Below are 115343 nucleotides of genomic sequence, written 5' to 3' on the forward strand. Positions count from 1 at the left end.
CGGATTTGGTTGCTAACCTCAAACGCCAGGGAAAGAAAGCAGGGTGCAGTTTTTTTACAATTCTCTTGGCTGGATTTGAAGCTTTTATCTACCGCTTGTGCGGACAAGAGGATTTGGTTGTCGGAATGCCGGCGGCGGGACAGCTTGTTGGGGGCAAAGACAAGCTTGCCGGACACTGCGTAAGTTTCTTGCCGTTGCGTACCCAAATTAACGGAGAACAATCTTTTATCGATTATTTGCGATCGCGCCGCACTGGAGTTTTAGATGCGATCGAACGCCAGCAGCTAACCTTCGGTACTCTGGTCAAAAAACTAGCAATGCCACGGGATTTCAGTCGCATTCCGCTAGTGCCTGTAAGTTTTAATTTGGATGTGCAGCTTACCGAAGATCAGCTGAATTTTGAAGGTTTTAAGGCTGAAGTCTTCTCGAATCCGAGAACTTATGAAAATTTTGAATGGGCGGTGAATGCCAGCGAAACAAAAAACAAACTCGTGCTGGAGTGTCAGTACAATACTAACTTATTTGATGCTGCGACAATCCGCCGCCGCATGGCTGAATTTGAGGTGCTGTTAGAGGGAATAGTTGCTAATCCAAACCAGAAGATTTCAGAATTGCCCCTGCTAACCGAAGCAGAGGGATACCAGTTGCTAGTGGAATGGAACAACACCACAAAAGAATATCCCTCTGATAAGTGTATCCACCAGTTGTTTGAGGAACAGGTTACGCGATCGCCCGATGCCATTGCGGTGGTTTTTGAAGATAAACAGTTGACCTACCTCCAACTCAACCAACGGGCTAACAAAATAGCACATCACTTGAGAACTCTGGGTGTGGGGCCAGAAGTTTCGGTGGGTATCTGCGTGGAGCGCTCCCTAGAGATGGTAGTGGGATTGCTTGGTATCCTCAAGGCTGGTGGTCCTTATGTGCCGCTTGACCCAGAGTATCCTACTGAACGCTTGAGCTTTATGCTCCAAAACGCTCAAGTTAAGGTGCTGTTGACGCAACAGCGACTGGTTGAGAAGCTACCTGAATATGAAGCGCAGTTTGTCTATTTAGATACTGATTGGCAGGTGATTTCCCAGTCGAGCGAGGAGAATCCAATCACTGGTGTGGAAGCAACTAACTTGGCTTATGTGATTTATACTTCCGGTTCTACAGGTCAGCCTAAGGGAGTAGCAATGAATCATTTTTCTCTTTGCAATCTGATCTTGTGGCAACTTCAAAATACGACAATTTCTAGCGGGGCAAAAACTCTACAATTTGCTCCTATCAGCTTTGATGTCTCCTTCCAAGAAATGTTTTCTACTTGGTGTTCTGGAGGGACATTACTCTTGATTGCAGAGGAATTACGACGAGATGCATTCGCTTTGTTAGGTTTACTCCAAGAAAAAGCTGTTGAGAGACTGTTTGTCCCCTTTGTTGCCTTACAGCAAATAGCTGAGGTAGCTACTGGTAGTGAATTAGTTACCAGCTATTTACGGGAAATCATTACTGCTGGTGAACAGTTGCAGATTACTCCCGCCATTTCTAGCTGGTTGAGCAAGCTAACTGATTGTACTTTGCACAATCATTATGGACCATCGGAGAGCCATGTTGTCACCACTTTTACCCTCACTAATTCAGCGGACAATTGGCCGATACTTCCTCCTATCGGTCGTCCCATCGCTAACACGCAAATTTATATTCTCGACCGCCTCCTAAAGCCAGTCCCCATCGGCGTATCGGGTGAACTACACATCGGCGGTGCTGGCGTCGCCCGAGGCTACCTAAACCGTCCCGATTTGACTGATGAAAAATTTATCCCTAACCCCTTCACCACTCAATCTGGGTCACGCCTCTACAAAACTGGCGATAAAGCCCGTTACCTAAGTGACGGTAACATTGAGTTTCTAGGTCGCATCGACAATCAAGTCAAGATTCGCGGCTTCCGCATCGAACTGGGGGAAATTGAGGCAGCGATCGCGCAGTACCCCGGCGTGCGAGAAACTGTAGTTATAGTGCGAGAAGATGTTCCAGGTCAAAAATATCTGGCAGTTTACATTGTCGCCAACAACTCGTCCACGATCGCCACTAGCAACTTGCGGGGTTTTCTTAAAGAGAAACTGCCTGATTATATGATACCGGGAGCATTGGTGATGTTGAATGCCCTGCCACTAACCCCCAGCGGCAAGGTAGACCGTCGCGCCTTACCCGCACCAGAATTTCGACCCGAACTGCAACAGTCATTAGTAGCCCCAAGAACTCCTATTGAAGAGATGCTAGCCAGCATTTGGGCGGATGTCCTGAGAATTGAAATTGTGGGCGTTCACCACAATTTCTTTGAACTGGGCGGACATTCCTTATTAGCCACTCAAGTAATTTCGAGAGTGCGCGATACCTTTGCCGTCGAATTAGCGCTACGCAGTTTGTTTGAAGCACCCACCATTGCCGAATTCGCCTCTCGGGTAGAGAATTCGCTCTCTAACGGACAATCACAAGAAGCAGAGCCGCTTCTACCAATTCCAAGGTCAGGGGACATCCCACTATCCTTTGCTCAACAGCGACTGTGGTTTCTCGACCAGTTACAGCCCAACAGTGCCTTTTACAACATCCCGGTAGCGTTGCGTCTTTTCGGTCAGCTCAATATAGCGGCGCTACAGAACAGCATCAACGAAATTATCGGGCGTCACGAAGCCTTACGCACCAACTTCGCGACAGTAGAGGGAGAACCCATTCAGGCGATCGCTTCAACTCACAGTTGGGAACTACAAGTAGTCAGCTTGTTGCACCTAGGAGAAAGCGAGCGAGAAATTGAAGCGCAACGATGGGTAAATGAAGAAGCGAATCGACCTTTTAACCTGGAACGAGAGCTTTTGCTCCGAGGTTTGGTGCTGCAGCTAGGTGAAACCGAGTACGTCTTGCTGTTTACCATGCACCACATTATTTCTGATGGGTGGTCTGTAGGCGTGTTCTTGCGAGAGTTAGCAGAACTTTACAAAGCCAACAGCACGGGCATGGCTCCGGTTTTACCAGAATTATCCGTACAGTACGCCGACTTTGCGGGTTGGCAGCGGCAGTGGTTGTCTGGAGAAATACTGGTTCCCCAGCTTGACTACTGGAAGCAACAACTATTGGACGCTCCAGCTTTATTAGAATTACCCGCAGACCGAGCGCGACCGCCTGTTCAAACCTTCCGGGGAGGATATTACTATGCAGCCCTTTCCCTGGAATTGAGCGCGGAACTTACCGCTCTGGGCAAGCGAGCGGGAGTCACTCTGTTTATGACCCTTTTGGCAGCATTTCAGACATTACTCTCCCGCTATACAAACAGTGAGGACATCGTAGTGGGTACGCCTGTAGCTGGTCGCAATCGGCGGGAAATTGAAGGACTAATTGGCTTTTTTGTCAATACCTTAGTGCTGCGTACCGACCTCGGCGGCCACCCCAGTTTTGAGGAGTTACTCGCCAGAGTTCGGGAAGTGGCGCTGCAAGCTTACGCGCATCAAGACTTGCCCTTCGAGAAGTTGGTAGAGGCATTGCAACCAAGGCGAGACTTAAGCTATACGCCTCTGTTCCAGGTAATGTTTGTCCTCAACGACGCTTTGGTTCCTGCTGTGGAACTGCCTGAGTTAACGGTAAGTTCATATCCGCTGGAAATCGGCACAGCCAAGTTTGATTTAACTTTATCAATGGAGAATACGGCTGATGGATTGGTAGCAGAATGGGAATACAATGCTGACCTGTTTGATGGGTCAACGATCGCTCGGATGGCGGGACATTTCCAGACTTTACTCGAAGCGATCGCAGCCAATCCAAAGCAGAAGATTTCAGAATTGCCCCTGCTGACAGAAACAGAGCGACACCAGATCCAGATCGAGTGGAATAACACTCAAACAAATTATCCCGAATCAGCCTGCATTCACCAACTATTTGAAGTTCAAGCAGAGCAAACTCCCGATGCTGTAGCCTTAGTTTTTGGCGAACAACAGTTAACTTACCAACAGCTAAATTCTCGGGCCAATCAACTCGCCCATTACTTGCAAACTTTGGGGGCTGGGCCGGAAGTTTTAATCGGTGTTTGTTTCGATCGCTCTATGGATGCGATCGTCTCGCTGTTAGCTGTTCTCAAAGCCGGCTCTGCTTACTTGCCTTTAGATCCAGCCTATCCCCAAGACCGTCTGGAATTCATGCTGTCAGATGCCGCCCTATCGGTGCTGTTAACTCAACAGCATTTAACAGAAAAGCTGCCCGATACTGAAGCAAAAATAGTTTGTTTGGAGCAGGTGCGGGAGGAAATAAACGCACAAAGTGAGGACAATCTTGCCCATCTCGCGCAGGCGGAAAATCTGGCTTATGTCATGTATACTTCCGGTTCCACAGGCAAACCAAAAGGCGTTTGTGTCGTCCACCGTGGGGTAGTGCGGTTAGTGAAAAACACCGATTATGCGAGCTTCAGCGCCGCCGAAGTCTTCCTGCAACTGGCTCCGATTTCCTTTGACGCTTCGACGCTGGAAATTTGGGGGGCGCTGCTTAACGGGGCGCAACTGGTTGTCTTTCCCCCAGGAACTCCATCTTTAGCAGAGCTGGGAGAGGCGATCGGTTTATATAAAGTGACAATTTTGTGGCTGACCGCCGGACTGTTTCACTTGATGGTAGACGAGCGGATTGAGGATTTAAAGGGCTTACGTCTACTGTTGGCTGGCGGCGATGTTTTATCTGTTACCCACGTCCAGAAATTGCTGAGAGAGGCTCCAAACTGCCAATTAATTAACGGTTACGGGCCGACAGAAAATACGACTTTTACTTGCTGTTTTGCGATCGCCCGTGACAGTCAAATTAGCAATTCGGTGCCGATCGGCAGACCGATCGCCAATACTCAAGTTTACATACTCGATCGCCATTTGCAGCCAGTGCCGATCGGCGTTCCGGGCGAGTTGTATGCAGGCGGTGCAGGCTTAGCCAGAGGCTACCTCAACCGCCCCGATTTAACAGCCGAAAGATTCATTCCAAATCCTTTGATCGCCAACCAAGAAGATGGATGGAAAAATGCCGAAGGGCGATCGGTTTCAAGCCTTCTTCCTTCTGCAAATCACCTTTACAAAACAGGGGATTTAGCCCGCTATCTGCCCGATGGTAACATTGAGTATTTGGGACGCATTGACAATCAAGTAAAGATTCGCGGCTTCCGCATTGAAATAGGAGAAATTGAGGCCGTACTGGCTGGACATTTAGATGTGAGTCAAGTGTCTGTGGCAGTTCAGTTAGATGCTTCAGGGAATAAATGTCTCGCAGCTTATGTAGTCCCGGGCCCAGGCAAAATTCTCGCCGCCAATACCCTGCGGAGTTTCCTGCAAAAAAGACTGCCAGACTACATGATACCCGCTGGGTTTGTGTTCCTCGATGCTTTGCCCTTGAACCCCAACGGCAAAGTTGACCGCCACGCTTTGGCAAGTCAAAAGTGGCAATCTGCCAGCGTTGCACCCGATCAAACAATTGCTGTTGCCCCCCGGGACAAATTAGAATTCCAAGTGAAGCAAATTTGGGAACAAGTTTTAGGCATCAATTCAGTTGGCATCAGGGACAATTTCTTCGAGATAGGAGGGCATTCGCTGTTAGCAGCGCGTTTGTTAGCTGAAGTTGAAAAAGTATTCGGCAAAAAACTGCCACTATCTGCAATTTTCCAATCGCCAACAGTCGAACAATTGGCTGATATTCTCCGCGAACCGGAATGGTCGTCTCCCTCTCCGTCAATGGTAGTGATTCAACCGGGAACAGGGAGTTACAAACCTCCTCTTTTCTGCATTCACGTACTCGGTAGGGGATTGGAATTTTACCGTCCTTTACTGAATCATTTGGAGCAATCGCAGGCTATTTTGGGACTGTCTACCCAGATTATGGATGAAAATCTGGCTCCCCCAAATCGAGTTGAGGAATTGGCAGCTTATTACATCAAAGAAATGCAAGTTTTCCAGCCGCACGGGCCTTATTTTCTGTTAGGAGTATCTTTTGGTGGAACAGTAGCTTTTGAGATAGCTAGGCAACTTCATGCCAAAGGTGAAAAGGTAGCTTTGCTGGGATTGTTGGATACCTACGGCCCGGATGCTTTTAAAAATTTGCCTCAAGTAAAGCGCGGTCAACGGGCGATGAAAGTTTTACACATGACTCCCGGTGTATTTCTGCGAAAAACTCAGAGCAATCTGGCGGGAAAAGTCGAAAGTATTACTAATCAAATATGGAGGATTTCTTCTAAGTTTTACCAAGCGATCGGGCGTCCCTTGCCGATCGATCTGGAAAACTTCACTCATCGAGAACTCAATGAAGAGGCATTGAGACACTATGTAGCAGGAGTTTACTCGGGTGGAGCGACTATCTTCAAAGCGGTTGAGAGTGCCATCTTGTTTGATGCCGATCCCGAATTGGGTTGGGGCGAGGTAGTTACAGGAGGAATAGAGATTCACGAGATCCCTAGCGACCATTTGGGGATGTTACAAGAGCCGCACGTTCGTATACTGGCGGAAAAATTGCAGGCTGCGGTCGATCGCGCTCGGCAAATGAATTGTCAATAATGTTAAGTCTTTTGGTTATTGGTTATTGGTGATTGGTGATTGGTGATTGGTGATTGGTTATTGGTTATTTGTTAACAGTTAACAGTCACCAGTTAGCAGTCACCAGTTAGCAGTTAACAGTTAACAGTCAACAGTCAACAGTCAACAGTTCACCCTTCCAAAGCCACCAAAAGACACAGCAACAAAGCCTCCGTCCACTCAACTACAGCACCGTAAGTATCGCCCGTATGGCCGCCCAAACGGTGGTTAAACCAGGCTCCGACAAAAATTCCGATCGCACTTCCGCCCAAAGCCATCCCCACCGCCAACAGCCACCGATCGCCATCCAAGACAACTTGCAGCACGCTCAAACTCACCAACAACAGAACTCCTGGGATAAAATCAAAAGGTGAATAAATCGATTCTTTATGAAAAGCTCCCTTACCCTCCGGGCGGAGATAGGGATAGCGGGCGATCGCCACCAGTTGGCCCCACCTCCCCCAACCCGCCACACCCATCAAAGCCAGCCACCGATAGTGATTCAAATCCGAGAGAGCGGCAGTTTTCAGCAGGACGATCGCGATCGCAGCCATCGCCCCAAAAGCCCCTGTAACGCTATCCCGCATCACTTCCAGCCGGCGCACCGGGTCGGGGACGGCCAGCCCGTCCGCCGCGTCCATTGCTCCATCTAGGTGCAGCCCGCCAGTGATGGCAATGCCCAAAACTACTACTAATGCCGATCGAGTCAGAGCAGGCATACCCAACAAATGCAACCCAAGATCTGCCAGTCCCAGCATCCCACCAATCAAAAGCCCGATCGTCGGTGCCAAGCGAGCAATGCCCCGAAACTCCAAAGTCCAAGACATCGGCACCGGCAAACAAGTATAAAACGCGACTGCGGCTGCAATAGCAGCGCCTTGATTCCGGAAAAAGTCGATCGTAGAGCGAACCAATTTATCATCCACCATAAGATAGAAATTTTTTCATTTTGTATACACTTGTCAATTCATTAGCTTGTGCCAGAATTGGAACTGTAACACGCTAGTCCTTTGGATCGGGCATTCCTCCTGTCCGAGCAATTTTCCCCGGAAAACCTCTGCCGGCAGCGCTCCCGAAGCTCCCTATCTAAAATGACTAAACTCAAGATTCTGGTTTCCCGTATCCAGAATTCTAGCTAACTCCCCGATTTTCAAAACGGGAAAATACTACAACAGAGGCTTTTGTTCCATGAGTCACGACCAATCGAATAACAGGGTAGTTGCTCCTTGCATCATTGATACAGGCATTGTCGTCAACAAGCGCGATATCAAAAGATTGCTGTTTGATTTAGGACGTGTGCGCTACCTTCACATCCAAGATGGCAAGATTTACAGCGAAGGCGAAGGGTACGTGCTCGAAGTCTTCGCCAACCCCCACCGTTCTACCCTGATTGCCAACAATGCGCTTTATTTGAACGTGTATAGTTTTGATTACCTGGAACTGAAACAGTCGCCTGAAGATGGTGCTTATTTTGACCTGATTCAAGACGGCCGGCAGTTGCGGTTAATTCCCCTCTCCAATCCTTTACAAGAGCAAGTCTCCCGGAATTTAAATGCTGCGGCTTTGGATGCAGTTGTCGATCAGGTACTCTCAGGCCACTGGGATCTGCAATTGGATGAGGATGATTCTCAGTTTTAACCGTCAGTCAATCGATTTTAGATTTTAGATTTTAGATTTTAGATTTACTCGAAAGATGAATCTGGGAGGTAGAACTAAGGTCTAAAATTTTTGGCCCTCCACGAGAATTGTCGGAAAATTGTCTCCGTTTTTGGGCGGGGTCATGGTTTTTTTTGTCGCGATGTCAACAACAATAGATTAAATAACACGGACGGCCGAGTAGCGGTTAACGAGCATCGGGGACTAATGACTGAGGACAAGGCGAAATTTTCTTTTGAATGTAAGGCTAACTGCAGCCATACCCAAGCGCGTGCAGGGGTTTTTAGCACTCCCCACGGTGTTGTGGAAACGCCAAAGTTTATGCCCGTGGGCACTTTGGCTAATGTCAAAACTTTGACTCCGGCACATCTTGAAGACGCGGGAGCTCAAATGGTTTTGGCCAATACTTATCACTTGCACTTGCAGCCGGGGGAACGAATTGTCGCGGGCGCTGGCGGATTGCACAAATTTATGGCTTGGCCGGGCCCGATTCTGACGGATTCGGGCGGCTTTCAGGTGTTTAGCTTGAGCCAAATGCGGACTATTTCGGAGAATGGGGTGACTTTTCGAGCTCCCCGCGACGGCCGCATCATTAATTTAACGCCGGAAAAATCGATCGAGATTCAGAACGAGTTAGGCGCTGACGTGATTATGGCCTTTGATGAGTGTCCGCCTTACCCCGCTACACGGGACGAGGTGGAGGCAGCGACAGATCGCACTTACCGCTGGCTGCAACGCTGTATGCAGGCTCACTCGCGCCCGGAACAAGCTTTGTTCGGCATCGTGCAGGGGGGTGTTTTCCCCGATTTGCGATCGCGCGCGGCGAACCAGTTGGTAGACTTAGATTTGCCCGGTTATGCGATCGGCGGGGTTAGCGTCGGGGAATCGGGGGATTTGATCGCAGAGATTGTGAGAGTTACTGCGCCCCTGTTACCTGCAAATAAACCCCGTTATTTGATGGGGATTGGCACCTATCGGGAAATGGCGCTGGCGGTGGCGAGCGGTGTAGATATGTTTGACTGCGTGATTCCGACTCGGCTGGGCCGCCACGGGACGGCTTTTGTGCGAGGGGAACGCTGGAATTTGAAAAATGCTCGGTTTCGGGAGGATTTTGCTCCCCTGGATGAGTCTTGTCCTTGCTATACCTGCCAAAAATTCAGTCGGGCTTATTTGGCCCATTTGGCGCGGGCTAAGGAGGCACTCAGCTATACTTTGCTGGCGCTGCACAACGTCACGGAGTTGATTCGCTTTACTGGAAAAATGCGGGAGGCGATTTTGGCCGATCGATTTACCGAAGAGTTTGCCCACTGGCTGACACCGACTGTCGATCGATCGTGAGATCCTTTGGTGAAGATATGCGACAATTATTAAAATTGTGTTGGATAGGTAGGTTGATTCATGGAAGCTGCATTACTGTTGGCTAAACTGCCCGAGGCTTATGCAATCTTTGACCCTTTGGTTAATGTTTTGCCAGTGATTCCCGTGTTTTTCTTGCTGCTGGCTTTTGTCTGGCAAGCGGCTGTCGGGTTCAGATAAGGTTGATTGCATTAAAAACAGGGGCAGTTCACCAATTGCCCCTGTTTTTAGGTGTTAATTTTTGTTTCGTTCTTCTTTCTCTTCTCGGACTGGACGCAGGGGTGGCCAGAAACCGGGTTTTTAACCAAATACTTGACTAAAACCCTCAATCTCTAGGAAAAACCCGGTTTCTTGAGATTGGCGCAGGGGTGGCCAGAAACCGGGTTTTTAACCAAATACTTGACTAAAACCCTCAATTTCTAGGAAAAACCCGGTTTCTTGAGACTGGCGAACCATTCCTATATCCATTACATCCGTTAAAAAATCCGTTGCCGAACTTCTTTCAACTGCCGCCGATCGCACTTTTAAATGCCGGTCTTTCTGAGATCCGCTTCATGTAATCTACAACAGCCGGATAAGGACTGAGGTCTAGTTTTAGCACCATCGGAATGTAAGCCAATATTGACCCGACTGCTGCATCGGCGACGCCGAATTCATCACCCATTACAAACGGCTGTTTCTCGAAGATTTGATTAAGCGGTGTTAACAAGCGGGGAGTTTCGCTATCGCGAGTTGCTTCTGTAAATATTCCCGACCCCAGCGTCGCGTTGGCAAAAATGACCCACTGCACAATTTCAGCTTGCTGCTCCAAAGTCTGGGGCATCTTACCGTATTTTTGAGCTAAATACAGCAAAATTGCGCCGGATTCCCAAAGTTTAAAATCTCCATCCACAATTGCCGGTACTTTGCCCATCGGGTTAATTTCCATAAACTGTGGCTGCAAGTGTTCCCCTGCTTGAATATCTAGGGTGACGAATTCGTAGGGAACCCCTATTTCTTCTAGATACCACTTGACAATTGATGCCCTGCTTTGGGCTCCGCCGTAAAGTTTAATCACGGAATTTTTATCCTTTAACGTAATATTTCTGTTATACCATCTTTGGGGAATTGGGAATTGGGAATTGGGAATTGGAAATTGGGAATTGGAAATTGGGAATTGGAAATTGGGAATTGGAAATTGGGAATTGGGAATTGGGAATTGGGAATTGGGAATTGGGAATTGGGAATTGGGAATTGGGAATTGGGAATTGGGAAAATAACTAATGACTACTGACTAATGACTACTAACTACTGACTACTGACTACTGACTACTGTCCTGTAATTATTGTCGCTTCTGTCAAGTGTAGAAACAAGATTCTGCTGCCAATAAAAATCAAAATTGCGCCGCCCAAAATCTCAATTTTATTTGCAAACAAGTTGCCGCACTTGTGTCCGATAAACACGCCGGCAAAAGCTAAAAAGAAAGTAATAAATCCGATCGCAGTCACCGCCTGAGCAATAGAATCTTTCAAGACAGCAAATCCGACTCCCACTGCGAGAGCATCAATACTCGTCGCCACCGACAGGGTTATCAAAGTTCCAGTATGTAAGGGATTGAACTTTTTTTCGCTTTCTTCGCCCTGCAGCGATTCGTAAATCATTTTACCGCCAATAAAACTCAACAGCCCAAAAACGATCCAATGGTCGATCGGTGTTATCCAAGAACTAAAACTCAGACCCGCCAACCATCCGATTACGGGCATCAAAGCTTGAAAGCAGCCGAAAAATAAGGCTATTTTTAAAGCTTTATTGAGCTTCATGTGTTTGATTGCTAAACCGCTAGAAATCGCCACAGCAAAAGCATCTGCTGCTAGTCCCAAGGAAAGAAAGACGGTAGTGGTTGCATCCATTTTTTTAAAGTGTAAAGCGTTACGATTAAAGGTTTTTTTAGACAATTTTAGTCTACACTAAACCTCGATAAAATAACGTTTTTATCACAATACATTCATTTTTGAATCACATTTGTTTCATAATTTGCAGGGTTGAAAAATGCCGGGATTAGTTGTAAAGTATGGTGAAGAGTTTTTCAGTACCAAAGTTGACAATGCCGCAATCTAAACCTTACCAGCCATTGTTGCTCAGATTACTGCACGGGCTTAACGGTGCGATCGCCCTTTTAGCAATTTTGACCGCATTTTTGGTGTACAACGCCTATGACGGGCGGTTGGGCAAAGTGCCCGCGCCTCAGATTGCTGATATCATCGGGATTCACGGCACTTTCGGCAAATTGTTGCTGTTAGGAGTCATGCCGGCTTTTGCATTGTACAGTTTCCACGCAGGTCAACAACGCTTGGTGCAGCCGGATTCTTTTTGCAAACTAACTCAGGTGGGAAAACCGATTTGGTGGTACAGTTTGCACCGGATTGTAAATACTTTGATGTTGTTAGCGCTGACTTTTTCGATCGCCTCTGGAAGTATGGTTAAGGAAGAATGGCTTCCGGCGGGGGATTTGACGCAGATTTGGTATTATTTGCACGCTTCTGGTTGGGCGGTATTAGTGTTTTGTCTGCTGATGCACTTGTTGATGAGTGCGAAAGTGGGGGGTTTGCCGCTAATTTTGTCGATGTTTGATGTTGCGTACCGCCGGGAGGATTCGCCGGCTGCTTGGTGGCGCAAAATTCGCTCTTTTGTCGATCGCTCTTAATATAAAAATGAACAAAAATATCCTATTAATTATTGTGGAAATCGTGGTAATGGGAGGCTGGTTGTTTGCTGTTATCGCGCCTTTATTGTTCCCCTAATCCGATCGCGATCGGCTTTGCAGCAACGAATTTCTGTTTTACGGGCTTTATATCAAACGATCGGCAATTCTACGATAAACTCAGCACCGCCCCCAGTTTGAGATTCAATTTCAGACTGTACTGGAGATTGAACGGTAAAAATACCGCCGTGCAATTCTACAATAATTTTATAGCAAGCCGATAGTCCCAATACTGTAAAATTTTTCCAGGATTTAGTATTGCCAAATGGTTCAAATATTCTCTGTTGAATCTCTGGCGAAATCCGGCAGCCGTTGTGGGCGATCGATACTACAATAAACCTGCCTGCAAAATGCTCTACTATATCTGTTTTAATTGTAATGATTGGCTCGGAGTTGTCAAGACTGTTAACAGCATCAATCGCATTGCTGAGGATATTCGTAAATACTTGGCTGAGTTGACCGGGATAACACAAAATTGGTGGCTGGTTGTTATATTCCTTGACTACTAATATTTTGGGAGACCGCCTGTGAGCGAGCAATAGCAGTATATTGTCGATACTTTCGTGAACGTTGGTGTGTTCTTTGTTAGCCTTGTCAGGAAGTGAAATTTTCCGAAAAGCCACTACGAGCTGCCGAATGCGATCGGTTCCTATTTTCAGAGAATTGAGAGTTTCCGGCAAGTCTTGGCTGATAAAATCTAGGTCGAAGGTTTCTATTTCTCTGGCAATTCGCGGCACTGGTTGGGGGTACTGTTCGCGATAAAGGTGAATTATTTCGAGCAAATATTTGATATAATCGTTGACGTGAATCAGGCGACCGTAAATAAAGTTAATTGGGTTATTAATGTCCTGGGAAATTCCGGCGGCGATTTGACCCAAAATTGCCATTTTTTCGCTTTGTACTAAATGCTCTTCGGTTTTTCTTAGTTGGGCTAATACTGCTTCTAAAAGTTTGAGTTCTTCTTGAATTTGTCCCTGGAGTTGAGATTGAGAAATTGCGATCGCCAGTGAATCTGCTATGGCTTCCAAAATTTCTAATTCGTTGGGATTCGCAAACTGCCGATTAGCAATGGCGAACAGATATCCCAGCCGATTAGTCTGAGTAAGTACGGGTACTGTTGCGTAGCGGCTGTTTGTGAGTTCGAGATGGGCTGGTTTTTGAAATCCTGCGACATCAGAGGCGGAGGTTTTATTGAGAATTACTGTTTCGCACCGCTGCAGCCTTGCAGCTAAATCTCCCGATGGCCCTCCGGTAGCGCCGAAGATTCCCAAGCGCCCCGATAAACCTTGTCGGCAATATTCCCAGCAAAATTCTACTGTATCTTGTCGGGGGTCGTACCAGCCGAATATTGCTCGATCGAGCTTTAACAATGTACCGAGTTCTTCTACTGTTGTTTGCAGGATGCGATCGAGCGGCAAGCCAGCGCGAATGCGGCCGCTCAAGCGGTGAATCAGGGCTTCTGAGCGAGTGCGGATGTAATTTTCGGCAAACAGCTTATGTGCTGCAACTACTGCGACAATAGCTGCTGCTAAGAGTATGGTGGCTGCTGCTGCTAATATGTTTAAGGCGATTAGTTCTTTTTCGATGTTGTGGGAAGGAATTACTAGGGCGATCGACCATTCAGCTTGCTCTAAGGGAAGATAAGCAACATAAACTCTGGCATCGTTGATTTTGGTCAACAAAATGCCCGTTTTTTGATAAACCATCTCCCTGGCTACATTTGCCAAATTAGTATCTGCGGACTCCAACAGACTCGGAGTCGGCTTGTCGATATTTCCGATTAACTGAGCGTCGGGATGGACAATGGGGACTCCTTGAGAATTGAGAACAAAAGCATAAGTTCCTGTTTGATATTCCAGTTTTTTTACTACTTCGGCTATTCTGTCGGTGCTGATTATGCCGTTCATTACTCCGATCGGCTTGTCGGCTGTTTTGTCCAGAAAATTTGCCGAATTTGAGCGCACCGGAGCCGAAATGGGAACAATACTCTGTTGTTTTAGCGTGCGAGAAATTGTAGGATCTGAAACATAGACTTCGCCAGCCATTGCTTTTTTGAAGTGTTGGCGATCGCTGACATTAATCAAAGCTCTGCCGACTTTTGTAGTGAAATAAAAACCGTCGGGATCGATTAATGCCAAATGCTCGAAGTCTTGTAGTCGATTGACTTCCGATTTTAAATAAGGCCCTGCCACATACCAATTCATCGATCGCACCGAAGGAGTGTTTGCGAGGAGTTCTATCTCAGCCTTTTTCGTGCCGATCCAGCGATCGATCTTGTTCCCGCGCTGCTTAACCTCTAACAAAGCATTTCGCTCTAAATTGTCCACAATCAAGCGGCGCACGCTTTGATAGCTGATGCAGCCAGCGATGCTAGCTGCCACAATTGCTACGCCCACAATTAACAGCGCAATTTTGTAGGGAAAATTGTATTTGCCCTTAAATCCCGCTTGCAATATTCGAGTTAATTTCCACCACTTCACTTTCGCAAAGCTTCGCATGGTTTGACCAATTTGTGAGATTAAAATCCTCAGCTCACCTGCGATGCACTTATTCAATGCGAGTAGTCTGAAAACTACTAGGAATAAGTGCGGGGATTTTTTGATTTTTTCCCGTTGGCCGGCTCACTCTGTTAAGGAATGAAAATTTAATAACTTAAGCGATTGCTCGTTACCAGGCTCTGCCTGGTAATGCATATCCGGAGGCTCTGCCTCCTTTGAGGAAGGCAACTTACAGGAGAGAGGACTGTAGGAGGTGTTTAAGTTATTAAGTTTTCGATCCTAAACTGGCATCATATCCTACCATATTTTTGGCAAATTAAAACATTTCAGCAACCGCTTATATTTTGTTAAGTGTTGTTAAGAAGTGCTCTCAATTTGGTAAGGTTCGCGGCTCAGCGCCGCCTAGGTTGAGATGCTTAAATTTTGTGCGATCGGGTAATGTTGAAATATTGGCGTTTTTTGATTGGGCAAGGCACACCCTACCTTGAGGAGTTTGGCGTTTTTCTTAATAATAAAATTTGAAAAGTTTTGAGTTATTAATGAACGAAAAATTTAAGAAATATTCAATTCACATTTCAAAACTCAAAACTATTTTCGGTGCTAAATTGCCGCAGTTTGGCAAATTAATTTAAAGAACCTTGTGAGTGTGATCGTGCTGTTTCACATTATCTTCAGTGCGAACGATGCGCTCGGAATTGAGGACTCTTTTGCGTTCTAAGGAATAAGTAAAGTCATTGCGAACTGTTCCTGACGGAATGTGAACTTGAGCTTGGGGGCGGATTTTGTAAGTGCGGGCTGCGGCGATCGCCCGAAAGCCGAATTCGTCGCTAAACTGAGCTTCCGAGGGAAATTCCGGCAGCCTTTTGGGTGAGTCGCCCTCCAGCACCTCTCCTAAAGTCGTACCCCAAGCCATTTCATAAGATGTGGGAATGCCCTTGACAATTGCTTCCAAAGCTGCTGAAGGGATAGCTTCGATGATTTTTACTTGATGAACTTCGCCTTCTTCTTTGATGAAGCAGGTGGCCAAGCCCACTGCGATATAGTCGTCGGTGCAGAGATCGGGGGCGGTGGGATAAACTGTTGCAGTCGTCATAAAAAATCTTTTGAGTAGGAGTTGAAAACCGTTCGCGAAAAATCAAGCGATTTTAGATTTTAGATTTTTTGCACGGATTTTTCTGGGGGCTTTGACTTGAAAAATCTCAAACTGGCTGTATCTAATATCTAAAATTGTTGGGGTAAGCTCCAAAGAGCCGATCGCGCCAGCGAGTTGATCGTACCACATCAAGGCAAATGCCGGATGATGCGGCAAGGATTCCCGGCCGCCACGACATTTGCGGGAATATCTTTGACCACAACGCTACCTGCGCCGATCGTGCTATTGTCGCCCACAGTCACTCCGGGACAAATAATACTGCCGCCACCAATCCAAACATTATTACCAATATTAATTTCTGCGGCGAGTTCGCGGCCAGAAAGTCTAATTTCTGGGTCTGTGGGGTGAAAAGCGGTGTAAATTTGCACATTGGGGCCGCATAGCAAATTTTCACCAATGTTAACTCGATTGCAGTCAAGAATTACGCAGCCAAAATTCATGTACAATCCGTTTCCAGCATAAATATTGCTGCCATAGTCGCAGTAAAAAGGCGGCTCGATTTCGACTTTGGGGCCGATGGCACCGAACCATTCGGCGAGAATTTCTAACCGTTTGTCGGGTTCGTCTTCGCGGGTAGAATTGTAAGTTCTGGCGAGGCGGCGGGCTCGATGGCGTTCGGCAATTAATTGCTCGTCAGCACCTAAATACAATTCGCCGGCGAGCATTTTTTCTTTTTCGGTTTGTTTCATAAAAATCGGCGGGATCAGATAATATGGCGGTTGAACTTTGGTTGAAACTGAGATGTTGTACCTGTGGCAAAAACCGGGTTTCTGACGGCAAATTTAACATCAAAACCTATATTTATCGTTCAGAAACCCGGTTTTTAAGAGGTTATGGAGAATGGTGCAAGATGTCAGTTTCAACTGCCGGGTATGCTTAATTCTGCAAAAAAACGGTTAAATCCAGATTGGTTAATTGCTCAAAAGCTCGATCGATAGATCCTTTTTTCCGCAAAAAACCAGTATTCGCAGCGGGGCAAATATACTGTAAAGTCGAAGGGGAAAATCCATCGACAATTGACTTCACGCTGTTAATTTGTCTGGGCCAGTGAAAAGTTTTTGGCGTCCGAATGGGTACTGGAGCGCCTTCGCGGTTGGGGAGCAAGTGTCTGCCGGAAAACAGGACTCCACCGCTGCCACTATCATAAAGACAAGAGGAACCAGGAGAGTGACCGGGAGTCCAAAATGCTTTCATTCGATCGCTCAAAGTAAATTCTCGCTCAAAAACAGTCACCCGCAATCCCGGAAGCAAATAAGCTTCCTGCTCTTGAATCAGGATATCGCACCCCGTGGCTTCCTGAATCTCCCGCGCCTTGGCCATAGCGCCGCGGTGGGTGAGAAACAGCAGCCGCACACCGCCGCATTCCTCCAAAAAGGCTTGGTTAATCTCATCCCAAGGGGGACAATCCACTAAGATGTTCGATTCGTTTTCTACAATGAAATAGGCTGTCGCACCCAGGGTATCCCGGTTAGGCGCGAAAGCAAAGATATTTGGCAGTACCAGCCTGGGCTGTTTGGAGACGGAACTCTGTTGTTTCAAGGAAGTAATAAATATTATGTTTTTTTTACTATGGTTGTTGGTTTTGGGCTGGATATCTTACTACTTGTTGCAGAGCAGCATCAGCCGCATCACCAGAACTCCGGTATGGCTGCTGTGGCTGGTAATGATGGCGCCGGCGCTGATTTGGAGCGGTTGGGTTTTAGCTAACGGCGCAAAAAAAACAGCACCGCCGGAGTTGGTAATTATACCTTTTTTGGTTTGCCCTGTCTTGTACTGGTTTTTAGTGCAGTTGGGGCGCAAGGAAATTACCCGATCGGATTCCGAGCAAGTAACAGATTCGGGCGCTGAACCTGCCAAGCCAAAACCGCCCCTGCGCCCGATCGATTCAGCCGAAGAAGCAAGTTTGCGCGATTGTTTTCCTTGGTCAATTTACTTTTTGCGGGATTTAGAATTTCGCCCGCAGGCTGTCATCTGTCGCGGACAGTTACGCACCAACCCGGAAGCGGCTTATCAAACAATTCGGGAGAATGTGGAACAGCATTTTGGCGATCGCTTTTTAGTCATATTTCAAAACAGTTTGAGCGGTCAACCTTTTTTTGCCATAGTTCCTAACCCCAGCCGCCAATCAGTAGAAACTCCCGTCAAAACTGCACCTGTTACCAGACCATTTTTCGCCTTAGCTTTGCTGCTGATCGCCGTGTTTACGACTACGATTGTCGGCTCACAAATTGCCGGAGTTACTGAAAAGGTTTTGCAGTCTAACCCGTCAATGTTGCTCCGGGGTTTGCCTTACTCGCTGGCGCTAATTACAATTTTGGCATTTCACGAATCAGGACACTATTTAGCTGCCAGATTCTATAAAATTCGCACGACTTTGCCTTATTTTATTCCGATTCCATTTTTCTTGGGAACTTTGGGCGCTTTTATTCAAATGCGGAGTCCAATTCCCCACCGCCGAGCTTTATTTGATATTAGTATTGCCGGCCCGTTTACGGGTTTAGTTGCGACAGTGCCCTTATTAATTTGGGGTTTGCAGCATTCAACTATTGTACCGCTTTCTGAAAAGTCGGGAATGTTAAATTTTGACTCTTTTAGTCCAAATTTTTCGTTGCTGATGACTTTGTTGAGCAAGTTAACTTTGGGCGGTGCTTTGAATGTGGAAACTGCGATTAATTTGCATCCGGTGGCGGTGGCGGGTTATTTGGGTTTGATCCTGACGGCGTTTAATTTGATGCCGGTGGGACAATTCGACGGCGGGCACATTGTACACGCGATGTTCGGCCAGCGAGCAAGTATGGCGATCGGACAAGTTGCTAGAGTTTGTATGTTACTGCTGGCTTTTTTGGAACAGGGTTTGCTGCTGTGGGCAATTATTTTATTGCTGACACCTCTCAACGATGAACCGGCGTTGAATGATGTTAGCGAATTGGATAACCGGCGGGATTTTTTGGGGTTGCTGGCGATCGGGCTTTTGTTAATTATTTTGTTGCCGGCTCCCAAGATACTCGTTCAGTGGTTAAATGTTTAGAAGGAAGTTCGGCTGGGATCGTGGTACAAGATTTAACGGATTTAGGCAATCACGTTTGATGGCCTCCCTATAACCTCTCTGGGGCTCATACTCATTGATGAATTGACGACCACATTGGACACAAATGTGATTCTGTTTTCCTTTCTTCTTGCCATTTTTACGGATATGGGTTGATTTACATTCGCTTGCGTTGCATAAATTATTCCTCCTATTCATACTCTAACTCAGCAACGCCAACGATTGAACAATAGACCTCTTGCAACGAATTTCGCGATTAGTCAGGAAGACGTTATCGTTTTCTAAAAAGTTGGAGAATCACTCATAGTGCTATTTGGAACTTCATTCATGACTACAATCACCAAATCCGATTAGAAATACTGAAAGTTCAACCGCGTCAATTTTCTCCATCCTTTACATAAAAGCACTACCGGCATTTTAATTGTTAGTTTGGCATACCAAGTAAGGAAGATCCTAAATTTTGATAGCTTCCAAAGTCTTCAACGCTTCCGAAACGTGAGCCTTAAAATCCAACATCGAGTCAAAAATATGCTTGACAACACCTTGTTTGTCAATCACATAAGTCACTCTACCGGGCATAATCCACATAGTAGCCGGAACCCCGTACAATTGCCGAACCTTATTGCCCGTATCGCTCAACAAAGTAAAAGGTAACTGATATTTTGAGGCAAATTTCTCGTGGGATTGTTGCGAATCGTCACTAATTCCGATCACTTCCGCACCTGCATCTTTGAAAACTTCATAACTATCTCGAAAAGCGCAAGCTTCCGCCGTGCATCCCGGTGTATCGTCTTTCGGGTAAAAGTAGACGATGACATTTTTTTGACCACGAAAATCCTTGAGGCTGACTGATGCGCCAGTTTGCGACGTTAAGGTAAAATCCGGTGCCGTATCTCCTACTTTGACTGCCATATTTGTTTGACTCTGTAACACTGTTTGCGGAAAATTTTAACTTTTGTTATTGTACAGTTTTTTACAGCCCAATAGGTTTGCGATCGGCATACTGCGGGGTTTTACCCCCCGTCTTGCTTCGACAAAATCAAATTGAGTACGTTCAATTCATTGGAACTCAAAAGGTATTTATCGGTAAACATCTTTTCCCGACTTTGCTCTAAACTGTAGCTTCTAAACACGATAAACGGGAATTCGTGGTACTTATGCCCGATCGGCATTACACTGTCTATCGGATAGGTCGATCGCACGTAAGCCGACAAAATATCCCGAAACCTCCTGTCTTCTGGTTCCTCCAGCTTCGTCTGTGCAAAATACTCCTGCATCTCCTCGCCGCTGACAAAAGCAAACAAAGGTATAGCATAATAGCGATCGAACTGCTGACTCTGCTGCTGGAAATACTGAGTTTTCTCGATTTCGCCGTTGAGAAATTGCAATAACTCGATCGCGCCACCCCGAATAGCCGATTTTACATTCTCAGGAGAGGATTTACTATTTGCGATCGTCTCCATTTTTTTCAGCAACTGATTCTTCAAACATTTCTTAATTTCCCCATTCAGCCGCATCTGATAGTTTTCTTTCAAACTTTTATCAGCCAAAGGAACTAATAACAAACTCCCCAAAACATGACCAATCTCTAGCTGATCGTAACCCAGAAAACCCTCAAGAGGATTGCACATCTGCAAAAACTTCCGATTAAAATTCTCCCGCATTTCCAAGTAAGAATTGCCGTTTTCACGAGACTCCTCAGAATTTGGCAAAACCTCATACTCTCCGCGACTCAAAAGCTCCTCCAGCCCCTCATAAACCTCCTTAAAATACACATTTTGGGGGCGACTGCGATGTTCGCTTTTCAACGCTTTAATCAAACTCGCTATTTTGCTGCTAAAAGTATCGCCCACCGCCGAAATCGACTTCCCGCCAATCGGAATCATCAAAAACTTTTCCCTACCCAAATATCCGTATCCCACAATCCGCGTCATCACCGCAGTCTTCAGAATTAGCAGCAAATTCAACAAATTCAACTTGCTTTCTTGTAGCGAAAGTTTCGAATCGTCAGCATAGTAAAATGCCGTATCAGACAAGTAAAAAACCAACTCCTTAGCTTCACCATCCAGCGTCTTACCATCATCATCTTCCCCGCGCCCCCGATAAATCACCTGAATCACCTCCATCAGATTTTTCTCAATCTGAAAGCGGGGAATATCTACTAAAATATGCTTAGTTTTTGGGAAAGACAAGCCGCGACTTCCCGATGCAGTCATGAAGATTACTTTAACTGTGTTTTTGCACTTATGTATTTGCTCTTTTTCCTCTTCCGAAATATTCGCGTGGACTTCCAGATAATCGGTATAGCGCTTAAATTCCCGCTGATTTTGGATTTTCTCGATCAGTTCTGCCAATCTTCGCTTATCCTGAATGTAGACAATAATTTGTTCCACACCAGGTATTGCTAATCGGCGATCGATATCTGCAACTATTTCCGCTTGCACTGATTGTACTAAATTATTCTTAAGATGCAAAGAAGTATCTTCAGTAAATTTTACAGCCTCTACAAAAACTTTATAAATTATATCTAAACTGCTAGCGGGATAGGAATTTGTATTGATGACAGTAGCAGCCAACCGTTTAAATTCAAAAGGAACAACCTGTAAAGGCGGGCTTTCTTCAGCATTTTTTGGTAGCTTTTTGAAATATATTTTATCCGGTTCCGGTGAGGTATCATTTAGGTGTTGTTTAATCACATCCGGGTCAACAATCGAAGCATCTGCTACAATAATTTTAGTATTAAAACCGTGTTTTGGGTCGTGCAACTGATATTTGTTAACCAGCTTGCCAATTCCGTGCAGAAACTCAACCCCGCCGTCGTCTCCGGTAATTTCATCTATCATAATGAAGATGTGTTTAATCCGGCTGGATATTTCTTGCATCTTAGCAGGAATGACTTGTTTATTCTGCTTGTTGTAAGTATCTTGAAATATCTTTTCTAAATGCTGGAGAGTATTTTGATTAGTTTCTGTCACCTTCAAAGATTGGATAGAAACCGCAGCTACGATATTGTTCGATGTCTGGCAGCGAATCAGCGAATGTATTGCTTGAGAAACGCTATTTAGCACTCCATTAGTCTTAGAATTACTAGGTTTAATTACCGTTTCTCCTTTTTTTTCGAGTTGCGGCTTGTGATATTGCTCCCGCAGTCTTTCAGCGCCGTTTTTAATAAAGCTGACAGTTGTTTGCTGGAAATCTTGGTGATAGTTGTTAGCTGCGTAATTGACGGTGCATTTTCCGGCATTGTCGGCGATAATGTCGGCACTCGTGTTTATACAAAACAAGCTATCGTCGCACAATAAACCTGTTTGGCGATCGATAAATTTTTCGATAATATCTAAATTAACTTGCTTGCGGGGACTGACATAAAGAAATAGAAACCCATCGTTTACATGAGTTTTCAGAAAATGTGCGATCGCCGTTGTTTTCCCAATTCCCGGATTCCCCGTTAAAAAAATATAAACTTCCTCAGATTGCAGCGATTTCGCAATCAATTCAGCATGAGCGTTTCTCAGATGCAGCCCGCGAGGAATTCCCAAATCATCTGCCAATTTATCTGATATAATATCTAGGGAACTGACAAAGTTATCGATCCGCTCTGCATGACATACAGGTGTCGAACTTTTGCCGATTGTTAACAAAGCATCAACAAACTTTTTGCCTTGCTGAAAACTGCGAGCCGCGTTGCATTGAATTGTATCTAAAACATCAGCGCGAGCATCGCTAATTTCTTCTTTTCGAGTTTCGTGCTTGTAAATTTTGGCACAAGTCGCTAAGAGGTCAATTTTATCATTGCGGAGGGAAATTGCGTTAATTGTGCGATCGCTATAACCGACAACATTCAACAAAACCTCAGCACCAGCCGGAATAATATTAGTTGTTTGCAGAAAACCGTAAAAGCTATCAGCGTAGCTACCCGCCTGAATCAACTTAGTGCTTTCCTTATCTTTATACTTAAAAGCCGTAAAATAGCGGCTTAAATCCTCCGAAAAATTTATCCCTAAAGTGCTTGTATCGATTCGCAAATTAGAAAAAACACTTTTAGATCGCAAATAGCTAATTTCTGCGAGCAAAGACTTCCGCATCACCTCTATTTCGTTCAGATTATCGACTTTTTCCGAAACAAACGGGGGAGCAAAAACAGATAAATCAACGCACAGAATTCTAAAATCTCTACCATTCTGTAACAAAACCAGCGTATCAGCTTGTAAAAACTCGCCTTTTTTCGAGTAGCGGCGGATGTAGCGATTAATTTCCTCCTCCGATAAACTATTACTGGCAGTTTTTAACTGAGATAATACCTGTTTAAACCCTGCATTTTGATTTTCTTTATTATAAGTTCTAATACTGTTAGCATCGCTAAAACTGCACTGACAGTACAAAATTTGCGCTCTGTTTAAATTCCAGCCCGTAGATTTGAGATACTCCCGAAAAAAATTCAACCCGCCAATAAAGCCTTTTTGAAGAAAAAATAGGCTCCATTTCTCAACAATTTTAGCATCTAAACTGCCGAGCAGATTCGCTTCCCTAGTAATTTCCGCCATCATTTTTGGCAACTTGAGTTGCTGCAAATCCAATCGATAAGAATCTCCAAAATTGTGAGCTATTTTTTCTCGCTGAATATATGACAGAATTCCAATATTGAATCCAACCTCAAACAGCCGTCCAAAATCTTCACCAATCATTATTGTGTACCTCCATCGCTGACATTCAATACTTCTCTTACCTTATTCAAAAATGCCAACGAATTAAAATCTGCACTGTCGCCAGCATGACTGAATACAGACAAAGCACCAACCGATTCATCGCCAATAATCCGCTCGTAAGGATCGAGTTTTAAACTAATATTTTGACGGGCTTCATACCGAGAAAAGTGAAACATGGTTAAATAGTGCAGCAAAGTATTTTTGATTTCACCATCATAAATCAAACCTTCGTGAATGTCTCGATCGTCCAAAACGCCTCCGTATATGTGCAACAGCGTCGAGTAGGAAATCACACCGTTATAAAAGTTTTTCTCCTCCTTAACTTTAATGCCGTTAAACAAGTTAAAAAACATCACAGCTTGTTGATTGGTATCAGCAAACAAATTTTCCAGCTCCATTGTATCTTGAATGTAAAAAGATTTTCCTTTATCGCCTAGGAAACTGCGAACATAGTATTTATCAAAAAAGATCGGATAAATTTTAATATCCCGCCGCTCTCCTTTCAAAGTTCGGAGCAATTTTTTGGACATGAAAGACAATTCCTCATCTTCATCAGTCTTGGTAATGTGCAGCGTACTCATGTAAGGTGCTTGGGAAATATATGCAAAATTCCGATATCCTTGTCGGTAAAGCTGACTCATGACATCTTCCAGAATTACAGGTTCAGTATAAAGACGGCTGACACTGTAATTCTCGGAAAGTGTTTTCAGTAATTCGACTTGAATTGTGGTGTCATCTAGGCGATTGATTCCCACAACTTCTCCAATTAAGCAGGCTTGTCTTTGGAATCGGTTGCGATCGCCTTTTTTCGCATCGCTATCGCGGCTAGAAACGACAATAATTGCTAACTTGTCCAACTCAGAAGCTAGCTGCACATTCTCGAAATAAAACTTTTTGGGAAGGATGGAATACATGGAACTCAAACCGTTACTAATTTTGTAAGATTTTGGTGTTTTCATAATCCGAAATCCCTGAGAAGTTGAGCGCTGTTTTTCACTCAAAATGTGAGACAATGTTTTAGAAAGCTTAGCAATAAATTCTTCTGACGGCGAAGGGTTTTTATTGTCGCCTTCGTGAAGTCTCACCATCGGAACAAATAAGTTTGTGTCTGTATTTTTCAGCAAAATTCTCAGACAGATATAAGACAGCAGCAACAGGGTAAATTTATAAACAAAAATCGCCGCAGGTTGCAAACTTTTTTCACCGCTGTGTAGTCGCTTGTTGTCATAGGGAAACAAGATTAATTTTGTCTTAAAATGCTTGTCGTAAATTGTTCTGGAACGATCGGCTTTGGGTGCAAAAAGTACAGGCAAAATATCAACATCTTTGATGTTGTATTCCATGCTGAAATTTTGGCGCTCTTCAGTTGGAAAATAGCGGACATCTTCTACAGTAATATTGACTGGTAGCTGACAAATAGATAGGCAATCGACACTGGGTTCTTTGACAGTAATATAATGGAGCGTTTGCTTGTAGTTTCGCTCCATAATATCATTAAAAAATTTACGCTGATTCAAAATATTGTCAATATCCCGTACCAGACCCATTTTGAGGTTGATATGTCTTGTTTCTGTTCGATCGGGCAAAATTGTCTGCCGTTCCAGAAAGCTTTTCAACAGTTTTCTCAGATGGTTTATTTTATATTTAACGTTAACTTCGTTAAACCTCTTCACAAAATTTCGGAAAAGTCTCTTTTTGAATTCCTCATTATCGCAACTCAATACTGTTTTGATTAGGTGTTCAAAACTAGGAATAGGATTAAACTCAAGTTCTAATTCAGGGTTATAATTTTCAGTTTCTGGAATGTGGGGAGATGCAAAAATAAAGTGATATAAAAATGCAATTTTTAACACCTTGCGTACAAATGTTTCTGGGTTAGAATCTTCCTCAAATTCTGCTTTGTGTTCTTCACTGTCTGGATTGAGCAGGTTCAGATAATATTCAAATACGTCCTTTCCACCACGCGATTGAACTGAGTTATCAAATTTGACTTTGAGACCAAATATAAATTTACGTTCGCTTTGAGAACTGTCGGTGCTTTCTCCCAAGCAACCTGCTACAATCGGAATAATTGGCAGTGCATCTAAAACTTCCGCTCTGGCAAAAATCTCTCTGTAATTAACTGAAATGCCAGCATAATTAACCTCATAATCACCCTCTGCTTTATTGTTGTCGTTGATGAAATCTTCCATCAATCTGAGGCGGCGGATCAAATCTTCTAAATAGATGATGCCTGCGGTATCTGTGCTGCTGGGGCGGATGTGTTCTAGGAGATACTCCAAATAAGTAATTTTAGCTTCTTTTTGGATTTTCCCCAGAGTTTCTTTGTCTACCAGTCGGATCAATTTGTGAAAATCAGAGTCGGGATTTTTAACCATCTCATCAAGAAGATCGTTAAGTGCTTGTTTGTCATCGTTAGTCTCGGCATTTTCATTGATGTAATTTTCCAAACCTTGCTTTAGTTCTTGCTCGAAAATATCAGCATTTCGGACAGTAACTGTCAATTTATGAAATTTTAAAGTCGCACTGCTGCCAGAGCCTGAATTTTGCAAAGTTAGCCTTTCTTTTTCTAAAGAAGTGTGGCGTTTGCCAAAATCGTATTTGAAGCCTAACTCTTGGCCGTTTCCGCGAAAAGAGGGTGAATCTAAAGGACTAATCAAACTAGCGATGAAATTTTCAACAGAAGTATTTTGGGGCAATTTAGAGGCTAATTGCTGTTGCAAAGACTGTTGAATTTGCCTGATTTGAGTGCCAAAATGCTCTTCAACTTGCTGCGGAAAGTTGACAGTGGCAGAGTGTGCTTGACGTTCAAAAGAACCCAAGGGTTGCCGTACTTGCATTTGGGAAACATCCGCAGCAATACTGTCAATATCGACAATCAGACGGCGCTTGTCATCGGATATGTTAAATGGGTTTTTGGCCTGCAAATGTTTTAAAATTTTATCCAGCAAATCACCATAGTCCACTGGGACTAAATCGTCGTCGCTTAGTCTTAAGATGTTCACCCTGTTAACTCCTTTAAAATGCTTGAATCCACTCTTTAATGTTGTACTCAGTCCAAATCCCATTTACCCAATAAGGATCGGTTTCAACTAAGTCTCGCACTGCCGTTTCGTCTGCGGCTTCGTAAATCGCAAAAACTTTTGTTAAGTCTTTTGTGGGGCCGATCGTAATTAATACTCCCGATTCCTTCTGCTTAGCCAATCCAGCCAAATGATCGTCCCGAAACGGAGCGCGTTTTTCGAGGACATTTTCGCAGTAACTTCCCCACATTACATATTTGGTCACGGTTTTGAGCCTTGGATGAATTTGTTTAAAATTTATTGTACAGTAAGTGTAGCAGGATTTGAAAGAAAATTTTAGGATAAGATTGATTAACCGCAGAGGGCGCAGAGGGCGCAGAGGGAGGGAAGGAAAGAAGAGAGATTTTTGTTAGAGGGGATGAGGTAACTATGACTTTATTGGATATTCGGCTGCTGAATGTTTATGAATATCACCGGATGGTTGAAGCTGGTATTCTTGATGAAGATGAACGGGTAGAATTATTGGCAGGGCAGATAGTAAATAAGGCTGCGAAAACTCCCCCACATTGTGCAGTGGTGAAACGTACAATGGAACTACTGCAAAAATCTTTGGGAAGTTTGGTATTTCTGAGTATACATGATTCTGTCCGACTGAATAATTACTCTCAACCTGAACCGGATATTTCTGTAGTGATACCAGATCCACTTTACTATGAAGACCACCATCCAACTCCTTCAGAAATTTATCTGATTATTGAAGTTGCAGATACTACTCTGAGAACGGATTGCGGCATAAAAGCGAAAATTTATGCTGAGTCTGGAATTGCAGATTATTGGGTTTTGGATGTTAATCATCGGCAACTTCACGTATTCCGAGAACCGAGTCAGGATGGTTATGAGAGTATAGTAGTTCTTGGAGATGATGCGAGTATTTCTCCTTTGCAATTTCCTGATTGTTGTTTTTTTGTATCGGAGATGTTGCGTCCACTAAGTTATTAATGTTATGTCTAACTTTTGAGGAATGAAGTCCTCAGTACAAACCTGGGATTTAGGTTCGCACTGAGGACTTTAGTTTTTCTTGAATGCGGAGGGTCGTCCTTACTACGAACAGTTAGCTTCTCAGACTAACGCCGAATTTCTCAACTAATACATCGCGGACTTTTTGTTGGGCTGGTTCAACATCAGTTTCGCTTAATGTTCGATCGCCCGATCGATAAATCAACCGAAATGCTAAACTACGTTGTCCCGCCGGTACGTTTTCGCCGCGATACTCGTCGAACAATTCCACCGAAGAAAGCAAACTACCAGCCGCCTTCTTCATCGCACTTTGCATCTCCACAACCGGAACCTCCATCGGTGCAAAAAATGCAATATCCCTGTCAGAAGCGGGGAAACTCGAATAACCCGCGAATTTGCTAGTCGAATTGCTCGATCGCCCTAACTCATCCAACAACACCGCTAAATCTAATTGAAACACGTAAACTTGTTCCGGCAAACTTTTTTCCTGCTGCAATTGCGGGTGTAACTGTCCGAAAACTCCTAACTGTTTCCCCTTTAACGATAACGCGGCCGTGCGCCCCGGATGCAAGCGCCCATTAGACGAATCGCTTGCATATTCCACCGCCAAACCCAAGCCCTGAAACACGCTTTCTAGGACACCTTTAGCCTCAAACCAAGTCAAAGGTCGATCGCGCCCGCCTTGTTGCCATTTCCACGCAGTCGGGTCGCCGCCAATAATCCCCGCAACGGCATCTGACTCTTTCATTACATCCCCATCTTTCCAGAAAATGCGGCCCACCTCAAAACCATTAAGCGCGCCGTTTCCCTGCTCCAAATTATACCCAAAAGCATCAATCAAACCCGACAGCATCTCAGTCCGTAAAGCCGAATACTCAACAAACAGCGGATTAGCCAGCACAACCTGATTTTCTCCCTCGGTTTTTACCAAAGAATAGTGCATCAACTCCGTCAAACCGGCCGCCCGAAAAGCCGATCGCACATTCCGCACTTGCGCGTATTCTAGAGATAAATAACCAGGTTCCGTTTTGCTGGGTAAAGTATCGCAGAAATTGTCATAGCCGTGAAGTCTGGCCACTTCTTCAATTAAATCAATTTCCCTTTCTAAATCGCGGTAGCGGTAAGCAGGAACAGTTATCGCAAAAACCCGTGCTTTTTCTGTCGCAACAACTTCACAGCCCAAGGCTGTGAGGATATTTTTCACCTCTTCCGGTTCCAAATATTGACAACCGCCCGTTTCTCCTCTTTTTAACTGCCCTAAAACCTGATTAATTCGATCCAGACGCAATTCAATCGTCCGCGAAAAACTCAAATCTTCCCCCGAACTAGCCGTTTTCTGAACCGTCGCAGCACCGCCAGCCCACTGCAAAATTAGGGCAACAGCGCGATCGCACGCCGTCGTCAAAGCCGCCTGATTCACCCCCCGTTCGTAGCGGATCGATGCCTCGCTACGCAAGCCTTGAGCGCGCGCAGAACGGCGAATCGTTGCTTGGTCAAAAATCGCTGCTTCCAAGACCAAATTTTGAGTTCCTTCGTGAACTTCCGTGTCTTCGCCGCCCATTACCCCAGCTAACGCTACGGGTTTGTCACTAGCAGTAATTAACAAATTTTGCGGTTGCAAATTGCGGTTTTGTCCGTCCAATGTTTTGAAGGATTCCCCGGTTTTGGCAAAGCGCACGCCGATGCTGACATCGGAATTACCTGTGAAAGATTGTAGCCGATCGCGATCGAAAGCGTGCAGCGGTTGTCCCCATTCCAATAAAATGTAATTAGTTACATCAACCACATTATTAATCGGCCGCACACCCGCCGCCTGCAACCGCTGCTGCAACCAAGCTGGAGACGGTGCGATTTTCACACCTTCAATTTCCGTACCGATGTAAATTGGGCAGGCTTGCGGTTCCGATATTTCTACTGCTAAATCGGCGCTTTTTTTGTCCTCAATTGCAACACCACCGGCGGCGGGAATTCTCAAACTCGCCCCAGTCAGCGCCGCCACTTCCCGCGCCACGCCCACCATACTCAAAGCATCTGCACGGTTAGCAGTTGCTGTTAAGTCTAAAATCACATCATCTAAACCCAAAAGCGGGCGAATATCGCTGCCCAATTCGGGATTTTCTAGCTCAAAAATGTGAATTCCCGCTGACTCCTTAGATAGTCCCAATTCCGCCAGAGAACAAATCATGCCTTCGGAAGGAACGCCGCGCAATTTAGCAGGTTTAATTTTTAAATCAATAGTCGATAAATAAGTGCCGACAACGGCGACGGGTACGTAAATATCTGCCCTAGCGTTGGGTGCGCCGCAAACAATATTCAAAGCTTCTGGTTTGCCGACATCGACTTGACAAACTCTCAATTTGTCGGCGTTGGGATGCTGTTCGCAGGCGACTATTTTGCCCAATACTACGCCGTCGGCCCAAGTACGGCGGTCTTCGATTTCTTCGACTTCAAACCCGGCCATTGTCAGGGTTTCGGCTAATTCTTCTGGGGATATTGTCACATCGACCAATTCCCGCAGCCAGTTTAGAGAAATACGCATAATTTTGTCAGTAGCTTAGTAGTCAGTAGTCAGTAGTCAGTAGTCAGTAGTCCGTAGTCCGTAGTCCGTAGTCCGTAGTCCGTAGTCCGTAGTCCGTAGTCCGTAGTCCGTAGTCCGTAGTCCGTAGGGGCGGTGCCCCCGTGCCCGCCCTCTTAGTCGTCAGCAGTCCGTAGTCCGTAGTCAGTAGTCAGCAGCTAGTAGGGGCGGTGGATGGTGCGTGCCCGCCCTCTCTTAGTCGTCAGTAGTCAGTAGTCAGTAGTCAGTAGTCATGAAGAAAAATCAAAAATTCTGACGGATGCCTTCTGACGGATGCCTCCTGCATTCTACCTTCTGGTGAATGCCGTTTGATGACTCTGCAGTCCCAGAATCAATTATGGGAACCCTATATCACACTTGTTAAATATTGTCAATACAATTGCGGTATAAATAAGCACAAAAGAGCGATCGGTCTAAAGCTTGATGGCGGCTGGCGGATGAGTAGCATTCTCATTCAGAACATGAGGTATGCTAGGGATATCTAACAGCGCCAAAAGCACCTATGTTTAGAAAGACTTTACACATAAAAGGGCAACTTTAGCAAGTCTTTAAACTATCTTCCAGGATGATCTACCGAAAAAACTCACAGCAGCGACATAATCAGAATAGGGAAGAGATATCGGCCTCAAAGACTTAGGTGCAATTCCAATTCGCAACCGGATGCACAGCCCGCCAGCAACTGTATAGATAAGTATTTCTAACAGAGGCGCTGTCAGGGAATTTGTGCAGTCGAGCGAAGCTGACAAAATCAGAAAAACATAGGCAAACTCAATCAATATGAGCTACTGCGTAAATCCCGGCTGTCCCAATCCTCAAAATCCTGCTGACTCTATTCTCCAGTGTCAGACGTGCGGCGCGCGGCTATTGCTGCGCGCTCGCTACCGAGTTATTGAACCTTTGGGACAAGGAGGTTTTGGAGCTACATTTCTGGCAAAAGACATTTCTTTACCCGGTCAACCGAGTTGCGTGGTTAAGCAATTGCGACCCAGCAGTTCGTCACCGCGAGTTTTAGAAATGGCGCGGGAATTATTCAAGCGAGAAGCGAAAACCCTCGGCCAACTGGGCGACCACCCGCAAGTACCGAGGCTGCTCGATTATTTTGAAATCGAGCGTCAATTTTACTTAGTTCAAGAGTATGTTAAAGGCTCGACTTTGAAACAAGAAGTCAAGCAATCAGGGCGTTTTAACGAATCAGACGTTAAAAAATTTCTATTAGAAATTCTGTCAGTAGTGCAATACATCCACAGCCAAGGAGTAATTCATAGAGATATTAAGCCGGCAAATATTATTCGCCGCAGTCAAGATAATCACTTAGTTTTGATTGACTTCGGTGCGGTAAAAGACCAAGTTAACCAAACGCTATTATTAGACCCCGCTGACCAAGGGGCTAACACGAAATTTTCAGTCGGCACGTTTAGCTTTGCTCCCCCGGAACAAATGGCGCTGCGGCCGATATTTGCCAGCGATATCTACGCCGTGGGAATGACTTGCTTGTACTTGCTGACAGCAAAATCGCCCAAGGATTTAGATTTCGATGCCGTAACTGGCGAAATTATTTGGCAGCCCCACGTTCAGTTGAGTCCAAGTTTTTCGCGGATTCTTGAGAAAATGCTCAAGCCGCTAGTCGGCCACCGCTTTCAATCTGCTGCAGATGTCATCAAAGCTCTAAATGGCGAACATGAAGACGCTGACCTTTACAAGGGTTTAGCAACTGAATTCAACTCCTCTATCCGCACGGTGGAAGAACCGACGATATTTAATGAAGAAGGTTCTTCGTGGTCGTCGCCGAAAAGCAAAATCAATGAAGATTTGCGAACAAACCACACTATTCGCGGTAGAACTGGATTCACCCAGTCTGGAAATACGGGGATGCAGCCGAGAGTTTCTCGTAGTCTGGCAGAGTCCGGCAGAACTTTCGGAACTGCGGCATTTTCCAACAGCAATTCAGCAGCGCCGAAGGTCACGAAAGCTGTTGTTAAGTGGGACAGCAGCAGCTTGCGAGCGGCATATTTTAAGGGGAAGCGCGATTTTGCTGACTGCGAACTGTCGGGTTTGCAACTGCAAAAAGCGCAGTTAGCGGGGGGAAATTTTTATCAGGCTAGATTGGTCAAGGCCAATTTGCAAGCAGCGGATTTGTCGGGTGCGAATTTGGGTCATGCGAGGTTAATTAATGCGAATTTGCGATCGGCAAATTTGACTGAAGCTTATTGCAGCACTGCTAATTTTGAATGCGCGGATTTTCGAGGTGCTGATTTGACGGGCGCTTATTTGAGTAAGGCGAATTTGCGGGGTGCAAATTTGTGCGGCGCGAATCTGACTGACGCTACAGTTAGCGATGAACAACTAGCAATGGCAAAGACAAACTGGTTGACTACTAAGCCGGATGGTAAGCGGGGTTTTGGATTTTAAGAGGTCATTTGGCATGGGGCATGGGGCATGGGGCATTGGGGATTGGGAATTGGGGCATGGGGCATGGGGCATTGGGGATTGGGAATTGGGCATTGGGCATTAGTCATTGGTCATTTGTTAGGGGTAATGGGTCATTAGTCATTGGTCATTACTAATTACTAATTTTCCCAATCTCCCCCTCTCCCCCTCTCCCAATCTCCCCCTCTCCCACTCTCCCCCTCTCCCAATCTCCCCCTCTCCCCCTCTCCCCCTCTCCCCCTCTCCCACTCTCCCAATCTCCCCCTCTCCCACTCTCCCACTCTCCCAATCTCCCACTCTCCCAATCTCCCCCTCTCCCAATCTCCCAATCTCCCCCTCTCCCAATCTCCCCCTCTCCCCCTCTCCCACTCTCCCCCTCTCCCCCTCTCCCAATCTCCCCCTCTCCCAATCTCCCCCTCTCCCCCTCTCCCCCTCTTCCGACCCTCCTTCTCCCCCGCTTCCAACCCTCTCCCCTCTCCCCCTGTCAGGTGATTCCCTAGGAGGAAGTTCGATCGCCCGTCATCCGCCTAAATTAAAGAGTAGCAATGGAGGATTCGATCGCACAAACCATGAAACTGCTCAACCACCGCACTCGACTGCTTCTTTCCGCCGGCATCCTCGGCCTGGCCTACTTTGTCACCGGAAAACTCGCAGTGTCGGTACTGGGACTGGTAAAAGCCGAAGCCTCCCCGGTGTGGCCGCCCGCCGGTATTGCTCTGGCGACATTGCTGCTGCAAGGGCGGCGGATGTGGCCGGGAATTGCCCTCGGTTCGGTGCTGTTAAACTCAACCGCCGGAGCTAGTGTACCCTTCGCCGTCATTGTCACGTCAGCCTTTAGCGTCACCATGCAAGCGCTGGCTGGGGAGGCTGTGCTCAGTCGCAGCGGATTTTCTACTAAGCTCGATCGACTGCGGGATGTTATGGCTTTAGTAGCGGGCGCTGTCATCGGGTCTACTTTGGTGGGTTCTACCCTCGGCAATTTGGGCACTTGCATTTTTGGTTGGGCTCAGTGGAGCAATTTCTCTCGCAACTGGTGGACTACATGGCTCGGAGACGGTATGGGAATCTTGATCGTCACACCGGTGCTGCTGACTTTAAATCACGCCTTTAAAAGTTTTCATATTTCAAGAAAAAATCGAATTATTTCAAGTTTTTTAGCATTTTTTAACTGGGCAAATTACCGCTTGCCAATTACTAATTATTTATCAATATTTCAGAATAAGAATCGCTATAAAGTACAAAATGTACTTTTAAATTATTCAGAAATAGCTCTATGGCTAACTTTATTACTGAGTGTTAGTTCGATAGTTTTTTGCTCGAAAGCACAGGCGGCGAGCGCTCTGTATCCACTGGAATATTTGCCTTTTCCTCTGATAGTTTGGGCCGCTTTGCGATTTCGTCAGCCGGGAGCGATTTTTGCTTATTCGATCGTCTCTTACATCGCGATTTTGGGAGCGGTGCAGGGAGGCGGCCCGTTTCTAGTCAGAAGCGAAAATCTGCAACAGGCGGTTTTATGTTTACAAGCTTTTACCGGTACGATCGCCATTGTGGCCCTGATGTTGGCTGCAGCCGTGGCTGAACGCGAGCAAGCACTGGAGTTCGTGCGCCGCACGGCCGCTCTGCTGCGCGATCGCGAAGCCAGTTTAGCTAACGCTCAGCGCATCGCTCAGTTAGGAAATTGGGATTTAAATTTCACCGCCATCAAGCAGGCCGATCGTTGCGAACAATCGGCAGAAAACAATATATCATCCAATATCGAACTGCGATGGTCGGACGAGCTTTATCGCCTCTTGGGCTTGGTTCCGGGAACTGTCAAACCGACAGCAGAAGTTTTTTTGCAAGCCGTACATCCAGAAGACCGAGAATTGGTGGCGCGATCGCAATGTCAAGCGATGTTTGAGCGCAAACCCTACTCCATTAACTATCGCATTGTGCTCCCTGACGGCGGAGTGCGCGCTGTCTGCGAACAGTCAGCAATTCACTCAAACATCATAGCCGCCACAGTCCAAGACGTTACCGAACGTCACCGCGCCGAAGCTGCTTTGCGAACATCCTCCGAGCGCGATCGGCTGCTTTCAGAAATGGCCCTGCGAATTCGCCACTCCCTCGACCTCGAAGAAATTCTCAATACTACTGTTGCCGAAGTCCGGCAATTTTTCAAGGTCGATCGCGCTTTCATCGGTATTATGGACGCAGGCGGGGCAAATCTTCCTAGCCCGGTGTACGGTAAAATTGTCGCTGAGTCTGTTGGTGTCCAATACCGTTCTATTGTGGGGTTGTTGCTCACTGACGAGAATCACCTCGAAGCGCAGAAAACTTTTTATGCTAACAACCGCGTCCGAATTGTCTCCGATACTGCTACGGTGCAAAAGGGCGATCGAGTTGTCCAATTATATAGCGACTATCAAATTCGGGCGACGTTAAATGTGCCGATCGTCCTCGGCGATGAACTTTTCGGGATCTTGGCCGTCAACCAGTGTTCTGGGCCCCGCCAGTGGCAGGAATTTGAAATTGATTTGTTAGAAAAACTCGCTACCCAAGTGGCGATCGCCCTCCAGCAAGCCCAACTTTTGCAGCAAGTAAAAGAACTCAATGCCAACTTAGAATCTCAAGTCGAAGAACGCACCAGCCAACTGCAGCAAAAAATGCACGAACTGCAAGAAAGCAACCGTCTCAAAGATTTATTTTTGCACGCAGTTTCTCACAATCTCCGCACTCCAGTGATGGGAATGTTGATATTGCTGAAAAATTTGCTCAACAAATCGTCCTGTGAGTCTCTACAGGATGTTCCGGTTTCGCGATCGATTTTGCAGCGCATCGTTCAGGCCAGCGAACACCAATTGACTATGGTTAATTCCCTCCTCGACGCTCACGCTAGCGAAGTAAAAGGTATTTTTATCCATCCCGAACCGCTGGAATTGCAGCCTTTAACTTCAGCAATTATTGCCGATTTAGCACCAATGTTAGCCAAAAATCAAGCAATTTTTACTCACGAAATTCCGCTAGATTTGCCGCTAGTATGTGCCGATCGCAAACACTTGCAGCGGGTGCTGGAAAATCTGCTAACTAATGCGATCAAACACAATCATCCGGGAGTCAATATCACTTTTAAAGCTGAGGTAATTGAAGTTGAAAAAACGCTAAATGAAGAAAATTCACAAATTTTAACATCTTCCAATAATCCGATCGCCCGCTGTATCGCTAACCAGATACCTGCTGCGGGCGATCGTCCGGGGATGCGCGACACCGCCCCCAAAAATCGGGAAACCCTGACCGAACTTCACCCCGAAAGCAGTTGTCAAATCCCCCCGTATCAGGCTCAAATTGGCAATATCGGCGACAAATTGCCCGACGCTACCGTAAAAATGGTTCGCTGTACTGTAACAGATAATGGAGTAGGAATCAGCCCCAAACAGCAGGAATCTCTGTTTGAACTTTACGTTCAAGACCCCAATAGCCGACAATTAACAGGACTGGGTTTGGGACTTTACCTCTCCAAGCAAATTATCAAAGCTCACGGCGGCGAAATCGGTGTCGAAAGCACTCCCGGAGGTGGCTCGACTTTCTGGTTTTCGCTACCTGCTGTCATTCGATTTTAGATTTTAGATTTTAGATTGACCCCACGGATAAATTCGGGGGCTTGAGGATTTTAGATTTTAGATTTTGGATTAATTCCACGGATAAATCCGAAGGCTTGTACCACATTTGAAATTCGCTTGTCAATTCGGGCGATCGATCTTTCCCAATTATTTAATCTCTAATCTAAAATCCGCGCTTCCTCATCTTTCCTGAAAGTCGAGTCAAGCGACAACCAAAGCATAAGCGCAACGGGTAAGTTTTTCGACCCACAGCCAACAGTCAACAGCCAACAGCCAACAGCCAACAGCCAACAGCCAACAGCCAACAGTCAACAGTCCACAGTCACCTGACGGTGCAACCGGAATTAATATAATCTCAAATCTAAAATGGTATGAACTATTTGGGCAATGCAAAATCAGTTCAAGCGTTAACAGCTTACGAGGTGTGGCGCAATCGCTTCCTCCATGATCGGCTGCGCCCTGCTGTCGGAATTGCCATCTTTTTTGCCTTGACAATAACTGTCTATTTTATGGGCGAAGCATTCTTCGTCCGCCAGGAATTTAAAAGTGTTTATTTGTACACTAGCGCTGCTGTAGAAATAGGTTTGCTGAGCTGTTTTGTGCTGCAAAAAACCTCTTTTGGACAGCGCTATCCCGGTTTGCTGTTTTTGGGATTTTCGTGGTCGCTGACGGTCATTATACAGCTTGGGTTAGCTGTAGCAGGATCCGGAGAATTACCGATTTTTACCTGGACTTTAGCGTTTCTGATCCAAGCTACGCTGATGCCCGTCCGCTGGCGACTTCACCTAATTTCTCAACTCGGCGTTTTGTGCTGCCACATCGGGATAAATTTGGTTTTAAATTTAAGTTTTGCTAAGTATACTGCTTTTCGGTTGAGTGGGTTTTATTTATACTTATTTTGGTTTTGTTTGATTTGCGATTTGTCGGTTTATTGGTACGAATGTCTGCAACGAAAAGAGTTTAGTACCAGACGCAAGTTGGAATCTGCTTACCAACAATTGGAGGTGGCGGAGGCGAAGTATCGCAGTATTTTTGAGAATGCCGGCGAGGGAATTTTTCAAAGCACTCCCGATGGACGCTATATTACTGCAAATCCAGCTTTGGCGCGGATTTACGGCTGCAATTCTCCCGAAGAGGTGACGGCAAAATTTACTGATATCGATCGGCAGTTGTACGTCGATCCCGATCGCAGAAATGAGTTTTTGCGATCGATCGAGGAAAGCGGCACAGTATCGGATTTTGAATCTAAAATTTACCGCTGTGACGGCAGTATTGTCTGGATTTCCGAGAAAGCGCGGGCGGTACGAGATAGCAGCGGTTCCTTGCTTTATTATGAGGGTTTAATGGAGGATATCACGCAGCGGAAACAAGCCCAAGAATCGCAGCGGTTGTTTATTCACGCTCTTTCTCACGACTTGCGAAACCCGGTAGCGGGAATGTTAATGGTGCTGAAAAATTGGCAAACAAAAACTGGAGATTCGATCGCAATTCCCCGTTCTGTTTTGGATCGGATGATTCAAGGTAGCGAACAGCAGTTGCGCTTGATCAATTCGCTGTTGGAAATTCACGCCGGAGAATTGGGCGGTTTGTTTCTGCATTGCGATCGGGTAGATTTGAGGGCGGTAGTGGAAGCAGCGGCGGCTGATTTGGAGCCTTTAATGAATGAGGCTCAAGCTACTTTTAAAAATTTAGTGCCGGATGATTTACCCGCCGTGAATGCTGATGCTACTCAGTTGTGGCGCGTGTTTTCTAATTTAATTTCTAATGCTTTGAAACACAATATGCCCGGATTGAATTTAACGGTTTCCGCTCAAATAATAACGGCAGAACAAATAAGAATTAGTCGCGGCAAAACGAAACAGGATATAGAGAAATTACCGATCCCCAATTCCCAATCCCCAATTCCCAATCCCCAATCCCCAATTCCCAATTCCCCAACCAGGATGATTTACTGTACGGTTGAAGATGACGGGGTGGGAATATTGCCGGAACAGTGCGAACATCTGTTTGACCTTTATGTGAGGGGTTATCAATCCCGACACTCGGTGGGTTTGGGTTTGGGTTTATATCTTTGCAGGCAAATTATTGGCGCTCACGGCGGGGAAATTGGGGTAATTAGCAGTCCCGGTGCTGGGGCTATTTTTGGGTTTACTCTGCCGCTGGCCGAGAATGGTAGTTGATTTTTTGGTATTTTTAACTAAATGCGATCGGTTTGTAGTCAGTCCACCGGACATGATATTACATAGCAGTTAGATTTCTCCTATGAGGTATCGATCGCTCAATCCCTCAATCTCAAATCTCAAATCGACTAATTTGTCACCTTTTTAAGAAAGGCTAGATCGGAGGGGCTTCTAACACGGTGACATCTACCAATGGTGTTGCCTTAAACTCTTCTTTCAACAAGCGAGTTTGGATGGCTTTGGTGAGATCGGTGCGAATTTGTTGAGCCGATCGCGTGACTTGCGGCTGACGCTGAACGTAAACTTGACACAGCAAAATATCATCCCCCGGATTGTCGGCTCTGGTGAAGCGAACGTTGGATTCTACCAGCTTGGCTAAATTGCTTTGCTTTACAACCTGCTGCAATTGAGAATTTGCCCGTTGAGCGAGACTAGAACGCTGGAGGTTAGGCGAATTAGAAAATTGCCAGATGATTAATGCCGTGAGTACGATCGCACTAACTCCCACCGCCGCCGGGAACACACCGCGTTTTCCCCGCGCGTAGCGAGCTCCTTGAGTCGATAGCCCAAACAGACGAAACATCAGCGCAGCAGCTAAATTAATGCCGCCGAGTTGCAGCAGCAGTAAAAACACGCCGTTGACTGCCAGATCCCAACGACCAATTGCCGCCCCCATGCCAATCAAACCAGCAGGGGGAGCCAGCGAAGCCGATACCAGCATTCCGGTAGCGGCTCCCGACACCAAGCTGCTGCGATCGGACTGAACCAGGGATAGCGCTCCGGCGGCTCCTGCTGCAAGGGGAATCAGCACCGATACCGAGGAAATTTGGCTGCCGTCAATCATCAAGCTGGTGGGGCTTTGCTGTTGCAAAATCAAACTCAGCAATCCCGTAGTAACGATCGTGACGCTCAGGGCCGCAAAGTAGCGTAAAATGCTGCGCCCCAAGAGTTTGAGATCGCCCCTTGCCGTTGCCAGCGCAGTATTCATCGCAGGCCCGGCAAACGGTGCCAGCAACATGGCGGCAACTAGCAGGTAGCTGGTATTGGTGTATAAACCAATCCAAACAATGACTCCGGCGAAAAAGGCATAGCTGAGAAATCCTTTCCAAGAACCTGTACTCTGCAAACCAGCCAGAAAAATTTCGATCGGGCTGCGTTCCTCAACGTTAGTGACTTGCTCCGGAGCCTCATTGGCTGGGGGATGCAGTGACATCACACCAGTTGGCAGCAGAGTAACACTTAAGTCCGGCAGGTCTTCGAGTTTTCCGAGAAGTTCCTCAACCTCGCCATTAGAAACGTGGATCAGCACCAGATCCAGCCCTCGATCGACTCCCGTCGCTTCAATTTGTGCTAAGTTCGTGCCTTTACAGGCTTTCGCTATCTCTAAAACTGTTTTTCCAGAACCCCGAGGAACTTGTACAAATAGTTGGCGCATCGTCTTCACTCATCTGTTAATTCGATCTAGACCTTCTCTCCAGAGAAAGCAGCTTCAACAAATCCAGGCAAACCCGGAAAACCTAAGCTGTTTAAGTTTAGACAAGCATTCTTCTAAGCGTGCTTGCGCTTCCTCACTGTCGAGGTTAACCTGGAAATATCTGTTAGAGATATCATAATAACATAGCCTTTCTCAGGTTTCTGGAGGTATGGATTTAGATACTTCGGCTTCGCGATCGTAAAAGTTTGAGATTTGAGACTTCGCCGTCAGCGCCAGCATCGAAGGATTTTAGATTGAGGGAATTTGGAAATTGAAGAATTGTTAATTAATTAGATTTTTCCAATCATTCTTGTCGAGCCTGCTATTCATAGGCTTTGAGAGGATTCGTCTGTTGGGCAATACTTCACTCACTTGAGAATTGCTATATGTCTATTTGTTCTATTGATTTTATTTGAAAATAGTGTTATGATAAGCCCAATATTTTTATATTCAAAATATCCCTTCACATTGTCTCGATCGACAGCATTTAATCCATAAGATTGATCAAACATAAAATAAGTGTAATTTATGGTTGAAAAACACTCAGAAAATACAGCCAAAGACGATCCAGCTAAGCAGGATGTAGCTAAATATAACGAGCGGTCATTCTCAACCTTAATTCGAGCGATCCATCTTTCCCAAGGTTACTTTTCTTTCGTTTTAGTCAACTGCAACTCCCTGGAATTGCGGCAGCAAATAGTCGATCGCCTGCAAGCAACTTGTACCCATAAACCGCAGCAAATGCTGTTGTCAAAATCGGCGACAACTCTCTACACGACAATCGCAGCAGAAGTAGACAACAAAACGCCCCCAGCATTAATGATTCTCGGCTTGGAATCAGTGGAGTCGATCGATCGACTCCTCGTTTCTACCAACCTAGTCTGCAGCGAATTCAGCAACAATTTTTCCTTTCCCCTCATCTTTTGGGTAACAGATGAACTTCTGAGAAAAATCATTCGCACCGCCCCAGATTTATACAATCGGATGACAACAATTAGATTTGTTAGTTGTTAGTTAGTTGTTAGTTGTTAGTTGTTATTTGTTAGTTGTTATTTGTTAGTTGTTATTTGTTAGTTAACAGTCAACAGCCAACAGTCAACAGCCAACAGTCAACAGTCAACAGCCAACAGTTAACAGCCAACAGCCAACAGCCAACAGCCAACAGTCAACCCTTAAACTCAGCTTCCCAAAGGCTGACTAACTCCCGCGCCGCCGCACTTCCCTCAGCCGGAAAACCGGGTAAAAAGTCTTTATCCGCAGCCACGTCATAGGGCCCTTCCTTGAACTCCAAAATCACAGTATCCGCAGCCAAAGCTACTAAGGTGTGAATAGTACCCTCGGGAAGTTCCACAGCGCGAGTGGGCCCGGCTGCACCCACTTGCAACGATCGCAAGATTTGACCGTTTTCGTTCAAAATAAGAATACCTACCGATCCTTGAATCACTACAAAAAACTCAAAACCGTTAACTGCAGGCGGGCGGAGGTGTCGGTGAGGGCGCACGTAGGTACCCGGTTGCAGCACGTTGACAAACCGCTGCACCTTTTCTGACAAATCGTGGAAATTGTAGTTTTGTCGCTGACGCGGGCTGCTGCGGGAGGAAGCTGTAACTTCGTCTAGCAATTCCTGCGTCAAGCACTTAATCGGAGGGGATTGCACAACAGATATCCTGTATTTAATACTTTGTAAACAAATGGGCTAGTCTGAGATCGTACTTACCAGCATCTCTTGACATATGAAAATCGCAAATCAGGTGCGTATCACTAAGGCAATGCGTTTGTCAAGTATTTTTAGAGCAAGTATTAGCCCGATCGCCTTTTCGACTATTCTAGTCTGCGCCTGCAGCGTTTCTGCTTCACAACCGAGGACGGCAGGACTGTTGGTGCAGCAACAATTGCCAGAGCAGCAAATTAAAGCAGAAATTCGCGATCGAGTTCAAGAAGAAGTTGACACTGCTTTCGGGCGCACGGCGACACTGCTAAACGGGCTGGTAATTGCTTTAACTTTGCTTCCGACAGCAGCCGGAGTCGGGGTTTGGTTTCTGTTTAATAAATTGTCCCAGCAGACAACAAGTGCTCGCCAAGAAATCGAAAGTCTCCATTACGATACCATCTCTCAATTAAAACTATTAATTTCCGATGCTGAAGGCATTTTAGGGGAAATTAAACACCAAAGTCACCAAGCGGATGCAGAAACGGACTTGTTATTGCCCGACGCCCAAATTCAAGAATTTACTCCGGTTAACTACGGCAATTACCAACAGTTATTGACGGCGGGAGACTATGCCAAACAGGGAGATGCTTGTTTCTTTGAAAACCGCTACGAAGATGCGATCGCAGCTTACAATCTCGCCCTGCAAATTCAGCCGGATTTAGCAGATACCTGGAACAACCGGGGAGTAGTGCTCACTAGAATGCAGCGGTATCCAGAGGCGATCGCCTCCTACGAACAAGCTACGACAATTCGCCCGCAGTATCCCGACGCTTGGAACAACCGAGGGGTAGTATTGTTGGAATTGCAGAAGTACCCGGAGGCGATCGGCTGTTACGAACAAGCCATCCAAGCCAAACCCGACTACGCCGATGCTTGGAACAACCGAGGCGTTGCTTTTTCCAAAATGCAGGAATACGAACAAGCAGTAATTTCCTACAATAAAGCCCTACAAATCAAGAATGATTATACTGACGCTTGGAACAATCGAGGCGTTGCACTCTCAAAACTGCAAAAATACGAAGCAGCGATCGATTCCTACGAAAATGCTGCTAAAATTCGACCAGATTTTTACAGAATATGGTACAATAAAGCCCGATGCTATGCGCTACAAGGTAAAATTGAATTAGCAATTGAAAATTTAAAACGCGCCCTCAATCTCAATCCGAATTTGTGTAAACAGTTAGCAAAAACCGAAGTTGATTTAGAAAAAATTCGCGAACATGATGCGTTCAAGCAGTTGATTAATTAATACCGTCTGGAACACCAACATTGAGAAACCGGATTTCTCTCGAAAAATCTTTGGTAGGATGCCAAACTAATCTAAGAAACCCGGTTTCTGGTTCTAGCGTCTGCTCTATAAATACTTCTTCAACAACAAACCCATTTTATCCTTGGTTCTGGCAGGCACTTGATCCAGCGGAGTCAGAATTGCATATTTCAAAGCAGAATGCGATTCGGAAACAGGAGGATTTTCTGTTAGCATCCGTACAGTTTTTTGAATAACTTTCTGGGCATTTTCTGCATTGCGGTGCAAATTGGCAATCACCATTTCTACGGTTACGCTGTCGTGATCTTCGTGCCAGCAGTCGTAATCGGTCACTAATGCTAAAGTTGCATAGGCAATTTCTGCTTCTCTGGCTAATTTTGCTTCGGGCAAATTTGTCATCCCGATGACTGTCGCCCCCCAACTGCGGTAAAGATTTGATTCTGCTTTTGTGGAAAATGCCGGGCCTTCCATGCAGACGTAAGTACCGCCTCGGTGCAGGGTAACATCGGGGATGTCTAAGGATTCGATCGCACTTGCCAACACTTTAGCCAATTCGCCGCAAATCGGGTCGCCAAATGTAATGTGACCGACTATTCCTTCTCCAAAAAAAGTAGAATCTCGATTTTTTGTGCGATCGATAAACTGATCCGGCACTACCATATCTAAAGGTTTTGCCTCTGCTTTCAGAGAACCAACCGCCGACGCTGAGATTAAATACTCAACTCCCAAACTCTTCATTGCATAAATATTTGCCCGATACGGCACTTCTGAGGGCAAAAAAGTGTGGTTGCGGCCGTGTCTTGCCAGAAATGCCACGGGCGTACCGTCCAAGGTTCCCACAATTGCGGCATCCGACGGCGATCCAAAAGGTGTATCAATTTTTACCTCTTCCACATCTTGGAGGGCTGCCATTTTATACAAACCGCTGCCACCGATAATTCCGATCTTTGCTTGTGCCATTTTTTACCTTCTGCCTGAGTTTCACAACAGTGATTATATCGGGCCACCGTTAAATTAGCTTGACACACTCCCGGGCCTGAAGGCGTGGGAATTCTAGGATACTGGCAAAGGATGCGGAGCAAGCCCCGTCTGACACCTTCTCTCCTACTAGACAATCCCCTGCCTAGTTGGATTTCTCCAAACAACCAGAACTGGTTTTCTTTCTTTAGGTCTGACAGACATTTTGAACCCCGGCTTTTACCCCGGGCGATTCTTTTTATACCAGTTGAACTGCTTCGACTACATTCTCGCGGTGCGTTTGAAATTTTACCTACCCTACTTCTGGGCAGAACCTCTTACCTCAAGTCTGTTGAAAAACTTGTATTGAATCTTACTACAAAATTTCAGGGATATTACGTAGTTCAATATTGCTTAATTTCCTTAGAGATAGAAAAGCTGTCGAGCTTATGACGGGGCTCTTACCCCAATTTTTCGGTAAATAAATATTCTTAAACATTTCATCACAATAGTCACCAGACACACACTATAGAACGCATTTGACATCTATTCCCGACTTATTACCACAACTAGGTTTGGGCGAATCAGTAGAATCCTAGATTTAGGCTAGAATAGTTGCCCTGTAAGGAAGGATTTTACAAAAGATATCAAATGGATTCTATAATACTTTGGATACTACTCTAAGGTAAGCAACTAGCTATGAATATTTTTATACTCTCTTCACGGGGTTTATCATCTAGCGTCTTCTGGGACACAGTTTTTGAATTAGAAAATATTCTGGTACGAACCTGCAACGCAAAACTTTTGATACCATCGGGTCAGGACTTACTAAAGTGGTCATCGGAACTGCCTCCACTAGCTAATCGAATTGTCCGTAAAGCTATCAAGTCTACTACAGGTTTCTATAAGTTAGCCTCTTTACCTGAATTGTCGAACAAATCCAATGTTTTACTGACTATTGGCATCTCAGGCTCAGATTTAGAACTACTATCAAGCATACCTAAGTGGCGGCAACGTTTTGATCTTGTTATCGGTTATGTGTTCGACTCCTGGAATCCTAACATTTACTCTAAAAATGTCTATCATTTAGATCATTTATTCGTTGCGCTACCCGAAGTTATAGATGAACTCCAGCAACATTTTAACATCCCAGTATCGCTGATACCTTTTGGCGCTGATGTTCTTGGTCAAGGTTCGTGTCAAGTCAAACGTTCCATTGATTTAACTAGCTTTGGGCGGATACCCGAACAGTATCACAAGGCTTTTTTTAATAAATTCAATCAACCTGGTTCCGAAAAAATCTACTATAGATCGACACCCCGGAACCAAGTAAAATTTCCGAAATTGCCTTACGAAAAACGTCAAGATGAAGAAGATACTCTCCTACTATTTCATATTTTGAGAAATAGTAAAATTACCTTAGCATTTGACACGATCTATCCTGGTATGCGTAAGTTTTCTTACTCATTTATTACGCTGCGGTGGTTTTACGGTGCTGCGACTGGTGGCGCGATTGTTGGGAAACGTCCAACTACACCTCTGTATGATGAGTTGCTGAACTGGGAAGATGCAACTATTGAGTTACCAGACAATCCACAGAAAAGTGTGGAGTTAATTGAAGAACTTTTACAAGACACGCAGCGCCTTCAGTCGATATACAAACGCAACTATGTTGAGAGTTTAGCTCGTCACGATTGGAGATATCGGATTCAGAGTATGCTGGAGAAAGTTCAAATTCCCTTACCTCATCTGCTGGGTGAAGAATTATTGCAACTAAAAATGCTTCATAACAAGTTGGTCGCAAACTAGCTAGTTGTCAAAAAATAAAAGCTATAAATTTGAATAGTATTGCATTTCAACAGGATGACGCTTAACTTTACGGTGAATTTATCGCCGATATTTAGTAATAGTTTATTGGCGATAAATTCCCTAACGGAGTAGAGATGATTTATTTTTTTATATGATGAGAAGTGAGTTGATAATTTGAAAATTAACCCAGTGTTTATACGGACTTTTACACTGATTCGTATTAATAAACAAAAATTACAGGTATCTATGTCAGAGAACAAATATGAAAATGGGAGGCAGACAAAACCCAATCTTTTTAATCTGTTTACAATTGTGTGAACTTCCTCAGCGCTAATAGAACCTGGCATAAAATCGTGAAACTCGATAGTTATTTGCTTAATATTGCGGAGCGTGGCATCGCTGATCGAGTTAAAAAGGGCTTGTTTGGTACCTTAAAATCTACTTTCAAGACATCAATTAACTCAACTTTATGGTTATTTAAAAAAGTGTCGAGTGTGATTCCCTCGACTGATATAATGTCATGTCCAGTCTAGTAAATTATAATCGTAATATTTGGTTTTTGTTGTCGAAATCAACCGAACATGATATAATTTGATGAAGATCGCTAACTGCTTAGTCGCTAACAATATGGCATTTCTAATATTGTGAGAAATATAAATTTAGAGGCTAATTTTAATCTGAAAAAACACAGTTAACTTTTAAGAATGAGTTGTTTGTATGATTTAAGAATGTACAGCAGGAAAGGCTTGTATGGAGTAAATCTGACAAATTAAATTCACGATTTATCTATTCGCTGAATCGATAGAAATTCGCCCCTGAATTGATAATTAAAGACTAAAAGTTTATTAATTTGGCATGAATAATATGAGCTTTAAGATTTGTCAATCCTGAATGTTTTTGCCAGAAGTAGATAAATTTTGTTAGAAAATTATAAAATATTATAACCTAGCTAATAAATTATATTTTGTAAATATAATGTATATTCTGTGCTGGAGTTTACTAGAAAAACTGATTAAGTGTAACAACACCTTGGTAGGATATAGGTAGCTAAAGTCCAACATCTTAAATCTAAAACCTCAAATCGACATGAGCCAGAATTTAGACCGCATTGCCCCTCACGGCGGCATCCTGGTCAACCGCATTGCCACACTAGACCAAAGACAAGAATTTTTTGACAAAGCAGAAGTATTGCCGCGAGTTCAGCTTTCGGATCGATCGATCTCTGACCTGCAAATGATCGCCATCGGAGCCCTGAGCCCCCTCAAAGGGTTCATGAACGAAGCTGATTATCGATCGGTCGTCAAAGAAATGCGCCTGTCCAACGGCATCCCTTGGTCGGTTCCCATCACCCTCTCAGTCAGCGAATCAGTCGCCGACAACCTCAAAGAAGGCGCGTTAGTGCGCCTCGACTCCCCGGCTGGCGAATTTGTCGGCATCTTGGAACTCGCAGAAAAATACCGCTACAGCAAAGAAGAAGAAGCCGTCAACGTCTACCGTACCGACGACCTCAAACACCCGGGCGTACAAGTAGTAGACCAAGCCGGGCCGGTGAACCTCGCAGGCGACGTTTGGCTGTTGGAACGCGAACTAGACGCCCGGTTTCCTCAATACCAGATTGACCCGGCGAAATCGAGACTGATGTTCAAAGAAAAAGGATGGAAAACTATAGTCGGTTTCCAAACCCGCAACCCCATCCACCGGGCCCACGAATACATTCAAAAATGCGCCTTAGAAACAGTAGACGGCTTGTTTCTGCACCCGCTAGTCGGGACGACTAAAGATGATGACATCCCGGCTGACGTGCGGATGCGCTGTTACGAAATTCTGCTAGAAAAATACTATCCAAAAGACCGCGTAATTTTGGCAATTAATCCGGCGGCGATGCGCTACGCCGGGCCCAGAGAAGCCATTTTTCATGCTTTAATCCGCAAAAACTACGGCTGCACTCACTTTATTGTAGGGCGCGATCACGCTGGAGTTGGCGATTATTACGGCACTTACGACGCCCAACACATTTTTGACGAATTTGAGCCGGGAGAATTGGGAATTGTGCCGATGAAATTCGAGCACGCTTTCTATTGCAAGCTGACGGAACAAATGGCTACAACTAAAACAAGTCCCAGCAGTCCCGAACAACGGGTGCATTTGTCTGGAACCAAGGTGCGGGAAATGCTCAGGGCTGGAAAATTGCCGCCACCACAGTTTTCTCGACCGGAAGTTGCAGCCGAATTAGCTAAGGCTATGAATATTTTTAGTTACGAGATTTAAATCTTGAACTTTGGTATTGGTGGCATTCTGAAAAGTTAAAAAATATTTGAGTTTTGAGTGAGGAATTTGAAAATTTCACCTTAAAACTCAAAAATTTTAACTTAAAAGTTAAAAAATATTTGAATAATTAACAGTCAAAATCTACAAAAATTCGGCAAAAAGTGGTTTGATAGGTTACTTATAGCGGTAAGGTGCGGTGTGCATCGCCGGCGAGGTCCAAAGGTTCTGCATCAGCCCGGATATAATTAAATCCCCAAAAAATCTTGAGGGATATTTAAGTTAAAATTCAAAATAGAAAATTCAAAAGCTATTTAAAAATGGGACTGAAGCGGCGGGAATTTTTACAGCAAGCTGGCCGGATGCTGGCCGCGATCGGCATCAGCGAAACTTTGTGGTTGCGGTTGGGCGATCGCTACCTCCAAGCCTTAGCCCAGCCGACTGCGCGTAAATTGGCTTTGTTGGTGGGCATCAATAAATATCCAGACTCGCCTCTGTATGGCTGCGTGACGGATGTGGAATTACAGCGGGAATTGCTGATCGATCGGTTTGGATTTGCGCCGTCCGACATTCTAACTTTGACTGACGATCGAGCTACGAGGGAAAATATCGAGACGGCTTTTGTCACTCATTTAACCGAACAAGCAAAACCAGGCGATGCGGTGATTTTTCACTTTAGCGGCTGCGGTAGTCGAGTCGGTTCGATCGACACTCCAGGCAAATTGCACAATAGTTTGGTGCCGGCGGATGACGTTGTACCGCTGTTAGCAAACCGAGCGGTGAACGATATTTCAGAGGAAACGCTGCTGCTGTTGATGCGATCGCTCCCGACAGAAAATGCGATCGCCATCCTCGACACCAGCTACACCTATCAAAAATTGCCCAAAAACGGCAACTTTCGCATTCGCTCCCGTCCGCGCTCCACCATCGGCCAGCAAAGCATCGGAGAATTAACGTTTGCCCAAGGCCTCAGATCGAGATCAAATCTCCGTCCGGCGGCCGCGGTACTTGCTGCTGCTGCGAATTCCCAACTCGCCGCCGAACAACAATGGAACGGATTTACCGCTGGTTTGTTTACCTACGCCCTCACCCAAACTCTGTGGTTAGCAACTCCCGCTAGTAGTTTCAGCGTCAGTTTCAGTCGCGCCGCGGGTACTGTCGAGGAAATGGCGGGGTTATTGCAACAACCGCAAATTCGCCATGACAATTTAACGGCACCGCCAGCAGTTAATTTTTCAAATTTAATGTTGAATTCTGCGGCGGCTGATGGCGCTGTAACGGCGGTGGAAGATGGCGGCAAAACTGTGCAGTTGTGGCTCGGCGGTTTGTCGGCGGGGGTTTTGGAATGGGCGGGGAACTCGGTATTTGCTGTGGGTTCGCCTGCTGCATCGATCGAGGGCGATTCCCTAGGCGATGGGTACACTTCACTACTTTTGGTGCAGGCTCGCACGGGCTTTTCTGCTAAAGCTCAAATTTTAGACGGGGGCGATCGCCCAAACAGACAATTAACCGCCGGCGAACTCGTGAGGGAAGAAATTAGGGTATTGCCGCGAAACATCGGTTTGACAGTAGCTTTGGACTCTGGTTTGGAACGCATCGAGCGGGTAGACGCTACGAGTGGCTTTGCGACTGTGCCGCAAGTTTCGGTGGTAGGGAGCGACCAACCTGCTGACTATCGGTTTGGTAGAGTCCCGGAAACGATTTTAGCTGAAACTTCGTCGGATCGGCCTGTTTTGTATCAACGGCGCTACGGCTTGTTTTCTCTGGCCCAAAGGCCGGTTCCCGACACCGAGGGCGACGGGGGAGAAGCGGTGAAGGTGGCCGTGCAGCGCTTGGCTCCGCAGTTGAAAGCGTTGCTGGCGACGAAGTTGCTGCGGCTGACTGTCAATGAGGGGTCTTCGCGACTGAAGGTGCGGGCGGTGCTGTCAACTATGGCCCCGCAAGCCAAGGTGATGGTGCAGCGGGAGCCGGTGCGAGCCGATCGCACTTATCGCTTGCAGCCCATGAGCGCAGACAGCGAGAAATTGGCAAATATCGATATGCTCAGCGTCCACAAGGGCGATCGAATTCAGTACAGACTGTTTAACGAAAGCGATCGCCCGGTGTATGCTGCGGTGTTTTCGTCGGATAATGCCGGACACCTGTTGGTAATGAATTCTCAGATCGAAAATGATCCCGGAGCGATGTCGGTGGCGATCGCCCCTGGGGAGAATTTGAGTGTACCGGGCGCTGGGACTTTCGGCTGGGCGGTATCGGGCCCGATCGGACTGGGGGAAACTCTAATTATATTTAGTGAAAAACCCTTCACTCGAACTCAGACGGCGATCGAGGAAGGAATGCTGCAAGTGAGGAATGCTTCACCAATCCGAGAATTGTTGAATCCTTTAATTGTCGCGCAGGCCGTCTTGGAAGATTTGCACAATGCTAGCATTCCGGGTGTGGAGAAGTTGGGAATTTCCACTGATGATTTGGCTTTGGATGTGAATGTTTGGGCAAGTTTGAGTTTTGTTTATCGGGTAATTTAATTGTAAAATTGCGAAGGTTTTTTATGGGAACATCTGTGCAGGAGCTTTATAATAGGGCTTTTTAAAATGCCGGAGATGCACCCGTTTTCTACAACAGATTAGCTTCCTAAATCATATCCAATCCGGTAGCATCAGAATAGTAAATTCACTGTTGACTGTTGACTGTTGACTGTTGACTGTTGACTGTTGACTGTTAACAGTTAACATCATGAGGAGTGCTACCGGATTTGATATCACAGATCGATACGGAAACCGCAGATATCAGGCAGATCGACGCCGATTAATATCAAATCCGGTAGCATCGGAATTATAAAATCGAGTCAGATCAAATCCGCGCTTCATAGTTCTGTATTCATCTCTCTCTTGTCTTCCTCTGTGTTCTCTGCGCCCTAGCACCGGTTAAATCATTCCGATGCTACCGGAAACGATATAACGCAGACAATTGAAGGAATTGAAGGCGATTTAGTGCCAGAGGTCTAATATCATGTCGGGTCGATTACTATAATCAAAACGGATCTGTGCGGTCGATCGACCGGACACGATATAACCTATAATCGAAATCTACCGGAGTAAAACATCGATATTCATATGCTTGTTTCCGCTAACTGAGAAACTATATGTTCGAGCGTATTCCTATTAGCCGCGATAAACTTTTTCCACGAGTTGAGCCAATCGTTTCATCGCAGTCTCAATTTCATCATTTGTCGCAGTCAAACTAATTCGCAAACATTCGTGTTTGTGCTGCCAATCTTCCCGCAAACCGGGGAAGAAAGAACTTCCCGGCACGACTATTACGCCGACTTCTTTCAATTTTTGGTATAGTTCCCAATCCGTCATTGGCAAATCTTTCAGCCACAACCACGCAAAAATTGCTCCTTCGCCTCGGTGCAAGAACCACGGCAAATCCTTCGGCATCGATTGTTCTAAGGTGGTTTCTACGATCGCAAATTTGCTTTGATAGTACGGGCGAATTACGTTGAAGGAAATGTCGGCAAGAGCGCCGGAATTAATGGCGCGTGTGGCGATCGCCTGTCCGTATCTCGGCGAATGAATGCACATATTGGTCTGAAAAGATTCTAATATTTGAATAATGTTTCGATCGCCGATCGCAATTCCGATTCTTTCTCCCGGCAATCCCGCTTTTGACAAACTCATGCAATGCACGATGTTGCCGCCGAAAATCGGTGTCATTTCCGTAAAATTCAAGGAGGGGAAAGGAGGGGCGTAGGCGGAATCGACGAACACCGGCACGTCGAAAACAGCGGCTAAATCTGCTATTTTTTGAACTTCGTCGTTGGTGAGAACGTTGCCGGTGGGGTTGCAGGGACGGGAAAAGATGACGCAACCGGTGGTTTGGTCGATCGACAGTTGGCTGAAATCCGGCCGGTATTTGAATCTGTGCGCCGCTGCATCAATATCGAGGGTGGGTTTGCAAGCGATTACCGCTTCGGGAATTAAGCTCACGCCGCCGTAACCGGTGTAGTCTGGGCTCAGCGGTAGGACGATCGATTTGAAATTTGGGATTTGGGAATTAGGATCGGCAATCTGTGTTCGCGGTGCAGTGTAGCCGCCAAAAGCGTTGGCTGCGTAAAAGTAAATTGATTGACTTCCGGGAGTAATTAGGACATTGCGATCCGTCAAATTCAGTCCGTAACGCTGGTTAAAATCCGTCACTACAGCATCGATTAACGGCTGATAGCCTTGACTGGAACCGTAGCGGCAAACCACTTCGCCGTATTCCGGGCTCGCCAGAAGTTCGGCCGTGCAATCGCGCCACAATTTCTCGACTTCGGGCAAAATCACCGGATTTCCCGCGCTCAAATTGATAAACTCCTGCCCGCTGCCGGCTCTGAGAGTTTCAATAATATCTTTCATGATCGCCCGCACGCCGGTGAGGTGGGACATCTGAGCGCCAAACTGAGTAAGGGCAGGGTTCATAAATGCAGCGACAAAGATAAAAGTTTACAGCTTATTATAATAACTCTTGTTGCAGGCATTAGCGTAGCTTGTCTGGGCGATGGGTTGTCGATCGCCCAAACTGCCAATTAAATAAACTAGATCGCACAGCATTTTGTTTTTTCCCTTCTGCGCCCTGCTGCATCAGATGAGCTCGAATTTGTGGAGTTTGATCGGGCGATCGAACGTAGTGTTTTTTGCCGGAAAATTCGCGAACCGGGCCGTAGTATCCAATTCAAGAGTTTTGCTGAAATTTCGCCCCACGCGCGCGATCGACTGCCGGTGGTTGACGCTAGCTCTTGAGACAGTTTAATATTAGTATCAGACGCGATCGTAACAGAGTTTTATTTGCTCCAAGCATTGCTATAATAGTAAATTTAATTTATCCTCAAAAGTTAGATTTGTTGCTAGCTCATTTTCAAAATTCGCGGTTTGCTGACAGCGGTGCATTTTATCATCAATCCTACTAAAGCCAAAAGATTTGGTAACGCAACCCTTGCGGTGGCGTTACATAAAAACTGCGGCAATCCCAACCACACCTAACAGTCGTAAACTTCCATAAAACCATGACACACTTTCCACTTATCGAATACGAGGAAATTACAGATCCTAAAGCCAAGGAAGTCTACGAAGAAATCTTGACAGAATTGGGGTTTGGTATCGTCCCCAACCTGTTCAAGTCAATGGGAATCAACCCAGACTTATTAGAAGCAAATTGGAAAAAATTCCGGGGAACAATCCTGCAAGGAGACTTACCCAGAACTCTTAAAGAAATGGTCGGTGTCGCTATTTCCCAATTCAATAACAGCGAGTACGCTCTCCAAGTTCACCTGCACGGATTGTCTGCCTTGGGGATGAGCGAAGAAGTCCTGCGAACCCTAGTTTCTGACTTTGCCAACTGCCCTCTGCCAAAACGCGATAAAGCTGTCATTAGCTTTGGCTTGCTGGCGGCTACAAAACCCCTGGAAATGACAGAAGCTCATTACCAAAATCTGCGGGATTTAGGGCTAGATGATGCGGAAATTTTTGAGATTATTGCCACAGCAGATTTGTTTAGCTTTGTCAATCGATATACCGATGCAATTGCCCTAGAAATTGATGCTTTATAATCTATAATCCACTACGGTTCACTTAAGATTTTCCCAAGAGAAAAACGAAGGGGGAGCATCTGGTGTTTTGCATTTATAGTGCGAGCATCTCAAGAACTTGCGTATTGTACAACTCGCGAGTTCTTGAGGTGCTCGCACGCTCAATAAAAAAATGCTTTTTGCAAAACTTCAGATGCTCCCGGAACGAAGAACGAAGCAATCGCAGTATTGATTAATTTTTCATAATCTTTTACCGCCTGGATCGTCTTAAGTAAACAGTATTGATCTATAATCTCATACCCCTATTATGGGCGAACGGCTAGAACAGCAAGACCGAGAAGAACTTTTGTTAACTGCCCGCCGTTTGTTAGCAGAAACTCAGGCGCTTTCTATCCGCATTGCAGCCGTCAACGAAATTGCCACTGCCATTAACCGCACCCTCGATCTCAATCAGATTTTGCGGGTAGTAGGCAAGCAAGCCAAATGGCTGCTAGACTTTGAACACTGTAGCGTTTGCCTGCACAGCTCTAGCACTTGCACGACTTTATTTGGCAAGCATATCCCTATAGAGATTGCTGCCCTACCAGACAGCAGCCCAATTAACAAAGCCTTCAAAACACGTCAACCTCAATTAATTCAAGAAGCCGGTGCTACTGCTATTTTGTCGCCCTACGCTTCGCAAATTATTCTTCCTTTGGAAAGCGAAGGTAAGGTTTTAGGAACAATTAATTTTGCCACAACCAAGCCGCGATCTTACACTCAAGAAGACCTGCGGATTGGCTATCTTTTGGCTTTGCAACTATCCTCAGCAATCCGCAATGCCGAACGCTTTAAAGAGATGAATAATCTGTATTTGGAACTCGATGCCGAAAAGCACAAATCCGACCAGCTACTGTTGAACGTACTCCCGGTTGAAATTGCCGAGGAACTCAAAAATAACGGCAAAGTGGAACCCGTTCATTATGATTGCGTATCGGTTTTGTTTACGGATTTTCAAGACTTTACTAAGTTATCTGAAAAGATGACTCCGCGAGAGTTAGTTGACGAACTAGACTATTGTTTTTCTTATTTCGATCGCGTGATGGATAAATATTGTCTGGAAAAATTAAAAACTATTGGCGACAGCTATATGTGTGCGGCGGGAATTCCTGTCCCAAGGGCAACACACGCCTTTGATGCTGTACTCGGAGCTATAGAAATTCAACAATTTATGGAGTTGCGAAAAGTGCATAAAGCTCAACAAAACATTCCTTATTGGGATATCAGGATCGGTATTCATTCAGGCCCAATACTTGCTGGGGTTATTGGGAATAAGAAGTTTGCCTATGATGTCTGGGGAGATACAGTTAATACTGCATCTCGGATGGAATCTTCGGGTGTGCCTGGAAAAATTAATATTTCTAGTGCAACGTTTGAATTAGTTAAGGATTTTTGTGAATGTGAATATCGAGGGAAAATCCTTGCTAAAAATAAGGGCGAAATGGATATGTATTTGGTTAACCATCTTAAATAATACAGTGCGCGATCGCATCAACATCGAAGAAACTGGTTTTTTTATACAGTCTCGGATGCACTCCAGACAAAGAAGCCAGTTTTTTACCCTTACTGCGGATTACCGTGTAGGATTTTCTTAAAAAAAATGCAGTGTTCCCTGGTTATATTAAAATTATTGAGTTGTAGATTTTATTTTTTAACTCCCATGCGTATTTGGCAAGCCGATTTTTACCGCCGCCCCCTGCAAGACGAAACAGGTAAACCATTGTGGGAATTATTAATTTGCGACGGGGCACAAACTTTTCAATTTAGCGCTTTTTGCAGCCAGTCGGAAGCTAATTCTAATTGGCTGGCGGCGCAGTTGCACCAGCAAGCTCAAATTCAGAATTTGCCGGATTTGATTCAAGTATTTAGGCCTCAATCTCTCAGTTTGATCGAAGCTGCGGGCAAGGTTTTGGGTATCAAAGTAGAAGCGACTCGTCGCACTGCGGCTTTGAAATTGCTGCTACAAAAACGGGCAGAAGAATATTCGAGTATGCCTAATTATACAGCCGAAAATTACAGCCCGATCGCCCTTGAGACTCCGCCGCCGGTTCCTTTACCCCAAAACCTTTGGGGTGATGGCTGGCGTTTTGCTTCCCTAGCCGCAGGCGATATTGTAGAAGCTTTTCAAGAACGTCCCATACCAATATTGGAAATGCCTGAATTGCTGCTACCGCTGACTTTGGGCTTAGCTTCCACAGTACCAGTGCCCGGTGTTGTGATTGACGGCGGGCGACAGTCGATGCGGTTGGCTAAATGGCTTCAGGATGTGAAACCTTTTGCTTTGAATTATATTGCTGGTGCTCCAGATGGATTGATTTTGGAAGCTGGATTGGCAGAGAGGTGGGTTGTGGCTACTTTTGAAGATAGCGAGGTGAAGGCGGCGGCAGAAATTTACCAACAGCGCCAGCAATTAAGTAAAGGATTGCATTTTTTGTTAGTGCAGCCTGATGACAGCGGTATGACTTATACAGGTTTTTGGTTGTTAAAGTTCGATCGATAATATTTAAATATGATTAGTTCTGATGTCGATCGATCGCAAAAAAAAAATACTGTCCGAACTGAGTTCCAGCAGATACAGACTCGAACATAAATTTTAGAATAACTTCTCAATCTAGTCAGAGATAGTGCAGGCCAGTTATTCCACAACCAGAATCAATCCGTTTTGGATGCCCTCACACAATCGGTTAATGTAAAATTGATCCTTTTTGTCTAGCCCGTTGAGGACTGCTGAGTGAAGCAGTTGTCTGTCGAGGGGAGTAATTTGGCGAAAGGCAAAGACGCGCTGGGCGATCGCCTCCACAGAGATTTTGGGGAGGCTAGCAGAACTTACTGTCATGGTCTTCATACCCTGAAAATAGGTAACATAACTCTGTACTTTTATTTTTAAAGATTTTGTAAAGTTATTTTGTGATTGAAATCACATAGCTTTATAAATAATACAGAACCCATTTGAGATCTTTCATTCCTTACAGCTAATCCTTTGACACTCAAGGGGATAAAACCAAGCTGGAGCTTGGCATTTGCCCGTTCAAATGTCCGGTCAAAGTTTTTGACTAAGCTTTTACATCGCTTGCGAGCCAAGCATTAGATCTCTCAATCACCCACCTAGCCTTAACTGGCACAAATCCTGACTTGCCTTTGGCTTCCTTTTCTGCTTTCGACGGTTTAGGTGAGAGTTGAAATTGTAGCTTGGTCATGATTGCAGGGTAAATCAGTTCCAATGCTTGGGTCAGCTTGTCAGGATGATAACCATTATCTAGCAAGATGGTAATTTTTGGAAGTTCCAGCGGTTTAGATTTGAAGTAATTAATATTTTGGGACAGCATCTCAATCCATACGCTGGTCATAAGATACATTAGCAGGAGTGCAGTGAGTGAAGAAAGGAAAGCCTAATATATCTACAGCTAGATGTCTTTTCATCCCATTTGTCGCTTTGTAAAAACAAAAACCTTTAGATTCAACACCCTTCAATACAAGTGTTCTTCACTGCTTGTGAATCGATCGTGTTCAAGGTCGTCCACTGTGTTTTTTTTTGACTTTTTCGCGCAGTCTTCCATGTAACTCTGTTCGGACTCACCTCAGACTCAATATATTGTTCGGCTTGCAAGACATTAATTTGTAGCCCTCGCCGCGCGTACCGCCAAAGTTCCGGGATTCCGAGAAATTGATAATTATCCAACTGCGTGCGAGAGGTGAGATAGATTTTTATAGCTAAGTTTGGTGGCAGATCTACACTCATATCCAGGCGATTTTTACCGATAACTGCTGCTTAATTTTGAATGTAAAAATAGGTATCCGGTTCTACAGCCTGACTCATGCGTTCGTTTTTCAACGTTGTCGAACCCAAAGACTCAAATGCTATTTGTCGTGCTTCCAATAAAAATTTTACCATGTCGCCAATTATTTCCTTGGCTTTTTCATGTTCGGGTAGGGGAACCATAATTTCTAATAGTCCGTTACTATAGGAAATTCGGGAAGCACGACTTTCTCCCAATTCCGCTAAAATACTTTCCAATTGTTGCCAGTTCACATCCTCCACCAGTAATTGCTGACCCGGTTGAATCTTCAGTTGTCTTAATTCCAATAGCATAATTGTTCATCCTATTGTTTGTAGCGAGGATTTCACTTTTTCCTTACTGTCTAAAAATCGGGAGCATTTCAGTGTGGCATTTGAGCGTGCGAGCGTCCCCGAATAGCGAGTTTGTACAATACGCGAGCGAGGACGATCGCACTAAATAGTGGAACACAATTAATTACACAAAAATTTGGCTACAAGCCTTCCTCCGTAAAGAAGCTGTATGTAATTAATTCTGTGCGATTACTTATAATAAAAAAATGCTTTTTGCCAAACTGAGATGCTCCCTAAAAATCCAAACCAAGAAAAAACTAAAGTCCTTACTACGAACGAAAGGTTCGTAGTGAAGACTTTAGTTTTTTCTTGCTAACGACTTGCAGCCATTAACAATTAGAAATTATCTAGCTTTTCCCAACACTAGATTTTTAATGTGCAGCGCTTTCGGCTGTTTTGCTATGTTTGCTATTACCGTTGCCGTTGCGCGGTTGGATAACTCCATAGCCACCGTGAGTCTTGCGTTCGTAGAGCACGTTAATTTCGTCTGTTTCCGCATTGCGGAACATATAGAAATCGTGATCGATAACCTGCAATTGTTCCAAAGCATCTTGTACAGTCATTGGAGGCATGGCAAAATACTTAGTCCGCACTACCTCGGCAGGAAGTTCGGGAGTTCGATCGCCAATCAAATCCGATGCTACAGGATGTTCATCAACTACCGCAATTGTTTTGGGACTACTCTGGATTTTGTTGTCGTGGCGTTTTTCCTTAAATTTCCGCAGTTGACGAGCGATCTTGTCGGCAACCAAATCGATGCTGGCATAAAGGCTTTCCGTGCTTTCTTCAGCTCGAATCACGCTACCGTTAGCATAAATTGTCACCTCAGCAGTCTGCTTAGGATTGATCCTGGGGTTACGAGCCACCGATAGATGAATATCGACTTCTGTAGTCAAAGTTTGAAAATGGCTAACTGCCTTTTCAATCTTTTGATTGACGTACTCGCGAATCGCATCGGTGATTTCTATATTTTTACCCTGGATAACAAGCTTCATAGAGCTCCCTCCCTTCTGTAACTTGGGTATAGTTTATACAATAGCATTATGTATTAAACAAAACACTTTTCTTTCAAATCTTTTTTATATGTTGACAATTCTTGATTTAAACTGCACCAATATTCCGTAAAAACACTATTGATTTTTTTCATGCTTTCCCCTATTATCCCTCAAAACCTAAATGCACAACCCTGCTTGCTCTTCGATTGGGGACAAGTACCTTACTCCCAAGCTTGGGAAATCCAGCAAAAACTGGTGCAAGAGCGCCGGGAAAATCCTGATTTGCCTGATGTGCTGATTTTGCTGGAACATCCGCCGGTTTACACTTTGGGGCTGGGCTCGAAGTTGGAATTTCTGAAATTTGACCCCGATCGCAGTCAGCCGGAATTGCACCGAGTTGAGCGGGGCGGTGAGGTGACTTACCACTGTCCGGGCCAGTTGGTGGGCTATCCAATTTTAAATTTGCGCCGTCACCAGCAGGATTTGCACTGGTATTTGCGACAGTTGGAGGAAGTGCTGCTGGGAGTGTTGGAAGTTTGCGGGCTGAAGGGTTCGCGGGTTGCGGGTATGACTGGCGTTTGGGTGGATGGTACCAAGGTGGGGGCGATCGGGATTAAAGTCAGCCGCTGGATTACGATGCACGGTTTTGCTTTAAATGTTTGCCCGGATCTAACAGGTTTTGGACAAATCGTACCTTGCGGGATTCCCGATCGACCGGTTGGCAGTTTGGAGCAATTTATACCGGGAATTGAGGTCGATCGAGTTAGGGCGATTGTTATTGCACAGTTTGCTCGCGTTTTTGGAGTGGAAATTGTGCGATCGTCGGAGTCAAAGATAGATGGTGCGTCACTCTCAACATTCCGGCGGAGTCTCGAACAACCCGAAAGTGACGCACCCTACGGCTGTGATTAAAAAGGAATCGGATCGTAATCGGGATTATCAGCTTCGTTAGACGAACCCGACTGGCGATCGGACTCAGAAGAAGACTGATGCGAGTTCCAATCCGAGCTAGACGGGCGGTTAGCAGGGGCTGGAGCGTTGTTAGAACTGCGACCTCGGGAACTCATGGGAACCACATTGCTCGGCACATTAGCCGGGGGTGTGTCGCGAATTTGAGTCGGTTCCGGGGCAGTTCTAGCTGCTGGTGCAGCGCTCATCGCATCGGCGCCGACACTGTAAATCCTTTGGGCTGTCAGTTCAGCGCGCTTTTCTTTAATACCATCTATTTCGATCGTATTCATACCCAGCCGACCTTCAATAATCACCCGATCGCCCTCGTGATATTTATCGTGAATTTCTTGAGCCAAATTACCCCATCCTATCACCTTCAAACGTTCGGGCGGATCTTCAGGTTTTGGGCCGGGAAACTGCACCAGCATCTCAGCGATTGGAACTTGATTGTCTGGAGTATAACGGAGTTGCGGTTGTTGAGTTATTTCCGCCATTAAAATGCAGCTATTCATCTGTTATCTTTGCGTAATTGGGAATTGAGAATTGGAAATTGGAAATTGGATCGGATCGCGTACTGTACATTATTATAACAAAAACGGTTCGCACTACGAACGACGACGACGAATATTATTGCGCTCAATCGAGCTGACAAAATATCGTTGGCATTTGTTGATTAGAAATTGGCGATCGCACTTGCGAATTCAGGATGTTAGACTAACAATTGCATAAATCTTTGATGAGAGAGGAAAACAACTTTTTAACGCAGAAAAACGCAGAGATATTACTGAATAGTTTGTTATTTTGACAATCTTGTCTGTTAATTTTTCTGCGCTATTGGCTATTAGTTGTTACCAATTCCTAATTCCCAATTCCCAATCCCTCCGCTTCGCTCCGCCCAATTCCCAATTCCCAATTCCCAATTCCCAATTATTCATTACGACCAAAGGTATCTTGGAGAACCGCAGCCTCGGTTTGAGTGACAAAATCGTGAACGAAGGCGCGGTACTCCTTCAAAGTTTCCGATACCCAATCTCGGTCTTCGCTGTTCGCGAAGATATGAACTGTGGGTTCGCTAGCATCGGGCAAAACTAATACCCAATTGTCGTCGCTGTAGTTAAAAATCTTCACTCCATCTACTAATTCTAAACGATCGGGCGCATGAGTTTCTACTAAATGCCGCATCAGGGAACCTTTGACAGTCCAAGGACAGCGGACGCTGTAACTGCGGTGGGTGACGCGGGGAAGTTCGGCTTTGATCTGTCCGAGCGATCGCTCCTGAATCGTCATCATTTCTATCACTTTAGCAATGCAGAACATTCCGTCAAACCCCGGATGCAACTGCGGGAAAATAAAACCCATACTGCCGCTACCGCCCAAAACTACATTCGGGTTTCTGTTAGCGGCCTCCATCAAAGCCGTTGGGTTCGCCTTCGTGCGGATTACCTTGCTTTGATAGCGGCGGGCGATCGCCTCCACCGCCGAAGACGCATTCACCGGCACTACTACTGTACCTTTCGGATTAGCAGTCAGCATCAAATTTACCATCAGCGCCGTCAGCATTTCCCCACGAATCGCTATCCCAGACTCATCTACCAAAATGAGCTGTTCGCCATTGGCCGACACCTGCACCCCAAAATTAGCGCTGAGTGCTTTCACCACTCGGCCGAGTTGGTCGAGCAAATATTCCCGTTCACCGTTGCTCAGAGAAGTCTGCTTGAGACTCGCATTGAGCACCACCGCATCGCAGCCGAACTTAGCGAGCACTTGCGGTAGAATTGCCCCAGAAACCGCGTAAACGTAATCGATTACCACCTTAGTATTGCTGTAGCGTATTGCTTCAACATTCATCTGCCGCTCAAACATTCGGTTGTAAATTTCGAGAGCTTGGTTAAAGTACGACATCTCTCCAATTTCGGGAATTAGAGCTCTGCGTAAATCTTCCTTAAAATAAGCGCCCTCGATTTTTTTCTCAGCCGATTTAGTAATATTGATGCCTTTGATATCAAAGAATTCAATTAAAATGTGGTCGGAGCGATCGGGCGAAATGCGAACGTGAATCCCACCGGCAATTGAGATCGTAGATGTAACCGTGCGGGCGATCGGAATAGCCGTCGATTCCAAATTGACTACATTAATTCCCACCGACATCAAACCCGCAATCAAAGACCTCGAAACCATCCGCGAAATACTGCGCTGATCGCGAGAAACCGATACCGAAGTCCCCGGTTTCAAAGTCGAGCCGTAAGCCGCACCCAATTTCACCGCAAATTCCGGGGTAATATCCACATTGGCCAGTCCTTGAACGCCGCGCTGACCGAATAAATTTCGCTTAGCTTGTTCTCCCCAAATTAAATTTTGATTTAACAAAGCGCCGGATTCAATATTTTTGCTCGGCCAGACGCGCACGGAAGGGCCGATTTGTGCTTCTTCTCCCACGATCGACATTGAACCGACCACAGCGCCTTCGAGGATGTGGGCGCGCCTGTCTATCCGGGTACTGCGGCAAATCACGCAGGCTGTTATGTGAGCGTCTTCGCCGATAATTGCTCCGTTCCAGACGATCGGACGTTTGAGGTTAGCGTCGGCCCCTACTGTCACGTTATCTCCGATTACTGTACCCGCATCGATTTTAACTCGGGCTGCAATCCGGCAATTATTACCGATCATCGCCGGTACTTCGACGATCGCGCTATCGTCAATAAAAGTATTTTGACCTACCCAAAGCCCCGATCGAACTTCGTTGTAGTAACTCAAATCCAGCTTGACTTTTCCTCGCAGCGCGTCGTATTGAGCTTCGCGGTAAACATCCAACTGTCCGACATCGCACCAGTAACCCTCGGCCACGTAACCGTACATCGGCTCGTTTTTTTCCAGCAGCAACGGAAACAAGTCTTTCGAGAAGTCGCACTCCTGATTTGCCGGCAGGTAGTCCAAGACTTCGGGTTCTAAAATGTAGATTCCCGTATTGACGGTATCGGAGAAAATTTCGCTGCTAGAGGGCTTTTCCAGAAAGCGGCTGATGCGGTAATTTTCCTCGGTAATCACCACCCCGAATTCCATCGGGTTAGGAACGCGAGTTAAAATTAATGTGGCTTTGGATTGCTTGCGGTGGTGAAATTCGATCGCTTCTGTCAAGTCGAAGTCTGTGATGCTGTCGCCGCTAATCACCAGAAAAGTTCGATCGAGCAATTCAGCAATATTTTTGACGCAACCAGCCGTACCCAGCGGTTGGTCTTCCTCCACAGCGTAAGTCATTTGAACGCCAAACTCTGCCCCATCAGTAAAATATTCGCGCATCACATCAGGAAGGTAGTGCAGGGTAGCAATAATTTCCGTAATGTGATGCCTTTTTAGCAAATTGATAATGTGTTCTGCGATCGGGCGATTCAGAATCGGCACCATCGGTTTAGGCAAATCGCACGTTAGGGGTCTGAGCCTCGTTCCCGACCCCCCAGCCATCAGCACTGCACGCATAAAATCCTCCTTGCTTTGAAAGCTATCTACCGTCATTGTCCGCTAGAAAAAGTTTGCCTGCTGTAACCTGTGGGGCACCGCTATCAATTCTTAGTTAATTATCTTTAAGTAGTTGCACGCCTGCGAAGTCCCAAAAAGCGAAGTCGTCCCCCAACAGCAACCGAATTTCAACCGAATCAGGATTTGCCACCTCGACTTTTAGCAAAAGTCGCTTCTTGCTTGCACTCTGAAAGCTCTTTCCTGGCTGTTATAGCAACCGCGCCCGACCTTTAGGACGTTCTCAATTGCTCAAACCCTTACTGAATATTGCTTCTTCCTTCTTCCTGATGACTGATGATCGATCGCAGCGCTCGATCGAGGATACAGCACTGCTGACTGATGACTAATGACTAATGACTAATGACTTCTGCTATATTTTTAAGCTTCCCACCATCAGCGATTTTGAAGTATCTAGCTGAAGGTGGAATTGCTACGGGTATCCCTGCGCCAAGCCGTCCGATAAATGATAGATTAAGAGTAGAGCCTTGCCTCGCTAACTCAAAATCCAATCAGTCGCTTAGGGGGTTATTTCATGGAACCGTTAATTGGATTGGTGTTGCTAGTCGCTTACGGCGGCGGTATTTGGAAATTTTGGAGCGGTTTCGATCGCACTAACTTCGACAGAAATTTTGCAAACCGCATGAAACTGTCCCTGCTGTGGCCCGCGTTAATTTTTAATAAGCCTTACCGTCAAAACTTTACAAAAGCACTCAAAGGCTCTAGAAGGTAATCCAAGAATGTCTAAAAAGTCGGAGCACCCAGTTGCAGGTCAAGAGCAGACTTGGTTTGCCAAAGGAAAATCAGATAGCTGGCAAGTTTTACTGTCGCAAGTAGCCACTCGGTTCGATCGCGAATATCAAGGAGAAGCATTCGCCCTACCCGAAGAAGTCGAAGCAATGCCAATTTTCCTAGAATCAGTCGCCGGAACCCTCCAAGCAAAAACAGTATCTCCCTTCTGGAAAATTGCCAAACCTCAAAAAAACCAGCGCTGTCTAGACATTGGCTGCGGAGTCAGCTTTCTCATCTACCCTTGGCGGGAGTGGGAAGCATATTTTTACGGTCAAGAAATCAGCAGCGCCGCGCGAGACGCATTAAACGCTCGCGGCCCCCAGCTCAATTCTAAGCTGTTCAAAGGCGTAGAATGGGCCCCCGCCCACAAGTTGAATTACGAAGAGAATCAGTTCGATTTATGCCTTGCTACAGGCTTTAGCTGTTACTATCCCATAGACTATTGGAATATTGTCATGGGAGAAGTCAAGCGAGTTTTAAAACCGGGCGGTCACTTTGTATTTGATGTTCTCAACCCCAATGCACCTCTAGCAGAAGACTGGGCAATTTTGGAAACTTATCGAGCAGGGGAAGTATTTTTAGAGACAATAGAAGACTGGGAAAAACTGATAAAAGCTGCGGGCGCTAAAGTAGTAAAAAAGCAAAGCGGCGACTTATTTCAAATGTACAAAATTCAATACAATTGAGAGGTAAGAAACTCCCCAATCTTCAAAAACTATCCAACAGCTATGGGGGTTTAGAGAAACTTTCCACAAACCCTTTTTGAAGATTGGGGAGGCGATCGATCCAGGTTTCAATTTCTGCCATAGCTAACTTGTAAAGATTCACGGTCTTCTGGTTTGCGGCGATCGGAAAAATTAATTAGAAAAGCAAGCTAACAGTCGAGATAGAAAATTTTCAAAATTAACAAATCCATAGGCTTGACGCTTAATCACTTTGAGATGATTGTTGATTTCTGACCTAACACCACTCATTGTTCGGTTCAAGAAATAGTTACAAATTCCATCGATATGATTGCGAAGCATGGTTAAAGTATCACTGTAAATCGGTTGTGCTTTTTTAATCCATTCAAGCAGTGATTTTCCCCCTGTTTCCACACTATGATGACTTTCAAAAATATCTCTTAATGCTTCTTTAAATTTCTAGACAAGCTTAATCCGCTTAAATTGACTTAAAACTGTAGCCGATTTAATCCGCTCCTCTTCTTTTAAATCTACACCATTCCTCAGAACAATAAATCTGCTACCTTTGCCTTTGAGCTTGCTTTGGATTCGGATTTTATCCAATTCCTCGTTTACAAAGGAATTTTATTCTAGTTATTCGATCGCCCACAATCTAAAGGATCTGTTGCTATACTGGGCCAGGATTGGGCTTGCCGAGCAGTTTGCCACCAGCCAGCCAGTGAATTACCATTAAATTGTCAAAATGTTAAAAAATGTAAATTATAGTTAAGTGGGGTGTGTCAGTATTTTCCACGGGATTAGGAAGTGGACAGCAGAAAACCCTGACTTTTGCAGGCACGATCGGGAATTTCACATTTTATGACAACTTCAAGATTTGACCTTCAAGACTTGAAACAGCGCTTTTGGGGGATTTCGCGAATGCCAGCGGCAACCCTAGTCGTGTTGGGCGCGGTTGCTTTCGCAGGCGCGATCGCCGGAGCCTGGTTTGCCCGTGAAGGCACGGTCAGCGGCATTTTTGCCACAATCGACACTTGGCAGAAAAACCCGCCTGTGTGGCTGCAAGTACCCGCTGCGAGCAAGATGTATTTGTTATTGCCTACTGTCGTGCTAGTCTCGGCCGCTTTAGCTGCAATGAAAATTTCGCCTCAACCGCAGAAACGATCGCGGGCTGTGGTAGTTGCAATAGTTTTGGCTTTAACAATTCGCTACGTTTTGTGGCGATCGCTAGCCACCCTAAATTTAAGCGACCCCCTCAACGGTATATTTAGTTTGGGGCTGTTTTTCCTAGAAATGTTAATGGTTTTCACCACCAGCATTCAACTGTATTTAATGCTGAGAGTAAAAGATAGGTGCCGAGAAGCCGATCGCATGGCCGTTGCAGTTGCAGAGGGAAAATTTGCCCCAACAGTCGATATTTTGATTCCAACTTACAACGAACCAATTTTTATTTTGCGGCGCACAGTCATCGGCTGTCAAGCTTTAGATTATCCCAACAAAAAAGTATATTTGCTCGACGATACCAAGCGCCCAGAAATCAAATTGCTGGCAAAAAAAATGGGATGCGAGTATATAAGTAGACCCGATAATCTGCACGCCAAAGCGGGAAACATCAATCACGCCACAGCCCTAACAGATGGAGAATTAATTGTTGTTTTCGATGCCGACTTTATCCCCACTAAAAACTTTTTAACCAGAACAGTAGGCTTTTTTCAGAATCCCGAAATCGCCCTCGTTCAAACACCGCAAAGCTTTTACAACCACGATCCCATCGCCCGCAACTTAGGTTTAGAAAACGTGCTGGCCCCGGAAGAAGAAGTATTTTACAGGCAAATTGAAATAATCAAAGACAGCGCCGACAGCGTGATTTGTTGCGGTACATCTTTTGTCGTGAGACGCAGCGCCCTACAAGCGGTGGGAGGCTTTGTCACAGATTCAGTCTGCGAAGATTACTTTACCGGAATTCGGCTCTCAGCAACCGGCTACCGCTTAGTTTATTTAGATGAAAAATTAAGCGCTGGTTTGGCGGCAGAAAATATAGAGGCTCATCTAACCCAAAGGGTGCGCTGGGCGCGAGGTACGCTTCAGGCATTTTTTATTAATTCCAATCCTTTAACAATTCGCGGACTCAGATTCGTACAAAGGCTGTCTCATTTGGAAGGATTGCTGCACTGGTTTACCAGTTTAACCAGGGTTTTGTTTCTGTTGATGCCTTTAGCTTATTCGTTTTTGGGTATAATTCCTTTGCGGACAAATGCGCGGGAATTGCTGTACTTTTTCCTACCTTATTATTTGGTGCAAGTTACGGTTTTTTCTTGGCTGAACCGCAGATCGCGATCGGCTTTGCTTTCGGATGTATACTCGTTTGTTCAGTGTATTCCTTTAGCAGTAACGGTGGTGAGTGCCATGCTCAAGCCCTTTGATAAAGGGTTTAAGGTGACACCGAAAGGAATAGCGAGCGATCGCTTTAATTTCAACTGGAATTTGGGATGGCCTTTGATTGTTTTGTTCGCCGCCACAGCATTCAGTTTGTGGCACAATTTAAACATTAATTTAGTTAAAAACTGGAGCAGCGTACAGACAGTATCCGAGACTGCTGATTTGTTAAAAGGCGTGAGTTTGGGCTGGATTTGGAGCGTTTATAATCTGTTGATGCTGGGGATAGCGCTGCTGATTTTGGTGGATATTCCTAAGCCGGATATTTATGAATGGTTCAATTTGCGGAGAGTTGTACAATTGAATGTGGGCGGTGAAACTTTGTGGGGAATAACTACTGTAATTTCGGAAAGTGGCGCTGAAGTTGCTCTGACAAAGCGACCGAGTTTTGCGGTAAAAGGTAAAGAAGGTAATGAGAGTTTTGCCGCAGCAGAAATGCTCCCCAACTATGCTGTTCAAACAAGTTTATCGCAGGGTAAAATAAGAGCGATCGCTCCCACAGCAGTCAAAGCGAGAAATTGGCTTGCGCCGCCTGTTCTCAAGTTGGACACTGAGGCTAGTTTGAGAGCGTTTTTGATTGATTGCGAGTCGGCGACTCTGGAAATTATGGAAGAGAAATGTTTTATTCCTGTGGCTAAAATTGAGTTGGTTAGCGATAAATCTCAGTTGGAGTCGAGTTTTCGGGATGCTGCTGGGTGCACTGTTGCGGAATTTCCGACTGTGCGAATTGCTTTCGATCGGCTGAGTGTTAGTCAGCGCCGCTGTTTGATCGAAATGCTGTACTGTCGCCCCGGCCAGTGGAAGCGGCAGGAAACTCCGGGAGAATGGCGATCGCTGTGGCTGTTGTTGAGAATTGCTTTGAAACCGAGGGCTGTTTTTGAGAGAAACAGATCGGTTAGGGCGATCGGGGTTTCGCAAGTTTAAATCACTTTTCCTATCGAAATTTGTCTTTCTATGTCGGGCAAAATAATCTCTTCGCCCAATCGGTTACACCTAATTTACTTACCCGCAACTGAGGGCGAGATCCTCCCCTGTGCCAAAATCAGTAAACTGGCGCACCTCTGGTTCGTGGAATGCTAAAACAATATCTTCTTTAGGCACTCCCAATTCGACGAGTTGGTTCGCAATTCCGACTTCAGTACCGTCATGCTGAATCCAAATTTTCCCATTCTTGATATCAAGATGCAGAATACAGCCAAAATCGCGTTTATTTCCACGCCAACCAACATACAGAAGTTGATAATGATCTTGCTCAGTATCAAAAAGAGTTTGCACTTCGTATTCTTGCGCGTTGCGTTGTATCGAAGCGCGCGATCGCCGTTCTCAAAGCAGATGACGAATGTATTGCCTATATTGCTCTACAGCCATTGAACAATAACCTCCTGTTGCACATCATAAATTATTAATACAAATTTTTTAGCAAAGGAGGAAACGGCAATGCCGTTTCCCTACGCCCAGACAATCAAGAACACTTAATGAGAGATATAACTCTCACCCGATTAATTGTAGGGAAACGGCACTGCCGTGTCCTGATTGTGGGTAATATTAATTCCGATGCAACCGGATTTAATATAACTACTCATCTTGCAAGCATTTCTGCTTAACCGGCAATAGAACTTACTACTGAATATTATAATCTACCTTTCGCGATCGCAAATAGTTTACAAAGCGGGTAGCGGCACAAAATCGTAACCGTAACTGGTACGATTTCCGGGTTTAACAATTACTAACTGAACGGCTCGATTGCGATCGCCCGAAGGTAAAAATCGAATCGGGCCCGATGCTCCTGTTGCTGAAAAATCTGGCGCTGATAAAGCTTTTTGAATGCCTGTACGAGTCGGATCGCGCTCTAAACCGACAATTAATGCTTTTGTCGCATCGTAGGCTAAAGCCGTGCGCCAACTCACTTCTGCATTCCAAAGTTGTTTGGATGTTTGGGGAAAATTTGACTGCGCATCTGCGAGAATATGCCAAGGAACAGCCAGCACCATACCTGTGGCTGCCGCGCCGCCGACTTGCAGTGTTTTAGCAGTATAAACGCTGTCTCCTGCTAGTAATGGCAGGCGTTGGGCGTTTACTTGCACTACTTGCAAAGCTTTGTCTAGCGTGGCTGTATCGGCTGCTAATACGATCGCTTCTGCTCCTTGGGCGATCGCGCTTTTAACGCTCTCGGCAGCATTAAAATTGCCCTTAGCAAAGTCAAATTCCGATACTATTTGTCCGCCATCTCCGTAAACTGCCGTCGTAAATTCATCTTTTAAAGATTTGCTGTAACTGCTGGCAGAATTAAAAAATATCACCGCTTTTTGCTTTTGCAATTTGGTCAGCATATAGCGGGAAAGAGCATTAGCTGCAAACCTATCGCTCGGTACTGTCCGAAATATATCGCTACCAATTCCTGAAAGCTGGACTGACGTACTTGTCGGAGAAATTGCTACTAATTGATTTTGCTGGTAAATCTTGCTGGCTGCTAGGGTGGTGTCGGAACCAAAATGTCCGATTACTCCTAAAATTTCCGAGTTATTTGCCAAAGCGCTGGCAATTTGCGAAGCCATTTCTGGGTTGTTGTCGTCGTTAGCAATTAGCACTTTTAATGGAGTACCGTTAATGCCACCGCTTTGGTTGATTTCATTTTGAGCTTGAGCGACACCCCGCAGAATTTCTAAAGCGGCATTGATATCTGCACCAATGGGAACCGCTGCGGCAATTGTGTAGGATTTTCGATCGCCGATGCGGGCGTTGTTGAGGTAAATTAGTGCTTCGGGATCGTTGCGATTGGTTTTGAGCGAAGCTTGTAAATCGGAAATAGCTGCGTTATAGTTTCCAGATGCGTAAGCCTGTATTGCTGCTTGTTTGGTTGTGGTTGCTCGATCGGAAATCAACAGTTTTTGTCCGGCACTCAGACGCTGCCCAATTGCTTGCTCTGACTGCGGGGAATTGCCCGTCTGGGACTTAGAAACTGTCGGATTTTGGGGTGATGAACCTCCGAGATTGATGCCGCCGCGGCTTGTCAGCCACCAAATACCTGTGCCGGCTAGCCCGATCGTAATTAGGAGCGATAATGCTAAAACAGCGGTTTCGTTTTTTTGGGACATGGCTGCACAGTGTTATATTTTTGGTTTGAGATTCAAACGCTCAGCAAGAAGGCAGAAAGCGGGATACAACTGATATTTTATAATTTTTTTATGCTGTTTAGTCTTTGGCAAACACTTTTCAACTGGTTCTATCACAATTATTTCATCTTGTGTTTTTCTTAATTATATCTTTATTTTTCTGCGAAACTCAGGCAGCGGGAGAGTTGTCAGCGATCGAGGAGCGAGGTAAAAGATTAAAGTTTTTTGAAGTTTAGCAAAAATCCTGCAATCTTTTGTAATATAAACAGGCAAGTTGAAAAATATCTAAAGACAAACTAATTGGATAAAAGAGTCGCTAAGGTAGTAAAAATGACGGTTGGTCAGAGAAAAAGAGTGTTAAGCTCGGCTAAGCTCAGCCAAAGCAAAACCTCAATATTTAATTAAGCTCGATCGATAACAAAGGCTAAGGTAAATTTCATGGCAAACTCAATTTTAAAGGAGCCAAACGCAGCAGCAGGAGTGCAGTGGCAGCCAAAAGATATTATCCGCAGCCTAGTGTGGAAAATTGCGATCGCAACCTGGCTGTTGATGGCTGTAGGCAGCGCCACGCGCGTGATGAATGCGGGGCTCGCTTGCCCAGACTGGCCGCTGTGCTACGGTCAATTAATACCCGCAGCACAGATGAATTTGCAGGTATTTCTAGAGTGGTTTCACCGATTGGACGCAGCAGCAATTGGCTTAAGTGCGATCGCCCTTTTAGGACTCTCTGTGTTTTACCGCAGCCGCCTGCCTTCATGGGTGCCGTTTGCCAGTGCTGGGGCAGTATTTCTAATAGTTTTTCAAGGCGTATTGGGCGGCTTGACTGTAACACAACTGCTCAGATTTGACATCGTTACTGCTCATTTGGGAACCGCTTTACTGTTTTTTTGCAGCCTGCTGGCGATCGGTTTTATGCTGACACCCTACGAAGCTACAGGCAATACAGGCAAATTAGCATGGGTAAGTTCGATCGCGGCACTGTTAGTTTACCTGCAAAGCCTGCTAGGAGCGTTAGTCGGCTCCAGATGGGCGTTACATCAATGTTTGGGCTCGTCAGAATTGTGTTCGGTAATGAACAGCCACATCGCCGGCATCGTACCCGCTACTGCAGCAACTTTAGCAGTAACAGTCATGGCTTGGCGACAACCAGCACTGAATTCAAACTTGCGAAAATTAGGAAATTGGGCGAGTGTTTGTCTGATTGCTCAATTAGTTTTGGGATTGGCAACTTTCCGGCTGCACCTTCAAGTAGAACCGCTGACAGTTGCCCACCAAGCAGTCGGTGCAGCATTGCTGGGAACCTTGGTAGTTTTGAGCATTTTAGCGTGGCGCGATCGGGTTTTATCAGCTTGAAATGGGCGGGTTGATTAATCGGCGGTTGAAACCGCTCCTTGTCAAACAAAGTCCGCCTGCACAGACTAAAATGGGCGGGTTTATTAATCCTTTTACCTACAGCAAATATCTCGCGTAAAACCCGCCCCTAGGAACCAATGACAACCGACAACTAACAACTAACAATTAATCACAATGCAAGAAGTTCTTACAAACAATAGTCCCCGCCTCCACGAAAACTTTTCGCAAGTCGCAAAAAGTTACTACCAACTAACAAAACCGAGAATTATATTGCTGCTGTTAATCACCACATCAGCAGGAATGTGGATGGCTGCGAAGGGAGAAGTAGACCCGCTATTGCTGGTATCAACTATTACCGGAGGCGCTTTGGCTTCCGCGTCGGCGAATACGATTAATTGCATCTACGACAGCGACATCGACTATATCATGGAGCGCACCCGGTGGCGGCCGATTCCTTCGGGGCGTGTCAAGAAGCGGGATGCTTTGATATTTGCGATCGTCCTAGCGACAATATCCTTTACATTACTAACAGTTGTTGCCAACTTATTAGCAGCTTTGCTAGCGATGTCTGGCATCGTTTTCTACGTCTTAATTTACACCCACTGGCTGAAGCGCCACAGCGTCCAAAACATCGTCATCGGCGGTGCTGCAGGGGCGATTCCTCCCTTAGTTGGGTGGGCTGCGGTGACGGGAGATTTAAGTTGGGGTGCGTGGCTGCTGTTTGGGATTATATTCCTGTGGACACCGCCGCATTTTTGGGCTTTAGCAATGATGATTCGCGACGAATACGAGGGAGTAGGAGTACCGATGTTGCCGGTAATTGAGGGCGACGAAGAGACAGCCCGCCAAATTTGGATTTACACCTTATTGATGCTTCCTGCAACTTTGCTGCTAGTCTATCCGCTGAATTTAGCCGGCCCGGTGTATGCGGGTACTGCGATTTTCCTCGGTGCTATTTTTGCTCAAAAGGCTTGGTTGCTGTTGCAGACTCCAGAGGATAAGAACGTTGCGCGATCGCTCTTTAAATACTCTATTCTGTACCTGATGCTATTGTGTGCCGGAATCGTGGTTGATAGTTTGCCCGCGACTCACAATTTTACTGCTGCTGTTGTGCAAAATGTGCAAACTTTGATTAGTACAGTTGTGATGTAGTAATCAGTTAAATAGCAATTATTAAAATGAAGCCCGCATCTAGCGGGTTTTGTTTATGGTAAAATAGTGGTAGTGATTTAATAGGTGAAAATTCCATAGGGGCGAACCGATAATGAACTGGAAAGCATACATTCATTCAAATCCTAAAATTCTGCTTGGTAAGCCTGTAATTAAGGGAACACGAATATCTGTGGAGTTTATTCTAGGGTTATTTTCCGAAGGTTGGACTCAGCAACAAGTTCTAGAAAACTACCCAACGCTTAATCCTGAATCTATCCAAGCAGTGTTTGCTTTCGCTGCGGAGTGCCTCAAAGAAGATGTATTTTACACGCCTTTACTCTTTGCTGAGGCAAGTTAATGCGGTTTCTGGCAAATGAAAACTTTCCACTACAGAGTGTGCGACTGCTACGACAAGCGGATCTGGAAGTCGCTTCAGTAACGGAGGATTCTCCAGGAATTGAGGATTCCGAGGTTTTGGCTCGTGCGGCGGATGAGCAACGGGTGATTTTGACGTTCGATCGCGATTACGGCGAACTCATTTATCGCTTGCGGTTGCGATCGCCAAGAGGTGTCATTTATTTGCGGTTTCGTCCTCACACGCCGGAAGAACCAGCATCAATATTGTTAAATTTATTACAGACCGAAGGATTGCAATTTGAGGAATGGTTTACGGTGGTGGAGCGCGATCAAATTCGTCAACGCCCCCTACCGTAGTTTTTGCCGGAAGCAAGTAGTTGTGTCGATTGAGGCAGGCTTTGGGTGACGATCTTTGAGAGTATTGAGCTTGAAGTGGCGATCGAGAAATTAGATGGCGGCGTGAGTTTGGGGCGATAAATTGAGTTGTCCCCAGACTTCAACCACAAAGCCATGCGCGAAACTTGTCATATTGCTGATTGACAGATCTGTTTGGAAAGAAGATCCATCAAGGATAATGGGATAGGGGATTGATTGACAGCTTACCCGATAAAAAGCCGAAAAACCCAAAGTTGGAGTGATATTCAGATTATTCGGCTACCTCAGCTTTAAAGGTTCGGTTACTACGACAAAATTTTTTGTCAAGACTGATGGCGGTGCGTTAGATTAATTACATCAAGCACATCAAATATGCAAGATTATATGACGCAAGAATTATCAGAACTAATTAATAGTTCTTATTCGGAAAATGAAGCATCTAAATACGTTGAATATAGTTTAAAAGACCAAGATTATGGTTTAATAGTTGATTTAGCAAAGAATGTTTTATCGGATTTTCCAGCAATCCATAATTGCTGCGCTCCCATGAGTGCAATATGGACAGCAATGATAAGAAACTATACTGATATACCTGTTCATATGGTTGCGGGCAGCCTAGATATGAGGGGCAAGCGTATATTTGGTCATAACATGAACACTGATGATATGAGTCAAACCTTTTCTAAATCTAATTTAGATTGGGATGGTCATTGCTGGGTCGTTTTTGGTGACTGTATTGGAGATATTTCTCTATTTAGAACTGCTTACTCTGAACATACTCCAGAATGGTTGGGGGAGATGATTAGTTCTCAGTTTGGTGAGGGTCGAGGAATGCTGTTAGGAACTCCAAGCCAGTTGTTAAAGTATGGTTTGGTCTACACTCCAAGTTACGTACTCCAAGATTCAGAGATTACAGGCTTGCTTAGCTCTGTTGAATTGATAGTCAATCAGCAGAAAAGAGGTGAATGACAAGTTACTCCCATACTTTTGGGACATATTGACAGTAGCGCCCCCTACCGTAGTTATTGCCGGAGGCAAGTAGTTGTGTTCATTGAGGCAGGCTTTGGGTGACGATCGGTATGTGAAGCGCTATCCCAAGTTAATTGCTGAGGTGCTGTCACCTTCGACGCAAAAGTTCGATCGGGGTGATAAGTTTGAGGATGATCGACAGTTTGGTGCATTAAGGTTTGAGGTGATGCCCCTACCTGGGTTATGCTAGGTAGGGCGTACTTATAAAATTTGAAGGGAAATGGACTACGAAACACCAGATGAGCTAAATGAATTTTTACAAGAAGTGGTAAATAACCCATTCCATAAGCATACAAACACAGAAGCTTGGGAGCGTGAGGTTATTAAAAAAGATGGTTATTATCACACAACAGAAATTGTAAAAAAAGGAAGGGCTGATTTCAACGCAGGCTTTAAGGGTTTGACTCCACACGATCTAGTTATTATTTACTGCTACTACTATATGCAAATGCACATTGTAAGTAGCTTTCATGTCTTCAAAAAAAGTGAGTCCTTGCTTAAGGACTACATTCTCACCCCTAGTAAAAACATAGTTTTTATTGATTTTGGTTGTGGCCCACTGACTTCAGGTGTTGCTCTTGCTTGGTACTATGGAGAGCTTGACGATAAAAAGCAACAGGACTTCCATTATATAGGTATTGATAACTGTGAAGCTATGATTCGCAAAGCGAGAGAAATCAGTGTACGTCCAGGATGGATAGACTGCACTTTTGATTTTTTGAAATGCTACAAAAGCCATGATTATATATTAGAATTGCTCGATATATATCTTTCAAGTGGGAAATATCAAGACTATCTAATTGTCTTAAATTATTCATATCTGTTTGCTAGCAGTACGTTAGATGTAAGCAATCTAGCTGAGTTGGTAAAAAAAATACTAAACACCTATAAAACTCACAAAATATGCTTATTATATCAAAATCCAACCCCAAAGGATTTGAATACTAAGTGGGAGCAATTTAAAAGCTTTATTCCAGAATTATCTACAGAAGTAGTGGATAAAGAAGAAAAACTGAGATATCGTAACACTACAGGTAAAATTAAAAGTGGCAAATTAGAATTTACCGAGATAAACTACTTATATTTTGAAACACTTGTAAGATAATAATATGGTTAGTTTGAGCAAAAAATCACGCTGTAATAAAAAAACAATTTCAGCCGGAGCGACGCCAGAGTTTCAGCAACTAGAACTAGATTTGTTTCCCAAAATTACCGAAAAAGAAACTACTTATTCTGGAAGCGAAATTGCTGATATAAGCGGGTTCAAGTATGTACCCGATTTCATAACCCAATCCGACCATGATTTTCTACTCAAACAGATAGATAGTCAGCCTTGGCTTTCAGATTTGAAAAGACGAGTGCAGCACTATGGGTATAAGTATAACTATAAGGCACGAGCAATAGATCATTCCCTGCATATAGGCCCATTGCCAGACTGGGCATCAAATTTGGCATACAGGCTATATGATGGAAATATTATCAGTGAACTACCCGATCAAGTTATCGTCAATGAATACCAACCTGGAGAAGGTATCAGCAGCCATATTGATTGTGTACCTTGTTTTACAGACACAATTATTTCTCTAAGTCTTGGCTCTGCTTGTGTTATGAATTTCACAGGAGTACCAACAGGTGAAAAAATACCTGTACTGCTTGAGCCTAGAAGTATCGTTGTCTTAAAAGATGATGCTAGGTATAAATGGACGCACAGTATACCTGCTAGAAAAGTAGATCATTTTCACGGGCAAAAAATTACACGAGAACGCCGTGTTTCCTTAACATTTAGAAAAGTAATAATAACTAAAAATTAATCTAAATCTGAATATGTATTGTAGCATTTGGGCGATAGTTATAAAGGGGAAATTGATTGCTGATATTGTCTAAAATCTTGGTCAAGACGATAAGCTATGCGATCGCATATCCAGTATACTCTCGGACTTCCGGTGGATGGAAAGCAAGAACAATGCAGTCTTTGGGCACGCCAGCGGCGACGAGTTCGTCAGTGATGCCGTCTTCAATCCCATCATAGTGAATCCAGATTTTGTCATTGCGGATTTCGGCGTGAACCACAGTACCATGAACTCGCAGATGATTTTCCCAACCTTCATGTATCAGCATAAAATGGTTGCGATCGCGGCTGACCACCACATAGGTAATCACATCCCCATAAGTATAAGGAATATCCGCATAGTATTGGAGAATTTTCTCCAACGTCTCACGCCATTCGTCTACGGGTTGATTTGCGGTTGCCATTGGATAATCTCCTCCGTGTTTGGGTCAAAAACTATCAGGCGAAAACCTGGTTCTTCTAGCAGCAATTGCCCAGCTTCTTCTTTAAACAACGTTTCAAAGGTGTTGCGATTAACAGCTAGGTATAGACGACGCTCTGGCTCTCGTCTTTGCAGCGTTCTGGCGTACATAAAGAACTGCCCCCAAGCATTTTCGAGGTCATTAATGGGCGAAGGGCCCAGAAAGCTTTTGATCTCGATCGCAATTTTTTCAGACCCTCGTTCAGCCGCAATTAGTTTCTGGGCTCCCAAATCGACAAAAACCGATCGACCCCCAATTTTGAGAATCAGTGGGTCATGAGTGATTGTCCAGCCATCTTTGATGAGGGCGGTGCAGACAGTATCGTGATAAAGGTCTTTGGCTGGCATAAGGGCTGTTCTGTTTAAGTTCCCTGTATATCTATCGTATACGACACAAGTTCCGAATTATTTTAACTTGACTAAGATTCTCAGAAACCGGGTTTTTGAGCAAATCTTCGATGCTCTAACGAAATATTATCGTAAAAACCCGGTTTCTGAACCCCCAAATTAATTCGACTGAATCTGCGAATTCAAAACCTTAGAAATTCGATCGCGCGTTTCCTCCAAATGAGCCCGCGTATAAGCATCCGCATTCCGATCCAAATTCCGAATACTCTTGCTCAAACCCTCCCGCAACTGTCGCAACTCGTACCAAGCCAGAGTCCGCGCATCTTCAGGAGCACTGGTTTTTCGCAGCACCATTCCCATCAAAATTGCTAAATGTTCCCGCTGCAAAGAACGCCGAAAAGTTGAAATTTGCATCTTCTTTTCCGGCTGCAAAACCTCTTTCCAAATATCCTTTTGCAAAGTATCGAACAATTCCGGCAACCTCAAAGCAGTTTCCGGTGCTGATTTTAACTCGACATCCCGCAGTCGCGCCAGTCGCGTAGGAGATAGCAAAACCCGCAGCACAAACCGCTGCAAAAAAGTAATTCGATCGCCGATCGGGTAATCTAGAGGAAACACCAAAGCCGAACTTCCCAAGGGAGCCCAACGCGAAGGTGCTAATTTATTCAGCAAATCCGGCGCAAAACTAAAGGCATCCGGGGCAAATACGTACTTGTCCAATGTAGCCAAAGCTTCTCGCTGCTGAGAAAGTTCGATCGGCACAAACGGCAATTTCCCATTACTATCTCCAGGGCGAATCCGATTAAACGACTGTCCGCCGACGTACAAAGTAGCATTCATCACCTGATTGACATAATACCCAAACAGCGAATCAAACATCACCCGCAGTTCGTTATAACCCTCTTCCCCAGCCGGAATTCGCTTTTCTAAACGCTTCCACATCGCCCTAGCATTATCCATTTGCCATTGCGAATACGTCAGCATATTACCGCTGAGATCGAAGCTATTCGCAGCGGGATCGAGATTATCAACAGTATCCTCATCCGGCGCGTAAGCTAATTGCGGTTCCCCCGCGCGGCTAGCAATTTGTTGCAGCGCCCTTAAATCGCTGTTGGGGTTTGTGCCCCCAAGAACTTTGTAACCGTACTCGATCGCCCAATCATCATAAGGCCCTACAATCGTTGGATAATAGTCGCCCTGCACAGTTCCCGGAGGTGCCAAATTAATCGGCAGGTAATCCATCACCGATGCAGTTAAACCCTTAGTGCGAGTTACCTGAGTATTGTTCAACTCCTCCGGTTGCAGCATCGTACTGCCGTGAAAATTGTGCCTCAAACCGAGAGTATGACCGACTTCGTGCGCCGTCAAAAATCGGATATATTCATTAACATAATTGTCAATTGTCGCACTGTTAGGCGCTGCATTTTCCAACAGATCCATCGACATTGCCCCGATCGCAAATTGCCTGCTCGATTCCAACCCAAAACACATATCCGAACTCGACATCAAGCGCGACAAAGGCGATCGTTTTTGCTCTTGATATCTTTCCACCAAAGTCGGCAAATCATCAGCAATTCCACCTTGAGAATTTTCTCCGCTGCTTTTTCCCAAATCCCCATTTTCTAGAACATTCAAATAACGCGAATATATTCCGAACTGACAAGGACTCGTATTAGAGCCGTTGCGCCCTTGAAAACTCCTCGCTAGCGATCGATTTTGTTCTGCCAAAGACCGATAGCCCTGTTTAATTTGCCGGACGATATCAGCATCCAACAGAATGTCAGCATCCAAAATTTCCCCAGTCAGCGGGTTAGTGCGAGACGGCCCAATGCCTGCAAAATCCGACTCAAAAGAACTAGACCACCTAATAGTATTGTAACGGACATCTGTCGGGTCCCATTTAGCATTGTCCGGCATTTGTTTGACCTGAATTGCCTCAGTAAAACCTGCTTTTTTAAAAGCTTTATTCCACTCCAAAATGCCCTCGCGAATAGCATTTCGGTACTCTACAGGCACATTATTTTCAATCCAAAACACAATCGGCTGCACCGGAGGCGACATCGGCGCGGATGGGATTTGCTTTTGCAAATGCCAGCGATTAATATAGCGCACAAAAGGGTCGCGGCCGCTCTTGTCAGAAAAGTCTTTATATGTTGTGATAAAATAGCCAACTCGCTCGTCTGCAAGTCTGGGGCGGTAGCCATTATTGATCGGCACTTCCGAGAAACTGTAGTGAATGCGGAGGTTAAAAGCCCGACTGTCGGGAATCGAAGGTAAATAGTTAACCGCACTGTCATTATCGCTGGAAAAACCGTACATAGAAGCAATTTCTACATTCAGCGGAAACGCTTTCACATCTTTAAAATAAGATTTGTCTTCATCGATCGAGTAAGAAGCGCCCAAAATCATCGGTAAAATTGCTTTTATCCCTGGTAAATCGCGCTTGTCGCTCATCAGCAAATCGCCTAAGTCGATCAGCAGAGTTTGCCTTTGGGGATGAATGCTTTTGAGCGGCAAAGAATAGAGGATAGACTCACTAAAAGCCCTTTCCACCGAACCCGCCTGCGGATCGCCCGGACTGGTGCGAAAATTGATATTCGGTATGACAAACTGCACGTTATTTTGGATTCGCCGCAGTTGAAACAAGAAATCGCCGATCGGCAATCCGCTAAAAATGCCGCCTTCCCCCAAACCAGACGCCAATGTGACGAAACACAGGAACTTTTTGTCTAGTTGTTGCGGTGTAATTTCGAGATAAACTTTATTAGTTGCTTGATTGCGGTAAAGGGTAAACAATCCCTCTAACTTTTGGGCATCTTTGACAACTTGATCGAAAGGTTGTAGAGCTTGCTGTTGGCTAGTTTGTTCTTTGCCAGGGGGCGGCGCTGATAAAGCCCAATTTAAAAATAAACCTTTATACAAACTAAACAGGAAAAATGCTAGAGATAATATAAAAAATATTAAAGGGAGATTTTTTCGGGGATTTTTTATCTGTATATTTTTGCTAATTTTAGGAAATGTCAATCTTTTCATGTTGAGTATTCCGCTGCCGGAAATGATAGTTTTGAGATTGTCGCGGAGCGTGAGTTATATCGATTCCAGTTACACGAGCGACATGATTGTTGACTGTTGATTGTTGATTGTTGACTGTTGACTGTTGACTGTTGATTGTTGACTGTTGACTCGCGGTTGAAAAACTGAATGGTTGAGTGTTAAGCTGTTGCGGCATTTAAACTGTATGTCAAAAAACAATAAAACAATGAGTGGGGTGGCCAGGAGAACCCGTCCTGAATATGCAATGTTTATTTGCGCGACAGCTTAACTGTTGACTCGATTTTATTATTCCGATGCAACCGGAAACGATTTCAATCAATTAATGTCAACTCCGATGAATTACCCGCAATCGAGAGGTTCCATCGAGAGGAGTGCAAGTCCTCTGATTTTGAGGAAAACTCACGTTGCTGTCGATCGAACCAATTTTAGTGCGGTAGCGACAGCGGAGACGAGCTAACTTCTAAAATAACTCAAAACTCTTTCATTACCTCTTCGCCGGCCAGGGAATCATCGGATCTTGAGCTAACCGCTTAGAAACTGCAACAGCACCGTAACGGTTGAGGTGGCTGGGGTCGGAAAAAGATTCCCGCGCCTGGGGCCACAATAAACTATCATCTCGAAAAATTAGTCCGGTTTGAGCTGCTAATTGTTGCATATATTCCCGGAATTCTTGTTCGTAAGCAGCCCGCACTGGGTCTAAATAATCGACCGTTAGGGGCATATTCACAAACACGAGGTTGATGTTGCGAACTTTGCTAAATTCGATCAGATTTTTGAGTGCTACAGTTTGTTCGCCTGACAATTTAAAATCTTGATAGTCGGAGTCGTAATAGCCAGATACTTTCGGGTGTTTTTGAAAGTAAGTATCGGGATTGAAGCGTATGTCGATCGGCAAAAAGCCGTTTGGTTGAAAATCGCTTGTTTTTTTACCCGCAACAACAGGCTGGGGTTTTTCAGTTGTTTGTTTCTCTCCAGCGGTTTGGGGGGTGTCGATCGCCACAGGGGCCGAGGGATTCGCGATCGATCGCAAAAACTCCTTAAGCCGATCGCGCTTTTTGTAAGTTGCAGAACTCTCGATCAACTTTTGACTCAACAATTGTTGAACCTTAGCTTGACTTTGTTCCAAATTCTGCACCAATTCACCCGCAGTCGCCACCGGATTGCTGGCGGTTTCTTTTGATGTTGGGGATTCTAATTGAGTGGTGCGGATCAGAAAACTGCCCCGAGACAATTGTCTGTAACCTTCCGAAGAAGTGATCGCGCTAAAAGTCAAATCCGGCCGCCCGCTGTTGAGAGCCCTCGCCCCATCCGCCAACACAATCAATTTCGGCAGTTGTTCTGGCGGCAAAATCCGACGGACGATCGAATCTACAACCTGCAGAGTAGCCCCATTCACCCCAAAATTGTAAGCCTTCAGCCCCGGATAACCTCCAGATGCCAAAGCAGTTTCCAAAACCGCCGGATCAATGCCGCGCAGAGCCCTCGAACTGCCTACAATCAAGATATCCGGCGGTTTTTGGTGTTCGCGGATGTACTCTTGATAGCGCGCTATTTGTGCGTCTAGCTGCTCGCTTCTCAAAGTCGGGAATACTGGAATTGTAGAAACATCAGCCACAGGAACGCTATTATTCCCCGGTTTTGTAAACCCAGAACCGTTGAAAGCCTCTTCCCGATTCGCCAAGGGCGATGGTTCCAGCGGGATTTGAGGCAAATTTACCTCCCCAGAAGAGCTATCCGGGTTCGGGGATTCGGCGCTAGAGAGCGAGGTTTGAGCGTCGCTAAAAGGCTTGGGAGATGAATTTTGACAATTCGGGCCGCTGCAAACTTCCGAGGTGCTAGGAGCTTGACTAACCGTCGCAGAAGGCAGGAACTGACCGAGTAACCAATCGGTACTGAAAGTCAGCAGACAACCGGCGATCGCCCACATCAAAGCCTTTCGGGCCGCGCGATCGGCTTTCGCACCATCCCGCGCCGGCGCAGTGGACAAACCGCCGCCCAGAACAAACAAACCCGAAGCCACAAGCGGTTGCACTGCAGCTTGAACAAACTGCTCGCCCAGCTTATATCCTGGGAGCGTGATTTTGAAGCCGCTGCGCCAGGAGTCGGCAGCCGGAGCATCAAACACCAAATTGTCACCCAAACCAGAAAAACTCCCATCCTCCGCCACCGCAAATTCCGGCACCGCTTCCTTTTCCATAACCGCCAGTTGCGAGGGAGCCGGTGCGATCGCCTGCGCCTGCGTTGATGGCTCGTCAACTGCCGCCCGGAGGTCGATTCCGTAGCGCCACAAAGGCAGTTTCTGGCCGGCACGGCGTCCATAGACTCGTACCGCAGCCACTCCCGGAATTTGTAGCTGCCGCAAAAATTTAACCACCGGCGGCCCTACCTTCGATTGAGAAGGGCAAGTCAGAGCTTCAGTCATGACGTGCAGCACGTTGGCTTTGTGCATGGCCACAGCCCGAATCCCTCCGGTTTCGAGCTTGCGCTTGAGATTGGGATTGAGAAACCTGTTGAGCAAAAAAGTCAAGGCTAATTGATCGCCTTCGGCCGCCAATGCTCTGGGGCTGGCAGCTAAGTCTGGGTGGTGGGCTGCAGGCAAGTCCACCCATTCGATCCACACCGGCGACTCTGGTTCCGTCTTGCTGTCGGTGACTGGTTCTACGCCGTAAATCGCAGCGGCGCGGATGCCTTGGGGCGCGAAAGAGGCTAGCAAAGGGGCGATCGCCTCGGTGGTTGGCTGCTTGTCGGGGTACTCTTGCCTTTTAAGTTTTTGTCCTTTTTTGGTAGTTTTGCTGCAAAACAGGTGCAGGGTTGCTTCTTTGAGGGTGGCGCGCACTTCGACTCTCGATGCCGCCAAGTGTTGGTTTAGCAGTTTGGCGATCGACTGTACGTCTCCCCAGCGAGCCCATTCTTTGAGAATTGTATCCGGTGGGGTCAAATCCACCCGCAGCACCCAGTCTGGCTTTGCTTCGCCTGCAACTTGGCTGCCGATGGCTGCTTCTACGAAACCTTCTAGTTTGAGTTTCCGCAGCCTGCCGGCGATCGGTTCTGCTAGCAAGGAGGGGTCTGGGCTGTAGGCTGACTCGCACAGCACCAGCAGCCGCCGTTTCTTGGGCTTGAGATTTTCCTCTGGATTCGATTGCAGCGTTTCCCGGCTGGTTTTGAGTTCTTTTTCGCGAATGCTGACTTTCACCGAAACTCCCATCGGCCCGAGGATTTCGCTGAGATAGCTGGCGATCGCATCTGGATAGCCCAAGCGCGCCAAACTTTCCGGCGAAACCGTCAATGTGCCACCGCTCTCGCTGTCGCCAAAGTCTGTTTCGGGGGATTGAATTAAAGCCACCGCGCCTCGGCTTCCTTGCATTATCGATGATTTTTCCGTTTTGTGCGGGGCGGTGGGGGGACTGAAAGCTTCCTGTGTTGCCGAAGTGTCGATCGTCACCGGGGCAGTTTCAAAAACCTCTGGATATTCAATGCGGGAGGCGATGGGGAGACTTTCTGCGTCAAAATCGAGTTCTTCCCGCACCTGTGGCGGTTGGGCCGGGGTTTCTACGGGTTCAGGTTTCTGTTTTAGTTTGCGGTTGTCATTTTTGAATTTGCCAAAGAATCCGCCCTTTTTAGGACTTGTTGGCGGTTCGCCGTCGGGGGGACTTGCTTGCGCCACTGGGGAAACTTTTGGTTGCTGTCGCTGTTGCTGCTGTTGCTGCTGCTGCTGTTGCTCTTTGATACTGCTGCAATCAAGTCGGACTGTCCAATCATTTTGTCTGGAACCGAGTTTGCGTCCGCACAGAAACAACTGGTAAATTTTAGATTGCTCTGGCAACAGTCGCGTTAAATCAGTTTGTTCGATCGCGCGCGTAAATCTCGCCGTCACCAATTCCTGAGACGGACACTGCGCTGCTTCGCACAGAATATGCAGATGATTTCCGCGCAAACGAGCTTGTACCTGCACTTCAGGAAGCCCTAAAGCTTCTTGCGCCCACTGCGACGCGGCCGGTCGATTGTCTGCCAATATACTCCCGTTCGCATTCAACATGGGACTTTAAATTTTGTCAAAGCTGGTTTTGTTTTCTACAGATAGCACAGTTTACAAGTTTTACATACAAGTATTTTCTTTGCCGAGTGTAAACCGTTTCGCGAGATTAATTCCTCGGCTGGACTTGGTGCAGACTCTTGTTGGCTTGCAGGCTGCGAAAAAAGTCGGCTCTTGCTCACCTGGCCGGTGACGAGTCAAGCCTCCTTCCTTCTGCTGTAAACTGAGGATAATTAATAAATAATACAGGAGAATTTATGCCGTCGGAAAACCAAGACTTGCCCAAAAATCAAACACTCAACAGTCCAAAGTTACCAATTCCCTCAGATATTTTATTGAGTTCGATCGCCTTACCGATGCTGGGCGGCTTGCTGGTGGCCAGTGCTGCTGCTGAGTTTGTGCGGTCGATCGGCATTGAAAGCGAAGAAGTATTTCGGGGATCGCGCCTCCCGGTGCTCCAATTTCCTCGATCGCAGCAGTAGAAAGCCCGACAGAAGCTCGCAGTTAATTTTTTTACCATAAAGCTTGACAATCAGTAAAATTTGTGATAATGAAATTGGTCTTTGCTCCTATTTTATAGCGGTTCTCCAGCGTGGTGAGGTATGCCCTGTTTGGCCACTGCCCACCCTTCGACTTCGCTCTTCGGACAAGATGCCCAATGCCCAATGCTCAATGCCCAATGCCCTGTTTGCCCAATGCCCAATGCCCGTCGGGTACCTCATATGAGAGCTTGAAAGGCTCTATACATAAGTGGCTTCTGCATAGCGTACCTTCGCACCAGATGATTAGTTTCAAAACAGAAGGAAAGGCATCTTGTCGGCCATCCAAAGCCTGACAGTCAAAAGTTATCAGCAATCGCCAATCGTAAATTGTATAAGTTGTCTCAAATTTGACGGCAAAGAAAAGAATTTTAGGCGAAACTAAACCATACAATTTTCTAGACACCCGCAGCAATTGAGGAACAGCCCGATGAGTTCAGTCCTCCAATCTTCAGAACAGGCTATTGATGCAACATCTATTCCCCATTCTGCCGCTTACTCAAAATCAGATTTGTTTCTACGCAATCGCCTCAAAGTAGTAGAGGACTTGTGGAAATCGGTGATCCGACAGGAGTGCGGGCAGGAATTGGTAGATTTGCTCCAACAAATGCGATCGTTCAATTCCTCCGAGGGACAAGCCACTAACTTTCGCGAATCGAATGTGGTACAGCTAATCGAAAAGCTCGATCTCAACGCCGCCATCCGGGCCGCGCGGGCTTTTGCGCTGTATTTTCAGTTGATCAACATTGTCGAACAGCACTACGAACAGCGAGACCAACAGCTAGCTTACACTGGCAGCAACGACGCTGGCGGGCGAATGTTTGCTAAGCTGCCGGGACAAGCCAAAGATGCGCCCGATCGCCCGCGGCACAGGGAAGGCCCAGCCCAAACGGCTCCTCGCGGTGCAGACAGCAGCGAGGCGATTACCAAAGACGCCGGAACATTTCACGAATTGTTCCCCATGCTGCTGCGCTTGAACGTACCTAGCCAGCAAATCCAGCGCTTGATCGATCAGTTGGACATCCGCCTAGTATTTACCGCTCACCCGACGGAAATTGTCCGCAACACGATCCGCACCAAGCAGCGGCGAATGGCAAAGATTCTCCAAAAGCTAGACCAAGTTGACGAGAAATTTCAGGGAATGGGCACGAACTCTGAAAGCCCCTATCCGGTGTCTTGCTGGGAAGCGGCGAATCTCCAAGAGCAACTGATGGAAGAAATTCGCCTCTGGTGGCGTACTGACGAGCTGCACCAATTCAAACCAACTGTGCTTGACGAGGTGGAGTACACTCTCCACTACTTCGACGAAGTGCTGTTTGATGCTATTCCCGAACTCTACCACCGCTTAAAGCAAGCGCTGCACGCTTCTTACCCCTACCTGAAACCGCCTAGTTACAATTTTTGCAAGTTCGGTTCTTGGGTGGGTTCCGACAGAGATGGTAATCCTTCTGTTACCCCGAAAGTTACTTGGCAAACTGCTTGCTATCAGCGCCATTTAGTGATGTGCAAGTATATCAATGCGGTGAAGCGGCTCAACGAATTATTGAGTTTGTCGCTGCACTGGAGCGACGTATTGCCGGAATTGCTCGACTCTCTCGATCGCGACAAATCGGAATTTCCCGATGTTTACGAACAGTGGGCGATCCGCTACCGTCAAGAACCTTACCGCTTGAAGCTGGCCTACGTGCTGCAGCGACTGGAAAATACGCGTGATCGTAATTGGCGGCTGTACAAAGGAGACGAGTCGCAGCGCGAGCGCGAAGCTTTGTCGGAACAACCAGTCTTGACCGGCATTTATCGATCGGGCGCTGAGTTTTTAGCAGAGTTGCAGTTAATCGAACGCAATTTAGTCGAAACAGGTTTGAGCTGTCGGGACTTAGAAAATCTGCTTTGTCAAGTAGAAATTTACGGATTTAACTTGGCTTACCTAGACATCCGCCAAGAGTCCACAGTACACTCCGACACTTTGAGCGAAATTGCGGAATACTTGCAAATTTTGCCCAAATCTTACAATCAAATGTCGGAATGCGATCGAGTTATTTGGCTCGCAACCGAACTGCAAACTCGCCGCCCTTTAATTCCCACAGAACTGCCATTTTCTCCCAAAACTTGCGAGACAATTAATACCTTCCGAGTCTTGCGACAAATGCAGCAGGAGTTTGGCCCCGAAATTTGCGAAACTTACGTCATCAGCATGAACCACGATGTCAGCGATTTGCTGGCAGTTTTGCTGTTAGCAAAAGAATCGGGACTGTACGATCCCTCGACAGGAATTAGCACCATTCAAGTAGTGCCCCTGTTTGAAACCGTCGAAGATTTGAAAAAAGCCCCAGAAGTAATGCAGCAGCTATTCGATCTGCCGCTTTATCGGGCTTTGCTAGCGGGAGGATACGCGCAGGAAGTAGCGGAAACAAGCGAACAAAATCCATCAAACCAAATCCACCCAATCAAATTGCAAGAGGTGATGCTGGGCTATTCCGACAGCAATAAAGATTCTGGTTTCCTCAGCAGCAATTGGGAAATTCAGAAAGCTCAAAAAGCTTTGCAAGTGGTTGCTGAAAAACACGGTGTGGAATTGCGGATTTTTCACGGCCGGGGCGGCTCTGTAGGGCGTGGCGGCGGGCCTGCTTACAAGGCGATTTTGGCTCAACCAGGAAAGAGTATTAGCGGGCGAATCAAGATTACCGAACAAGGGGAAGTTTTGGCTTCTAAATATTCTTTACCGGAGTTGGCGCTTTACAATTTGGAAACTGTGGCGGCGGCGGTAATTCAAGCTAGCTTGCTGCACGCTGGTTTTGACGGGATCGACCCTTGGAATCAGATTATGGAGGAATTGTCGGTCAAATCGCGATCGCACTACCGTCATTTAATTTACGAACAGCCGGATTTAGTTGATTTCTTCCATCACGTTACCCCGATACAAGAAATCAGTCAGTTGCAAATTAGTTCTCGTCCGGCCCGTCGCGGCGGCAAGAAAGACATCAGCGGTTTGCGAGCAATTCCGTGGGTGTTTAGCTGGACTCAAAGCCGATTTTTAGTGCCTTCTTGGTACGGTGTCGGCACAGCTTTGCAAGAGTTTTTGCTGGAAGAACCGGAAGAACATTTAAAACTTTTGCAGTATTTCTACTTGAAGTGGCCATTTTTTAGAATGGTAATTTCTAAGGTCGAAATGACTTTATCTAAGGTGGATTTACAGATTGCGGATCACTACGTGCGGGAGTTAGGTTTGCCGGCGGACAGGGAGCGTTTCAACGCTTTATATGAGCAAATTGCGGCGGAATTTTACTTGATTCGGGATTTAGTTTTAACTATTACCGGACACCAGCATTTGTTAGACGGAGATCCGTCTTTGCAGCGATCGGTACAGTTGCGAAATGCCACGATTGTGCCTTTAGGTTTGTTGCAGGTTTCGCTGCTGAAACGCTTGCGGCAGCACGGTAATGGCGGAGTTCCGGGGGTGATTCACTCGCGTTACAGCAAGGGTGAATTGTTGCGGGGTGCGCTGTTGACGATTAACGGTATTGCTGCGGGGATGCGGAATACTGGCTAGGGAAATAGTTTTGAGCACTAGCGACGTGATATAGAGGACACGGCAGTGCCGTGTCCCTACCCTGATTAATTGTAGGGAAACGGCACTGCCGTTTCCTAGCTATGGGTAATATTAATTCTGAGGCTACCGGATTTGATATTAGTGGTAACGTGCGCCTCGGCGCACCCTGCTACTGGTAGTTTCAGAATTCGCGCTATTCTAGCTGAGATTTTTTATGTCTAAACGCAAACAGTCTGAAGGTTGTCGCCCGATGCTGCGGCGCACTTTTTTATTTTTAACGAGCTTAGCTTTGGCGCGGGTTGTGACTGACTATTTGGCGATCGCCCAAAACCGAGATAGTTTCTTAACTCTCACGGGCCAACTGTGGCAAAAGTTACTCGCTTTTTTATCAAGTATACAATCAAATCAAACTCCTCAACCTCTGCCCAGTAATCCCATCGTTAAATCCGCGAAAACTCCTCAAACTCTGCCTAGTAATCCCATCATTAAATCGCCATAAACTACTAAAAAAAACGACACAAATTCTCCTTTTGTGCAGTCTAAACATCAAATTATCAAACGTTCCGCTAAGCAACTAAAACCTATACAACCTATCGGCTGTTTTGAAGCGATGAACTTGGACGGGGGCGCTTCCGTGGGTTTGGCTCATCAAGGGCAGATTTTATTGCCGCCGGGACGGAATTTGACGAATGTGCTGGTGGTTTACGATCGCGAATATCCGGCGCCGGCTCAGTTAAAGCAGTCCTGGGAACGCTTTCAAAAGGGCGATCGACCAACGCCCGATAAATCAGTATTTTTCGATTGAATTCGCAATTGCTATAATATGACATCAGCTTTTGCGGGTAAAGATTATGACAGCAACAAGAGAAAAAACCTGGACAGTAGAAGAATATCACCGCATGATTGAAGCTGGTATTCTCAATGAAGGTGATAAGATTGAACTGCTAGATGGGAGAATTGTTGAAATGAGCCCTCAAACACCGCTCCATGCTGGTACAACCCAACGCAGCGATCGATATCTACAACACCTGCTAAGAGATTTAGCAGCAATTCGCGTGCAGTTGCCAATTACCTTAGCGACTTCAGAACCGGAACCAGATATAGCAGTTGTTCGTATCGATCCGGGAGATTATCGCGACCATCACCCAAATCCTAGCGAAATCTTGCTGTTAATTGAGGTTTCCTACTCGACATTACAAATTGACCGCAGGGAAAAAGCCCCGATTTATGCGAGAGCAAATATTGCTGAATATTGGATTTTAGATGTAGTTGGACGCGAGGCATATATTTACCGGAATCCTGCACCGGGAGGCTATCAATCTGAGATGGTTGTTGCAGATAATGCTGTGATTAGAATGCTAGCTTTTCCTGATATTGAAATTAGCTTTTTAGAACTGTTTTTGTCTGTTTAGTTTGTGTTTGAGCTTTAACCGCAGATGGGAGCAGATGAGCGCAGATGGACGCAGATAAAGAGTTAAAACTAAGATGTTTGGGTGTGGTTTAAATCTCAAGGTCGTGGTAAAATGAAGAAATGAATTCAATGGCTTTTTATTTGAAATCTTGAATTATTAGACAAACTTCGGCAGTTATCCCCTGCTGAGAAGTTTCAAATAATGCAGTTATTAATGGCTGAGTTGGCGAAAGAAGAAATGTTAAAACCATTGGATAATGGGGCGGATTATCGTGTTTGGTCGCCTTATAATTATGGTGATGCTGCTCAGAAATTAATCAGCTTATTAGAACAAGAAGAAGCGAAAGAAGAAAATGTTAAATGCTCTTAGCTGTTTCAACAAAAAGCTATAATTGAGGAAATTATTTGTAATGTTAGAATTCTCTTTAGAAAATCTTTCCGAAAAAATACATTACGGCAAGACAAAAGATTATTTTCAAGAAGTTCTATCTTCGTACCACAATGGCAACTATCGTTCCGCAGTGGTAATGCTTTGGTCTGTCGCTGTTTGTGACATAGTTTATAAACTTGGAGATCTTGTTGATTTATATGAAGACACAGTTGCAAAATCAATTCTTGATGAGCTTACAACATTACAAAAGGGTGATTCCAAATCATCCTTGTGGGAAGTTAAACTGATTGACGATACCCATGCAAAGACAAATCTGTTGGATAACTCAGAATATGAAAATCTGCGATATCTTCAAAAGCAACGCCATCTATCCGCTCACCCTATATTAGACTCAGATAAACAATTACATACACCTAACAAAGAAACTGTGAGGGCGCTGATTAGAAATACTCTGGAGGATTTGCTTATAAAGCCACCTTTCCACACGAAAAAAATAATTGACGAACTTGTAAAGAATATTGCGGAAGCAGCGCCAGCACTTAATACTAGACAAAAAGTAAAAAAATATCTAGAAAGTCGATATTTAAGTAAACTTAAACCTCAAGCTGAACTTTCTATTTATAGAAGTTTGTGGAAGTTTGTATTTAAGCTGGACAACGAAGATTGCACAAAAAACAGAGTTATCAATTTGCAAACACTTGAGGTAATCGGAAATCGGAATCCCGAAAGTATTCTCAACCAAATAAAAGGAGAGAAAGACTATTATAGTAATGTTTCATCGAGTTCGCTCCCTTTGGTTTTTTTAGTACTTTATTTGTCAAAAAATCCTAAAATTTACGATCTTCTTAATGAAGATGCGAAACTTAAAATACAGCATAAGGTTAAAACTAGCAACACAGCCAAAATCTTGGGATGGTTTGTAAAGGAGAATTTACAGGTACACTATGAAGACATCTTATTTTTGATAGAAAATGATATTAACTTCTATTTTGTCGAATTAAAAAATTTGCTTGAGATAGCTGATACAGAAGAGTGGCAACATTTATTTTGTCGCATACTATCTAGTTATTACTGTGCTAGCAAAAGATTTGATGAGGCAAACTCTCGATTTCAGGAAGCCATATCTCCTTACCTTGAATTCTTTGATAAAGAGGCAATAGTGTTTTTGATTGAGCGAATTGAACAAAATGATCAGGTGTATGGGCGCGGAAAAGCAAAAAAAGAACACAAAGAAATCAAGAAAAAGCTTTTTCAATTACACGGACAGGAATTCGACTTGAACCCTTACCCAAATTTCAAGAAAACTGTGATGGAAGATGAAGGCTAAGTCAGCTAACTAATCAAAAAACCTCCTCATCCGCTTTCGGGGGATAAACGCACGACCGAATCTGCCCGCATAACGCCGCTACTCAATGGTTTGTTGATAAGTCCTGCACTCCCTACGGAGAGTTTTCCCACTCCGGGGTAAGCTTGCGGAAATTGTATTTAGATGCACCGGGGTGACAAGTAACGCAACTGCTGAGATTTGCTGGTTGCGGCAGCTTGACTCTGGGGTGCAAAGCTTTGAAATAGCGAGAGTTGGCGGCTCGGTAGGGGAGGTCTTCTTCTTTGGGTTGGGGACGCGAAAAAGTTTGCAGGTAGTTCCACACTAGGAGGCGGGGCGGGTCTACTAGCAGTTTGATGGTTTGTCCGTAGTGTTCTGGGTCTTGCAACAACCTGCGCCAGGTTTCTGTTGGCAATACTTGCGGCGGTAAACCTATGTGACAGGTGGCGCAGTTTTCGAGGTACAGTTGCTGTCCGAGTTGGTAGCGTTCGGGGATGCGATCGACAGTGCCGATATCTTCCCCTGTAGAAATTTGAGCCAGGAGCGCGGGAGTGTGGGAGCCGGCAGTCTGTGCTGCCACCCATCCACCTCCGGTACAACAGACAATTATCAACACTAGCAACGTTGAGTAAAGCCTCACCCAGCCACGAAAGCGACGCTTGAGGTAAATTTTGTGGTTCATTGTGTTTTATGCCTTCAGGCTGCTATTTTTTGCGGTCTGGAGGCGGTTTTTTCGCAGCTCGCACGGACTCGATTTGTTGCCTAAATCACTGGTATGGTCATGCCTTCGCGGGCCAAGCAGCTATCGGCAAAAACTGATTGCACGTCTGCTTCGACACGATCGAGAAAATTGTCGTCATGACTAGGATCGTGGTGAAACATTACAATCTTTTTGACTCCCGCAGCTTTTGCTATTTCTACTCCTGCTTGCCAAGTCGAGTGTCCCCAGCCGACTTTCGGGTTTTTGAAGTCGTAATACTCTTCGTTGGTGTAGTTAGCATCATAAATTAGCACGTCGGCGTCGCGGGCTAGGTGTACGACATTCTCGTCGAGGCGATCGGGAAAATGCTCTGTATCGGTGCAGTAGACAGCCGTGTGTCCTTGCCAAGTAACTCGATATCCGATCGCAGTATTGGGGTGATTGAGCAGTGCTGTTTCTATTTTCACATCGTCGAGTTCGAGAATATCCCCTGGCGTCAAATCGTTAAATTTGAGTTCTGACTGCATCACCTGAATGGGAACTGGAAAATTGGGGTGGTGCATTTGATCGGCAAGACGCTGTTTGATTGTAGTGCCGTTGGGGGCGATCGCTCCGTAAATGTGAAAGCAGTTCCCCGGAATAAAAGCAGGAGTAAAAAACGGGAAGCCTTGAATGTGATCCCAGTGAGTGTGACTGAAAAACATATAAGCTTCCACCGGCATTTGTCGCAGCAGATTTAGCCCCAGAACTCGCAAACCGGTGCCGCCGTCAAAAATCAGGCGTTTTTTGCCCAAGCGCATTTCTACGCAAGAGGTGTTACCTCCGTAGCGAATTGTTTTGGTGCCGGGGGTGGCGATGCTGCCCCGCACGCCCCAAAACTGAACTAAAAACTCGGTCAAAGGACTGTTTGAGCTAGTGGCTTTGTTATCGGAAGGCTGTAAATTTGCTTGAGAGGGGGAAGAATCTGACATTTTTTTTTAGGTTTGAGCGCAGGAACTTGGCAATTGAGATTTTTATTTTTATTTTTAGTGTTTAGTTTTTACCTATCTGCTGAGATATAAAACGCTCGATCCCGAAACCAACCGAGTAAAATTTTCTCAAACGTAGAATGCGCTCGCCCGTTTGCTTAGAATTTGCTATCGATCTTACTCTACGAGTAGTATTTTTTTCAACATTTTAGCAGGCGGGGGTTTTTGGGGAATCCCCTGCCTGCTCGGCATTCGCGACTGTTTGATATTCTAGCCAACCATTCCTCTACTACATTCTTAGACGTGCAGCCGTCGCCTTAAGTTCGGCTTGCTGAATTTTGAGTCTGCTTGCAGTGGAGGAGTGGGGGCTAGGGGTTTATTTGCCCGGAGCACCGAAGGCGAAAGCTTTAATGCGTGCTTTCCTCGGTCGCTTGCCTGTAGAATAGGCGAGCCGAGAGAGCACTCAAACAAAAAAATGCTTTTTACTTGCGCTGCGGATGCTGCTTATTTACGATCGGCTGCGATGCACTTTTCCACTAAGGGCATGACTTGATCGACATCTTGCCAACCCAGAATTTCTGTGACTTTTTTCTCCAAATTTTTGTAGGTCTTAAAAAATTCGGCTATTTCGTCCAAGCGGTGGGGGGCTACGTCTTTGAGGGACTTATAGTGAGCATAGCGGGGGTCTTTGTCGGGAACGCAAAGCAGTTTTTCGTCCCTGTCGCCGCCGTCGATCATTTCTAGCATTCCGATCGGACGGGCTGCGATAATGCAGCCTGGAAATGTGGGCTCGTCCATCATTACCATGCCGTCGAGGGGGTCGCCATCGTCGGCTAAGGTGTTGGGTATGAAGCCGTAGTCGCAGGGATACTGGACTGAGGAAGAGAGCACTCGATCGAGAGCAAAGGCTTGCAACTCTTTATCAAATTCGTACTTGTTTTTGCTACCGGCTGTGATTTCGATCAGGACGTTGAGCAGTCCTGGTTTTGGCTGTGCCGGAATTAGCGATAGATCCACAATAATATCTCCAAGTTAACAGACGATCGGGGATGACGGCTATTTGCCAAATCCCTTTGATAGCATTTTACGGGTGATCGGGGCCGACGGTTGCATGAGATTGAGAGAAAGCGGGGGAGTGTGTCGCCGGCTGGGAGAATACACTGGACGGGCGTCCCGCCCATCCTACACAAGAGAGAGGGGACGGGCGAGACGCCCATCCCACACAAGAGAGAGGGGAATGCTTTGTTTGGGCGATGGAGATATTTTCACCTCGATATATTCTTTTTACCGTCTGTGAAAGTTCTTTGAATTTTCAATCCCAACCACTGGCTTAGTTCTGTTGCTAACCACTCGATTTCTGATTCATTTAGTCCCTGCTTCACTCCTAGTTGATATTTTTGGTTGCCTGCTTGAATAATCATCTGAGAAACTGTGGATAATTTCTGTTTCGTGCCGCGCCTAGTATATTCAATTTGTTCAATTTCCAACTGGCCAATGTCTTGTCTGGGAGCAGGCGGGGAATTATTCCATCTCAACCCCAGGATATCGCTGCTATAGGATATTTGCTGCCGATCTATTCTGAGACGCACTTCCAAAAATAGTGAATCGAGCAACTTTAATACTCCTGCTGCAGCTAAGAAAATTCCCGCTATCAGAAGTTCCCGATCCTTGTCACTAACCGCAATTAAAAATAACATGACACTAATCACACCTAACAGCACGACTATTAAACTAATATCTATTCCTTGTGACGGAATTTTAATTTCTATAAATTCCGAAGTTTTTGTTAGTTTAATAGCGCTGGATTGCCGCTGGGCAGCTATAGAATTTTTGTCGATAATGCGGGGATTTTTGAGCGAGATCCATGCTTCCCCAGCCGAAGATAACCTTTTGTCCAAACTTGGTTCAGTCATCCATTCCAGCCAATCAATTAAACTCGAATTGAGATGCGTTACCCGATCGGCAAATTGAATTTTCAAATCCTGCTGCGACAGTTCAGTGGGATGCAAACCCGTTACCAAATAAATTAAAGTTGCACCTAAACCGTAGAGATCCGAAGCTGGAACGGATCGCCCGCCAAACTGTTCCGGTGCCATATATCCGTAAGTTCCCACTACTGTAATTGTGCCGCCAAATTTTGCAGCTTGGTTCTGCACCGAACCGAAATCAACTAAATAAACTTGTCCGACGGAGTGGGCAGATCTGCTGTGCAGTAAAATATTGCTGGGTTTAATATCGCGGTGAATAACAGGCGGATCTTGCTCCTCGTGCAAATAAATCAAAATTTCTAACAACGATTTAGCTAATTCTTTCACCTCATTTTCGCTAAAAGTACGTCCCGATCGCAAATGCTCTTCCAAAGTTTTGCCCTCTACATAAGCCTGTACCAGGGCAAATCCTTTAGTGTCTGGTTCGTCAATTTCCAGGTAGTCAAGGTAGCGGGGAATTGCTGGGTAAGAAAGCGATTTTAAAGTTTCCGCTTCCCGTTCAAATAGTTTGAGGTCTTGCCATTCAAAATCGCCACCGAGGAATAGCTGTTTGATGACAACTAATTCTTGAGTTTGCAAGTCACGAGCTAGCAGCGTTTGGCGACCTGTTTGTTTTCCCAGTTGTCGCTGCACTTCGTAGCGTTCTGCTAATATTTTACCACTCATATTTTTTACCTAATTTTAAATTAGACGTTAACCACTCTTTTTTTAAATCCCAACTTCTACAAGCAGCCGGATATCTGGTATTAAGATATTATTCCCTATTGGAGATTACAGTCTGCTTGCTTTGTGATACCATTGAGTAATAGAATCAGTAATTGCCCCCATTGACAATCCTGCAATGAGCGACGGTGCAAGCATATACATACCAAAATAGTAGTTATAGTTAACCATACTTAAAATAAATCTCTCATAAGGACTCGCGTTTATTTTAAAAAAGATGATGCTCGTGCAAGTACATAACACAATACTAATTGCAGTTAAAACCTGTCGGTGAAGTTTCGGATTAGTTAAGGGAAAGAAACACAAGCGCGTTACAATTCCTAAGATTATTCCGTTCCCCAACCCCAAAATCAAGCCGAGTAAAATGCCCTGAAATCCTCCGATATTTTTCCCCATAAGTGGAGAAAGAAGGGTGCTATAAATTGCTACCCAAGTTCCTATGGCTAGAGTTCCTATCGCTGTGCTGCGCCAAATGGCATTTCCATACAAGCTGAAGGTATTCAGGGTGTTTCCCTGTCTCACTAACAGGGGGGAATATTTATTTATTTGCTGTGGTTTTTCGAGAACTTCTTTTGCAATCTGAACTGAGGCGGGACGGCGCTCTAAACTGGGATGTGTCATCCACTTGAGCCAATTGGTAAAAGCGGGGCTTAGTTGGGTAAATTGCTCGAATTCAATCTGCAAATCTTGCTGCGGCAAATCGGCTGGATGCTGCTTGGTAATTAAGGCGATTAATGTTGCTCCCAAGCCGTACAAGTCGGAAGCGGGAACGGCTCTCCCGCCAAATTGTTCGGGCGGCATATAGCCGTAGGTTCCGACAACGGTGACTGTTTTTCCCTGTTGCGTTGCTAGGGTTTGAACTGCACCGAAATCCACTAGGTAAACTTCGCCGACGCTGTTGCCCGATCGATTCTTGAGTAAAATATTGCTGGGTTTAATGTCGCGGTGAATGACGGGGGGCTGTCGCTGGTGCAGGTAGGCGAGGATGTCTAATAATGCTGTGGCTAATTGTTTGACTTCACTTTCGCTGAAGCTGCGCCCGTCTGAAAGATATTCTTGTAGGGATTTGGCTTCGATGTAAGTCTGAACTAGGGCGAATCCTTTGCGGTTGGGGGTGTCGATTTCAAAGGAGTCCAGATATTGGGGAATTGCCGGATGGGATAGGGATTTTAAGGTTTCGACTTCTCGCTGGAACAGTTTTAAGTCTTCCCAGTTAAAGTCGCTGCTGAATGAGAGCAGTTTGACTACTACTTGCTTTTGGGTTTTTAAGTCGCGGGCGAGTAAGGTTTGCCGTCCTGCTTGCTTGCCGAGCCGCCGATCGCACTGATAGCGATCGGCTAATATTTCTCCTAACAAATCGCCAATGTTTTGTCCGCTCATGCTCTGCTGCCGCTTAACCGATTAAACCTAGTTTAGTTGACAAAAAGGCAATAATCTGAAATGTTCGGGCTACAGCAAAAAAATTTCTCTCAAAGAGTAACCGCCTTTAATAGCTAGCGATCGCGCACCATAAAGACCGGCCTGAGTTAAGCTTGAATTTAACTTTGAATTTGCTTGTAAATTGACTTCACTACATCTAGCAGGCTCAAGACTTGCTGCCATTCGGGAGCATCGGGTTTGTAGCTTTTGGCGCGCTGAGTTTTTAAACTCTGGTGCAAGAGATTCAGCAGCGCGTCTGGAGGCTCCAAGGAACTCTCATCTTCCTCTGTGGGACCGCAGGCTGCCTTTTCTTCAATTGTTTCTTTGATACTTTGTGCCTTATCTGCCAGACTCAAAGCTCTACCCGCCATGTTTTCCGGCATTTTGGGTCGTTCCGACAAAGACTCGCCGATCAGTTCTTCGAGCAGTTGGCGGACTTGAGCCACCCATTCGAGGTCGTTTACTGAAAAATAATCAGATTTAAATGCTTGTTCCTGGGGCCTTTGCTGAATGCTTTGTAATTGTTGGAGCAGGGGAAGAGACTTTAGAGTAATGTTTTCGGGGATTCTGGGGATATCTGACAGTGAGCTGCGAGCAATCTCTAGCAATAGTTGGTAAATCTGCTCTACCGACTCAATATCTCCCGATTGCGAATTCCAATTATCCATAACTAATGCTAGTAGTTTTCTATATCTAAGACTAGAACGTTGATTTATTGATGAAAGCAAGTTGATTTTAGGATCTGCCAACGCTATTAAGACTTTCACGCAGTCAAAAACCCGGTTGCTGAGCGGATATTTTGTCGCCTTTGGCCCAAATTTTTCTCACAAACTGGGCATTGCTGGCGCAAGTCCTAACTATTTTTTAAGCTCTTCCTACGGTAGAAGAGCTTTGTTTGTTGCAGCAGGTAGCGCCAAACGCGGGCATCGGGCTGCATCGAGGCAAGCGAGTTGAAGTCGGCTTATTTAACAATAATACCCGTTGGAGCTTATTTAAAATTGCTCTAACACGATATTTAGGTTAATTGGTGGGATGGAAGGGCGGGCGTACCCCCGATCGCGATCGCCCCCTATCCGAGCCTAAGCGCCGCTGCTATTTTTCTGTGAGATTCCACACCCCGTCCCAGTTTAGTACGTCCGAAAACCTGTGCTGAAATAATTTACAGCGATCGACGTGCAATTTAGCTGCCTTGTTTTTGGGGTCAACTTCCAGAACGAGGTTAAATTCGCGTTCCGCGTCTCTAAAAGCTTGCTTGGCTTTTGGTTCCAAGGCTGTCTTAAACTCGCTCAACAGTTTTTTCACTTGATCGAGTCCGAGATTTGGAAATTCCTCATCTAACATTTCTGCAACTGTTGCAGAGGCTCGACTTTTAATTTTCGCCTGCAATAGTTGCCTGATTTGTGCGGGTTTCAGCCTCTTAATTTGGGGATTTGACGGTTCTAAGATGTCTGCTTCCAACACTTTTTTGACTTCACCCTCTTGCAAGGATTGAATCTCCTCTACTGAAAGCGGCTTGATTTTTGCTTGGATCAGCATTCTTGCTTCGTCTTCCGACAGATTTTTGATTCCCTCCAATTTCAGCAGTTCAATTTCGGGCTGCAACAGCACGATAAGTTTGTCGGCTTCCGACAGATTTTTGAGGTCGTAATCTGACAGTTTTTTGACTTGATGTAGCAGTTGTTTTAGTTCGTGTTCCAACTGTTGCTCGACATTGTAGGACAGTTTTTTAATCTCTGCTTCCGGCATTTCCCCCACATTATCTAAGATGTTTTGAACTTCATTCTCGGAGAGTATTTGAGTGACTGGTATCTTGTAATATTCGCGGGCATTGTTGTAGTGTTCTACGATTTTTTGCTGTTTTTCTGTCAGGGGTTTGCCAACGGGGGAGCATCCTTCGCGGATGCCGACAAGTTCGTAAACGATGACGGGTTCGCTTTTGCCTTTGACAGTAATAAAGTCGAGTTCTCGCACGTAGAGCCGATCTTTATAATCTTTGTAAGTATTGTCGCTGATAATCAAGTCGGTGCCGTACTGCTTGCTTGCACCTTCTAAGCGAGAGGCGAGGTTTACGCCGTCTCCGATCGAAGTCAATTCCATGCGTTTGCTACTGCCAATGTTGCCGCTGACAACTTCATCGGAATGCACGCCCATACCGATACTGATGGGCAATTCACCGTGTGCCGTGCGATCGGCATTGAACTCGTCGAGTTTTGCCCGCATTTTCACGGCGGTTTGCATCGCGCACCAAGCATGATCCTCCAGGGGCGCTGGAGAGCCAAAAACTGCCATCAGAGCGTCGCCGATGTATTTGTCGAGAGTGCCTCCGTACTCGAATACGACATCTACCATCACTTCAAAATATTTGTTGAGCATGACTACCACTTCTTCGGCTTGCAATTTCTCCGTAAGTGTGGTATAGCTGCGAATGTCTGAGAACAGCACCGAAACCTTTTTGCGCTTGCCGCCCAATCCTGTATCTCCTGAAGCTAACAGCGCTTCGGCTACTTCTGGAGTCATGTAACGGTACATCAAGTTTTTGACTTGTTTGGCGCTGCTAATATCTTCCATGACGACTAACGCGCCGTTGACCTTGTTGGGGTCGGTAGCGTCGGTCATTGAATTAATCGAGAGATTGATACTCTGCGATTCTCCTTCAAAGGAGAGCAAAATTTGATCCGGGTAATACTGCTGGCGATCTTTTTCGTCTTCTGGCATCAAAGACGCATCGAACCACTTGGCAAAATCGCCTTTTTCTAACTTAATTAACTCGCGCAAAGATTGACCTTCGGCTAACGCAGCATCGCTGACACCCAGTAATTTTTTGGCACTAGGATTGGTCGCTACTATATTGCCTTTTTTATCTGTAGAAATCACGCCATTAGTTAGCGCGTGCAGCATATCTTTTTGTCTTTGTTCTTGCTGTTTGACTTCAGCAAAAAGTTTGGCGTTTTGCAGGGCGACTCCGGCTTGGGTGTTAAACGCCTGCATAAATTCCATGTCGTTGCGATTGAAACTCGCTTTCCACTGTTCGGGGGCGTGCGGCCAATCTGTCGGGTTGTAGGGAGGGAATTCTCCTTGTCGTTTTTTGTTGACTAACTGCGTAACTCCAATCAATTTTTTGTCGGAGTTAAATACTGGCATACACAGCATACTGCAAGTGCGGTAGCCGGATTTTTGATCGACTTCTTTGGAGGTGGCGGCGCGGGGATCGTCGTACACGTCAAAGGGAATCAGCAGGGGTTGGCTGGATTGGGCGACTTGGCCTGCAAAACCGGCGGTTCTGGGTATGCGAATTTCTTTCAGGTTGCCGGCGATCGGGATTTTTGTCCACAGTTCGTCTTTGTCTTCGTCGATCAGCCAGAGGGTGCTGCGATCGGCATTCATGAGTTCTTGAGCCTGATCCATCACCCTTTTTAGGGTATCTTCTAAGTCTAGACTGCTCTTAGAAAGAGCGTTTACGGCTTTCATCAGCGCCGTGGCCGCCCGCTGTCTTTGAGTGGCTGCGTAGAAAGATTTAGAAGATTCTAGGATTAGGCGAATTGAGGGAGCAAATTCTTTAAAAACTTGTTCGTCTTCTTCTGTAAATCCTGTCCTGTCGATTTGTTCGTCAAAAGTATGGTAATTTTCGTGGTTCGGTTTGAGTTTATTAATCAGTTGAACGACTGCTACTAACTCATTTGTTACTTCATTGATGAGGGGCATTGCCAGCATTGTATAAGTGCGGTAGCCCGTTTTTTCATCAGTTTTTTTGGCGTTAGCCGATCGTTCGTCGTTATAAAAATCGTAAGGAATGTTAACCACTTTTCTGTCTGTGGCTACTTCTCCGGCAATACCGACGTGGGCGGGAACTCTGATTTCTAGGTTTTGGCCATTTTCGTCTTTAGCGATGATCGCCCAGAGTTCATTTTTTTCGTCGTCTAATAAAAATATCGTGGTGCGATCGGCATTGAGCAATTCCCCTGTTTTTCGGGTAATCGACTGCAACATCTCGTTGAGTATGGCATCAAATCCCTCGCTCTCAAGGAGATTGTCGAGCATTCCCAAGGTTTGATTGACAACCTTAAGTTTGTCTTCTGCTTCCTTAACTACTAATTTGAAACTATCTTTATTTAGGGGCGCGAGAATGTCGGAAAAATTGGCCTGGGTCGCGATCAATGCACTGCTAGAGGGAGATGCCGCAGGAGGGGAAGGGGGAGGAGAAGATGGAGGAGAAGATGGAGGAGAAGATGGAGGGGAAGAATAGCGTTCCTGATGGTGATTGTCACCGCCGATAACAGCGACATCTATCACGTCGCCAGAAGAATAATTGGTGGAAGATGCAGAAGGATTCATAGACCTTTACAGAGAAGCTTAAGTGTAAGGGTTAGTCTTTAAGCTAGAATAGCGGGCAACTTTATTAGTGGGTAAGTCGATTTTAGATTTTAGATTTTAGATTTTAGATTTACTTGCAGCAGGTGAATCACCAGAACTCGAACAAAAGTCTAAAATTGCGATCTCTCCACGAATGCCTTGCGGGGGCAGGGTATCTGGTTATGGATGGAGTCACGGGTAGATTTTAGATTTTTCGACTTCGCGATCGTACAAGTTTTAGGTACTTCGGCTTCGCGAGTGTACAAGTTTTAGATTTTAGATTTACTTGCAGCAGATGAATCATCAGAGGTTTAACAAAAGTCTAAAATTGCGAATTCTCCACGAGGGCCTTGCGGGTGCAGGGTATCCGTTTCTGGATTGGATCACGGGTGGCGCAATACTCAAGTATGCGTAAAACTATTTCCCAGTTTACAGAAGTGCGAGCACAGAGCAAGAGAAGTTGAGTGAGCTTTCCTGGTGGACTGCGGGTAGGACGGTAAAGAGGCTGTGGCATTACTTTACTTTGTTTGAGAGAACGCGAATTTTGTTTAAATGATTTATTAAGTGATTTTGACACTGTGCGTGCCTGGTTTAAGTAGCTTGTGTCAGCCGATCGCAAATCCGATCGCCTGCTGCAACATCAAGGCCCTCCGCGCGAGGAATTGCTGAAAGAGGGAGGACATTGCGGGAATAGCCGCAATTGTGACACCAGCAGTTGCTAGTGATGTGTGCCCTTCTCTACACAATTGTGGTTTTTAACTAAAATTTCTGTCAATTTTGCTGCTAGAAGCTTTGATCCGGCAACAAAGTCGCGCGGCTTTTAGCTTTTTCTTGTAAAATTTGCGGTTGCCATTTTTAGTGTAACCTCCGGTATGAAAAAAACTCCGCATTTTGACCCCCCGATCGGCTAAAGTGTGCTTTCAGGGTTTGGCGGACTGAATTTGGCGCAATCCGGCGGCTTCGACAAGTAGGGATTCGGCGAAGGCGATCGCCTCTGTGGCCGATCGACCGCTGGCGAGTTGGGCGAGTTCTTCGCGGCGCTGCTGGCTGTTGAGGCCCACAACTCTGACTACAGTACGTTCGCCCGGTTGGGAGTTGGAGTTGGCTGCTTCGTCGATATTTTGTTCTGCTGCGATCGTCATTTTGTTGACGCGAAAATGACAATCGGCCATCGCGGCGATCAGCGGCTGGTGGGTGACGCAGAGAACTTGGTGTTTGTCGGAGAGTTGGTGGAGTTTTTTGGCGATCGCGCCGGCGACTCTCCCGGAGACTCCTGCGTCGATTTCGTCGAAAATTAGGGTTCCGGCGCTTTCGATTTGGGAAAAACAAGCTTTGATGGCGAGTAGAAAGCGGCTCATTTCTCCGCCGGAGGCGATCGCCCCTAACGGTTGTAGCGGTTCCCCCGGATTGGGGCTGAAACAAAAGGCGATTTGGTCTGCACCGCTGGAGGTTGGGCTACAACGCGAGATTGCGACTTGAAATTGTACTTTTTCCATTGCTAAGGGCTTGAGTTCCGCGACAAGATGCGTTTCAAGTTTGAGAGCTGCTTCGCACCGCAGGATTGTCAGGTGGCTGCAAGCCTCTTTTAATTGGTCTAAAGCGGTCTGATATGCGAGTTCTAAGGCTTCCATTGACTCGCCTCCTTCTAAAAGTTCGTTTAGTTCGTTTTGGATGCCTTGGTAGTAGGCGATCGCTTCTTTGAGCGGCCCGTATTTGCGGCAAATTTGTTTGAGTTCGCGAATTCTGTCTTCTACTTCTTCGAGTCTTTCGGGATCTGCTTCTAATTGTTCGCCGTAGCTGCTAATTTGCCTGCTGGCTTCTGTGGCTTGAGCTAAAGCATCGCTGACCATTTCTAGGATTGGTTGCAACTGCACATCGTAAACGGTCATGTCGCTTAAAATTACTTCGGCTTTGCTCAACAAGTCGGCGGCTGAGGCGGTGTCGCCGTCGTTTTGGTAAAGGGCTTGGTGAACTTTGTAACTTTGCTGCTGCAATTCGACGATGTGGCCGAGGCGGATTGATTCTTGTTCTAGATGTGCGAGTTCCTCGCTGTCTTCGATGTTGGCTTCGCTGAGCTCTCGGACTTGGTATTGCAATAAATCGAGTCTTTGCAGGCGCTGCTGTTCTGACTGACGCCTGTGCTTGAGGGCTGTTTTGGCGGTGCTGGCTTCGATCCAGGCTTTGGTGATTGTCGATCGAGCTTCAGTGAGTTTTTTGCCGCCGTACAAGTCTAGCCATTCTCGTTGGAGGGTTTCTTGTCCGAGGTGGACTGTTTGGCCTTGGGCGGTAATTTCGACGAGTCGATCGCGCAGTTGCTCCATTAACTGGCGGTTGACGAGAATTCCGTTCAAACGCGATCTGGTACGCAGAGCACCGCTCGTGGCGTGAATTTCCCGGCTGCAAACGGCTAAATTTCCGTCTATGGGTTCGATTTCTTGTTCGCCCAGCCATTTTGCGGAGGATGAGTCCAATTCAAAGGTAGCCTCCAATATTGCCCGTGTTGCTCCGGTGCGAATCGATCGGCGATCGACTTTCCCGCCCAAAACTGCATCGATCGCATCTAGGATAATCGATTTTCCTGCGCCGGTTTCCCCTGTAAATACGTTCAAACTCGGGCCAAAGTCTAGATCCAGGCGGTCAATTAGGGCAAAGTTTTCTATTCTGAGGGATATTAGCATGGGGAATTGGTAATGGGGAATGGGGAATGGGGCAGTGGGGTATTGGGCCTTGGGGGTATTGGGCATTGGTTCCTCCCCTATCGGGCGCGTCGAATTTCCCGATTTCTCTTTTCATTTTTAACTAGAATACTTTTGATTTTGCCATTATCGATCGCGTCTTAACATCAATGCAAAATAAATTTCTGCTGCCCGTTGCTCTATTAAGTGTTGTCCTGATTGGATCTTTCGGCTGGAAGCTTCACCACGACAAGGAGCGAGTTTATCAATTAACGCTGGCGACGGGAACAACAACGGGTAATTATTATCCTTTCGGACAGGCAATTGCTGAGATAGTTGTTCAACAAAATCCGCGCATCCACATTCAAGTTATTGAAACTCAAGGTGCCCAAGAAAATATGAACAAACTTGAGGCGAATGAGGCTCAGTTAGCGATCGTACAGAACAATACAGAGGCTGTACCTTCGGCGAGGGTAATTGCTTCGCTATTTAAGGAAGTTTTTCACTTAATTGTTTCTGAAAAATCTGGCATTCAGACTGTTGGCGATCTGAAAGGAAAACATATTGCCCTGATGGACAAAAAAAGTGGTTCTTACAGTTCTTTTTTCTTGATGAGCGAGCATTATGGCTTGCAAGAAACAGATTTTATTTATACTGCAACTAATTGGACAGAGGCTACTAAATTATTTAGTAAGGGGGAGGTTGATGCTATTTTTAGGGTACTGCCTCCTGGGAGCGATTTGGTTAGCGATTTGCTAAAAAATACGCAGGGTAAATTGGTGCAGATCGACCAAGGATCTGCCATGAAAATTAAGTTGCCTTATTTGGAAGCCGATATTATTCCGAAGGGTACTTACAAGGCCGCTCCGGCTGTTCCCGATGCAGATTTGGGGACTGTAGGAGTGCACGCTACTCTGTTGGCCCGGGAGGATGTCGATCCTGAAGTCGTGCGGGAAATTACGCGCATTTTGTTTGAGTACCGCCGCAATTTGGTGGCGGCTGATTCCCTGGCGGCAATGATTAATCAGCCGGGAGAAAACGGGAGTTTGGCTTGGCCCGTGCATGAGGGCGCTCAGGCTTATTACGATCGCGAAAAACCAGATTTTGTTGCTGCTAATTCTGATGCTATCGGTTTGTTTTTGTCGCTCGGCACTCTTTTGGCTTCTTGGCTTTGGCAGTTGCGATCGCGCTTTTTGCAGAAACAAAAAAATCGGGCTGATAAATTTAATCTGGATATTTTAAGTTTGATCCAACAAATTCGTCTAGCGAAAACAGTGAATGAAATTGATTTATTGCAAGAGCAGTTATTTGATATTTTTAAGCAGGTGATTTTGGATTTGGATGAAGATCGGATTGATTCTGATTCTTTTCAGTCTTTTACTTTTACTTGGGAAACTGCTATGAGAATTGCGAGCGAGCGAGAAAAAATGTTGCGGGAATTGCGGCTAATTTCGGATAGTTGATGATTGATGACAGACATATATATATATATAGCCTTTCTCAGAAAGATAAGGTACTATCCGGGATAGGGCATAGGGCATAGGGCATAGGGCATAGGGCATAGGGCATAGGGCATACCTCACTTTTTTGAGAAAGGCTATATCGAGTTATTGGCTTTAGTTTACTGTAGCTGACTTTTCACATTTTTCAACGGGAGCATCTCAGTTTTGATTTTGAGCGTGCGAACTGTCGCAAACTCGGGCTCTATCCAACACTCGCGAGTTCGCGACAGCTCGCACTATTGATTGGCTTTAAATTTTTGACTTCGCTGCAGTCTCTAACTCGCCGGAGCAAACGGTTAGTAATGCGGGGCGTTCTGTTGTGATAGTTTTAAAGCACCCACTCACCCCATTTCCTATGAGGAAATGGGGAATAAGTTTGACTTAACTAGCCTTCTTGTTGGGGGATCGATGGGAGATTTTTGCGTTGGTCGTTGAGGCGCTTCTTGGCATAAAAATTAATGGTCACTACCATTAATACAATCATGGCAATAATCGTAGCAATAGTTGAAGAAACTGGTAAACTTTGCTTAAATACTGCTAGCAATACTATCATTGCCAACAAAACCGTTGGCACTTCATTTAATGCCCTAAATTGTTGACCAGTCCACTGACATTCATTCTTTGCTAATTTCTTCAGCAGCCAACCGCAATAGAAATGATAACCTATTAACAAAGTAACTAATGTTAACTTAATGTGCAACCAAGTGTCTTTTAATACATCTGGTTCTGTTGAAATTAACCCGATCGCCATCAGGACAGTCACAAACATTCCGGGCGTAGTAATCAAATTATAAAGACGTTTCTCCATAATTTGATATTGTTCTTTAAGAATTGTTTTTGCCGGTTCTGGTTTCTCTTCGGCTTCCGCGTGATAGACGAATAATCTTACTAAATAAAATAAGCCAGCAAACCAAACGACAATGCCAATAAAATGAAACGATTTAAACCAAAAATAAGCCATGATTTGTTACCTTTAATGAACCACAGAGGCAGAGATTTCCCAGAGGTTTGTTGATTTTCACCTCCAGCAACGGGGTTTCTCGTCGATCATTGTACAAGAAAGTCGGTTTCTTTGTCATCAAGAAACCCAGTTTTTCAGTCACCGGATAGCCCAAGGCCTCAGTCATTGTACAAGAAACCGGGCTTCTTTGCCGTAACTGTTGAGACCCCAAGGATTTTCACTCCCGTACAAAAAATCCGGTTTCTTTGCCGCAACTGTTGAGCCCCAAGGATTTTTCCTCCAGCCACCGGCTCGATTGGGCAGCCCAAGCAGTTAATCATACTATAAAAAACCCGATTTCTTTGCTGTAAAGAAATCGGGTTTATAAATAATTTGATAGCTTAAAATGTTAATAGGAATACAATAAACCCCAGGGCGAACGCATCTAAATTTTATGTTAAGAGAATGTGGTATATTGGAGCAGAATTATTGAGTGTCCAAAAATTATTTAATTAGAGTTTACCATTGTCAAACTCAAACCTCAAATCACCATTGCCGACCATTTTTACGACTTAGAAGATCCCAGAATTTAGCGAACGAAACATTATCAATTAATTGATATTATCACCCTCTCATTTTGTGCAGTGATTGGCGGTGCTGATACATGGGTGAATATCGAAAGTTACGGGTTATTCTAAATACGAATAGTTAAAGACAATTTGAGAATTGCCGAATGGCATCCCGACCCATGACACAATTGCGAGAGTATTTTTTCGCCTCAAACCTGAGCAATTTCAAAAGTGTTTTTTGAGTTGGATTCAATATTATATTAGTAGTTTACCAAATAATGCTCAAAAACTTGGTGAATCAGTCCGTAGCCATTGGGGAATTGAGAATTCTTTACATTGGGTATTAGATGTGGGTTTTCGTGAAGATGATTGTCGAATTAGAAAAGATAATGCTCCGCAAAATTTTGCTATAATTAGACATATCTCGCTTAATCTTTTGAATCAATAAAAAACCTCAAATACCGGAGCCAGAAATCAGCGACTTCGAGCCGGGTGGGATGATGATTATTTGACTAAGATTCTCGCTGTTGCAGTTAACTAAATTCTTACGAATAACTCATTAATAACTATTAGAACTCTTGCAAAAATCCAAAGCACCCCACCCCAACCCTCCCCTTATCAAGGGGAGGGAGCAAGATTATTCTTGTTTCTCCCCTTAATAAGGGGGGACTAAGGGGGGTAAATTTGACTTTTGCAAGAGGTCTATTATACAACTTGTAAACAGTGGTTATAATATTTTTATTGTCTCAAAATTCGCCTTAAGTCAAAATCACGATTAATCAGTTCCTATTTTATCTAACAGTTCATTACAAAGCGTGTCTGTAGCTTCTAAGAATGGTGAATTCATCTCAAAATATACTCACCACTGATGAACAGTGTTCAATAAGATGCGTTCCCCCTGGGGATTGGATAGGGGTTAGGAGCTTTCCGACAGTTGTATTTTTGGGGAAAAATGTAAGCTGTACTGCATTTTAATTGTAGATTTATTGAGCCATATCAAAGCTGGTGAAATCCTTTTTCCCTGTAATATCACTTTTTTAGCCTAGCAGATACTTGACTATTGAGTTTTTTTTGACCGACTCAATCTAACACAGCCTACAATAGTTTAGGTGAGACAAAACCTAAGTGTTTCCAAGCGGCTGCTGTGGCAATTCTGCCCCTACTTGTTCGCTGCAAAAATCCGATTTGCATTAAGTATGGTTCGTAGACATCCTCAATTGTTTGAGTGTCTTCTCCGGTGGAAGCAGCGAGGGTTTCTAAACCAACCGGGCCGCCGTTAAAGTTTTCGATCATTGCTGTCAAAAGAGACCGATCAGTCCAATCCAAGCCTAGGGGATCGACGTTGAACAATTCTAGGGCGATGGATGCAACTTCGGCATTGATTGGCTTTAAATTTTTGACTTCGCTGTAGTCTCTAACTCGGCGCAGCAAACGGTTAGCAATCCGGGGGGTTCCGCGAGCTCGGCGGGCAATTTCTTCGGCTCCTTCTGGGGTGATTTTAGTGTCGAGAACTTGGGCGGTTCTTTGGACAATTAGACTAAGTTCGTCTATTTCGTAGTAGCGTAATCTTTGGATTAAGCCGAAGCGATCGCGCAACGGAGATGTCAGCGAGCCGACTTTGGTGGTTGCTCCTACTAAGGTAAAGGGTTTCAGGGGAATGCTGCGGATTTTGGCGCTTTTTCCTTGACCGATCGTAATATCTAAACGGCAGTCTTCCATCGCTGGATAGAGGATTTCTTCGGTAACTTTAGATAAGCGGTGAATTTCGTCGATAAACAGCACGTCGCCTGCTTTGAGGTTGACGAGCAATCCGACAATATCTCGGGGTTTTTCTAGGGCTGGGGCGGTGGTGATTTTGCATTCAACTTCCATTTCTGCTGCTAGAATTAGCGACATTGTGGTTTTTCCCAACCCTGGCGGCCCGTACAGTAACAGGTGATCCATCGGTTCGCCCCGCGATTTGGCTGCTGCAATTGCGATCGCCAAAACTTCTCTCAAGTCTTTTTGTCCGATGTATTCGGCTAACCGCTGGGGGCGGATTTTATCTTCTTGTTTGTTGTTGATTTCGTCTGGTAATTCTTGCGATTCTAGCAGCGATTCCGTCTGGGGTTTAGCTGCTCTTTTTCGGGGAGCAGGGGCTATGTCTTCAGGTAGATTTTGGTCTGGGGGTTGTTGTTTGGAGGAGATTATAGCCATATTTATTTGCGCTCGGACAGCGAAAATTGTTTACAATTATTAGCAGAATCGTGAAAATTATTGAGGTCGTTATGAGTGTTCCATCTTCTTTATTAGCATCGAAAAGTATAACTTTTGAGGAGGCGATCGCGCTGACTCAATCTTTACTGTCGCTGATTCAGAGCGATCGACTTTTAGAGGGAGATATCGAGCAAGCTGTTAAATCTCTCGTGAAAACTCCCAACGGTGCTAGGGGGTTTTTTGTCACCTATCTGACGGACGACCGACAGGCTGCAGACCGGCCGTCACCAGGAGTTATCAAGGCGCTGCGATCGGCTCCTGAGATCGTAGCAGAACTGCTGGTGAAAAATGTGGCGATGTCGGCGGCAATGGTGTTGCATCATTCGCGCCTTCAAAAGGAGGAAATGGCGGCGGGTTCTGCTAGAGTGCAGGAGCGATCGCGCAATTTAATTCAAATCCTGCAAATGCCTGCCTGTCAAGCTGTAGCGTCGCAAATGCTAGAAAGTTTACAAACTAAAGAAGGTGAGTATGAGGAGTTTTTCCAACGCTGGGGCTACGACGACGAGCAAAGAGTCGCGATCGGTTCGGCAGTTGGGGAGGCGATCGGCTAAAATAACCTCCTAAGCCAAAAGCCAGAAGCCAGAAGCCAGAAGTCCAAGCCGGGGAGACAGATCCTTGATCAAAGCGGCCCGGCTGTGGAATAATTGCGGTTTAGCAAAAGCTGCACAATTGTAGCTGGAGTTGATTTAGGTGTGAAGGTAGTCAACGAGGGCGAAAAAATTGCACAGATCGGTGAAAGGAGTTGTCCAAAAAGCCCGAAAGGGCCGCGGCCGGCGACCGACAAACAGCCAGCGCAGGGCAAAGCTGAGTCTGCTGGCTACATTGGTGCGTCGGGACTTGGAAGCTCAATACAAAGGCTCGATTCTGGGCAATTTGTGGCCGCTGCTGAATCAGCTATCGCAATTGGTGATTTACACCTACGTATTCTCGATCGTCCTCAAGGTAAAACTCAAACTTGCAGGCTTCCCGGAAAACAGCGACATCACATTTGGAGTCTGGCTATTTGCAGGTTTGTTACCTTGGAGTGCTTTCACCAGCGGTTTGATTAAATCGGGAGTATCCGTAGTAGGGCAGCCAAATTTAGTCAAAAAAGTAGTATTTCCCCTCGGTTTGCTGCCCCTCGTGCCGATTTTTACAGCTTTTATTGAAAGTTCTCTCGGTTTAGCAGCCTTGATTCTGATCGTAGCAGTATCCTCGCAAAAGCTCAACGCTACTTTATGCTTGCTGCCACTGGTTTGGGTGCCTCAATTGTTGCTCACAGCCGGCTTGGGATATTTGACAGCGGGCTTAACCGTGTTTTTGCGAGACATTCCTCAGACATTAGGTGTTATTCTAAATTTTTGGTTTTATTTGACGCCGATCGTCTATCCAGCATCAATCATCCCCGAACAGTGGCGAGCCTGGATATTTTGGTTGAATCCAATGGCCACCATCTCCGAGGTTTATCGAGACCTCATCCTGCTGGGAGAAGTCAAACACTGGGGCGAATGGGGTGTCGCCACCCTAATCTCTGCTGCTATATTTTGTGGAGGTTTAGCGGTTTACCGGCGTTTGCGTCCCGCTTTTGCTGACGTGTTGTAATATGTTTTACATTTAAATGCAATCTACCATCCAAAATCGCGATCGAGGTTCGTAGTGAGGAATGCGAGTCCGCATAAATCAGAGGACTCGCATTCCCAACGATCAAACCTATTTTTTGTTCTAAAAGACATAATATCAATCTCAAATCTGAAACTTGTTCGCTCGCGAAGTCGAAGAATCCAAAATCTAAAATCTAAAATCGGATGACTGAAAATGTAATTTCACTAAAAAATGTTTCCAAATGCTTTAAGCGGTACGATCGTCCAGGAGACCGCTTAAAAGAAATTATTTATCCCAATAAAAAATTTGCTGATGAATTTTGGGCACTCTCCGACATCAATCTGGAAATTCCTAAAGGACAAACTCTAGGAGTAGTCGGTCGCAACGGGTCGGGAAAAAGCACGCTTTTGCAAATCATTGTGGGTACGCTGACACCCACCGCAGGAAGCGTCCGAGTACAAGGGCGAATCTCCGCTTTGTTGGAACTCGGAAGCGGGTTTAACCCGGAATTTACCGGAAGACAAAACGTGTTTTTCAACGCTCAAATACTCGGATTCAATCAAAAAGAAACTGAAGAAAAATTTGACGAAATCGCGGCTTTTGCTGATATTGGAGATTTCATCGATCAGCCAGTCAAAACCTATTCTAGCGGTATGTTTGTCAGACTGGCTTTTGCCGTTGCGACTAGCGTAGAGCCAGATATTCTAGTGGTTGACGAAGCACTTTCGGTAGGCGACGAAGCTTTTCAGCGCAAGTGTTTTGCCCGCTTGCAAAGCATTCAGGAAGGTGGCGGAACGATTTTATTTGTTTCTCATGCTGCTAGTTCTGTGGTGCAACTTTGTACTTCGGCGATTTTAATGGATAGCGGAGAATTGCTGCTCGCTCACACGCCAAAGGTGGTAATTTCTAAATATCAAAAGCTGATCTATGCCGATCCAGATAAAGTCTTGGGGTTGAAGCAAGATATTCGAGTTCTGAACCAACTGACAAAGCAAGAAAGTCAAGAAAATATTCAGAATCCTAATTTAGAAAGTACCAAAATGGAGGCTGTACCGGAGCAATATATCTCTCAACCCAAGGAACATTATGATGAATTTTACGAACCGGGGATGATCCCGTCGAATACGGTGCGCTATCCGTCTCGCGGCGCGGAAATTATTAACCCGCGCATCGAAACGCTGCAGGGAAATGTGGTAAATCACTTGCTCGGTCGTCAAGATTATGTTTACACTTACTCTGTCACTTTCTCGCGGTCAACTTCCAAAGTTAGGTTTGGAATGTTGATTAAAACGATTAGCGGTTTTGAGTTGGCTGGTGCTTCTTTGAAGGCTTCTACTCAGTCAGTTAAATATGTGGAAGCGGGAACGACAATTTTAGTTAAGTTTCAGTTTAAATGTTTGCTGAATCCGGGGGTTTATTTTTTGAATGCGGGGGTGGTGGGAACGGTAGATGAGGATTTAAGTTATCTGGATCGCTGCGTTGATGTGGCGATGTTCAAAGTTCAGTCTTGTACTGAGTCCTGCGGTAACGGCATTGTTGACTTGCTGATAGAACCGTGTTTAACTGTTGTAAATTCTGATTGTCTGGTGCAAGAACAGTCAACGGAAGTCATCTAATAATTCTGTGAAAACTTTGTAAAAATAATGAGCAATCTCAATTTAGAATTATCCAAAAATCAAGTAATCCAAGCATTGATTCGAGATCGAGCTAAGTTTCCCGAAGATTTTAAACTAAATATTTGCGAAGACGATGAAATGTATTTGTTTAGCTTGAGCAACGTCAAGGAGGATGGAGACGATGGAGACGATGACGATCGCGAGCGAGCTTTGGTGCGCTATTATGCGATCGGGCGACGCATCCGGGATGCGGTTCAACAAGTTGTAGATTGGCATTTTGGCGGGTTTGAAAATGTACCGTCTTTTCTGGATTTTGCCTGCGGTTACGGTAGATTTACCCGGTTTTTGATTCAGGAAATGCCGCCGGAGCAAATTTGGGTTTCTGATATTTATGCTAACGCGGTCAAGTTTCAAACTGAATACTTGGGCGTTAACGGTATTGTTTCGACGGGAAAACCAGAAGAATATTTAATTGACCGAAAATTTGACTGCATTCTGGCTAATTCTTTTTTTAGCCATATCCCGGAAAGAACTTTTACGAGTTGGCTCCAAAATTTGTATAATTTGTTGACCGAAAACGGGATTTTGATGTTTAGCGTTCACGGCGATTGTTTGCTTCCTTCTCACATAGAAATGCCTGCTAACGGTATTTTGTTTAGTGCCGAAAGCGAAAGTCAGTCTTTGGATAAGGAGGAATACGGCACAACTTATGTAACTGAAAAGTTTGTGAGAGAAATTGTCGGTAAAGTTAGCGGTGGGAAAGCTTTTGTTCACCGGATCAAAAAAGGCATATGCAGGTTTCAGGATTTGTATGTTGTTACAAATAAGTTAACTAGAGATTTTTCGGAGTTAAATTTTTATCACCACCCTGGAGGATATATTGATGTTGCTGCTTTTACCAACAAGCAGAATTTGTATCTGGAGGGTTGGGCTGCTGATGTGAATTTGGGCGGCCGAATAGATGAAGTTCAGGTGCTGGTAAACGGTGAGGTGGTTCAGAGGTGCGAGCCTTTTTACGATCGCCGGGATGTGGCTGACTATTTTCAAAAAGATGCTATTTTGCAGTCTGGTTGGAACTGTTATTTACCGAAAAATACTGTGACACCGGAGGATGTGTTAACAGTTAAAGCAATCAATAACTACGGTTGGGAATGGATTCTGGAAATTTGCAGCGTGAAATCGCTGGTGGGCCAACGGCAATCGCAGTCTTTGTTGGGTTCTACTCACGAAAAACTCAAGTTGGTTGAAACTCAGTTAGAGGCGGCTAAAATAGCATGGGAAATCAGTCAAAGTAAGTTAATGATTACTGAACCACAATTAGAAGAATCTCAAATAAAGTTGCAAGAAACTCAAGCTCAATTAATTTCAGCTCACGCGCAGTTGGAACAAACTCAAAGTCAGTTAGTATCCCTGCAAATGCAGTTAGAACAAACAGAATCTCAGTTAATTAATGCTAAGCAAGAATTAGACCGATCGCACAATCGAGTTGAGGCAATGGAAAGCAGCAAGTTCTGGAAGCTGAGAAGCACCTGGTTTCAAGTCAAGCGGTTGCTGGGGGTAGCGGGAGAATAGGGCGGCATCTCCAGCTTTGAAAAAAGCATTTTGATAGCGCGAGCACTTGAAAAGCTCGCGTTAGGAGACTCTTAAATGCTTGGAGGCAGAGGTTTCCGAGAATAATAAGTAAAGTTGGTGTGGGAATTAGGGCGAGGGATAGAAATTGTGAGTACAAATGACAGCAAACCGTCGGTTTTTATTGTTACTGGAATGCACCGTTCCGGTACGTCTTTAACGGCTTCTTTGTTTCAGAAAGTCGGGGTTGATATTGGTAAAAAGTTGGTTGGGCCGGCGGTGGGAAATGTGAAAGGTCATTTCGAGAATGTTGATTTTGTGGAGTTTCACAAGAGTGTTTTACGATCGCACGGCATAGATGAACTCGGCTGTACGTTGGAAAAAACGATTCCGGTAGCAGCGTCAGATGTGGAAATTGCGAAACGGGCGATCGACCAAAATCAACAAACTCAGAAGCATTGGGGCTGGAAAGACCCGCGAACAGCTTTATTTTGGGATTTTTGGTTAAAATTGCTCCCCGAAGCTAATTTTATCTGCGTTTATCGATCGCCCTGGGAAGTAGTCGATTCGCTGTACCGCCGGGGAACCGATGTCAGCTTGCTGCAGCATCCCGAAATGGCAGTAAAAATGTGGCTGCACTACAACCAACAAGTATTAGAATTGTTTGAAAGTTTTCCCGATCGCTGTCTGCTGGCCAACGTTTACCCGATCGGCAACACTCCCGAATTTTTTATCGATCGAGTCAACGAAAAATTTAACGTTAACTTAAGTGCGATCGCCGCCGACAACTTTGAAGAATCTTTATTAGTCAACGATATTGTTAAAAGTCACAGACCAAGTTTAATAGAACAATATTTTCCCGAAGCCTTAGAACTATATCAAATTTTAGAAACCAAAGCCGGCAATCTCAGCAGCAAATCTCAATTATCGAATGACCAAATTATTCATTTTCCAGTATCTCCTGTCGGGCCTTTTGAAGATTGGCTCAAAATCCGCTTGCTGGAAAAACAACAAAAAACCAGCAA

The 115343-nt window shown here is 45.4% G+C and carries 84 protein-coding genes and 3 pseudogenes (2 of these 87 only partly in view); 44 read left to right on the forward strand and 43 right to left on the reverse strand.

The genetic code is table 11. From position 1 onward, the window contains the following. A protein-coding gene (locus QUB13_RS02730; RefSeq protein WP_333378697.1) for an amino acid adenylation domain-containing protein crosses the window boundary here: on the forward strand, positions 1-6545 show its 3' portion. 757 nt of this gene lie to the left of the window's left edge; 6545 of the gene's 7302 nt are visible here — the last part of the coding sequence; the start codon falls outside the window, past its left edge; it ends in the stop codon at positions 6543-6545. A gap of 149 nt (positions 6546-6694) precedes the next feature. Here the strand turns inward: QUB13_RS02730 and cobS are convergent, their stop codons facing one another. Next, positions 6695-7492, reverse strand: a complete 798-nt coding sequence (gene cobS / locus QUB13_RS02735) for an adenosylcobinamide-GDP ribazoletransferase (RefSeq protein ID WP_333378700.1) — start codon at positions 7490-7492, stop codon at positions 6695-6697. Positions 7493-7751: 259 nt separating this feature from the next. Here cobS and QUB13_RS02740 point away from each other — a divergent pair, with 259 nt between their 5' ends. The 3 genes from QUB13_RS02740 to QUB13_RS02750 all read left to right on the forward strand — a co-directional run bounded on the left by QUB13_RS02740 (position 7752) and on the right by QUB13_RS02750 (position 9755). Further along, the gene (locus tag QUB13_RS02740) at positions 7752-8201 is read left to right on the forward strand and encodes a hypothetical protein (RefSeq protein ID WP_333378703.1); all 450 of its coding nucleotides are present in this window, start codon (positions 7752-7754) and stop codon (positions 8199-8201) included. A 225-nt stretch (positions 8202-8426) separates the two neighbouring features. Further along, positions 8427-9557, forward strand: a complete 1131-nt coding sequence (tgt, locus tag QUB13_RS02745) for a tRNA guanosine(34) transglycosylase Tgt (protein WP_333378706.1) — start codon at positions 8427-8429, stop codon at positions 9555-9557. Positions 9558-9617: 60 nt separating this feature from the next. Then, the gene (locus QUB13_RS02750) at positions 9618-9755 is read left to right on the forward strand and encodes a photosystem II reaction center protein K (RefSeq protein ID WP_068815178.1); all 138 of its coding nucleotides are present in this window, start codon (positions 9618-9620) and stop codon (positions 9753-9755) included. Between the two features lie 322 nt (positions 9756-10077). Here the strand turns inward: QUB13_RS02750 and QUB13_RS02755 are convergent, their stop codons facing one another. Beyond that, on the reverse strand, positions 10078-10632 hold the full coding sequence (locus tag QUB13_RS02755; RefSeq protein WP_333378709.1) for a glutathione S-transferase family protein: 555 nt from the start codon (positions 10630-10632) through the stop codon (positions 10078-10080). A gap of 50 nt (positions 10633-10682) precedes the next feature. On the opposite strand from QUB13_RS02755, the gene QUB13_RS02760 reads away from it, so the two are divergent. Next, entirely contained in the window at positions 10683-10838 is a 156-nt protein-coding gene (locus QUB13_RS02760; RefSeq protein ID WP_333378712.1) for a hypothetical protein, read from the forward strand. A 45-nt stretch (positions 10839-10883) separates the two neighbouring features. On the opposite strand, the gene QUB13_RS02765 is transcribed toward QUB13_RS02760, so the two are convergent. Further along, positions 10884-11465 (reverse strand): manganese efflux pump MntP, encoded by a 582-nt coding sequence (locus QUB13_RS02765; RefSeq protein WP_333378715.1) that lies wholly within the window; start codon positions 11463-11465, stop codon positions 10884-10886. Positions 11466-11659: 194 nt separating this feature from the next. Between QUB13_RS02765 and QUB13_RS02770 the strand changes: the two genes are divergently transcribed. Continuing rightward, positions 11660-12259, forward strand: a complete 600-nt coding sequence (locus tag QUB13_RS02770; RefSeq protein ID WP_333378719.1) for a cytochrome b/b6 domain-containing protein — start codon at positions 11660-11662, stop codon at positions 12257-12259. A gap of 149 nt (positions 12260-12408) precedes the next feature. Here QUB13_RS02770 and QUB13_RS02775 read toward each other — a convergent pair whose 3' ends face one another. From QUB13_RS02775 to QUB13_RS02790, 4 genes are all read right to left on the reverse strand, one after another. Next, positions 12409-14796, reverse strand: a complete 2388-nt coding sequence (locus tag QUB13_RS02775) for a cache domain-containing protein (protein ID WP_333378721.1) — start codon at positions 14794-14796, stop codon at positions 12409-12411. Positions 14797-15442: 646 nt separating this feature from the next. After that, positions 15443-15907: a hypothetical protein gene (locus tag QUB13_RS02780; RefSeq protein WP_333087563.1), complete on the reverse strand. Its 465-nt coding sequence runs from the start codon at positions 15905-15907 to the stop codon at positions 15443-15445. 188 nt (positions 15908-16095) lie between these two features. Further along, a complete protein-coding gene (locus QUB13_RS02785) occupies positions 16096-16656 on the reverse strand; it encodes a sugar O-acetyltransferase (protein WP_333113456.1) in 561 nt (186 codons plus the stop codon). A 187-nt stretch (positions 16657-16843) separates the two neighbouring features. After that, positions 16844-17506, reverse strand: coding sequence for an MBL fold metallo-hydrolase (locus tag QUB13_RS02790; RefSeq protein WP_333378724.1), 663 nt, complete (start codon positions 17504-17506; stop codon positions 16844-16846). Positions 17507-17522: 16 nt separating this feature from the next. On the opposite strand from QUB13_RS02790, the gene QUB13_RS02795 reads away from it, so the two are divergent. Then, positions 17523-18995: a site-2 protease family protein gene (locus QUB13_RS02795; protein ID WP_333378727.1), complete on the forward strand. Its 1473-nt coding sequence runs from the start codon at positions 17523-17525 to the stop codon at positions 18993-18995. A 42-nt stretch (positions 18996-19037) separates the two neighbouring features. Here the strand turns inward: QUB13_RS02795 and QUB13_RS30370 are convergent. The 5 genes and pseudogenes from QUB13_RS30370 to QUB13_RS02815 all read right to left on the reverse strand — a co-directional run. Continuing rightward, positions 19038-19211 (reverse strand): annotated as a pseudogene (locus tag QUB13_RS30370) (IS1/IS1595 family N-terminal zinc-binding domain-containing protein); the annotation flags it as partial. Between the two features lie 255 nt (positions 19212-19466). Further along, positions 19467-19925 (reverse strand): peroxiredoxin, encoded by a 459-nt coding sequence (locus QUB13_RS02800; RefSeq protein ID WP_333087571.1) that lies wholly within the window; start codon positions 19923-19925, stop codon positions 19467-19469. A 101-nt stretch (positions 19926-20026) separates the two neighbouring features. Next, positions 20027-23698, reverse strand: a complete 3672-nt coding sequence (locus QUB13_RS02805; RefSeq protein WP_333378730.1) for a helicase-related protein — start codon at positions 23696-23698, stop codon at positions 20027-20029. After that, positions 23698-26724, reverse strand: coding sequence for a hypothetical protein (locus tag QUB13_RS02810; RefSeq protein WP_333378733.1), 3027 nt, complete (start codon positions 26722-26724; stop codon positions 23698-23700). Before QUB13_RS02810 ends, QUB13_RS02805 begins: the two co-directional genes overlap by 1 nt. A 13-nt stretch (positions 26725-26737) precedes the next feature. Continuing rightward, positions 26738-27007, reverse strand: coding sequence for a YciI family protein (locus QUB13_RS02815; protein ID WP_333378736.1), 270 nt, complete (start codon positions 27005-27007; stop codon positions 26738-26740). Between the two features lie 164 nt (positions 27008-27171). Here QUB13_RS02815 and QUB13_RS02820 point away from each other — a divergent pair, with 164 nt between their 5' ends. Further along, entirely contained in the window at positions 27172-27741 is a 570-nt protein-coding gene (locus QUB13_RS02820; protein ID WP_333378739.1) for a Uma2 family endonuclease, read from the forward strand. A 112-nt stretch (positions 27742-27853) separates the two neighbouring features. On the opposite strand, the gene pheT is transcribed toward QUB13_RS02820, so the two are convergent. Beyond that, on the reverse strand, positions 27854-30298 hold the full coding sequence (pheT, locus tag QUB13_RS02825; protein ID WP_333378742.1) for a phenylalanine--tRNA ligase subunit beta: 2445 nt from the start codon (positions 30296-30298) through the stop codon (positions 27854-27856). 813 nt (positions 30299-31111) lie between these two features. Here pheT and QUB13_RS02830 point away from each other — a divergent pair. Further along, a complete protein-coding gene (locus tag QUB13_RS02830) occupies positions 31112-32743 on the forward strand; it encodes a serine/threonine-protein kinase (protein ID WP_333378745.1) in 1632 nt (543 codons plus the stop codon). A 158-nt stretch (positions 32744-32901) separates the two neighbouring features. On the opposite strand, the gene QUB13_RS02835 is transcribed toward QUB13_RS02830, so the two are convergent. Beyond that, positions 32902-33225 (reverse strand): hypothetical protein, encoded by a 324-nt coding sequence (locus QUB13_RS02835; RefSeq protein ID WP_333378749.1) that lies wholly within the window; start codon positions 33223-33225, stop codon positions 32902-32904. Positions 33226-33330: 105 nt separating this feature from the next. Between QUB13_RS02835 and QUB13_RS02840 the strand changes: the two genes are divergently transcribed. Together QUB13_RS02840 and QUB13_RS02845 are read left to right on the forward strand one after the other, a co-directional pair. After that, positions 33331-36360 carry a sensor histidine kinase gene (locus QUB13_RS02840; RefSeq protein ID WP_442922126.1) on the forward strand — a complete coding sequence of 1010 codons (3030 nt, stop codon included), beginning with the start codon at positions 33331-33333 and terminating at the stop codon, positions 36358-36360. A 371-nt stretch (positions 36361-36731) separates the two neighbouring features. Next, positions 36732-38540, forward strand: coding sequence for a PAS domain-containing sensor histidine kinase (locus tag QUB13_RS02845; protein WP_333378756.1), 1809 nt, complete (start codon positions 36732-36734; stop codon positions 38538-38540). Positions 38541-38694: 154 nt separating this feature from the next. Here QUB13_RS02845 and QUB13_RS02850 read toward each other — a convergent pair whose 3' ends face one another. Continuing rightward, on the reverse strand, positions 38695-39975 hold the full coding sequence (locus QUB13_RS02850; RefSeq protein ID WP_333378759.1) for a DUF389 domain-containing protein: 1281 nt from the start codon (positions 39973-39975) through the stop codon (positions 38695-38697). Positions 39976-40542: 567 nt separating this feature from the next. Between QUB13_RS02850 and QUB13_RS02855 the strand changes: the two genes are divergently transcribed. Then, positions 40543-41028 (forward strand): hypothetical protein, encoded by a 486-nt coding sequence (locus QUB13_RS02855; RefSeq protein WP_333378762.1) that lies wholly within the window; start codon positions 40543-40545, stop codon positions 41026-41028. A 151-nt stretch (positions 41029-41179) separates the two neighbouring features. On the opposite strand, the gene QUB13_RS02860 is transcribed toward QUB13_RS02855, so the two are convergent. Further along, complete coding sequence (locus QUB13_RS02860; protein WP_333378765.1) at positions 41180-41671, reverse strand: WbuC family cupin fold metalloprotein; 492 nt, start codon at positions 41669-41671, stop codon at positions 41180-41182. 94 nt (positions 41672-41765) lie between these two features. On the opposite strand from QUB13_RS02860, the gene QUB13_RS02865 reads away from it, so the two are divergent. After that, complete coding sequence (locus tag QUB13_RS02865) at positions 41766-42974, forward strand: tetratricopeptide repeat protein (protein WP_333378769.1); 1209 nt, start codon at positions 41766-41768, stop codon at positions 42972-42974. A gap of 105 nt (positions 42975-43079) precedes the next feature. Here QUB13_RS02865 and QUB13_RS02870 read toward each other — a convergent pair whose 3' ends face one another. Then, on the reverse strand, positions 43080-43952 hold the full coding sequence (locus QUB13_RS02870; protein WP_333378772.1) for an S-methyl-5'-thioadenosine phosphorylase: 873 nt from the start codon (positions 43950-43952) through the stop codon (positions 43080-43082). 696 nt (positions 43953-44648) lie between these two features. Here QUB13_RS02870 and QUB13_RS02875 point away from each other — a divergent pair. From QUB13_RS02875 to QUB13_RS02885, 3 genes are all read left to right on the forward strand, one after another. Next, positions 44649-45758, forward strand: coding sequence for a glycosyltransferase (locus QUB13_RS02875; protein WP_333378774.1), 1110 nt, complete (start codon positions 44649-44651; stop codon positions 45756-45758). A 1086-nt stretch (positions 45759-46844) separates the two neighbouring features. Further along, positions 46845-48026: a sulfate adenylyltransferase gene (gene sat / locus QUB13_RS02880; protein WP_333378776.1), complete on the forward strand. Its 1182-nt coding sequence runs from the start codon at positions 46845-46847 to the stop codon at positions 48024-48026. Between the two features lie 317 nt (positions 48027-48343). Beyond that, complete coding sequence (locus tag QUB13_RS02885) at positions 48344-50548, forward strand: caspase family protein (protein WP_333378778.1); 2205 nt, start codon at positions 48344-48346, stop codon at positions 50546-50548. Between the two features lie 636 nt (positions 50549-51184). On the opposite strand, the gene QUB13_RS02890 is transcribed toward QUB13_RS02885, so the two are convergent. Further along, positions 51185-52486, reverse strand: coding sequence for a valine--pyruvate transaminase (locus QUB13_RS02890; protein WP_333378780.1), 1302 nt, complete (start codon positions 52484-52486; stop codon positions 51185-51187). 584 nt (positions 52487-53070) lie between these two features. Here QUB13_RS02890 and QUB13_RS02895 point away from each other — a divergent pair. From QUB13_RS02895 to QUB13_RS02905, 3 genes are all read left to right on the forward strand, one after another. Continuing rightward, positions 53071-53613, forward strand: a complete 543-nt coding sequence (locus QUB13_RS02895; protein WP_333378782.1) for a carboxymuconolactone decarboxylase family protein — start codon at positions 53071-53073, stop codon at positions 53611-53613. 286 nt (positions 53614-53899) lie between these two features. Beyond that, positions 53900-55105 carry an adenylate/guanylate cyclase domain-containing protein gene (locus QUB13_RS02900; RefSeq protein ID WP_333378784.1) on the forward strand — a complete coding sequence of 402 codons (1206 nt, stop codon included), beginning with the start codon at positions 53900-53902 and terminating at the stop codon, positions 55103-55105. 186 nt (positions 55106-55291) lie between these two features. Then, on the forward strand, positions 55292-56131 hold the full coding sequence (locus QUB13_RS02905; RefSeq protein WP_333378786.1) for a Tab2/Atab2 family RNA-binding protein: 840 nt from the start codon (positions 55292-55294) through the stop codon (positions 56129-56131). Between the two features lie 135 nt (positions 56132-56266). Here the strand turns inward: QUB13_RS02905 and QUB13_RS02910 are convergent, their stop codons facing one another. The 5 genes from QUB13_RS02910 to hpf all read right to left on the reverse strand — a co-directional run bounded on the left by QUB13_RS02910 (position 56267) and on the right by hpf (position 58755). After that, the gene (locus QUB13_RS02910) at positions 56267-56467 is read right to left on the reverse strand and encodes a hypothetical protein (protein ID WP_194070115.1); all 201 of its coding nucleotides are present in this window, start codon (positions 56465-56467) and stop codon (positions 56267-56269) included. Positions 56468-56684: 217 nt separating this feature from the next. Further along, positions 56685-56978, reverse strand: coding sequence for a hypothetical protein (locus tag QUB13_RS02915; protein ID WP_333378788.1), 294 nt, complete (start codon positions 56976-56978; stop codon positions 56685-56687). 110 nt (positions 56979-57088) lie between these two features. Next, on the reverse strand, positions 57089-57370 hold the full coding sequence (locus tag QUB13_RS02920; protein WP_333378790.1) for a hypothetical protein: 282 nt from the start codon (positions 57368-57370) through the stop codon (positions 57089-57091). A 30-nt stretch (positions 57371-57400) separates the two neighbouring features. After that, the gene (locus QUB13_RS02925; RefSeq protein ID WP_333087606.1) at positions 57401-57721 is read right to left on the reverse strand and encodes a Uma2 family endonuclease; all 321 of its coding nucleotides are present in this window, start codon (positions 57719-57721) and stop codon (positions 57401-57403) included. Between the two features lie 410 nt (positions 57722-58131). Further along, positions 58132-58755 (reverse strand): ribosome hibernation-promoting factor, HPF/YfiA family, encoded by a 624-nt coding sequence (hpf, locus tag QUB13_RS02930; protein ID WP_333378792.1) that lies wholly within the window; start codon positions 58753-58755, stop codon positions 58132-58134. A gap of 150 nt (positions 58756-58905) precedes the next feature. Here hpf and lipB point away from each other — a divergent pair, with 150 nt between their 5' ends. Further along, positions 58906-59667 carry a lipoyl(octanoyl) transferase LipB gene (gene lipB, locus QUB13_RS02935; protein ID WP_333378794.1) on the forward strand — a complete coding sequence of 254 codons (762 nt, stop codon included), beginning with the start codon at positions 58906-58908 and terminating at the stop codon, positions 59665-59667. Here lipB and QUB13_RS02940 read toward each other — a convergent pair. After that, entirely contained in the window at positions 59664-60218 is a 555-nt protein-coding gene (locus QUB13_RS02940; RefSeq protein ID WP_333378796.1) for a single-stranded DNA-binding protein, read from the reverse strand. The two genes, lipB and QUB13_RS02940, sit on opposite strands and share 4 nt — an antisense overlap. Before the next feature lie 415 nt (positions 60219-60633). Continuing rightward, positions 60634-63180, reverse strand: coding sequence for a mannose-1-phosphate guanyltransferase (locus QUB13_RS02945; protein WP_333113421.1), 2547 nt, complete (start codon positions 63178-63180; stop codon positions 60634-60636). Positions 63181-63751: 571 nt separating this feature from the next. Between QUB13_RS02945 and QUB13_RS02950 the strand changes: the two genes are divergently transcribed. Then, positions 63752-63949, forward strand: a complete 198-nt coding sequence (locus QUB13_RS02950) for a hypothetical protein (protein ID WP_194070129.1) — start codon at positions 63752-63754, stop codon at positions 63947-63949. Positions 63950-63956: 7 nt separating this feature from the next. Beyond that, positions 63957-64694 (forward strand): class I SAM-dependent methyltransferase, encoded by a 738-nt coding sequence (locus QUB13_RS02955; protein ID WP_194010509.1) that lies wholly within the window; start codon positions 63957-63959, stop codon positions 64692-64694. Between the two features lie 171 nt (positions 64695-64865). Here the strand turns inward: QUB13_RS02955 and QUB13_RS02960 are convergent. Next, positions 64866-65135 (reverse strand): annotated as a pseudogene (locus tag QUB13_RS02960) (transposase); the annotation flags it as partial. 414 nt (positions 65136-65549) lie between these two features. Between QUB13_RS02960 and QUB13_RS02965 the strand changes: the two are divergent. Continuing rightward, positions 65550-68048, forward strand: coding sequence for a glycosyltransferase family 2 protein (locus QUB13_RS02965; protein WP_333378799.1), 2499 nt, complete (start codon positions 65550-65552; stop codon positions 68046-68048). Between the two features lie 78 nt (positions 68049-68126). On the opposite strand, the gene QUB13_RS02970 is transcribed toward QUB13_RS02965, so the two are convergent. Further along, entirely contained in the window at positions 68127-68426 is a 300-nt protein-coding gene (locus QUB13_RS02970) for a XisI protein (RefSeq protein WP_333378906.1), read from the reverse strand. Positions 68427-68785: 359 nt separating this feature from the next. Next, the gene (locus QUB13_RS02975) at positions 68786-70219 is read right to left on the reverse strand and encodes an ABC transporter substrate-binding protein (RefSeq protein ID WP_333378801.1); all 1434 of its coding nucleotides are present in this window, start codon (positions 70217-70219) and stop codon (positions 68786-68788) included. Between the two features lie 456 nt (positions 70220-70675). Here QUB13_RS02975 and QUB13_RS02980 point away from each other — a divergent pair, with 456 nt between their 5' ends. From QUB13_RS02980 to QUB13_RS03015, 7 genes are all read left to right on the forward strand, one after another. Further along, positions 70676-71590, forward strand: a complete 915-nt coding sequence (locus tag QUB13_RS02980; RefSeq protein ID WP_333378803.1) for a COX15/CtaA family protein — start codon at positions 70676-70678, stop codon at positions 71588-71590. A 174-nt stretch (positions 71591-71764) separates the two neighbouring features. Further along, on the forward strand, positions 71765-72742 hold the full coding sequence (locus QUB13_RS02985; RefSeq protein WP_333378805.1) for a heme o synthase: 978 nt from the start codon (positions 71765-71767) through the stop codon (positions 72740-72742). A gap of 112 nt (positions 72743-72854) precedes the next feature. Next, a complete protein-coding gene (locus QUB13_RS02990; RefSeq protein ID WP_106147687.1) occupies positions 72855-73100 on the forward strand; it encodes a DUF433 domain-containing protein in 246 nt (81 codons plus the stop codon). Next, positions 73100-73456: a DUF5615 family PIN-like protein gene (locus QUB13_RS02995; protein ID WP_333378809.1), complete on the forward strand. Its 357-nt coding sequence runs from the start codon at positions 73100-73102 to the stop codon at positions 73454-73456. Before QUB13_RS02990 ends, QUB13_RS02995 begins: the two co-directional genes overlap by 1 nt. Before the next feature lie 402 nt (positions 73457-73858). Then, entirely contained in the window at positions 73859-74443 is a 585-nt protein-coding gene (locus QUB13_RS03000; protein ID WP_333378811.1) for a hypothetical protein, read from the forward strand. Between the two features lie 280 nt (positions 74444-74723). Then, complete coding sequence (locus QUB13_RS03010; protein ID WP_333378814.1) at positions 74724-75608, forward strand: hypothetical protein; 885 nt, start codon at positions 74724-74726, stop codon at positions 75606-75608. 4 nt (positions 75609-75612) lie between these two features. Beyond that, complete coding sequence (locus tag QUB13_RS03015) at positions 75613-76314, forward strand: alpha-ketoglutarate-dependent dioxygenase AlkB (RefSeq protein WP_333378816.1); 702 nt, start codon at positions 75613-75615, stop codon at positions 76312-76314. A 94-nt stretch (positions 76315-76408) separates the two neighbouring features. Here QUB13_RS03015 and QUB13_RS03020 read toward each other — a convergent pair whose 3' ends face one another. The 4 genes from QUB13_RS03020 to QUB13_RS03035 form a co-directional block, all read right to left on the reverse strand. Further along, the gene (locus QUB13_RS03020; RefSeq protein ID WP_333378818.1) at positions 76409-76756 is read right to left on the reverse strand and encodes a XisI protein; all 348 of its coding nucleotides are present in this window, start codon (positions 76754-76756) and stop codon (positions 76409-76411) included. Further along, positions 76732-77160: an element excision factor XisH family protein gene (locus QUB13_RS03025; RefSeq protein WP_333301874.1), complete on the reverse strand. Its 429-nt coding sequence runs from the start codon at positions 77158-77160 to the stop codon at positions 76732-76734. The genes QUB13_RS03020 and QUB13_RS03025 overlap by 25 nt, the downstream gene beginning before the upstream one ends. A gap of 159 nt (positions 77161-77319) precedes the next feature. Then, positions 77320-80193, reverse strand: a complete 2874-nt coding sequence (locus QUB13_RS03030) for a zinc-dependent metalloprotease (RefSeq protein ID WP_333378821.1) — start codon at positions 80191-80193, stop codon at positions 77320-77322. Between the two features lie 505 nt (positions 80194-80698). Continuing rightward, positions 80699-84250, reverse strand: a complete 3552-nt coding sequence (locus tag QUB13_RS03035) for a hypothetical protein (RefSeq protein WP_333378823.1) — start codon at positions 84248-84250, stop codon at positions 80699-80701. Positions 84251-84504: 254 nt separating this feature from the next. Here QUB13_RS03035 and QUB13_RS03040 point away from each other — a divergent pair, with 254 nt between their 5' ends. The 7 genes from QUB13_RS03040 (at position 84505) to QUB13_RS03070 (ending at position 91465) form a co-directional block, all read left to right on the forward strand. After that, a complete protein-coding gene (locus QUB13_RS03040) occupies positions 84505-84729 on the forward strand; it encodes a hypothetical protein (RefSeq protein ID WP_333378825.1) in 225 nt (74 codons plus the stop codon). Positions 84730-85216: 487 nt separating this feature from the next. Beyond that, a complete protein-coding gene (ppc, locus tag QUB13_RS03045) occupies positions 85217-88336 on the forward strand; it encodes a phosphoenolpyruvate carboxylase (RefSeq protein WP_333378827.1) in 3120 nt (1039 codons plus the stop codon). Between the two features lie 214 nt (positions 88337-88550). Next, positions 88551-88835 (forward strand): hypothetical protein, encoded by a 285-nt coding sequence (locus QUB13_RS03050; RefSeq protein ID WP_333378829.1) that lies wholly within the window; start codon positions 88551-88553, stop codon positions 88833-88835. Between the two features lie 33 nt (positions 88836-88868). Next, on the forward strand, positions 88869-89141 hold the full coding sequence (locus QUB13_RS03055; RefSeq protein WP_333378831.1) for a hypothetical protein: 273 nt from the start codon (positions 88869-88871) through the stop codon (positions 89139-89141). Between the two features lie 46 nt (positions 89142-89187). Further along, the gene (locus tag QUB13_RS03060; RefSeq protein WP_333378833.1) at positions 89188-89748 is read left to right on the forward strand and encodes a Uma2 family endonuclease; all 561 of its coding nucleotides are present in this window, start codon (positions 89188-89190) and stop codon (positions 89746-89748) included. 201 nt (positions 89749-89949) lie between these two features. Continuing rightward, positions 89950-90117: a hypothetical protein gene (locus QUB13_RS03065; RefSeq protein ID WP_333378835.1), complete on the forward strand. Its 168-nt coding sequence runs from the start codon at positions 89950-89952 to the stop codon at positions 90115-90117. Positions 90118-90157: 40 nt separating this feature from the next. After that, positions 90158-91465, forward strand: coding sequence for a hypothetical protein (locus QUB13_RS03070; RefSeq protein WP_333378837.1), 1308 nt, complete (start codon positions 90158-90160; stop codon positions 91463-91465). Positions 91466-91577: 112 nt separating this feature from the next. Here the strand turns inward: QUB13_RS03070 and QUB13_RS03075 are convergent, their stop codons facing one another. The 8 genes from QUB13_RS03075 to recN all read right to left on the reverse strand — a co-directional run bounded on the left by QUB13_RS03075 (position 91578) and on the right by recN (position 104288). Continuing rightward, on the reverse strand, positions 91578-92144 hold the full coding sequence (locus QUB13_RS03075; RefSeq protein ID WP_333378839.1) for a diheme cytochrome C: 567 nt from the start codon (positions 92142-92144) through the stop codon (positions 91578-91580). 80 nt (positions 92145-92224) lie between these two features. Beyond that, positions 92225-93133 carry an MBL fold metallo-hydrolase gene (locus QUB13_RS03080; protein WP_333087645.1) on the reverse strand — a complete coding sequence of 303 codons (909 nt, stop codon included), beginning with the start codon at positions 93131-93133 and terminating at the stop codon, positions 92225-92227. Positions 93134-93634: 501 nt separating this feature from the next. After that, the gene (locus QUB13_RS03085; RefSeq protein WP_333087646.1) at positions 93635-94147 is read right to left on the reverse strand and encodes an inorganic diphosphatase; all 513 of its coding nucleotides are present in this window, start codon (positions 94145-94147) and stop codon (positions 93635-93637) included. Positions 94148-94395: 248 nt separating this feature from the next. Then, positions 94396-95784 (reverse strand): serine/threonine protein kinase, encoded by a 1389-nt coding sequence (locus tag QUB13_RS03090; protein ID WP_333378842.1) that lies wholly within the window; start codon positions 95782-95784, stop codon positions 94396-94398. 105 nt (positions 95785-95889) lie between these two features. Further along, a complete protein-coding gene (locus tag QUB13_RS03095; RefSeq protein WP_333378844.1) occupies positions 95890-97221 on the reverse strand; it encodes a serine/threonine protein kinase in 1332 nt (443 codons plus the stop codon). 158 nt (positions 97222-97379) lie between these two features. Beyond that, a complete protein-coding gene (locus QUB13_RS03100) occupies positions 97380-97928 on the reverse strand; it encodes an inorganic pyrophosphatase (protein WP_333378846.1) in 549 nt (182 codons plus the stop codon). A gap of 424 nt (positions 97929-98352) precedes the next feature. Next, positions 98353-101592, reverse strand: coding sequence for a GAF domain-containing protein (locus tag QUB13_RS03105; RefSeq protein WP_333378848.1), 3240 nt, complete (start codon positions 101590-101592; stop codon positions 98353-98355). 938 nt (positions 101593-102530) lie between these two features. Then, positions 102531-104288, reverse strand: a complete 1758-nt coding sequence (recN, locus tag QUB13_RS03110) for a DNA repair protein RecN (RefSeq protein ID WP_333378908.1) — start codon at positions 104286-104288, stop codon at positions 102531-102533. A gap of 167 nt (positions 104289-104455) precedes the next feature. Here recN and QUB13_RS03115 point away from each other — a divergent pair, with 167 nt between their 5' ends. Then, positions 104456-105748, forward strand: a complete 1293-nt coding sequence (locus tag QUB13_RS03115; protein WP_333378851.1) for a TAXI family TRAP transporter solute-binding subunit — start codon at positions 104456-104458, stop codon at positions 105746-105748. A gap of 241 nt (positions 105749-105989) precedes the next feature. Here the strand turns inward: QUB13_RS03115 and QUB13_RS30375 are convergent, their stop codons facing one another. Together QUB13_RS30375 and hemJ are read right to left on the reverse strand one after the other, a co-directional pair. Next, positions 105990-106091 (reverse strand): hypothetical protein, encoded by a 102-nt coding sequence (locus QUB13_RS30375; RefSeq protein ID WP_333423514.1) that lies wholly within the window; start codon positions 106089-106091, stop codon positions 105990-105992. 81 nt (positions 106092-106172) lie between these two features. After that, complete coding sequence (gene hemJ, locus QUB13_RS03120) at positions 106173-106748, reverse strand: protoporphyrinogen oxidase HemJ (RefSeq protein ID WP_333087660.1); 576 nt, start codon at positions 106746-106748, stop codon at positions 106173-106175. A 503-nt stretch (positions 106749-107251) separates the two neighbouring features. Between hemJ and QUB13_RS03125 the strand changes: the two are divergent. Next, positions 107252-107837 (forward strand): annotated as a pseudogene (locus QUB13_RS03125) (ISAs1 family transposase). Between the two features lie 554 nt (positions 107838-108391). On the opposite strand, the gene ruvB reads toward QUB13_RS03125, so the two are convergent. Beyond that, positions 108392-109492, reverse strand: a complete 1101-nt coding sequence (gene ruvB, locus QUB13_RS03130) for a Holliday junction branch migration DNA helicase RuvB (RefSeq protein WP_194010242.1) — start codon at positions 109490-109492, stop codon at positions 108392-108394. 71 nt (positions 109493-109563) lie between these two features. Here ruvB and QUB13_RS03135 point away from each other — a divergent pair, with 71 nt between their 5' ends. From QUB13_RS03135 to QUB13_RS03155, 5 genes are all read left to right on the forward strand, one after another. After that, positions 109564-110103 (forward strand): hypothetical protein, encoded by a 540-nt coding sequence (locus QUB13_RS03135; RefSeq protein WP_194070679.1) that lies wholly within the window; start codon positions 109564-109566, stop codon positions 110101-110103. A 181-nt stretch (positions 110104-110284) separates the two neighbouring features. Next, a complete protein-coding gene (locus QUB13_RS03140) occupies positions 110285-111133 on the forward strand; it encodes an ABC transporter permease (RefSeq protein WP_194010244.1) in 849 nt (282 codons plus the stop codon). Positions 111134-111336: 203 nt separating this feature from the next. Beyond that, positions 111337-112749, forward strand: a complete 1413-nt coding sequence (locus tag QUB13_RS03145) for an ABC transporter ATP-binding protein (RefSeq protein WP_333378854.1) — start codon at positions 111337-111339, stop codon at positions 112747-112749. Positions 112750-112776: 27 nt separating this feature from the next. Next, positions 112777-114321 carry a methyltransferase gene (locus QUB13_RS03150; protein ID WP_333378856.1) on the forward strand — a complete coding sequence of 515 codons (1545 nt, stop codon included), beginning with the start codon at positions 112777-112779 and terminating at the stop codon, positions 114319-114321. Between the two features lie 147 nt (positions 114322-114468). After that, positions 114469-115343, forward strand: partial view of a glycosyltransferase gene (locus QUB13_RS03155; RefSeq protein ID WP_333378858.1) — the 5' end (the start) only. 4513 nt of this gene lie beyond the right edge of the window; the window shows 875 of its 5388 coding nt (coding positions 1-875); its start codon is at positions 114469-114471; its stop codon lies off the right edge, out of view.

Origin of the sequence: Microcoleus sp. B4-D4 (genome assembly GCF_036705185.1) — a bacterium.
GTDB lineage: Bacteria > Cyanobacteriota > Cyanobacteriia > Cyanobacteriales > Microcoleaceae > Microcoleus.

Excerpts from the sequence above, each read along its gene's own strand:
- cobS (WP_333378700.1), bottom strand. The coding sequence starts at position 7,492 with ATGGTGGATGATAAATTGGTTCGCTCTACGATCGACTTTTTCCGGAAT.
- QUB13_RS02740 (WP_333378703.1), top strand. The coding sequence starts at position 7,752 with ATGAGTCACGACCAATCGAATAACAGGGTAGTTGCTCCTTGCATCATT.
- tgt (WP_333378706.1), top strand. The coding sequence starts at position 8,427 with ATGACTGAGGACAAGGCGAAATTTTCTTTTGAATGTAAGGCTAACTGC.
- QUB13_RS02750 (WP_068815178.1), top strand. The coding sequence starts at position 9,618 with ATGGAAGCTGCATTACTGTTGGCTAAACTGCCCGAGGCTTATGCAATC.
- QUB13_RS02765 (WP_333378715.1), bottom strand. The coding sequence starts at position 11,465 with ATGGATGCAACCACTACCGTCTTTCTTTCCTTGGGACTAGCAGCAGAT.
- QUB13_RS02770 (WP_333378719.1), top strand. The coding sequence starts at position 11,660 with ATGCCGCAATCTAAACCTTACCAGCCATTGTTGCTCAGATTACTGCAC.
- QUB13_RS02780 (WP_333087563.1), bottom strand. The coding sequence starts at position 15,907 with ATGACGACTGCAACAGTTTATCCCACCGCCCCCGATCTCTGCACCGAC.
- QUB13_RS02785 (WP_333113456.1), bottom strand. The coding sequence starts at position 16,656 with ATGAAACAAACCGAAAAAGAAAAAATGCTCGCCGGCGAATTGTATTTA.
- QUB13_RS02795 (WP_333378727.1), top strand. The coding sequence starts at position 17,523 with ATGTTTTTTTTACTATGGTTGTTGGTTTTGGGCTGGATATCTTACTAC.
- QUB13_RS02800 (WP_333087571.1), bottom strand. The coding sequence starts at position 19,925 with ATGGCAGTCAAAGTAGGAGATACGGCACCGGATTTTACCTTAACGTCG.
- QUB13_RS02805 (WP_333378730.1), bottom strand. The coding sequence starts at position 23,698 with ATGATTGGTGAAGATTTTGGACGGCTGTTTGAGGTTGGATTCAATATT.
- QUB13_RS02820 (WP_333378739.1), top strand. The coding sequence starts at position 27,172 with ATGACTTTATTGGATATTCGGCTGCTGAATGTTTATGAATATCACCGG.
- pheT (WP_333378742.1), bottom strand. The coding sequence starts at position 30,298 with ATGCGTATTTCTCTAAACTGGCTGCGGGAATTGGTCGATGTGACAATA.
- QUB13_RS02830 (WP_333378745.1), top strand. The coding sequence starts at position 31,112 with ATGAGCTACTGCGTAAATCCCGGCTGTCCCAATCCTCAAAATCCTGCT.
- QUB13_RS02840 (WP_442922126.1), top strand. The coding sequence starts at position 33,331 with ATGAAACTGCTCAACCACCGCACTCGACTGCTTCTTTCCGCCGGCATC.
- QUB13_RS02845 (WP_333378756.1), top strand. The coding sequence starts at position 36,732 with ATGAACTATTTGGGCAATGCAAAATCAGTTCAAGCGTTAACAGCTTAC.
- QUB13_RS02850 (WP_333378759.1), bottom strand. The coding sequence starts at position 39,975 with ATGCGCCAACTATTTGTACAAGTTCCTCGGGGTTCTGGAAAAACAGTT.
- QUB13_RS02855 (WP_333378762.1), top strand. The coding sequence starts at position 40,543 with ATGGTTGAAAAACACTCAGAAAATACAGCCAAAGACGATCCAGCTAAG.
- QUB13_RS02870 (WP_333378772.1), bottom strand. The coding sequence starts at position 43,952 with ATGGCACAAGCAAAGATCGGAATTATCGGTGGCAGCGGTTTGTATAAA.
- QUB13_RS02875 (WP_333378774.1), top strand. The coding sequence starts at position 44,649 with ATGAATATTTTTATACTCTCTTCACGGGGTTTATCATCTAGCGTCTTC.
- sat (WP_333378776.1), top strand. The coding sequence starts at position 46,845 with ATGAGCCAGAATTTAGACCGCATTGCCCCTCACGGCGGCATCCTGGTC.
- QUB13_RS02885 (WP_333378778.1), top strand. The coding sequence starts at position 48,344 with ATGGGACTGAAGCGGCGGGAATTTTTACAGCAAGCTGGCCGGATGCTG.
- QUB13_RS02890 (WP_333378780.1), bottom strand. The coding sequence starts at position 52,486 with ATGAACCCTGCCCTTACTCAGTTTGGCGCTCAGATGTCCCACCTCACC.
- QUB13_RS02895 (WP_333378782.1), top strand. The coding sequence starts at position 53,071 with ATGACACACTTTCCACTTATCGAATACGAGGAAATTACAGATCCTAAA.
- QUB13_RS02900 (WP_333378784.1), top strand. The coding sequence starts at position 53,900 with ATGGGCGAACGGCTAGAACAGCAAGACCGAGAAGAACTTTTGTTAACT.
- QUB13_RS02905 (WP_333378786.1), top strand. The coding sequence starts at position 55,292 with ATGCGTATTTGGCAAGCCGATTTTTACCGCCGCCCCCTGCAAGACGAA.
- QUB13_RS02910 (WP_194070115.1), bottom strand. The coding sequence starts at position 56,467 with ATGACAGTAAGTTCTGCTAGCCTCCCCAAAATCTCTGTGGAGGCGATC.
- QUB13_RS02915 (WP_333378788.1), bottom strand. The coding sequence starts at position 56,978 with ATGACCAGCGTATGGATTGAGATGCTGTCCCAAAATATTAATTACTTC.
- QUB13_RS02920 (WP_333378790.1), bottom strand. The coding sequence starts at position 57,370 with ATGAGTGTAGATCTGCCACCAAACTTAGCTATAAAAATCTATCTCACC.
- QUB13_RS02925 (WP_333087606.1), bottom strand. The coding sequence starts at position 57,721 with ATGCTATTGGAATTAAGACAACTGAAGATTCAACCGGGTCAGCAATTA.
- hpf (WP_333378792.1), bottom strand. The coding sequence starts at position 58,755 with ATGAAGCTTGTTATCCAGGGTAAAAATATAGAAATCACCGATGCGATT.
- lipB (WP_333378794.1), top strand. The coding sequence starts at position 58,906 with ATGCTTTCCCCTATTATCCCTCAAAACCTAAATGCACAACCCTGCTTG.
- QUB13_RS02940 (WP_333378796.1), bottom strand. The coding sequence starts at position 60,218 with ATGAATAGCTGCATTTTAATGGCGGAAATAACTCAACAACCGCAACTC.
- QUB13_RS02945 (WP_333113421.1), bottom strand. The coding sequence starts at position 63,180 with ATGCGTGCAGTGCTGATGGCTGGGGGGTCGGGAACGAGGCTCAGACCC.
- QUB13_RS02950 (WP_194070129.1), top strand. The coding sequence starts at position 63,752 with ATGGAACCGTTAATTGGATTGGTGTTGCTAGTCGCTTACGGCGGCGGT.
- QUB13_RS02955 (WP_194010509.1), top strand. The coding sequence starts at position 63,957 with ATGTCTAAAAAGTCGGAGCACCCAGTTGCAGGTCAAGAGCAGACTTGG.
- QUB13_RS02965 (WP_333378799.1), top strand. The coding sequence starts at position 65,550 with ATGACAACTTCAAGATTTGACCTTCAAGACTTGAAACAGCGCTTTTGG.
- QUB13_RS02975 (WP_333378801.1), bottom strand. The coding sequence starts at position 70,219 with ATGTCCCAAAAAAACGAAACCGCTGTTTTAGCATTATCGCTCCTAATT.
- QUB13_RS02980 (WP_333378803.1), top strand. The coding sequence starts at position 70,676 with ATGGCAAACTCAATTTTAAAGGAGCCAAACGCAGCAGCAGGAGTGCAG.
- QUB13_RS02985 (WP_333378805.1), top strand. The coding sequence starts at position 71,765 with ATGCAAGAAGTTCTTACAAACAATAGTCCCCGCCTCCACGAAAACTTT.
- QUB13_RS02990 (WP_106147687.1), top strand. The coding sequence starts at position 72,855 with ATGAACTGGAAAGCATACATTCATTCAAATCCTAAAATTCTGCTTGGT.
- QUB13_RS02995 (WP_333378809.1), top strand. The coding sequence starts at position 73,100 with ATGCGGTTTCTGGCAAATGAAAACTTTCCACTACAGAGTGTGCGACTG.
- QUB13_RS03000 (WP_333378811.1), top strand. The coding sequence starts at position 73,859 with ATGACGCAAGAATTATCAGAACTAATTAATAGTTCTTATTCGGAAAAT.
- QUB13_RS03010 (WP_333378814.1), top strand. The coding sequence starts at position 74,724 with ATGGACTACGAAACACCAGATGAGCTAAATGAATTTTTACAAGAAGTG.
- QUB13_RS03015 (WP_333378816.1), top strand. The coding sequence starts at position 75,613 with ATGGTTAGTTTGAGCAAAAAATCACGCTGTAATAAAAAAACAATTTCA.
- QUB13_RS03020 (WP_333378818.1), bottom strand. The coding sequence starts at position 76,756 with ATGGCAACCGCAAATCAACCCGTAGACGAATGGCGTGAGACGTTGGAG.
- QUB13_RS03025 (WP_333301874.1), bottom strand. The coding sequence starts at position 77,160 with ATGCCAGCCAAAGACCTTTATCACGATACTGTCTGCACCGCCCTCATC.
- QUB13_RS03030 (WP_333378821.1), bottom strand. The coding sequence starts at position 80,193 with ATGAAAAGATTGACATTTCCTAAAATTAGCAAAAATATACAGATAAAA.
- QUB13_RS03035 (WP_333378823.1), bottom strand. The coding sequence starts at position 84,250 with ATGTTGAATGCGAACGGGAGTATATTGGCAGACAATCGACCGGCCGCG.
- QUB13_RS03040 (WP_333378825.1), top strand. The coding sequence starts at position 84,505 with ATGCCGTCGGAAAACCAAGACTTGCCCAAAAATCAAACACTCAACAGT.
- ppc (WP_333378827.1), top strand. The coding sequence starts at position 85,217 with ATGAGTTCAGTCCTCCAATCTTCAGAACAGGCTATTGATGCAACATCT.
- QUB13_RS03050 (WP_333378829.1), top strand. The coding sequence starts at position 88,551 with ATGTCTAAACGCAAACAGTCTGAAGGTTGTCGCCCGATGCTGCGGCGC.
- QUB13_RS03060 (WP_333378833.1), top strand. The coding sequence starts at position 89,188 with ATGACAGCAACAAGAGAAAAAACCTGGACAGTAGAAGAATATCACCGC.
- QUB13_RS03065 (WP_333378835.1), top strand. The coding sequence starts at position 89,950 with ATGCAGTTATTAATGGCTGAGTTGGCGAAAGAAGAAATGTTAAAACCA.
- QUB13_RS03070 (WP_333378837.1), top strand. The coding sequence starts at position 90,158 with ATGTTAGAATTCTCTTTAGAAAATCTTTCCGAAAAAATACATTACGGC.
- QUB13_RS03075 (WP_333378839.1), bottom strand. The coding sequence starts at position 92,144 with ATGAACCACAAAATTTACCTCAAGCGTCGCTTTCGTGGCTGGGTGAGG.
- QUB13_RS03080 (WP_333087645.1), bottom strand. The coding sequence starts at position 93,133 with ATGTCAGATTCTTCCCCCTCTCAAGCAAATTTACAGCCTTCCGATAAC.
- QUB13_RS03090 (WP_333378842.1), bottom strand. The coding sequence starts at position 95,784 with ATGAGTGGTAAAATATTAGCAGAACGCTACGAAGTGCAGCGACAACTG.
- QUB13_RS03095 (WP_333378844.1), bottom strand. The coding sequence starts at position 97,221 with ATGAGCGGACAAAACATTGGCGATTTGTTAGGAGAAATATTAGCCGAT.
- QUB13_RS03100 (WP_333378846.1), bottom strand. The coding sequence starts at position 97,928 with ATGGATAATTGGAATTCGCAATCGGGAGATATTGAGTCGGTAGAGCAG.
- QUB13_RS03105 (WP_333378848.1), bottom strand. The coding sequence starts at position 101,592 with ATGAATCCTTCTGCATCTTCCACCAATTATTCTTCTGGCGACGTGATA.
- recN (WP_333378908.1), bottom strand. The coding sequence starts at position 104,288 with ATGCTAATATCCCTCAGAATAGAAAACTTTGCCCTAATTGACCGCCTG.
- QUB13_RS03115 (WP_333378851.1), top strand. The coding sequence starts at position 104,456 with ATGCAAAATAAATTTCTGCTGCCCGTTGCTCTATTAAGTGTTGTCCTG.
- hemJ (WP_333087660.1), bottom strand. The coding sequence starts at position 106,748 with ATGGCTTATTTTTGGTTTAAATCGTTTCATTTTATTGGCATTGTCGTT.
- ruvB (WP_194010242.1), bottom strand. The coding sequence starts at position 109,492 with ATGGCTATAATCTCCTCCAAACAACAACCCCCAGACCAAAATCTACCT.
- QUB13_RS03135 (WP_194070679.1), top strand. The coding sequence starts at position 109,564 with ATGAGTGTTCCATCTTCTTTATTAGCATCGAAAAGTATAACTTTTGAG.
- QUB13_RS03145 (WP_333378854.1), top strand. The coding sequence starts at position 111,337 with ATGACTGAAAATGTAATTTCACTAAAAAATGTTTCCAAATGCTTTAAG.
- QUB13_RS03150 (WP_333378856.1), top strand. The coding sequence starts at position 112,777 with ATGAGCAATCTCAATTTAGAATTATCCAAAAATCAAGTAATCCAAGCA.